114 protein-coding genes, 1 tRNA gene and 2 pseudogenes (1 of these 117 only partly in view) are annotated in these 112563 nt (G+C 62.0%); 62 read left to right on the top strand and 55 right to left on the bottom strand.

Annotated features, from left to right (window positions below; translation table 11 throughout):
- From CBW66_RS08220 to CBW66_RS08190, 7 genes are all read right to left on the bottom strand, one after another.
- A protein-coding gene (locus CBW66_RS08220; RefSeq protein ID WP_086137899.1) for an aldehyde dehydrogenase crosses the window boundary here: on the bottom strand, positions 1–304 show its 5' portion. It extends 1184 nt beyond the left edge of the window; the window shows 304 of its 1488 coding nt (coding positions 1–304); the start codon lies at positions 302–304; the stop codon falls past the left edge of the window.
- Positions 305–334: 30 nt separating this feature from the next.
- Entirely contained in the window at positions 335–1186 is an 852-nt protein-coding gene (locus CBW66_RS08215; RefSeq protein WP_086137898.1) for an ABC transporter permease, read from the bottom strand.
- Positions 1183–2112 (bottom strand): ABC transporter permease subunit, encoded by a 930-nt coding sequence (locus tag CBW66_RS08210; protein WP_086137897.1) that lies wholly within the window; start codon positions 2110–2112, stop codon positions 1183–1185. Before CBW66_RS08210 ends, CBW66_RS08215 begins: the two co-directional genes overlap by 4 nt.
- A gap of 7 nt (positions 2113–2119) precedes the next feature.
- Positions 2120–3268 carry an ABC transporter ATP-binding protein gene (locus CBW66_RS08205; RefSeq protein WP_086137896.1) on the bottom strand — a complete coding sequence of 383 codons (1149 nt, stop codon included), beginning with the start codon at positions 3266–3268 and terminating at the stop codon, positions 2120–2122.
- A gap of 137 nt (positions 3269–3405) precedes the next feature.
- Positions 3406–4866 (bottom strand): aspartate aminotransferase family protein, encoded by a 1461-nt coding sequence (locus tag CBW66_RS08200; RefSeq protein ID WP_086137895.1) that lies wholly within the window; start codon positions 4864–4866, stop codon positions 3406–3408.
- Positions 4867–4877: 11 nt separating this feature from the next.
- On the bottom strand, positions 4878–6248 hold the full coding sequence (locus CBW66_RS08195; RefSeq protein WP_086137893.1) for a glutamine synthetase family protein: 1371 nt from the start codon (positions 6246–6248) through the stop codon (positions 4878–4880).
- A gap of 54 nt (positions 6249–6302) precedes the next feature.
- On the bottom strand, positions 6303–7067 hold the full coding sequence (locus tag CBW66_RS08190) for a gamma-glutamyl-gamma-aminobutyrate hydrolase family protein (RefSeq protein WP_086137892.1): 765 nt from the start codon (positions 7065–7067) through the stop codon (positions 6303–6305).
- 282 nt (positions 7068–7349) lie between these two features.
- On the opposite strand from CBW66_RS08190, the gene CBW66_RS08185 reads away from it, so the two are divergent.
- The gene (locus CBW66_RS08185) at positions 7350–8495 is read left to right on the top strand and encodes an MFS transporter (RefSeq protein WP_086137890.1); all 1146 of its coding nucleotides are present in this window, start codon (positions 7350–7352) and stop codon (positions 8493–8495) included.
- Between the two features lie 6 nt (positions 8496–8501).
- On the opposite strand, the gene CBW66_RS08180 is transcribed toward CBW66_RS08185, so the two are convergent.
- Genes CBW66_RS08180 through CBW66_RS08170 form a run of 3 tightly spaced genes read right to left on the bottom strand, consistent with a single transcriptional unit; the run spans position 8502 to position 11822 of the window.
- Positions 8502–9314 (bottom strand): hypothetical protein, encoded by an 813-nt coding sequence (locus tag CBW66_RS08180; protein WP_086137889.1) that lies wholly within the window; start codon positions 9312–9314, stop codon positions 8502–8504.
- Positions 9311–9877, bottom strand: a complete 567-nt coding sequence (locus CBW66_RS08175) for a sigma-70 family RNA polymerase sigma factor (RefSeq protein ID WP_230492086.1) — start codon at positions 9875–9877, stop codon at positions 9311–9313. The genes CBW66_RS08180 and CBW66_RS08175 overlap by 4 nt, the downstream gene beginning before the upstream one ends.
- A gap of 49 nt (positions 9878–9926) precedes the next feature.
- Positions 9927–11822 carry a beta-propeller domain-containing protein gene (locus tag CBW66_RS08170; protein WP_086137888.1) on the bottom strand — a complete coding sequence of 632 codons (1896 nt, stop codon included), beginning with the start codon at positions 11820–11822 and terminating at the stop codon, positions 9927–9929.
- A gap of 172 nt (positions 11823–11994) precedes the next feature.
- Between CBW66_RS08170 and gabD the strand changes: the two genes are divergently transcribed.
- Positions 11995–13449, top strand: coding sequence for an NADP-dependent succinate-semialdehyde dehydrogenase (gabD, locus tag CBW66_RS08165; protein ID WP_086137886.1), 1455 nt, complete (start codon positions 11995–11997; stop codon positions 13447–13449).
- A 48-nt stretch (positions 13450–13497) separates the two neighbouring features.
- Here the strand turns inward: gabD and CBW66_RS08160 are convergent, their stop codons facing one another.
- Both CBW66_RS08160 and CBW66_RS08155 read right to left on the bottom strand, forming a co-directional pair.
- Positions 13498–14121, bottom strand: coding sequence for a trimeric intracellular cation channel family protein (locus CBW66_RS08160; RefSeq protein ID WP_035822575.1), 624 nt, complete (start codon positions 14119–14121; stop codon positions 13498–13500).
- 4 nt (positions 14122–14125) lie between these two features.
- Complete coding sequence (locus CBW66_RS08155) at positions 14126–16570, bottom strand: penicillin-binding protein 1A (protein ID WP_086137885.1); 2445 nt, start codon at positions 16568–16570, stop codon at positions 14126–14128.
- Positions 16571–16700: 130 nt separating this feature from the next.
- Between CBW66_RS08155 and CBW66_RS08150 the strand changes: the two genes are divergently transcribed.
- Complete coding sequence (locus CBW66_RS08150) at positions 16701–17594, top strand: HTH-type transcriptional regulator ArgP (RefSeq protein WP_205701219.1); 894 nt, start codon at positions 16701–16703, stop codon at positions 17592–17594.
- 143 nt (positions 17595–17737) lie between these two features.
- Positions 17738–18223 (top strand): tetratricopeptide repeat protein, encoded by a 486-nt coding sequence (locus CBW66_RS08145; RefSeq protein WP_086137883.1) that lies wholly within the window; start codon positions 17738–17740, stop codon positions 18221–18223.
- Positions 18224–18241: 18 nt separating this feature from the next.
- On the opposite strand, the gene can is transcribed toward CBW66_RS08145, so the two are convergent.
- From can to CBW66_RS08110, 7 genes are all read right to left on the bottom strand, one after another.
- Positions 18242–18913: a carbonate dehydratase gene (gene can / locus CBW66_RS08140; protein ID WP_034788731.1), complete on the bottom strand. Its 672-nt coding sequence runs from the start codon at positions 18911–18913 to the stop codon at positions 18242–18244.
- Between the two features lie 138 nt (positions 18914–19051).
- Positions 19052–20185: a molecular chaperone DnaJ gene (gene dnaJ / locus CBW66_RS08135; RefSeq protein WP_034745985.1), complete on the bottom strand. Its 1134-nt coding sequence runs from the start codon at positions 20183–20185 to the stop codon at positions 19052–19054.
- A gap of 160 nt (positions 20186–20345) precedes the next feature.
- Complete coding sequence (gene dnaK / locus CBW66_RS08130) at positions 20346–22289, bottom strand: molecular chaperone DnaK (RefSeq protein WP_086137880.1); 1944 nt, start codon at positions 22287–22289, stop codon at positions 20346–20348.
- Between the two features lie 91 nt (positions 22290–22380).
- Positions 22381–22917 (bottom strand): nucleotide exchange factor GrpE, encoded by a 537-nt coding sequence (gene grpE, locus CBW66_RS08125; protein ID WP_034788734.1) that lies wholly within the window; start codon positions 22915–22917, stop codon positions 22381–22383.
- 344 nt (positions 22918–23261) lie between these two features.
- Positions 23262–24371, bottom strand: a complete 1110-nt coding sequence (gene hemH, locus CBW66_RS08120) for a ferrochelatase (RefSeq protein WP_086137879.1) — start codon at positions 24369–24371, stop codon at positions 23262–23264.
- A 149-nt stretch (positions 24372–24520) separates the two neighbouring features.
- Positions 24521–26188, bottom strand: coding sequence for a DNA repair protein RecN (gene recN / locus CBW66_RS08115; RefSeq protein ID WP_086137877.1), 1668 nt, complete (start codon positions 26186–26188; stop codon positions 24521–24523).
- Positions 26189–26235: 47 nt separating this feature from the next.
- Entirely contained in the window at positions 26236–27207 is a 972-nt protein-coding gene (locus CBW66_RS08110; protein ID WP_230492085.1) for an NAD kinase, read from the bottom strand.
- A gap of 262 nt (positions 27208–27469) precedes the next feature.
- Here CBW66_RS08110 and CBW66_RS08105 point away from each other — a divergent pair, with 262 nt between their 5' ends.
- The 4 genes from CBW66_RS08105 to gloA all read left to right on the top strand — a co-directional run bounded on the left by CBW66_RS08105 (position 27470) and on the right by gloA (position 30142).
- Positions 27470–27736 (top strand): hypothetical protein, encoded by a 267-nt coding sequence (locus tag CBW66_RS08105; protein ID WP_086137876.1) that lies wholly within the window; start codon positions 27470–27472, stop codon positions 27734–27736.
- Positions 27737–27775: 39 nt separating this feature from the next.
- Positions 27776–29086: a sorbosone dehydrogenase family protein gene (locus CBW66_RS08100; RefSeq protein ID WP_086137874.1), complete on the top strand. Its 1311-nt coding sequence runs from the start codon at positions 27776–27778 to the stop codon at positions 29084–29086.
- A gap of 101 nt (positions 29087–29187) precedes the next feature.
- A complete protein-coding gene (locus CBW66_RS08095) occupies positions 29188–29610 on the top strand; it encodes an OsmC family protein (protein ID WP_086137873.1) in 423 nt (140 codons plus the stop codon).
- Between the two features lie 124 nt (positions 29611–29734).
- On the top strand, positions 29735–30142 hold the full coding sequence (gene gloA, locus CBW66_RS08090; RefSeq protein WP_086137871.1) for a lactoylglutathione lyase: 408 nt from the start codon (positions 29735–29737) through the stop codon (positions 30140–30142).
- A 4-nt stretch (positions 30143–30146) separates the two neighbouring features.
- Here the strand turns inward: gloA and CBW66_RS08085 are convergent, their stop codons facing one another.
- The gene (locus tag CBW66_RS08085) at positions 30147–31052 is read right to left on the bottom strand and encodes a LysR substrate-binding domain-containing protein (protein ID WP_086137870.1); all 906 of its coding nucleotides are present in this window, start codon (positions 31050–31052) and stop codon (positions 30147–30149) included.
- A gap of 93 nt (positions 31053–31145) precedes the next feature.
- Here CBW66_RS08085 and CBW66_RS08080 point away from each other — a divergent pair, with 93 nt between their 5' ends.
- Positions 31146–31613: a DMT family transporter gene (locus CBW66_RS08080; protein WP_086137868.1), complete on the top strand. Its 468-nt coding sequence runs from the start codon at positions 31146–31148 to the stop codon at positions 31611–31613.
- Positions 31614–31683: 70 nt separating this feature from the next.
- On the opposite strand, the gene CBW66_RS08075 is transcribed toward CBW66_RS08080, so the two are convergent.
- From CBW66_RS08075 to CBW66_RS08060, 4 genes are all read right to left on the bottom strand, one after another.
- On the bottom strand, positions 31684–33015 hold the full coding sequence (locus tag CBW66_RS08075; protein ID WP_086137867.1) for a TolC family outer membrane protein: 1332 nt from the start codon (positions 33013–33015) through the stop codon (positions 31684–31686).
- 143 nt (positions 33016–33158) lie between these two features.
- Positions 33159–33482: a rhodanese-like domain-containing protein gene (locus CBW66_RS08070; protein WP_034788759.1), complete on the bottom strand. Its 324-nt coding sequence runs from the start codon at positions 33480–33482 to the stop codon at positions 33159–33161.
- A gap of 13 nt (positions 33483–33495) precedes the next feature.
- Positions 33496–34146 carry a protein-L-isoaspartate O-methyltransferase gene (locus CBW66_RS08065; RefSeq protein ID WP_086137865.1) on the bottom strand — a complete coding sequence of 217 codons (651 nt, stop codon included), beginning with the start codon at positions 34144–34146 and terminating at the stop codon, positions 33496–33498.
- A gap of 169 nt (positions 34147–34315) precedes the next feature.
- The gene (locus CBW66_RS08060; RefSeq protein ID WP_086137863.1) at positions 34316–34966 is read right to left on the bottom strand and encodes a TetR/AcrR family transcriptional regulator; all 651 of its coding nucleotides are present in this window, start codon (positions 34964–34966) and stop codon (positions 34316–34318) included.
- A 327-nt stretch (positions 34967–35293) separates the two neighbouring features.
- Here CBW66_RS08060 and CBW66_RS08055 point away from each other — a divergent pair, with 327 nt between their 5' ends.
- Both CBW66_RS08055 and CBW66_RS08050 read left to right on the top strand, forming a co-directional pair.
- On the top strand, positions 35294–36163 hold the full coding sequence (locus CBW66_RS08055) for a head GIN domain-containing protein (RefSeq protein ID WP_086137862.1): 870 nt from the start codon (positions 35294–35296) through the stop codon (positions 36161–36163).
- Between the two features lie 137 nt (positions 36164–36300).
- Entirely contained in the window at positions 36301–36561 is a 261-nt protein-coding gene (locus CBW66_RS08050) for a YkgJ family cysteine cluster protein (RefSeq protein WP_070220477.1), read from the top strand.
- Positions 36562–36570: 9 nt separating this feature from the next.
- On the opposite strand, the gene CBW66_RS08045 is transcribed toward CBW66_RS08050, so the two are convergent.
- The 6 genes from CBW66_RS08045 to CBW66_RS08020 form a co-directional block, all read right to left on the bottom strand.
- Positions 36571–37599, bottom strand: coding sequence for an alcohol dehydrogenase (locus tag CBW66_RS08045; protein WP_086137860.1), 1029 nt, complete (start codon positions 37597–37599; stop codon positions 36571–36573).
- Between the two features lie 25 nt (positions 37600–37624).
- Complete coding sequence (locus CBW66_RS08040; RefSeq protein WP_172402193.1) at positions 37625–38737, bottom strand: FAD-dependent oxidoreductase; 1113 nt, start codon at positions 38735–38737, stop codon at positions 37625–37627.
- Positions 38738–38739: 2 nt separating this feature from the next.
- Positions 38740–39408: a cupin domain-containing protein gene (locus tag CBW66_RS08035; RefSeq protein WP_086137859.1), complete on the bottom strand. Its 669-nt coding sequence runs from the start codon at positions 39406–39408 to the stop codon at positions 38740–38742.
- Positions 39409–39487: 79 nt separating this feature from the next.
- Positions 39488–39832, bottom strand: coding sequence for a carboxymuconolactone decarboxylase family protein (locus CBW66_RS08030; protein ID WP_086137857.1), 345 nt, complete (start codon positions 39830–39832; stop codon positions 39488–39490).
- Positions 39833–39884: 52 nt separating this feature from the next.
- Positions 39885–40166 (bottom strand): hypothetical protein, encoded by a 282-nt coding sequence (locus tag CBW66_RS08025; protein WP_086137855.1) that lies wholly within the window; start codon positions 40164–40166, stop codon positions 39885–39887.
- A 61-nt stretch (positions 40167–40227) separates the two neighbouring features.
- Positions 40228–41001 (bottom strand): SDR family NAD(P)-dependent oxidoreductase, encoded by a 774-nt coding sequence (locus CBW66_RS08020; protein WP_086137854.1) that lies wholly within the window; start codon positions 40999–41001, stop codon positions 40228–40230.
- 224 nt (positions 41002–41225) lie between these two features.
- On the opposite strand from CBW66_RS08020, the gene gcvA reads away from it, so the two are divergent.
- The 8 genes from gcvA (at position 41226) to CBW66_RS07980 (ending at position 50404) form a co-directional block, all read left to right on the top strand.
- The gene (gene gcvA / locus CBW66_RS08015; RefSeq protein WP_086137853.1) at positions 41226–42155 is read left to right on the top strand and encodes a transcriptional regulator GcvA; all 930 of its coding nucleotides are present in this window, start codon (positions 41226–41228) and stop codon (positions 42153–42155) included.
- Between the two features lie 110 nt (positions 42156–42265).
- Complete coding sequence (locus tag CBW66_RS08010; RefSeq protein WP_086137852.1) at positions 42266–43036, top strand: DeoR/GlpR family DNA-binding transcription regulator; 771 nt, start codon at positions 42266–42268, stop codon at positions 43034–43036.
- Positions 43037–43069: 33 nt separating this feature from the next.
- Positions 43070–44218 (top strand): MFS transporter, encoded by a 1149-nt coding sequence (locus CBW66_RS08005; protein WP_086137851.1) that lies wholly within the window; start codon positions 43070–43072, stop codon positions 44216–44218.
- 441 nt (positions 44219–44659) lie between these two features.
- Positions 44660–45505, top strand: a complete 846-nt coding sequence (locus tag CBW66_RS08000) for an undecaprenyl-diphosphate phosphatase (protein WP_086137850.1) — start codon at positions 44660–44662, stop codon at positions 45503–45505.
- Between the two features lie 6 nt (positions 45506–45511).
- Positions 45512–47335, top strand: a complete 1824-nt coding sequence (gene recQ / locus CBW66_RS07995; protein WP_086137849.1) for a DNA helicase RecQ — start codon at positions 45512–45514, stop codon at positions 47333–47335.
- Positions 47335–47817: a hypothetical protein gene (locus tag CBW66_RS07990; RefSeq protein ID WP_086137848.1), complete on the top strand. Its 483-nt coding sequence runs from the start codon at positions 47335–47337 to the stop codon at positions 47815–47817. Before recQ ends, CBW66_RS07990 begins: the two co-directional genes overlap by 1 nt.
- 44 nt (positions 47818–47861) lie before the next feature.
- Positions 47862–48833 carry a LysR family transcriptional regulator gene (locus CBW66_RS07985; protein WP_086137847.1) on the top strand — a complete coding sequence of 324 codons (972 nt, stop codon included), beginning with the start codon at positions 47862–47864 and terminating at the stop codon, positions 48831–48833.
- A 284-nt stretch (positions 48834–49117) separates the two neighbouring features.
- Positions 49118–50404, top strand: a complete 1287-nt coding sequence (locus tag CBW66_RS07980; RefSeq protein WP_086137846.1) for a Glu/Leu/Phe/Val dehydrogenase — start codon at positions 49118–49120, stop codon at positions 50402–50404.
- A 177-nt stretch (positions 50405–50581) separates the two neighbouring features.
- Here the strand turns inward: CBW66_RS07980 and galE are convergent, their stop codons facing one another.
- Together galE and trmB are read right to left on the bottom strand one after the other, a co-directional pair.
- On the bottom strand, positions 50582–51601 hold the full coding sequence (gene galE / locus CBW66_RS07975) for a UDP-glucose 4-epimerase GalE (protein WP_086137845.1): 1020 nt from the start codon (positions 51599–51601) through the stop codon (positions 50582–50584).
- Positions 51602–51757: 156 nt separating this feature from the next.
- The gene (gene trmB, locus CBW66_RS07970) at positions 51758–52438 is read right to left on the bottom strand and encodes a tRNA (guanosine(46)-N7)-methyltransferase TrmB (protein WP_070220500.1); all 681 of its coding nucleotides are present in this window, start codon (positions 52436–52438) and stop codon (positions 51758–51760) included.
- Positions 52439–52998: 560 nt separating this feature from the next.
- Between trmB and CBW66_RS07965 the strand changes: the two genes are divergently transcribed.
- Together CBW66_RS07965 and CBW66_RS07960 are read left to right on the top strand one after the other, a co-directional pair.
- On the top strand, positions 52999–53985 hold the full coding sequence (locus CBW66_RS07965; protein ID WP_086137844.1) for a DNA-processing protein DprA: 987 nt from the start codon (positions 52999–53001) through the stop codon (positions 53983–53985).
- Positions 53982–55217: a phosphoribosyl transferase gene (locus CBW66_RS07960; RefSeq protein WP_086137843.1), complete on the top strand. Its 1236-nt coding sequence runs from the start codon at positions 53982–53984 to the stop codon at positions 55215–55217. The genes CBW66_RS07965 and CBW66_RS07960 overlap by 4 nt, the downstream gene beginning before the upstream one ends.
- A 322-nt stretch (positions 55218–55539) precedes the next feature.
- On the opposite strand, the gene CBW66_RS07955 is transcribed toward CBW66_RS07960, so the two are convergent.
- Genes CBW66_RS07955 through CBW66_RS07945 form a run of 3 tightly spaced genes read right to left on the bottom strand, consistent with a single transcriptional unit; the run spans position 55540 to position 58615 of the window.
- Complete coding sequence (locus CBW66_RS07955; RefSeq protein WP_086137842.1) at positions 55540–55755, bottom strand: hypothetical protein; 216 nt, start codon at positions 55753–55755, stop codon at positions 55540–55542.
- Positions 55752–56810, bottom strand: a complete 1059-nt coding sequence (locus CBW66_RS07950; protein WP_170932992.1) for a phage portal protein — start codon at positions 56808–56810, stop codon at positions 55752–55754. Before CBW66_RS07950 ends, CBW66_RS07955 begins: the two co-directional genes overlap by 4 nt.
- 5 nt (positions 56811–56815) lie before the next feature.
- The gene (locus CBW66_RS07945; RefSeq protein WP_086142864.1) at positions 56816–58615 is read right to left on the bottom strand and encodes a terminase ATPase subunit family protein; all 1800 of its coding nucleotides are present in this window, start codon (positions 58613–58615) and stop codon (positions 56816–56818) included.
- A gap of 135 nt (positions 58616–58750) precedes the next feature.
- Between CBW66_RS07945 and CBW66_RS07940 the strand changes: the two genes are divergently transcribed.
- From CBW66_RS07940 to CBW66_RS07820, 26 genes and pseudogenes are all read left to right on the top strand, one after another.
- On the top strand, positions 58751–59542 hold the full coding sequence (locus tag CBW66_RS07940; RefSeq protein ID WP_086137840.1) for a GPO family capsid scaffolding protein: 792 nt from the start codon (positions 58751–58753) through the stop codon (positions 59540–59542).
- A gap of 48 nt (positions 59543–59590) precedes the next feature.
- Positions 59591–60118, top strand: a pseudogene (locus CBW66_RS07935) (P2 family phage major capsid protein); the annotation flags it as partial.
- A gap of 52 nt (positions 60119–60170) precedes the next feature.
- Positions 60171–60800: pseudogene (locus CBW66_RS07930) on the top strand (phage major capsid protein, P2 family); the annotation flags it as partial.
- Positions 60801–60803: 3 nt separating this feature from the next.
- Complete coding sequence (gpM, locus tag CBW66_RS07925; protein ID WP_086137838.1) at positions 60804–61520, top strand: phage terminase small subunit; 717 nt, start codon at positions 60804–60806, stop codon at positions 61518–61520.
- A gap of 103 nt (positions 61521–61623) precedes the next feature.
- Positions 61624–62130, top strand: a complete 507-nt coding sequence (locus tag CBW66_RS07920; protein ID WP_086137837.1) for a head completion/stabilization protein — start codon at positions 61624–61626, stop codon at positions 62128–62130.
- Complete coding sequence (locus tag CBW66_RS07915) at positions 62130–62339, top strand: tail protein X (RefSeq protein ID WP_086137836.1); 210 nt, start codon at positions 62130–62132, stop codon at positions 62337–62339. The genes CBW66_RS07920 and CBW66_RS07915 overlap by 1 nt, the downstream gene beginning before the upstream one ends.
- 46 nt (positions 62340–62385) lie before the next feature.
- Positions 62386–62757: a hypothetical protein gene (locus tag CBW66_RS07910; RefSeq protein ID WP_086137835.1), complete on the top strand. Its 372-nt coding sequence runs from the start codon at positions 62386–62388 to the stop codon at positions 62755–62757.
- The gene (locus CBW66_RS07905) at positions 62757–63317 is read left to right on the top strand and encodes a glycoside hydrolase family 108 protein (RefSeq protein WP_086137834.1); all 561 of its coding nucleotides are present in this window, start codon (positions 62757–62759) and stop codon (positions 63315–63317) included. Before CBW66_RS07910 ends, CBW66_RS07905 begins: the two co-directional genes overlap by 1 nt.
- The gene (locus CBW66_RS07900) at positions 63314–63838 is read left to right on the top strand and encodes a lysis system i-spanin subunit Rz (RefSeq protein ID WP_230492083.1); all 525 of its coding nucleotides are present in this window, start codon (positions 63314–63316) and stop codon (positions 63836–63838) included. Before CBW66_RS07905 ends, CBW66_RS07900 begins: the two co-directional genes overlap by 4 nt.
- Complete coding sequence (locus CBW66_RS07895) at positions 63822–64310, top strand: phage tail protein (RefSeq protein WP_086137833.1); 489 nt, start codon at positions 63822–63824, stop codon at positions 64308–64310. Before CBW66_RS07900 ends, CBW66_RS07895 begins: the two co-directional genes overlap by 17 nt.
- Entirely contained in the window at positions 64307–64774 is a 468-nt protein-coding gene (locus CBW66_RS07890) for a phage virion morphogenesis protein (RefSeq protein WP_086137832.1), read from the top strand. Before CBW66_RS07895 ends, CBW66_RS07890 begins: the two co-directional genes overlap by 4 nt.
- A 226-nt stretch (positions 64775–65000) precedes the next feature.
- Entirely contained in the window at positions 65001–66551 is a 1551-nt protein-coding gene (locus CBW66_RS07885; protein ID WP_205701177.1) for an AAA family ATPase, read from the top strand.
- A 9-nt stretch (positions 66552–66560) separates the two neighbouring features.
- Entirely contained in the window at positions 66561–67445 is an 885-nt protein-coding gene (locus CBW66_RS28410) for an HNH endonuclease (RefSeq protein ID WP_139841627.1), read from the top strand.
- A gap of 292 nt (positions 67446–67737) precedes the next feature.
- Complete coding sequence (locus tag CBW66_RS07880; protein WP_230492082.1) at positions 67738–68409, top strand: phage baseplate assembly protein V; 672 nt, start codon at positions 67738–67740, stop codon at positions 68407–68409.
- On the top strand, positions 68406–68747 hold the full coding sequence (locus CBW66_RS07875) for a GPW/gp25 family protein (protein WP_086137830.1): 342 nt from the start codon (positions 68406–68408) through the stop codon (positions 68745–68747). Before CBW66_RS07880 ends, CBW66_RS07875 begins: the two co-directional genes overlap by 4 nt.
- Complete coding sequence (locus tag CBW66_RS07870; RefSeq protein WP_086137829.1) at positions 68744–69655, top strand: baseplate J/gp47 family protein; 912 nt, start codon at positions 68744–68746, stop codon at positions 69653–69655. Before CBW66_RS07875 ends, CBW66_RS07870 begins: the two co-directional genes overlap by 4 nt.
- Positions 69648–70268, top strand: coding sequence for a phage tail protein I (locus tag CBW66_RS07865; protein ID WP_086137828.1), 621 nt, complete (start codon positions 69648–69650; stop codon positions 70266–70268). Before CBW66_RS07870 ends, CBW66_RS07865 begins: the two co-directional genes overlap by 8 nt.
- Positions 70265–71794, top strand: coding sequence for a phage tail protein (locus CBW66_RS29375; protein WP_086137827.1), 1530 nt, complete (start codon positions 70265–70267; stop codon positions 71792–71794). Before CBW66_RS07865 ends, CBW66_RS29375 begins: the two co-directional genes overlap by 4 nt.
- Positions 71795–71991: 197 nt before the next feature.
- Positions 71992–72225 (top strand): hypothetical protein, encoded by a 234-nt coding sequence (locus CBW66_RS07855; RefSeq protein WP_086137826.1) that lies wholly within the window; start codon positions 71992–71994, stop codon positions 72223–72225.
- A 5-nt stretch (positions 72226–72230) separates the two neighbouring features.
- Positions 72231–73406, top strand: coding sequence for a phage tail sheath protein (locus tag CBW66_RS07850; protein ID WP_086137825.1), 1176 nt, complete (start codon positions 72231–72233; stop codon positions 73404–73406).
- A gap of 60 nt (positions 73407–73466) precedes the next feature.
- Entirely contained in the window at positions 73467–73976 is a 510-nt protein-coding gene (locus tag CBW66_RS07845; RefSeq protein WP_086137824.1) for a phage major tail tube protein, read from the top strand.
- A 39-nt stretch (positions 73977–74015) separates the two neighbouring features.
- A complete protein-coding gene (locus CBW66_RS07840; RefSeq protein ID WP_086137823.1) occupies positions 74016–74312 on the top strand; it encodes a phage tail assembly protein in 297 nt (98 codons plus the stop codon).
- Between the two features lie 121 nt (positions 74313–74433).
- Positions 74434–74547 (top strand): GpE family phage tail protein, encoded by a 114-nt coding sequence (locus CBW66_RS07835; RefSeq protein WP_071650277.1) that lies wholly within the window; start codon positions 74434–74436, stop codon positions 74545–74547.
- Positions 74548–77418 (top strand): phage tail protein, encoded by a 2871-nt coding sequence (locus tag CBW66_RS07830; RefSeq protein ID WP_086142862.1) that lies wholly within the window; start codon positions 74548–74550, stop codon positions 77416–77418.
- Positions 77419–77432: 14 nt separating this feature from the next.
- Entirely contained in the window at positions 77433–78041 is a 609-nt protein-coding gene (locus tag CBW66_RS07825; protein ID WP_086137821.1) for a phage tail protein, read from the top strand.
- Positions 78038–79270: a phage late control D family protein gene (locus CBW66_RS07820; RefSeq protein ID WP_086137820.1), complete on the top strand. Its 1233-nt coding sequence runs from the start codon at positions 78038–78040 to the stop codon at positions 79268–79270. Before CBW66_RS07825 ends, CBW66_RS07820 begins: the two co-directional genes overlap by 4 nt.
- A gap of 197 nt (positions 79271–79467) precedes the next feature.
- On the opposite strand, the gene CBW66_RS07815 is transcribed toward CBW66_RS07820, so the two are convergent.
- Together CBW66_RS07815 and CBW66_RS07810 are read right to left on the bottom strand one after the other, a co-directional pair.
- A complete protein-coding gene (locus CBW66_RS07815; protein ID WP_139841626.1) occupies positions 79468–80886 on the bottom strand; it encodes an HNH endonuclease signature motif containing protein in 1419 nt (472 codons plus the stop codon).
- A 346-nt stretch (positions 80887–81232) separates the two neighbouring features.
- Positions 81233–81676: a helix-turn-helix domain-containing protein gene (locus CBW66_RS07810; protein WP_086137818.1), complete on the bottom strand. Its 444-nt coding sequence runs from the start codon at positions 81674–81676 to the stop codon at positions 81233–81235.
- A gap of 80 nt (positions 81677–81756) precedes the next feature.
- On the opposite strand from CBW66_RS07810, the gene CBW66_RS28405 reads away from it, so the two are divergent.
- The 11 genes from CBW66_RS28405 to CBW66_RS07765 all read left to right on the top strand — a co-directional run bounded on the left by CBW66_RS28405 (position 81757) and on the right by CBW66_RS07765 (position 87157).
- A complete protein-coding gene (locus CBW66_RS28405; RefSeq protein WP_139841625.1) occupies positions 81757–81960 on the top strand; it encodes a hypothetical protein in 204 nt (67 codons plus the stop codon).
- 10 nt (positions 81961–81970) lie between these two features.
- Entirely contained in the window at positions 81971–82174 is a 204-nt protein-coding gene (locus tag CBW66_RS07805; protein ID WP_035820909.1) for a hypothetical protein, read from the top strand.
- Positions 82175–82211: 37 nt separating this feature from the next.
- Positions 82212–82400: a hypothetical protein gene (locus tag CBW66_RS07800; RefSeq protein ID WP_035825591.1), complete on the top strand. Its 189-nt coding sequence runs from the start codon at positions 82212–82214 to the stop codon at positions 82398–82400.
- Positions 82397–82660 carry an ogr/Delta-like zinc finger family protein gene (locus tag CBW66_RS07795; protein ID WP_086137817.1) on the top strand — a complete coding sequence of 88 codons (264 nt, stop codon included), beginning with the start codon at positions 82397–82399 and terminating at the stop codon, positions 82658–82660. Before CBW66_RS07800 ends, CBW66_RS07795 begins: the two co-directional genes overlap by 4 nt.
- Before the next feature lie 121 nt (positions 82661–82781).
- Positions 82782–83183, top strand: a complete 402-nt coding sequence (locus tag CBW66_RS07790; RefSeq protein ID WP_086137816.1) for a hypothetical protein — start codon at positions 82782–82784, stop codon at positions 83181–83183.
- A gap of 101 nt (positions 83184–83284) precedes the next feature.
- A complete protein-coding gene (locus CBW66_RS29370; protein ID WP_230492080.1) occupies positions 83285–83638 on the top strand; it encodes a hypothetical protein in 354 nt (117 codons plus the stop codon).
- Entirely contained in the window at positions 83628–85538 is a 1911-nt protein-coding gene (locus CBW66_RS07780; protein WP_086137815.1) for a replication endonuclease, read from the top strand. Before CBW66_RS29370 ends, CBW66_RS07780 begins: the two co-directional genes overlap by 11 nt.
- Positions 85535–85687 (top strand): hypothetical protein, encoded by a 153-nt coding sequence (locus CBW66_RS28945; RefSeq protein WP_170932991.1) that lies wholly within the window; start codon positions 85535–85537, stop codon positions 85685–85687. The genes CBW66_RS07780 and CBW66_RS28945 overlap by 4 nt, the downstream gene beginning before the upstream one ends.
- Positions 85681–85893, top strand: coding sequence for a hypothetical protein (locus tag CBW66_RS07775; RefSeq protein ID WP_086137814.1), 213 nt, complete (start codon positions 85681–85683; stop codon positions 85891–85893). The genes CBW66_RS28945 and CBW66_RS07775 overlap by 7 nt, the downstream gene beginning before the upstream one ends.
- A 9-nt stretch (positions 85894–85902) precedes the next feature.
- Complete coding sequence (locus CBW66_RS07770) at positions 85903–86148, top strand: DUF4224 domain-containing protein (RefSeq protein WP_170932990.1); 246 nt, start codon at positions 85903–85905, stop codon at positions 86146–86148.
- Positions 86149–86167: 19 nt separating this feature from the next.
- Positions 86168–87157: a tyrosine-type recombinase/integrase gene (locus CBW66_RS07765; RefSeq protein ID WP_230492079.1), complete on the top strand. Its 990-nt coding sequence runs from the start codon at positions 86168–86170 to the stop codon at positions 87155–87157.
- A gap of 120 nt (positions 87158–87277) precedes the next feature.
- On the opposite strand, the gene CBW66_RS07760 is transcribed toward CBW66_RS07765, so the two are convergent.
- From CBW66_RS07760 to leuS, 17 genes are all read right to left on the bottom strand, one after another.
- Positions 87278–87598 carry a hypothetical protein gene (locus CBW66_RS07760; protein WP_086137812.1) on the bottom strand — a complete coding sequence of 107 codons (321 nt, stop codon included), beginning with the start codon at positions 87596–87598 and terminating at the stop codon, positions 87278–87280.
- A gap of 128 nt (positions 87599–87726) precedes the next feature.
- Positions 87727–87800: transfer RNA gene (locus tag CBW66_RS07755), tRNA-Gly, on the bottom strand.
- Between the two features lie 244 nt (positions 87801–88044).
- On the bottom strand, positions 88045–88917 hold the full coding sequence (gene rfbD, locus CBW66_RS07750; RefSeq protein WP_086137811.1) for a dTDP-4-dehydrorhamnose reductase: 873 nt from the start codon (positions 88915–88917) through the stop codon (positions 88045–88047).
- 39 nt (positions 88918–88956) lie between these two features.
- Positions 88957–89502, bottom strand: coding sequence for a dTDP-4-dehydrorhamnose 3,5-epimerase (gene rfbC / locus CBW66_RS07745; RefSeq protein WP_086137810.1), 546 nt, complete (start codon positions 89500–89502; stop codon positions 88957–88959).
- 44 nt (positions 89503–89546) lie between these two features.
- Positions 89547–90440 carry a glucose-1-phosphate thymidylyltransferase RfbA gene (rfbA, locus tag CBW66_RS07740; protein WP_086137809.1) on the bottom strand — a complete coding sequence of 298 codons (894 nt, stop codon included), beginning with the start codon at positions 90438–90440 and terminating at the stop codon, positions 89547–89549.
- On the bottom strand, positions 90440–91519 hold the full coding sequence (gene rfbB, locus CBW66_RS07735) for a dTDP-glucose 4,6-dehydratase (RefSeq protein WP_086137808.1): 1080 nt from the start codon (positions 91517–91519) through the stop codon (positions 90440–90442). Before rfbB ends, rfbA begins: the two co-directional genes overlap by 1 nt.
- Positions 91520–91787: 268 nt before the next feature.
- On the bottom strand, positions 91788–93377 hold the full coding sequence (locus CBW66_RS07730; protein ID WP_086137951.1) for an SEL1-like repeat protein: 1590 nt from the start codon (positions 93375–93377) through the stop codon (positions 91788–91790).
- A 2-nt stretch (positions 93378–93379) separates the two neighbouring features.
- The gene (locus tag CBW66_RS07725) at positions 93380–95584 is read right to left on the bottom strand and encodes an EAL domain-containing protein (protein WP_086137807.1); all 2205 of its coding nucleotides are present in this window, start codon (positions 95582–95584) and stop codon (positions 93380–93382) included.
- Between the two features lie 5 nt (positions 95585–95589).
- A complete protein-coding gene (locus CBW66_RS07720; RefSeq protein WP_230492078.1) occupies positions 95590–97743 on the bottom strand; it encodes an HDOD domain-containing protein in 2154 nt (717 codons plus the stop codon).
- A gap of 203 nt (positions 97744–97946) precedes the next feature.
- On the bottom strand, positions 97947–99227 hold the full coding sequence (locus CBW66_RS07715; RefSeq protein ID WP_205701176.1) for a multidrug effflux MFS transporter: 1281 nt from the start codon (positions 99225–99227) through the stop codon (positions 97947–97949).
- 74 nt (positions 99228–99301) lie between these two features.
- Positions 99302–100474 (bottom strand): class I SAM-dependent RNA methyltransferase, encoded by a 1173-nt coding sequence (locus CBW66_RS07710; protein WP_086137804.1) that lies wholly within the window; start codon positions 100472–100474, stop codon positions 99302–99304.
- A gap of 233 nt (positions 100475–100707) precedes the next feature.
- Positions 100708–101322, bottom strand: coding sequence for a 2-hydroxychromene-2-carboxylate isomerase (locus CBW66_RS07705; protein WP_086137803.1), 615 nt, complete (start codon positions 101320–101322; stop codon positions 100708–100710).
- 10 nt (positions 101323–101332) lie between these two features.
- Complete coding sequence (locus CBW66_RS07700) at positions 101333–101767, bottom strand: CopD family protein (protein ID WP_086137802.1); 435 nt, start codon at positions 101765–101767, stop codon at positions 101333–101335.
- 69 nt (positions 101768–101836) lie between these two features.
- Positions 101837–103108 carry a glutamate-5-semialdehyde dehydrogenase gene (locus CBW66_RS07695; protein WP_086137801.1) on the bottom strand — a complete coding sequence of 424 codons (1272 nt, stop codon included), beginning with the start codon at positions 103106–103108 and terminating at the stop codon, positions 101837–101839.
- A 23-nt stretch (positions 103109–103131) separates the two neighbouring features.
- Entirely contained in the window at positions 103132–104148 is a 1017-nt protein-coding gene (holA, locus tag CBW66_RS07690; protein WP_058048018.1) for a DNA polymerase III subunit delta, read from the bottom strand.
- Positions 104149–104158: 10 nt separating this feature from the next.
- Positions 104159–104776, bottom strand: coding sequence for an LPS assembly lipoprotein LptE (gene lptE, locus CBW66_RS07685; protein ID WP_086137800.1), 618 nt, complete (start codon positions 104774–104776; stop codon positions 104159–104161).
- Positions 104777–104778: 2 nt separating this feature from the next.
- On the bottom strand, positions 104779–107418 hold the full coding sequence (gene leuS / locus CBW66_RS07680) for a leucine--tRNA ligase (RefSeq protein ID WP_086137799.1): 2640 nt from the start codon (positions 107416–107418) through the stop codon (positions 104779–104781).
- 132 nt (positions 107419–107550) lie between these two features.
- Between leuS and CBW66_RS07675 the strand changes: the two genes are divergently transcribed.
- Complete coding sequence (locus tag CBW66_RS07675; RefSeq protein ID WP_230492077.1) at positions 107551–108339, top strand: DUF6597 domain-containing transcriptional factor; 789 nt, start codon at positions 107551–107553, stop codon at positions 108337–108339.
- Between the two features lie 91 nt (positions 108340–108430).
- Entirely contained in the window at positions 108431–108796 is a 366-nt protein-coding gene (locus tag CBW66_RS07670; RefSeq protein ID WP_086137798.1) for a VOC family protein, read from the top strand.
- Here the strand turns inward: CBW66_RS07670 and CBW66_RS07665 are convergent.
- The gene (locus CBW66_RS07665) at positions 108793–109689 is read right to left on the bottom strand and encodes a LysR substrate-binding domain-containing protein (RefSeq protein ID WP_170932989.1); all 897 of its coding nucleotides are present in this window, start codon (positions 109687–109689) and stop codon (positions 108793–108795) included. The genes CBW66_RS07670 and CBW66_RS07665 overlap by 4 nt on opposite strands.
- A 159-nt stretch (positions 109690–109848) precedes the next feature.
- Here CBW66_RS07665 and CBW66_RS07660 point away from each other — a divergent pair, with 159 nt between their 5' ends.
- Together CBW66_RS07660 and CBW66_RS07655 are read left to right on the top strand one after the other, a co-directional pair.
- Positions 109849–111030: an acyl-CoA dehydrogenase gene (locus CBW66_RS07660; protein WP_086137796.1), complete on the top strand. Its 1182-nt coding sequence runs from the start codon at positions 109849–109851 to the stop codon at positions 111028–111030.
- The gene (locus CBW66_RS07655; protein WP_086137795.1) at positions 111030–112289 is read left to right on the top strand and encodes a CaiB/BaiF CoA-transferase family protein; all 1260 of its coding nucleotides are present in this window, start codon (positions 111030–111032) and stop codon (positions 112287–112289) included. Before CBW66_RS07660 ends, CBW66_RS07655 begins: the two co-directional genes overlap by 1 nt.
- Positions 112290–112563 lie beyond the last annotated feature (274 nt).

Raw genomic sequence — 112563 nt, 5'->3', positions numbered from 1 at the left:
GCAGGGCCAGCTCGGGACCGTACTTCTGCACCAGGTCGGCGAACTTGATCAATATCCGCTTGCGTTGCGCCGGCGATTTACCGGACCAGCGGCGGTCGTCGAAGGCGGCGCGCGCGGCCTGCACGGCCGCCTCGACGTCGGCGCCATCGCAGCGCGCCACCTGCCCCAGCGAGCGCCCGTCGATGGGCGACAGATTGTCGAAGGTCTGGCCGGACCTGGCCGCGACCCGCCCGCCGTTGATGAAAGCGCGCCCATCGATCTTGATCTCTGCGGCCCGTGCATGCCAGCTGGTGTTTTCCGTCATGGTCGTCTCCTGACAAGTAAAAGAGTCAGCCTACTCCTTTTCCAGCGAATAGGCCGCAGACATCTGCTTGCGGCGCTGGCGGTCGCTGCGCGCCAGCATCACGGCATACGCGATCACGGCGAGCGTCACCACCAGGATGGTCAGCGCGGCGATGGCATTCACGCGCGGATCGAGCCCCAGGCGCGCGCGCGAGAAGATCACCAGCGGCATCGTCGTCGAACCGGGGCCGGACAGGAAAGCCGACAGCACCACGTCGTCGAGCGACAGGGTGAACGTCAGCAGCCATGCCGAGGCCAGCGCCTGCGTGATGTTCGGCAGCGTCACGAGGAAGAACACCTGGTGCGCGCGGCAGCCCAGGTCCATCGCCGCCTCGGCCAGCGATTTGCTCATTTCCTGCAGGCGCGACTGCACCACCACGGCCGCATATGCCATGCCCAGCAGGGTGTGTCCGAGCCAGATGGTCAGCACGCCCCGCTCGGGAAAGCCGAAGACCTTTTGCATGGACACCAGCATCAGCAGCAGGGACAGGCCGATGATCACTTCCGGCATCACCAGCGGCGCGCTGACCATGGACGAAAACAAGGTGCGGCCACGGAAGCGCTGATAGCTGCTCAAGGCAAAAGCGGCAAACGTGCCGAGGATGACGGACGAGGTGGCCGACATGAAGGCGATCTTCAGGGATAAACCGAAGCCCGAGATGATCTCCGCATCGCTCATCAACTCGCTGTACCAGCGCAGCGAAAAGCCGCTCCACACCATGTCCTGGCGCGAACTGTTGAACGAAAAGACGATCAGCACGATGATGGGCAGGTACAGGAACAGATAGCCGAGCGAGAGCCAGCCGCGCCCGAACCAGCGCTGCAAAAAGGTCCGTCCGTTCATGTGCGCTCCTCCGCGTCCTGGTCGGTCTTGTATTTGTTAAAAATGGCCATTGGCACGAGGATCAGCAGGACCACCAGCACCGTCACGGACGACGCCATGGCCCAGTCGTTGTTCGTGAAGTATTCATCCCACAGCACCCTGCCGATCATCAGGGTTTCCGGGCCGCCCAGCAGCTCGGGAATCACGTACTCGCCGACGGACGGAATGAACACCAGCATGGCGCCGGCGATGATGCCCGACTTCGACAGGGGCACGGTGATGCGCCAGAACGCCTGCAAAGGCGTGGCGCCCAGGTCGGCCGCCGCTTCCAGGAAGCGCATGTCCATCTTGACCAGGTTGGCGTACAGGGGCAGGATCATGAAAGGCAGATAGGCGTACACCATGCCGACCACCAGCGAGAACGAGGTATTCATCATGTGCAGCGGTTCGCTCACCACGCCCAGCGCGATAAGCAGGTCGTTGAGCAGGCCGTGGTTGGCCAGGATGCCCTTCCACGCATACACGCGCAGCAGGAAGGAAGTCCAGAACGGCAGCATCACCAGCATCATCAGCACGGGACGAATGGCCGGCCTGGCGCGCGCCATGAAGTAGGCGAACGGATAGCCGATCAAGAGGCAGATGGCGGTGGTGATGGCCGCGTACTTGATGGAACTGAGGTAGGTGAGCAGATACAGTTCATCGGCGGCGATGAACAGGTAGTTGGCGATTTTGACCTTCAGCACGACGATGCCGTCGGCGTACGACAGCAAGCCGCCGAAGGGGCTGCCCGCCGTATCCATGTCGGACAGGCTGATGCGCAGCACGATCAGGAAGGGCACCAGAAAAGCGGCCGTCAGGAACAGCGAGGGCACGGCGATGACGGCGTTACGGCCCGTGAGCCAGCGCAAAGTGACGAAGTGGCGCAGCGATTGCAGGAAGGATGTCATGATGGCCTCAGCTGGTCAGCACGACGATGTCGGCGCCATCCCACCACACCCACACGCGCTGTTCGCGCTCGAGACGCGCGGCGTCGTGGCGGGCCGCGTTGGTGCGCGAGACTTTCACCACCGTCCCGCTGTCGAGGCGCACGTGGTAGCTCGTTTCATTGCCAAAATACGCCATGGCGACGATCACGCCCTGGGCGCAGTTGTAGCCGTGTTCCGCCGGCGAAGCCCGCTCTTCCAAAGCGGGCGGCGCGATCTGGATGCCAATCTTTTCGGGGCGCACGGCCACCGAGACATCCATGCCGAGGTTGCCCGTGATGCCATGCGCGACATAGTGGCGGCCGTCGGGCGTGTCGATCACCACGTGATCGGGTTCGTCCTGCGTGATGCGGCCATCGAACAGGTTGACGCTGCCGATGAAGTCGGCCACGAAGCGGCAGTTCGGCGTCTCGTAGATTTCGCCGGGCGCGCCCACCTGCAGGATGCGCCCTTCGCTCATGACGGCGATGCGCGTGGCCATGCTCATGGCCTCGTCCTGGTCGTGCGTGACCATCACGCAGGTCACGCCCACCTGCTCGATGATGTTGACCAGTTCCATCTGCGTGCGTTCGCGCAGCTTTTTATCCAGCGCGCCCAGCGGCTCGTCGAGCAGCAGCAATTGCGGCCGCTTGGCCAGGCTGCGCGCCAGCGCCACGCGCTGCTGCTGGCCGCCCGACAACTGATGCGGCTTGCGCTTCGCGTATTGGCCCAGCTGCACCAGCGCCAGCATCTGCTCGACCCGCGCCGCCACTTCCGCTTTCGGCAGGCCGTCGCGGCGCAGGCCGAAGGCGATGTTGTCCCACACGGACAGGTGGGGAAACAGCGCGTACGACTGGAACATCATGTTGATGGGCCGCTGGTGCGGCGGCACGTCGACGATGCTGTTGCCCGCCAGGGCGATGCGCCCCGAGGTCGGCGTCTCGAAACCGGCCAGCATGCGCAGCAGGGTCGACTTGCCGCAACCTGAACTGCCGAGCAGGGCGAAGATCTCGCCCTTGTTGATCGTCACGGAAATACCATCGACGGCGCGCACGCCATCGAATTCCTTGACCAGCTGATCAATCAGCAAGAAAGGCGCTTGGGCGTCGCTGGCCGACGCGGCAGGTGTTGCTATCGTCATGGGTGGGTAGCTTCTGGATAAAAGGGTGTCAAAATGAAAAACTGGCCGCTGAAGGAGCGGCCAAGATGGAAGTTTAGCGGAACTGCCGCCATTGCGGTCCAAAAAATACGCAGATGGCGGCAAAATGGGGCAAAAACCTACACCCAGCCCTTCGCCTTCACCTCGTCATACGTCTTGTCCAGGCACAGCCGTATCAGCGCCACCATCTCATCGATCTGTGTGCGCGTCATGATCAGGGGCGGCGCGACGATCATGCGCTCGCCCACGGCGCGCATGATGACGCCGTTGTCGAACATGTGGCCGCGGCAGATCATGCCCACGCCCTGGCCCTCGTCGAACAGCTCGTTCTCGTGCACCGTGGCGCCCTTCCGGCGCACCAGATTCAGGCCCGCGACCAGGCCGCAGCTGTCCGCATAGCCGACCAGCGGATGCTCGCCCAGGCTGGCGAAGCACTGCTTCAGGTACGGTCCCGTGTCGTCAGCCACCTTGCTGACTAACTGCTCTTCCTCGATGATGCGGATGTTTTCCAGCGCCGCCGCGCAGGCGACGGGGTGGCCCGAATAGGTGAAACCGTGCGTGAATTCGCCGCCCTGTTCGATCAGCACCTTGGCCACACTGTCGCCCACCAGCACGCCGCCCAGGGGCACATAACCCGAGGTGACGCCCTTGGCAAACGTGATCAGGTCGGGCTTGATGCCGAACAGCTCGGAGCCGAACCAGCGCCCCAGGCGGCCGAAGCCGCAGATGACTTCATCGGCGATCAGCAAGATGCCGTACTTGTCGCAGATGCGGCCGATCTCGGGCCAGTAGGTCGATGGCGGGATGATGACGCCGCCGGCGCCCTGCACCGGTTCGCCGATGAAGGCGGCCACCTTGTCGGCGCCGATTTCCAGGATCTTGTCTTCCAGCCAGCCGGCCGCCTTCAGGCCGAAGGCTTCCGGAGACAAGCCGTGGCCCGATTCCAGGTAGTTGGGCTGGCCGATATGCGCGATGCCCGGTATCGGCAAGCCGCCCTGCGCATGCATGCCGTCCATGCCGCCCAGCGACGCACCCGCCACCGTGCTGCCGTGATACGCGTTGTGGCGGCTGATGATGGTGTGACGCTCCTTGTGGCCGAGGATATCCCAGTAGCGGCGCACCATGCGCACATTCGTGTCATTGCCTTCCGAACCCGAGCTGGTGAAGAACACGTGCTGGAACTGCGGCGGCGATATCTGCGCCAGCTTGGCCGCCAGTTGCGCGGCCGGCAAGTTTGTCGTGCCAAAGAAGCTGTTATAGAAGGGCAGCGTCTCCATCTGCTTGTACACGGCTTGCGAAATCGACGTGCGGCCGTAGCCGACATTGACGCACCACAGGCCCGACATGCCGTCGACGATTTTCTTGCCCTGGCTATCCCACAGGTAGACGCCGTCGCCGCGCACCATTACGCGCGCGCCCTTGCTGGCCAGGTCCTGGAAATCGGTGAACGGATGCAGGTAGTGGGCCGTGTCCATCTGCTGGATGGCGGCCGTGTCGTACAGCTGCGGCGCCGCGTTCTTTTGCGCCACGGACGATACCAAAGCGGCGCCCGGCGCCAGCGGATTGTTTGTTGTGCTCATGCGTGCTCCTTTTAAACGTGCAATAACAGGTGTTCGCGCTCCCAGGGGCTGATCACCGTCATGAACTCCTGGTGTTCGAGATCCTTGATGGCCGCGTACACGTCGATGAAGCGCTCGCCCAGCACCGTGCGCAGCTTGTCTTCCGCGCGCAGCAGCTGCAGCGCTTCCGGCAAGCCTTGCGGCAGCTCGAACTTCATGTCGTAGGCGCTGCCCACCATCATCGGCGTCGCTTCCAGCTGCTCCGTCATGCCCAGGTAGCCGCAGGCCAGGGTGACGGCCAGGGCCAGGTAGGGATTCGCATCGGCGCCGATGATGCGGTTTTCCACGCGCCGGTCCTGCACGCCCGACTCGGGCACGCGGAAGCCCACGGTGCGGTTGTCCAGGCCCCACTGGATGTTGATCGGCGCGGCCGTGTGGCGCACGATGCGGCGGTAGGAATTCACGTAGGGCGCGACGATGGCCATGGCCGACGGCATGTAGCGCTGCAAGCCCGCGATGTAATGCTTGAAGATGGGCGCGGCCGAACCGTCCTCGTTGCTGAAGATATTCAGGCCCGTCTTCGCATCCGTCACGCTCTGGTGCACATGCATGGCGGACCCCGGCTCGCCCGCCATGGGCTTGGCCATGAAGGTGGCGTACATATCGTGTTTTAACGCCGCCTCGCGCAGGGTGCGCTTGAAGAAGAACACCTTGTCGGCCAGGCCCAGCGGATCGCCGTGCAGGAAGTTGATTTCCATCTGGCCCGCGCCGATCTCGTGGATCAGGGTATCGACGTCCAGGTTCATCAGTTCGCAGTAATCGTAGATATCCTCGAACAGCGGGTCGAACTCGTTGACGGCGTCGATGCTGTACACCTGGCGGCTGGTCTCGGCCCGGCCGCTGCGGCCGATGGGCGGTTTCAGCGGCAGGTCCGGGTCCATGTTCTTCGCCGTCAGATAGAATTCGAGCTCGGGCGCCACCACGGGTTTCCAGCCCTTGTCCGCATACAGTTTCAGCACGCGCCGCAGCACGGAGCGCGGCGCGAAATCGACCAGCATGCCGTCGGAAAAATAGCAGTCGTGGATGACTTGCGCGGTGGGGTCCGTGGCCCACGGCACCATGGTGATGGTGGTGGGATCGGCCTTCAGGATCATGTCGCGGTCGGTGCTGGAAATGGCGCGGTCATAGCCGCCATCGTCGACCGGATAATTGCCCGTCACCGTCATGCCCAGCACCGCTTCCGGGATGCGCATGCCGCGCTCCTGGGTGAATTTCCCGCGCGGCAGGATCTTCCCCCGCGCCACGCCCGTCAAGTCGGGGACCAGGCATTCGATTTCCGTGACGCGCTTTTCATTGAGCCACAAATCCATGTCCGTATAAGTGAAATTCTCGCGTATTGCCATGTTTCCCTCTCGCTGGTCTTGATCAAACACCGCGTGCTGCGGGCGGTGCGCCTGTCATTCTGTCTTTCTGTGCTGCTCCTGGTAATCGCGGCAAGCCTGGCCAAAGGCGCCGAACAGCCGCATGGACTGCGGATTGTCTTCCACCTGCCATTCCGGATGCCATTGCACGGCCAGCGCAAAGCCGGCGGCGCTGGCCACCGTGTACGCTTCCACCAGGCCGTCGTCGGCCAGCGCTTCCACCAGCAAGCCATCGGCCAGCCGGGCGATGCCCTGGCCATGCAGGGAATTGACCATCATTTCGCTCTCGCCGCCCAGCAGCCGTGACAGCAGGCCGTCGGGGGTCAAGCGAATGCGGTGCGCGGGCGCATACTGGCGCGCCAGCGGATCGAGCACGTTCTCGCGGTGGTCCATCATGCCCGGCACCGCCTGCACGGCTTGGTGCAGGCTGCCGCCCAGGGCCACGTTGACTTCCTGGAAGCCGCGGCAGATGGCCAGCAGCGGCAACTGCGACGCCAGTGCGGCGCGGATCAGGGGCAAGGTGGTGGCATCGCGCGCAGGGTCTTGCGGCAGGTCGGGATGCAGGATCTCTTCGCCATACAGGCGCGCATCGACGTTTGAGGCGGAACCGGTCAGCATGACGCCGTCGGCGATGCGCAGCGCCGCTTCCAGGTCGGCATCGGCGCCCAGGGCGGGCAGCAGCAGCGGCATGCAGCCGGCACCGCGCAGCACGGCGTGCAGGTATTTATCCTGCGCCATGTGCCAGGCATGGCTGCCCAACTGGCGCTGGCAGGCGGGAACGAGAACGATGGGACGGCGCATGGTGCTACCTCGCTGGCGTGACGATCCAATGACAGCGCCATGACAGCGCTGCCGCTCGCTTCACTGTACAGCAGAGCCGGCAGAGTCGGCCACACCGATGGACGTGGCCAGCGGCGGCGCATATCGCCTACACTACGGCTTTGCAATATTGCCTTTATCAAAATCATCATATGCCCGTCCGGCGCCAAACACCAGCGCCGCAGGCACAGTTGCCTACTTTCCCATGCATCCACACCGTTTTCCCGCCATCCTGAACACCTTTTCCACCCCGAGGGGGCGGCCATGAAGACCATGCCGTGGCGCGACTTCTTCGCCCTTGTGGTCAGCATCGGCGTGGTGGGCCTGGGCCTGGGCGCCACCATGCCGCTCACCGCCCTGACCCTGCACCAGCGCGGCGTGGGCACGGACATCATCGGCATGATCACGGCCGTCAGCGCCCTCGGCATCCTGGCCGCCTCGCCGTTCGTCTCGGGCTGGGTGAGGCGTTTCGGTGCGCGCGCCACCATGCTGGGCGCCGTCTGGGTGGCCTCGCTGGCGACGATCGCCATGCAGTGCACCGACGACCTGCTGGCGTGGAGCGTGCTGCGCTTCCTGTTCGGCGGCGCCATGGGCGTGCTGTTTACCATCGGCGAAGCGTGGGTCAACCGCCTGGCGCCCGATAATTCGCGCGGCCGTGTGGTGGCCATGTACACCACCAGTTTTACATTCTTCCAGCTGATCGGTCCCGCCCTCGTGGCCCTCTTCAACGACAAGATCAGCTGGAGCTTCGCCGCCTGCGGCCTGCTGTTTTTGCTGGCCGTGCCGGGCCTGATGCTGATCTCGAACAGCGGCCCGGAAAAGGAGCCGGAAGAACACGGCGTGAAGTGGACCCTGATCCTGCCGCGCATGCCGATGATCGTGCTCGGCGCCGCCTTCTTCGCCCTGTTCGACACCCTGGCATTGAGCTTGCTGCCGCTGTACGCGATGGAGCACGGCATCGGCACGGACCTGGCCCTGCTGTCGGCGACCGTGGTGCTGGTGGGCGACACGGGCCTGCAATTCGCGCTGGGATGGATGGCCGACCGCTTTGGCCGCGCCAGGGTGCACGCGGGCTGCGGCGTGGCCGTCTGCCTGCTGCTGCCGCTGCTGCCGTTGGCCGTCGGCACGCCATGGCTGTGGTGGACCCTGCTGCTGTTGCTGGGCGCGGCGGCGGGCGGCATCTACATGCTGGCGCTGGTGGCCTGCGGCGAGCGGTTTACGGGGCTGTCGCTGACCAGCGCCAGCGCCATCGTCAACGCCACCTGGGGCGTGACCAGCGGTGGCGGTCCCCTGCTGACGGGCGTCCTGATGCAATCGGCGGGCGTGAACGCCCTGCCGGCCGTGATGTGGGTGTGCGCCGCCATTTTCGTCGGCAGCGCCGTGTGGGAACGCAGGAAGGGGATCGTCTAGCGTTTTTTACTTCTTTTCCAGCCGCTGCCGCAACTCCTCGGCCACCGGATAGTCGGGATACGCCTGCCTGAATGCGGCCCACTCCTCGCGCGCCAGCGCGCCCTCGCCCGCCTTGAGCAGGGCGTCGATCTTCAGCAGCCACACGGAAGCGTCGAGTTTTGCCGGCGGCGGCAGCGGCGCGGAGCGGACCGCGACGGGAGCGGGCATGGCCAGCGCGCGCTGCACCGGCGCCTGGCGCTGCAGGCCGGCCTCGGCCTGCATGGCGGCTGGCTGCTCGATTGCCGCAGCAGGCGCCGGCGGGGGCGGCGGCGCAGGAGGAGCCACGGGTACGGTCGCCGCCAGCGGGGGTGCTGACGGCACGGCTGCTACCGGCTCGGCCTGCACCGGCGGCCTCGGTGCCGCCTTGGCCATGGCGCGCGGTGCCGGCGGTGGTGGCACGGACTCAGTCGCAGGGACGGGGGCCGGTGCGGCTTCCCGCATCACCTCCTGCGTGACCGGTTCCCCGACCACGGGAAATTGCGCCGGCTTCGAGCCGAACCAGTCCACGCCGATCAGGTTTACTGTCAGCAGCACGGCGGCGGCCAGCCCCAGCGGAACGCGCCAGCGCTGCAGATAGTCCGGCGATTTCTTGGCCGGCAGAGTGCGCAGCACGCCATCGGCGCTGTCGTTGGCCGCTGCCGGCGGGTGCAAGGCCTTTTCCGCGTCGGCCAGGATGGCCGCATCGAGCGCGCTGGAAGGCGCCGGCTGCGGCAGGCTGGCCAGCAGCGCGGTCAATTCCTCGTCATTCGGTTCGTCGTGATCTTGATCGTGCGTATTCATGCCTGTCCTCCCGCGCCAGCGGCGCTGTCCAAGCCCGCGCGCAATTTCTGCATGGCGTAGCGCAGCCGGCTCTTGACGGTTTCCGCTTCCGCCCCCGTCACCACGGCGATCTCGAGGATGCTCATGCCGCTGAACTGCTGCAGCACCAGCGCTTCCTTCTGCTCCACCGGCAGCGCGGCGATGGCCGCATGCAGTCGCGCATGCTGCTGTTTCTGCTCCAGCGACTGCGGCGGCGAGGCGCCCTCGTCCAGCAGTTCGCCCGCGTCGCCGTACTCCTGTCCCTCCCGCTGGCGCAGCAGATCGATCAGGCGGTTGCGCGCGATCTGGTACAGATAGGTGCGGAACGCCGATTGCGGCTGGTAGCCGGCGCGCGCCGCATGCAGGCTGGCCCACGTATCCTGCACGATCTCGTCCACCCACGCGCGGCGCGGCGAACGCCAGGCCACGAAGCGGTACAGGCCCTGGCTGTGGCGCCGGTACAGTTCGCGAAACGACGGCAGGTCGCCGGCGCTGTAGCGCAGCATCAGGTCTTCATCGGTCGCGGTAATCAGGGTGTCGGGCATGCGAACCAGTGTAGCCGAACTACGCGGCAGCGGCAATTTCCACACTCCTTCAGCGCAAAGAGGAGGCATTGGGCGCATAGCTGACGCGGCGCACTTCGCGGATCTGTCCATCCCTGAGCGCTCCTTCCACCAGTTCATAGCCGAGCAGGGCGAAGACGCGGCCCTGCAGGAACAGGGGCCGCGCATTGCCGTACCAGTCGATGCACGACGCGCGGCAGCCGTCGTCCGGTGCCTGGCCTGGCCGCGCCGCCAGCGCGCCCAGTTCACTCAATTGCAGGCCGCTGTTGCGCAGGTACAGGACGGAGGCGGCTGACTTGCTCAAGCCAGGCCGCTCGTCCGCGCCCAGGATGGGCAGGCCGATCAAGCCCTCGCCGGCCGCTTGCGGCTTGTAGAAAAAGCCGTGGCTGCGCGACTCGCCCTGCGCCGCGTCGGCACGGATATAGCGCGTGGCGACCGCCGCCTGCGCCCCCAGGCCGATGGTGCTGAAGTGCAGATCCCGGCCCTGCGCGCCGATCACCACGGCGTCATTGCCCAGCGCCTCGATGCGCTCCACGCCGTGCGGCAGGGACAGGGCTTGCACGCTGCCCGCATCGGCCCAGCGCACCGCATACAGGGGCTGGCGCGGCCAGGCCTGGTCGGCCTTGCGGCGTCCGGCATTGCCCGGATTGCCGTACAACAGATAGGGACCCACGTAGCGGTTCTGCAGGCCGTAGCCGCCACCGCCGGGCAGCGGCCGGTAGCTGCCTGCCGGCGCACTGTCGCGGCCATCGGAAAACGACGCCAATGGCACGCGCAGCAAGGCCATGTCGCCCCGGCCCCGCGCGCCATCCCACATGGCGTCGCCCTGGCCTTCGGCGCGCAGCAGGACGTTCAGGTGGCCATCCACGCTTTCCAGGAACGAGAACTGGTCGACGGGCGCGCCAGCCACCTTCAGGGCGCTGGGCGCCGAGCCGTCGAGGGGAATGCGGAACACGCCCGAATCGCTGCCGCGGCGCGTGGTCCACACGAAAACGGATTCGCCCGACACATAAAACACGCGCCCCTGCGGCCCCATGACGGCGCTCGCTTCGCAGCGCATGTCGCGCTGCGCCAGGTCGCACACGGTGACGGTGTGCAGGGTCAGGCCCGCGCCTGGCTCCAGTTCATCATCGGTGCGGTAGATGCGCGTAGCCGGCGCGATGCGCTTGAAGTCGGACGGCACGGCGTCGGGACGCCAGCGCCGCAGCGCGGGGAAGCCGCCGAACGGGTCGCCGCGGCGCAAGTTCAGCGACAGGGGCGAATAGAACACCAGCTTGCCGCCGACCAGGCGGCTCGCGTAATTGCGCGACGAATAATAATCGTTGGAGCGCAAATGATATGTGGCGCGGTAGGCCAGCTTGCCGTCTGCCCCAATGTCGAACAGGCCGATCTCGGTACCGCCACGGCTGTAGCTGTAGCCGATCACCACCACCGTGTCGCCATCGATCAGCATCTCGTCATACCAGCTGCCCGACGGGTCGCTGCCCGGCGCGAACGCGTCGAGCGAAGCGACGGGCTGCAGGGCATTGCCCCCCACCTGCACGGTAAACAGTTTGCCGCGCCGGAGCATCACCAGGTGCTTGCCGTGCAGCTTGACGATGCCGCCTTCGTCCACGCCCGCCGTCTGCACATTGGTGACGGATTCGGCCGCCTCCGCCGATGCCGTCGGCGCCGCTTTCGCCACCATGGGCGCTGGTGCAGGCGGCGGTGCGGGCGCCGTCGCTGCGTACTGCGCCGTGGCGCGCTGCAGTTTCTGCTGCTCCCTTTGCAGCGCCGCCTGGCGCGCCTGCAGCTGCTGCAGGTAGCTGCTCAAGGCCTGCTCGCTGGCGAACGGCACCAGGGTCTTGCGCGGCGCCGTGCCGGCTGCGCGGCTGCCTGCCGACAGCAGCAGGGACAGCAACAATATGATCTTGAGGGCGCTGGACATCGCTTCGGCTCCGGTTGATTGAGGTAATAACCATGAAACGGCATGCGCGGCGAAACGGGGTTAAAAATAGTCAACTATTTTTGAAGGCCAGACGCCGCACGTGGGACGCAATCGTGCGCCCGGCAAAAAGGACTACCATGGACGATCACGCAACCACTGCTGAAAGTCTGCCATGCTCACACTGAAAGACCCCGCGCTGCTACGCCAGCAATGCTACCTGAACGGACTATGGCTCGATGCCGACGGCGGCAAGCACGCCGAGGTCCGCAATCCCGCCACGGGTGAAGTGATCGGCCATGTGCCCGTGATGGGCACGCAGGAGACAAGGAACGCCATCAGCATGGCCAACGCCGCCTGGCCCGCCTGGCGCAAGAAGACGGCCAAGGAACGCGCGGCCGTGCTGCGCCGCTGGAATGACCTGATACTGGAAAACGCGGACGACCTGGCGCTGATCATGACGGCGGAACAGGGCAAGCCCTTGCTCGAAGCCAAAGGCGAGGTGCAATACGCCGCCTCCTTCATCGAATGGTTCGCCGAAGAAGGCAAGCGCGTCGCGGGCGACACCCTGCAGTCGCCGTGGCCGGACCGGCGCATCGTCGTGACGAAGGAGCCGATCGGCGTGTGCGCCGCCATCACACCCTGGAACTTCCCCGCCGCGATGATCACGCGCAAGGCAGGACCGGCACTGGCGGCCGGCTGCCCGATGCTCGTCAAGCCGGCCGGCATGACGCCGTTTTCCGCGCTGGCGCTGGCCGTGCTGGCCGAGCGCGCGGGTGTGCCTGCGGGCGTGTTCAATGTCATCACGGGCTCGTCGCAGGAGATCGGCAATGAGATGACATCCAATCCCCTCGTACGCAAGCTCAGTTTCACGGGATCGACGGAAGTGGGCCGCATGCTGATGCGCCAGTGCGCGCCGACGATCAAAAAGCTGTCGCTGGAACTGGGCGGCAATGCGCCGTTCATCGTCTTCGACGACGCCGACCTGGATGCGGCAGTCGAAGGCGCCATCGCCTCGAAGTACCGCAACGCGGGCCAGACCTGCGTGTGCGCCAACCGGCTGTACGTGCAGGATGGCGTGTACGAGGCCTTCGCGCAAAAGCTGGTGGCGGCCGTGCAAAAACTCAAGGTGGGCAACGGCGCCGACGAAGGCGTCACGCAGGGGCCGCTGATCGAGGAAAAGGCCGTAAAAAAAGTGGAGCAGCACGTGGCCGACGCACTGGCCAAGGGCGGGCGCCTGCTACTGGGAGGCAAGCGCCATGCGCTGGGCCACAACTTCTTCCAGCCCACCGTGATCGCCGACGTGACGAGCGACATGCTGGTGGCCAGCGAAGAGACGTTCGGGCCGCTGGCGCCCCTGTTCCGCTTCCGGGCGGACGAGGAAGTCATCGCCCTGGCCAACAACACGGAATTCGGTCTGGCGTCCTATTTCTATTCGCGCGACATCGGCCGCATCTGGAAAGTCGCCGAAGGCCTGGAATCCGGCATGGTGGGCGTGAACACAGGGCTGATCTCGACGGAAGTGGCGCCGTTCGGCGGCGTCAAGCAGTCGGGCCTGGGCCGGGAGGGATCCTCGTACGGGATCGACGATTACCTGGTCATCAAATACATCTGCATGGGCGGTATTTAACAATTTGCCCGACGGCGCGCCGGTGCGTCATCGGGCATGGCGACACCGCTATTCGAATCCCCGGATCCGGTCGCCATTGAAATTCGGCAGGCGCCACTCGAAGTGCAAGGCCAGGAAGCGGAACAAAAAGCCCGCACCGATGGACGCCAGCTGCGCCACCGAGCTGTCGACCTTGAAGTGCAGCAGGCCGACATACAGGGCGCCCGTGAACAGGGCCACGGTGGCATACACCTCGCGCTGCAGCACGAGGGGAATCTGGTTGCACAGGATATCGCGCAGCAGGCCGCCGAAGACGCCCGTGATCATCCCCGCCAGCACGACGATGGCCGGGTGCATCTTGGCCGACATGGCGATGTCGCAGCCGATCACGCAAAACGCCACCAGGCCCAGGCCATCGACCAGCAAAAAGATGGCGCGCAGATGGTGCAGATAGCGCGCGACAAAGGCCGTGACGATGGCCGCGCCGATGGTAAACAGCAGGTACTCGGGATGCGCGATCCAGCCCAGCGGATAGTGCCCCAGCAGCACGTCGCGCACGGTGCCGCCGCCCAGCGCCGTGACGGTGCCGATCATGCAGATGCCGAACAAGTCCATGCCGCGCCGCATGCCCATGATGGCGCCGGACATCGCTTCGGCGACAATCGCCACCAGGTAAATCGTATATAGCAGCATGCTCTTACTCTTCCGAAAATGATTTGAGAATTTGTTCGCGTTCGCGCGCTTCGCTCAGGGTGCGCGCTTCATTCGTGCCCGTGCCGGAGCCGCCATCGCCGCCTGCGCCAGCGCCAGCTTCGCCGTGCGCCAGGCGCGTATCGGCAGCGCCGCTGCCGCAGCCGACGCTGCTGTGGATAAAGGCGAAGTTATCCTTCAGGCAGTCGCCGGCCAGGTATTCGGCATACACGTAGTCGCCATCGAGCAGGGCCAGGCCCGGCGGTTCGGCCAATACCTGCTCACGCCGGCCCTGCACGGCCACCTGCATGTAGTCGCGCCAGACGGGCAGCGCCAGCGTCCCCCCGGTGGCATTGCCCAGGCTCTTGGGCTGGTCGTAGCCGAGCCAGACGACGGAGACGAGGCCCGAGGAATAGCCGGCGAACCAGGCGTCGTAGGCGTTGTTCGAGGTGCCCGTCTTGCCGGCCGCGTCGCCGCGTCCCAGCGCCAGCGCGCCGCGTCCCGTACCGCTCTTGACGACGTCGCGCAGCATGCTGTCCATGACGTAGGCGTTGCGCGTGGAGATCACCTGCGTGCCCGGTGCCGGCGCATCCTTGGCGCGCGGCGCCGCGTCGGAAAACAGCACCGCGCCGCTGCGGCTGCGCACTTCCTTGATCAGCTTTGGCGGCATCTGCACGCCGCCGTTGGCGAACACCGAATACGATTGCGCCAGCTGCAGCGGCGTGACGGCGCCCGCACCCAGCGCCAGCGGCAGGGACACGGGATTGCGCGCGCCCTCGAAGCCGAAGCGCGTGGCGTAGTGCTGCACGTAGCCGGGGCCGGCCGCTTGCATCAGACTGACGGCGACCAGGTTTTTCGAGCGTACAAGACCGCGCCGCACGCTGATGAAACCTTCATAGTTGTTACCGTAATTGCGCGGCCGCCACGGCTGCGCCCCCGTTTCCCGCGGCAGCAGCAAGCGCTGCGTATCGTCCACGGCCGTGCCGGGGAAATATCCCTTTTCCAGCGCCGCCGAATACACGAAGGGCTTGAAGCTCGATCCTGGCTGGCGGTAGGCCTGCATGGCGTGGTTGTAGTGGTTGCGGTAGAAATCGAAGCCGCCCGCCATGGCGACGATTTCGCCGCTGTGCGCCTCGACGGAAATGAGCGCGCCTTCCATCTCGGGCAGCTGGCTCACGAGCCAGCGCTTTTTCGCCGCGTCGTGCACCACGCGGATCACACTGTTTTCCACGATGGCGCGCTTGCCGTCGAGCGGCAGCTTGCCGCCCAGGCGGGCGTCCGATGCCGTCAGCACGATCTCGTCGCCATTGCGCAACTGCGCCGTCAGCTGGCGCTTGCCGGCCATATCGACCTTGCGCACCAGGGCGGCGCGCACTTCTCCGCTGTCCGGGTAGGCGGCCAGCTGGCGCGCCACGCTGTCTGCGGAGGCGGCCAGGCGCGCTTCCGGGCCGCGATAACCGCGCCGCGCCTGCGCGTTCAATAACCCATCGCGCAGCGACTGGTCGGCCGCGCGCTGCGGCGCCATGCGGATGGTGGTGGTCACGTCCAGGCCCATGCTGTAGGCGCCTTCGGGATAGCTTTTCACGATCAGCTGGCGCGCTTCCTCGACCGCATACGCGGCCGCGTGCACGGCGCTGTTGCGGTCCTTGTTCAGGGCCAGCTTTTCCGCCACGGCGGCCGTGTATTCGGCTGGCGTGATGTAGCCGAGTTCGCGCATGCGCTGCAATATGTAATGCTGGCGCACGGTGGCGCGCTGCGGATTGGCGACGGGGTTATAGGCCGACGGCGCTTTCGGCAAGCCGGCCAGCATGGCCGCTTCGGCGATGCTGACGTCCGCCAGCGGCTTGTCGAAATAGATGTTCGATGCGGCGGAAAAGCCGTAGGAGCGCTCGCCCAGGTAAATCTGGTTCATGTACAGCTCCAGCAGCTTGTCCTTGCCGTAGTGCTGTTCCAGCTTGTAGGCGAGCAGCATCTCCGTCAGCTTGCGCTGCACGGTCTTGTCGCGCGACAGAAAAAAATCTCGCGCCACCTGCATGGTGATGGTGCTGGCGCCCTGCGCATGGTGGCCCGTGACGACGTTGGCCAGGGTGGCACGCGTCAAGCCGTAAAAGTCGACGGCGCCGTGCTCGTAAAAGCGCGCATCCTCGATGGCCAGCAAGGCCTGGCGCATGCGCAGGGGGATGGCTTTCAAGGGCAGGAACTCGCGGCGCTCTTCGCCGTATTCGGCCAGCAGCTCGCCTTCGCTGGAGAAAATACGCAGCGGCAGCGCAGGCTTGTACTGGGCCAGGTGCTCGACGGCCGGCAAATCCTGCCACGCCTGGCGCAGCCACCAGCCGCCCGCCAGGGCTGCGGACAAGCCCAGGCCCAGGGTCAAGCCCAGGCCGAATTTCAGATTGCGCGCCAGTTTCGATGATGGCTTGCGGGGCTTTGTATCTTGCGCTTGTGCTTCCATGAGGTGATTCCTTTGCTGCCAGGAGGCCGCGCGCGGCACTCCATCAAAGAGGTATTGTGCACTGCAACACACCCATCCTTATTAAAAGTAAGTATTATTTAGTATTGATAAATTTTTCTTATGCAAGGCAATGGCCATGGATCTCAATCCCAAGCACACGGAAGCGTTCCGTGCTGTCGTCGAAACGGGCAGCTTCGAGCAGGCGGCGCTGCGGCTGCACCTGACCTCCCCGGCCATTTCGCAGAGGGTGCGGGCGCTGGAGAGCCAGCTGGGCAATGCCTTGATCGTGCGCAGCCGTCCCGCGCGGGCCACGCGCATGGGCCAGCGGCTGATGCAGTATCTGAAGCGGGCCAAGCTGCTGGAAGCGGACTTGCAGGCGGAACTGGCGGTGCAGCAGGATGCCCCGCTGACCCTGGTGCTGGCGCTGAACGCGGACTCGATGGGCACCTGGTTCTTCCCGGCCCTTTCCCAAGTGCTGATACGCGAGCGCGTGCTGCTGGACCTGACCGTGGAAGACCAGGACCACACCTATACTTTGCTGGAGACGGGCATGGCCATCGGCTGCATCAGCACGGAAGCCAAACCCATGCGCGGCTGCACGGCCGAACCGCTGGGCGTGATGCGCTACTGGCTGGTGGCCACACCAGCGTTTCGCCAGCAGTGGTTCGCGCACGGCCTGACGCGCAAGGCGGCGCGCACGGCGCCCGTCGTCGCCTACACGCGCAAGGACACCCTGCAGTCGTCGTTCCTGCTAGAGACGCTGGGACTGCCGGAAGGCGCCTACCCCTGCCATTACGTGCCGGGCGCCACTTCGCACTTCAACGCCATCCGCTACGGCCTCGGCTACGGCATGGTGCCCGAGCTGCTGCTGAAAGCGAACACGGATGGCGAACTGGTGGAAATGCTCACGCCCAAGACGCCGGCCGACGTGGCCCTGTACTGGCACACGTGGAAGGTGCAATCGCCGCGCATGGAGCAGTTGTCGCGGCAAATCATCGCGGCGGCGCGCAGCATGCTGAAATAGCGATCGCTGCATGCCCACCGCCCATGCGCCACGCTGCAACAATGGGTGTCACTCAATGGCACAGCGGCACCGGCTTTGCCCGGAAAGGGAGCTAGCACGCAACTTGCTTGTCTGACAATCTTCAACCATCGACCACGAAAACCATGCGCACCTACGCCCTGATGCTCGCCGTTCTGTTCGCTGTTCCCGTCCACGCCCAGGACAGCCAGGGTGAAAGTGATCTCAGCTACAAGGCCTATGTGCACAGCGACAAGCGCATCAAGTGTTTATACGGCTATGCGGCCGACAAGACGGGCGACCATGCGGCTGCCGTCGCCATCTTTGAAGACTGCATCCGGCGCTGGAACGATGTGTATTCGATGATTTGGCTGGCTCAGCTGTATGAAACGGGCATCGGCGTGCCTAAGGACCTGGCGCGGGCGACGGCGCTGATGCGGCGCGGCGCCCATACCAACGATGACGCCGCCTATGCGCGGCTGGCGCGCTACCACTATGGCGTGGCGCTGGCCGAAGGCCGGGGCACGCCGCAGGATATTGTCCAGGCCAAAGCCTGGCTGCGCCGGGCGGCGCAGGAAGGCGTACGGGAGGCGGCCGATTACCTGGTCCGCCTGGACAGCGCCGCGCCATAGACGCGGCGCCAGCGCCGCTTACGCGATGGCTTCGTAGCGGGCCAGGCGGGTCGCCATGCGCGGCGCCAGCTCGTGGCCGGCCGTGACCGTCACTTCGAGGTCGTTCAGCAAGCCATCCTTCAAGCCATAGACCCAGCCATGGACGCTGAGTTCCTGGCCCCGTTCCCACGCATCTTGCACGACGGTGGTCTGGCACACGTTCAAGACCTGTTCCACCACGTTGAGTTCGCACAGGCGGTCGCCGCGCTGGCGGCTCGTCAGCACGTCGCCCAGGTAGCGCTCGTGCTTCTGGCCCACGTCCTGCACGTGGCGCAGCCAGTTGTCGACCAGGCCGATGCGCGTGCCCGTCATGGCCGCATGCACGCCCTTGCAGCCGTAATGGCCGACGATGATGATATGTTTGACTTTCAGCACGTCCACGGCAAATTGCAGGACGGACAGGCAATTAAGGTCGGAATGCACGACCACATTGGCAATATTACGGTGCACAAACACGTCGCCAGGCGCCATGCCCAGCAGTTCGTTGGCGGGCACGCGGCTGTCGGAACAGCCGATCCACAGGTATTCGGGCGAGGTTTGCGCTTCCAGGTTCTTGAAGAAGTTCGGGTCCTTAGCCACCATCGAGTCGGCCCAGCGGCGGTTACGCTGCAGCAGTTCCGCCAGGGCCGGGCCATTTTTCTGTTCGGTCATATCGCTCCCATGAGGTAAGTTCGGTTGAACAGCGCGCCGATCGCGTGCCTTGGCGTGCGATGCGCGCAGATATCGAGTCAACCTGGGTAAAAAAACGCCGGGATGTTGAAGCATCCCGGCGCATGGTGTTACGTGTGCTTATTCAAAAAAATCCTTGACCTTGTCTTTCCAGGTCTTGCTTTGCGGACTGTGCTTGGCACCGCCCTCGGTCGTCGACTTTTCAAAGTCGCGCAGCAGGTCTTTCTGTTTTTCCGTCAGTTTCACCGGCGTTTCGATGGCCACGTGGCAGAACAAGTCGCCCGCGTAACCGGAGCGCACGCCCTTGATGCCCTTGCCTTTCAGGCGGAAGGTTTTACCGGACTGCGTGCCTTCCGGGATCGTGAACGACACTTTGCCGTTCAGGGTGGGCACTTCGATTTCGCCGCCCAAAGCTGCCTTGGTGAACGAGATCGGCATTTCGCAATGCAGGTCGTCGCCTTCGCGCTGGAATACGGCGTGCGGCTTGATGTGGATTTCCACATACAGGTCGCCCGACGGACCGCCATTCGTGCCCGGTTCGCCGTTGCCGGACGAACGGATACGCATGCCGTTGTCGATGCCGACTGGAATCTTGACTTCCAGGGTCTTGTTGCGCTTGATGCGACCGGCGCCGCCGCATGGCGTGCACGGGTCGGTGATGACCTTGCCGCTGCCATGGCATTTCGGGCAGGTTTGCTGGATGCTGAAGAAACCTTGCTGCATGCGCACCTGGCCGTGGCCACCGCAGGTACCGCAGGTGGTTGGCGACGTGCCCGGCTTGGCGCCGCTGCCGTGGCAAGTGTCGCACTTGTCCCAGCTCGGCACGCGGATGGTCGTGTCGAAGCCGTGCGCAGCTTGTTCCAGTGTAATTTCCAGGTTGTAACGCAAGTCGGCGCCACGGTACACCTGTGGTCCCGCATTGCGGCTGCGTCCACCACCACCGCCAAAGATGTCGCCGAAGATATCGCCGAAGCTGTCGGCAAAGCCGCCAGCACCGCCGCCGAAGCCGCCACCGCCGCCCATGTTCGGGTCCACGCCAGCGTGACCATAGCGGTCATACGCATCGCGCTTTTCCGGATTGGTCAGCATCTCGTAGGCTTCTTTGACTTCCTTAAACTTTTCTTCCGATTCTTTGCTATCCGGATTGCGGTCCGGATGGTATTTCATCGCCAGTTTACGGTAAGACTTTTTGATCTCTTCTTCCGAAGCATTTTTTGCGACACCGAGTGTCTCGTAAAAATCACGCTTTGCCATGTTGTCGGCACCTTGCAGTCTATCTACTGATGTAAAAATTACACGAAAAAGCCGAGTCGAGTGCTGCACTGGGCAGCGACTCGGCTCGGCCGGTCTTCGCGGCTAATCCCGCGATGTAGCGTTCAGCCCGGCTGCCCCCGGTTCATGGGAGCGCAAGACATTACTTGCTGTCTTTGACTTCCTTGAAGTCAGCGTCGACAACATCGTCTTGCTTGGCGCCTGCGTCCGATGCGCCAGCAGCTTGCTGTGCACCTTCCGCGCCGCCGGCAGCTTGCTGCGCTTGCATGTCGGCATACATTTTTTCGCCCAGTTTCTGCGATGCGCTCGACAGTGCTTCCACCTTGGCGTCGATCTCAGCCTTGTCGCCCGCCTTGATGCTTGCTTCCAGGTCGGTGATCGCCGCTTCGATCTTCTCTTTCTCGCCCGCTTCCAGCTTGTCGCCGTATTCGGTCAAGGATTTCCGGGTCGAGTGTACCAGAGCATCGGCCTGGTTGCGCGACTCGGCCAATTCTTTGACCTTCTTGTCTTCTTCCGCGTTCAGCTCGGCGTCTTTCACCATCTTCTGGATTTCAGCCTCGGTCAAGCCGGAATTGGCCTTGATCGTGATCTTGTTTTCCTTGCCGGTGGCCTTGTCTTTCGCGCCGACATGCAAGATGCCGTTGGCGTCGATGTCGAAGGTCACTTCGATCTGTGGCGTGCCGCGCGATGCTGGCGGGATGCCTTCCAGATTGAATTCGCCCAGACCCTTGTTGCCGGCGGCGATTTCGCGCTCACCCTGGAAGACCTTGATGGTCACCGCAGGCTGGTTGTCGTCGGCCGTCGAGAACACTTGGCTGAACTTGGTCGGAATCGTCGTGTTTTTGTGGATCATCTTGGTCATCACGCCGCCCAGGGTTTCGATACCCAGGGACAGAGGAGTGACGTCCAGCAACAGCAAGTCCTTGCGTTCGCCCGACAGGACCGAACCCTGGATCGCTGCGCCCACGGCGACGGCTTCGTCCGGGTTCACGTCCTTGCGTGGATCCTTGCCGAAGAATTCCTTCACTTTTTCCTGTACCTTCGGCATACGGGTCATGCCGCCGACCAGGATGATGTCATCGATGTCCGACACTTTCACGCCGGCATCTTTGATAGCGGTGCGGCATGGTTCCATCGTGGCCGTGATCAGCTCTTCCACCAAGGACTCCAGCTTGGCGCGGGTCATCTTCAGGTTCAAGTGGACCGGTGCGCCGTTCGCCATGGCGATGTACGGCTCGTTGATCTCGGTTTGCTGCGACGACGACAATTCGATCTTCGCGCGCTCGGCCGAAGCCTTGATGCGCTGCAGGGCGATCGGGTCTTTTTTCAGGTCGATGCCGTTGATCTTCTTGAACTCGTCGATGATGTAATCGATGACGCGCTGGTCGAAGTCTTCGCCGCCCAGGAAGGTGTCGCCGTTGGTCGACAGCACTTCAAATTGTTTCTCGCCATCAACATCAGCGATTTCGATGATCGACACGTCGAACGTACCGCCACCCAAGTCGTACACGGCGATTTTACGGTCGCCTTTTTCGGTCTTGTCCAGGCCGAACGCCAGCGCTGCCGCGGTTGGCTCGTTGATGATGCGCTTGACGTCCAGGCCAGCGATACGGCCGGCATCCTTGGTGGCTTGACGCTGCGAGTCGTTGAAGTACGCAGGCACGGTAATGACGGCTTCGGTGACTTCTTCACCGAGGTAGTCTTCTGCCGTTTTTTTCATCTTGCGCAGGACTTCAGCCGAAATTTGCGGCGGCGCCAGTTTTTTGTCGCGTACGCCGATCCATGCATCGCCGTTGTCGGCTTTCATGATTTGATACGGCATCAGCGCGATGTCTTTTTGGACTTCTTTTTCGTCGAACTTGCGACCGATCAGACGCTTGACTGCGTACAGCGTGTTTTTCGGATTGGTCACGGCCTGGCGTTTCGCTGGCGCGCCGACGAGAATTTCGCCATCTTCTTGATAAGCAATAATCGACGGCGTCGTGCGTGCGCCTTCAGCGTTTTCGATTACCTTTGGTTGACCGTTTTCCATGATGGAAACGCAGGAATTCGTGGTTCCCAGATCGATACCGATAATTCTACCCATGATTTTTTTCCTTTTATTTGCTAGATTTCAGATGGTTCTTATATGTGGCAAAGCGGCATGGTTTCAAGGCTTGCTTGATGCCGCACTCTGATTATTTTGCTTGCGCGGTCGTGACAATGGCTGGACGCAGCAGACGGTCCGCAATCATATAGCCCTTTTGCAAGACTGACACGATGGTATTGGCTTCCTGCTCCGCTGGCACCACGGCAACAGCCTGGTGTTTCATCGGGTCGAGTTTTTCGCCCTGCACTGGCAAGACTTCCACCAGGCGGTTGCGCTCGAACGCGGCGTTCAGTTGCTTCAGGGTCATCTCGACGCCTTCTTTCAGCGATTCGATGGTCGGTGCTTCCACCGTCAGCGCCGTTTCCAGGCTGTCTTTCACCGGCACCATGGCTTCGGCAAAGCTTTCCACTGCGAATTTATGCGCTTTAGCAACATCTTCCTGCGCACGGCGACGAATATTTTCGCCATCGGCCTTGGCGCGCATGAAGGCATCGTGCATCTCTGCAAGACGCGCTTCGGTACTCGCCAGCTGCTCTTCCAAAGTAGGCTCTGCGGGAGTCGATGGGGCAGTCGCCGCGGCGTCCGCTTGCGGATTAGGTACAGCTTGGTTTTCCTGATCTTGCATCTAGAAAGCTCCTACAATCAATGACTTAAATGAGTTAGTCTAACTATCTTTACAACACTAACGGGCAGATGGGGCTATATCCTATTGTTTCAAGGGGTATGCATGGCAAAACCAGAATTACAGCGATTCATGTTACAGCTTATTACAAAAAGCTACCCATTTCGGCCAGTGAGCCGTGCGCGCCCCCTTGATTTTCCAGGCTTCCCCGGGCAAAGCGGGCWTTCTACCAGCCCCGCCACGGCCATCGCCACTGGCGGCGTTGCTATCTAGATAGTACTTTTGCCCCGCCACACATGACAAAGCCGCGCAAGCGCGGCTTTTGATTGCTCAAAAATTAATTATCCTTAATTCGCCGCGCCCAGGGCCAGCGCCGCCGCGCGCGCTTGCTCGCCCGCCTTCTTGTCCGCGTCGCGCTGCGCCGCCGTCTTCATCGTCGGCCAGCCGATCATATGCTGCTCCGCAATTTCCGCCATGCCCGCGATCCAGGCCGGCGTTTCGTTCAGGCAAGCGATGTAGTGAAACTGCTGGCCGCCGGCCGTTTCAAAATCATGCTTGGCCTCCATGGCGATCTCTTCCAGCGTTTCCAGGCAATCGCTAGTAAAGCCAGGGCACAGCAGGTCGACGCGCTTGACGCCCTGCTGCGCCAGCGCCACCAGGGTGGGCGCCGTGTACGGCTGCAGCCATTCGGCCTTGCCGAAGCGCGACTGGAAAGTCACCACGTATTGCTCTTTAGTTAATTTCAACTGTTCCGCCAGCAATCGCGCCGTTTTCAGGCATTGGCAGTGGTAAGGGTCGCCCAGCAGCAAGGTGCGCTTGGGCACGCCATGAAAGCTCATCACCAGTTTTTCCGGACGGCCATGCGCTTCCCAATGGTTCAGCACGGAATCGCGCAAGGCGTCGATATACGTGTCGTGCTCGTGATATTGCTTGATAAAACGCAATTCCGGCACATTGCGCACCGTGGCGTAATGGGCGAATACGGCGTCGTAGATGGAACCCGTCGTCGTGCCCGAATATTGCGGATAGGCCGGCAGGATGGCGATGCGCTCGCAGCCTTCGCTTTTCAGCCGGGCCAGCACCTCGGGCAAGGAAGGCGAACCGTAGCGCATGGCCATGGCCACGGTCACACCATCGTGACCCCGCTCGGCCAGGGCGCCGGCCAGCAGTTTCGCCTGCTTTTGCGTGTGCACTTTCAGGGGCGAGCCCTCGCGCGTCCAGATCGACGCGTATTTCTTGGCCGACTGGCCAGAACGGAATGGCAAAATAATCAGGTTCAAAATGAACCACCAGACGATGCGGGGTATCTCCACCACGCGCGGGTCCGACAAAAATTGTTTCAGGTAGCGCCGCACGGCTGACGAGGTCGGTGCATCGGGCGTGCCCAGGTTGACCAGCACCACGGCGCTGCGGTCGATGCTGCCATGCGTGTACGGCGGTTCAGTTTGAAATGACATGAAGGCTCTTCGAAGGCGTTGGATGGATTAGCCAGTTATTATAGTTGCATTGAGTTAATAGCGAAGCACTGGGGTCAGACCCTCAATGCCGCTAACGTCAAGCTCAGCGCTAACGCATCCGGGGGTCTGACCCCGGATTTAAGCCGCGTTCAAATCGCCAGCAATTCGCGCGCATGCTTGCGCGTGGTGGCCGTGATTTCCAGGCCGCCCAGCATGCGCGCCACTTCTTCCACCCTGGCCTTGGCGTCGAGCATGTCGATGCGCGAGGCCGTCTTGCCATTGTCCAGGGTACTTTTTGCCACCTGGAAATGTTGATTCGCTTGGCTGGCCACTTGCGGCAAGTGGGTCACGCACAGCACTTGCCGTCCCTGCCCCAGGCGTTTTAATAAGCGTCCGACCACTTCCGCGACGGCGCCGCCGATGCCGCTGTCGACCTCGTCGAAGATCAGGGTCGGCGTGGTGGTGGCGTGCGAGGTGATGACGGAAATGGCCAGCGCGATGCGCGCCAGTTCGCCACCGGAGGCCACCTTGGCCAGTGAACGGGGCGCCGTGCCCGCATGGCCGGCGACAAGGAATTCCACTTGTTCGAGGCCGTGGGCTGCCGGTTCGCACGGGTGCAGGGCGATCTCGAAGCTGCCGCCCGTCATGCTCAGTTCCTGCATGGCACGCGTGACGGCCTGCCCCAGCTCCAGGGCGGCGGCGCGGCGCGTGGCGGACAATCGCTCGGCCACAAGGCGGTATTCGGCCTCGACCTTCGCTTCCTGGCGCAGCAAGCCTTCGATATCGGAAGCGTCGGCCAGGTGCTGCAGCTTTTCCGACAGCTTGGCGTGTTCCTCCGGTAATTCTTCGGGCGTGACGCGGAATTTGCGGGCCGTGCTGTGCATGGCTTCCATGCGCGCGTCGAGCTGGTGCAAACGCTCCGGATCCAGCTCCACCCGGTCCAGGTAATTGTTCAGCGCGTACACGGACTCCTGCAGCTGGATGCGCGACGATTCGATCAGGTCGACGATCGGTTGCAATTCCGCATCGACGGAGACCAGTTTGCCCAGCTTCTGGTTCAGGGCCGACAGTTGCGACACGATCGGATGATCTTCCTGCTCAGAAATGATGGACAAGGCTTCCTGCGCCCCTTCCAGCAGGCTGGCCGCGTGCGACAGACGGCTGTGCTCGTTCGTAATCTCCGTCCATTCGCCAGGTTTGGCGGCCAGTTTTTCCAGTTCGCCCACTTGCCATTCCAGCCGTTCGCGTTCGTACAGCACGTTGGCGGCGTTCGTTTCGAATTCTTCGCGCTGGCGCACGAGGGCGCGCCAGCGCTTGTGCAGCGCCGCCACCTGCCGCGCATCCTGCTCGGCGCCCGCTGCCCTTGCCGTCGCCTGGCCGTCGAGCAGGGCGCGCTGCGCCTCGCTTTTCAGCAAGGACTGGTGCGCGTGCTGGCCGTGGATGTCGACCAGCAGGTCACCGAGCTCGCGCAGCTGCGCCGCCGTGGCGGGAATACCGTTGATAAACGCCTTCGAGCGGCCCGCATTGTCGATCACGCGGCGCAGCAGGGCGCCGCCCTCGTCGTTGGCGAATTCATTGGCCACCAGCCACGCCTGCGCCACCTCGCTGACGGAAAAATCGGCCGTGATGTCGGCCTTGGCCGCGCCTTCGCGCACCACGCTGGCGTCGCCGCGCCCGCCCAGCGCCAGGGTCAGCGCATCGATGAGAATGGACTTGCCGGCGCCCGTCTCGCCCGTCAGCACGCTGAAGCCGGCGGAAAATTCCAGTTCAATGGTATCGACAATGACAAAATCGCGAATGGACAGTGTATGGAGCATGGCTTCTGTGGTTAGGCGGCGCACCGCGGGTTGACGTGGAGAAAAAGTTAGCTGAGCTTGCCCTCGCCCGACGGGTACTCATTCCAGTGCAATTTTTCACGCAGGGTGTTGTAGTAGCTCCACCCTTCCGGATGCAGGAAGGTAATCGTGTGCGGCGAACGGCGGATGAGGATGCGGTCTTGCTGGAGCAGGCTGGCAAACGTCTGCATGTCGAAATTGACGCTGATATCGCGCCCGCGCACGATCTCCACCACGATCTGGCTGGAATCGGGCAAGACGATGGGACGGTTCGACAGCGCATGCGGGGCGATCGGCACGAGCACGATGCCGCCCAGGGTCGGGTGCAGCAGGGGGCCGCCGGCCGACAGCGCATATGCGGTCGAGCCCGTGGGCGTGGCGATGATCAAGCCATCCGAACGCTGGTTGTACATGAAGTGTCCATCAACCTCGACGCGCAATTCGGCCATGCCGGCGCCGCCGCCGCGCGAGACGACGACATCGTTGACGGCCATGCCCACGTGAATCGACTCGCCATCGCGCAGCACGCTGCCTTCGAGCAAAGTGCGGCGCTCGGCCTTGAAACGGCCGCCGAGAATTTGCGCCAATACAGGCAGCATGCGCTCAAGTGGAATATCCGTCATGAAGCCCAAACGCCCCTGATTGATACCGATCAAGGGGACGTCGAATGGCGCCAGCTGGCGCGCAATGCCCAGCATGGTGCCGTCGCCGCCCATGACGATGGCGCAATCGGCGGCGGCGCCGATTTCGGCGGCCGACATGGCGTGCACGCCGGGAAACGCCAGGTTCAGATGCGCGGCCGTCTCCGCCTCGAAGACCACCGTGTGGCCCAGCACCTGCAGGAAATCGACGATGCTTTTAACGGGCTCGGCAATGCCATCCGTATTCTGCCGCACGACCAGGGCGATGGTCTTGGCGCCCAGGTTGAAGGGCTCGCCCGGGGCTGGCAAGGTCGCGGCTGGCTGTTCGGCGCACTGTTCGGCGGGTGTTTCGACGGGCATAAGAGTCTCGGTAGTCAATTCGGTGGCAAACCGCCCCAGGCTGTCGCGTCGCACGCCGGCATCGCATGATACTGTATATATGCACAGTATAGTGCGGCTGCCGTGTGCCCGCAAGGGGCGTTCTTGGTGTTGCACGCAGTGTAGCGCAGAAAAAGAATCGTCCATGCGTGCGCCAGCGCTCGCAGCATGGACAAATCCGCTTGCAGGCAGCCTGGCGCGGCAGGACACTGATTTCACGTCAATACTTCTGTCAGGAGGCCATATGGTTACCCAGCATAGCGAACGCAAGATCAATACCGATGAAAAGGTCAAAAATGACGGCGTCGACCGTCTGCCGCACGAACGCGACGAATCGCCCGATGCGCAAAAGGTGCGCCCGCGCAAGATCATGCAGCAGGCCGCCAGCGACCTGGAGCAAGGCCTGGTCGATACGGACCGGCACGCCCAACCGGGCGTGGAAAAGGTCAAGCCCGCCGCACCGCAGCAAGCCCGTCCCGACGCGCAACTGGAACCAAAGAAGGCGCGCTGAATCGAACTGTCAGGCACCGCTATTTTTCCGGAGTACGCCATGCACCGTTACGTCTGTTCCTTGCTGCTCGCTGCGGCCTGCGGCGCCCATCTCGCCCATGCCCAGGCGCCCGCCATGCCCGTGGGCTTCGGCCCGCATCCCGTACTGCCCGCACCGGACAAGCAGCTGATTCCCACCGTGAATGTGGCACCCGTGCAGCGCTGGACGGCCGCGCAGCGTCCCGTTGTCGCGGCGGGCCTGGCCATCCATGCGTATGCGCGCGATCTCGACCATCCGCGCTGGCTGTATGCCTTGCCGAATGGCGACGTGCTCGTGGCGGAAACGAACGCCCCGCCGAAACCGGACGACAGCAAGGGCATCAAGGGCGCCATCATGCAGATGCAGATGAAAAAGGCGGGCGCGGCCACGCCCAGCGCCAACCGCATCACCCTGCTGCGCGGCATCGATGCGAATGGCACGGCGCAGACGCGCAGCGTGTTCCTGCAGGGACTGAATTCGCCATTCGGCATGGCCCTGGTGGGCAACGAGCTATACATCGCGAATGCCGACGCGCTGATGCGCTTTCCCTACGTCACAGGGCAAACGGCCATCACGGCGCCCGGCGTCAAGGTGATGGATTTACCGGGCGGGCCCATCAATCACCACTGGACCAAGAACGTCATCGCCAGCCCCGACGGTAAATTTCTCTATGTTGCCGTCGGTTCGAACAGCAACGTGGGCGAAAACGGCATGGCGGCCGAAGATGGCCGCGCCGCCATCTGGCAATTCACGCGCGCGACGGGCAAGGCCCGCGTGTATGCCACGGGCTTGCGCAATCCCGTGGGCCTGGCGTGGCAGCCCAGGACGGGCGCCCTCTGGACGGCCGTCAATGAACGCGACGAGCTGGGCAACGACCTGGTGCCCGACTACATGACGTCCGTCAAGGATGGCGCCTTCTATGGCTGGCCCTACAGTTATTGCGGCCAGCACGTCGATGCACGGGTCAAGCCGCCCCGTCCCGAACTGGTGGCCACGGCCGTCGCACCCGACTACGCGCTGGGGGCGCACACCGCCTCGCTGGGCTTGGCGTTTTATGACGCCACCCTGCTGCCGCAACGCTACCGGGGCGGCGCCTTCATCGGCCAGCACGGTTCATGGAACCGCAAGCCCTTCAGCGGCTATAAAGTCATCTTCGTGCCCTTCGCCGACGGCGTGCCCAGCGGCCAGCCACAGGATGTCGTCAGCGGCTTCCTGGACGAGAACGGCAAGGCGCAGGGACGCCCCGTCGGCGTGGCCGTCGACAAGGCGGGCGCGCTGCTGGTGGCGGACGACGTGGGCAATGTCATCTGGCGCGTAACGCCGGCGCCGTGAAGGCATCGGCGCCGCGCATGCGCCCCCTGTGTGGCGCAACGAACGGAAGGGCAAGGATGGCACGCGCATGATGGACCCTCGAACCACGCAAGGAGTACATCATGAAAAAAACAGGATCAGCCGTCTGGAGTGGCGGCCTTAAAGACGGCAAAGGGTTTATTTCCACCCAAAGCGGCGCGCTCGACAATGTGGCCTATGGTTTCAACACGCGCTTCGAAGACGGTCCCGGCAGCAATCCGGAAGAACTGATCGGCGCTGCCCACGCGGCCTGCTTCACCATGGCCCTGTCCGGTCAGCTGGGCGAGGCGGGCTTGCGCGCCACGGCCCTGAAAACCACAGCCGACGTCAGCCTGGAAAAGATCGATGGCAGCTATGCCATCACGGCCGTGCACCTGACCCTGGTGGCCACCATTCCCGGCGCCACCGACGCAGCGTTCCAGGATGCGGCCCTGCGCGCCAAGCTCGGCTGCCCCGTATCCAAGTTGCTGGCCACGGAAATCACCCTGGACGCCCATCTGGAATAAGCACGCCACCAAACACGCCACCGTCCGCCGCCCCTGTGCCAGTGGGTGGCCAGGACGGTCTCGGCAAGAAAGCCGTAAAACGCATAAAATCCTGCCATTCCCCTCTCACCCTCAAGGATTTACGATGCGTATTTTGCACACCATGTTACGGGTCGGCGACCTGCAGCGCTCCATCGATTTTTACACGAACGTCCTGGGCATGAAGCTGCTGCGCACCAGCGACAATCCGGAATACCAGTACACGCTGGCCTTCGTCGGCTATGGCTCGAACCCCGACCACGCGGAACTGGAACTGACGTATAACTATGGCACCACCAGCTACGAGCTGGGCACGGCGTACGGCCACATCGCCATCTCGGCCGACGATATCGTTGCCGCGTGCGACGCGGCACGCGCGAATGGCGGCAACGTCACGCGCGAACCGGGCCCGGTGAAAGGCGGCAACACGGTCATCGCCTTCATCACGGACCCGGACGGGTACAAGATCGAATTGATCGAGCGCAAGTTCGACGGCCAGGGCGCCGGCCTGTAAAACATCAGCCTGGCTCGGCGGCGTGTGCAATGGCCGCGCGCAGCCAGGCGATGCCTGCATCGCCGTCCGTGCGGCGGTGGCGTATCGCTTCAAACGCAAACGGCGCGATGGCAAACGGCGCGGAGCACAGCGTCAGCCCTTGCGCCACACTGCCCTGCAAAGCGCGCCGCGCCACCGTCAGTATCAAATCCGTCCCCATCACCACCTCCGGTGCGACCGTCCAGTACGGTACACGCACGGCAATGCGGCGCGCCTGGCCCAGTTGTGCCAGCGCCGCGTCGACTTCAGCCGCCACGCCCCCTTCGCTGGACGCCACCAGCACGTGCGGGCGCGCCAGGTAGGTCTCCAGGCTCAGCGTTTCACCCGGCGCCAGGCTGGCCGGATCCAGCGCGCAGACGAACGTTTCCTCAAATAAAGTTTCCCTGAGCAACTGTTCGGGCAGCTGTGGAAACACGCCCAGCGCCAGGTCGATCTCGCCATCCTGCACGCCGGCCACGACTGCAGAACGGCTGGCGTAGCTGATGGCCACGTCGATGCCGGGCGCGTCCATGCGCAAGCGGCGCAGCAAGCGGGGCAAGATCAATGCCGCGCCGTAATCCGACATGGCCAGGCGAAACACGCGCTGCGCCGTGGCCGCCTCGAAGACGGCGCCGCCGAGCACGGAGCGCACGCTCTGCAAGGCTTCGGCCAAAGGCCGCGCCAATGCCAGTGCGCGCGCCGTCGGCTGGAAGCCGCCCTTGCCGCGCAGCAGCAGCGGATCGTCGAGCAAGTGGCGCAAGCGTGCCAGCGCATGGCTGACGGCTGGCTGGCTCATGTGCAAGCGCTCGGCCGCGCGCGACAAATGGCGTTCGCTCAGCAACGCTTCCAGGATCACCAGCAAGTTCAAATCGACGGCGCGCAGATTATTCATTTGATGCATAGTTAGCTGACAAACTACGAATTGGATTTAATGACGACAGCATAATACGATGCTTCCATCAACTCAACACGCAGGGAGTCGCACATGAACGGATGGATCACCTTGTTTGCCCCGCTGGCCATGCTGGCCGGCGCCGTCGTCCCTTTCCAGGCGGGCGCGAACGCCGCGCTGGGCCGTAACCTGGGCCACCCGCTGTGGGCCACGCTCGCCTCGCTGGCCGTCAGCGCCGTGCTTGCGTCGCTTGTGATGCTGGTCTGGCGGGTGCCCGCGCCCGATTTGCACCTCGCCGCGCGCGGGCCGGGCTGGTCCTGGCTCGGTGGCGCGGCCGGCGTGTTTTATATTACGGCCGCGCTGATGCTGGCGCCGCGCATGGGGTCCGGCCCTTTCATGGCGGCCGTCATCGGTGGGCAAATGCTGGCGGCGCTGGCCATCGACCGCTACGGCTTGCTGGGCTTTGCCGTCAAGCAGATTTCTCCGCTGCACTGGTTGGGTGCGGGCCTGGTGGTGGCTGGTGTGATCGTGACGCAAGTGGCCAACAGCCGCGCCGCGTGACCACACCTCAATGCGAAAAAAAAACCAGCGCCGTTGCCGGTGCTGGTTTTAGTTCAAAGCAAGACCGCGCTTACTTGTCCAGCAAGGCGTTGACCGGCAGCAAATCCGTTTCCTTCAAGGTGCCAGCCGCCGCCTTCAGGCGCAAGCCGTTCATGATGGTGTCGTAACGGGCTTTCGACAGGTCTTTTTGCGTCGAGAACAGTTGTTTCTGTGCATTCAAGACGTCGATATTGATGCGCACGCCCACTTGATAGCCGAGCTGGTTCGACTCGAGCGCCGATTTGCTCGACACTTCCGCCGCTTCCAGCGCCTTGACTTGCGCCAGGCCGCTGTTAACGCCCAGGAAAGCCTGGCGCGCGCCTTGCGATGCCGCGCGGCGTGCCGTTTCCAGGTCGTTGCGGGCCTTGTTTTCCAGCGCGATCGATTCGCGTACCTTGCTGGTGACGGCAAAGCCGCTGAAGATCGGGATACTCCACTGCACGCCGATGGCATTATTGTTGGCGCCGCCGCCGCCGCCCGTCGTGTAGGTGTGGCCCGTGTTGGCGATCAGGTCCAGGGTCGGATAGTGGCCGGCGCGGTTGCGGCCGATGTCGCGCTTGGCCGATTCCACGTTGAACTGGGCCGTGACGACGCCGTAGTTCTGCTCTTCCGCCGAGCTCACCCACGGTTCGATGGCGGCCGGCTCCGGCGCGCTGATGACCACGCCCGTGCGCATCGGCGCCAGCGAGGTCGGCGCTTCGCCGATGATGGTTTGCAGGGCGCTGCGTTTGTTGGCCAGGTCATTGATGGCGGCAAATTCCTGCGCCACCACCAGATCGTACGCCGCTTGCGCTTCGTGCGTGTCGGTAATCGTTTGCGTGCCCACTTCGAAGTTGCGCTTGGCCGATGCCAGCTGCTCAGTCGTGGCGACTTTTTGCGCCTGCGTGGCGCCCAGGTTGTCCTGCGCGCTCAGCACGTCGAAATATGCCTGCGCCACGCGCGTGATCAGGTCTTGCTGCACCTGTGCAAACTGCGCCTCGGCAATCGCCTGCGCCAGCTTGCTTTGCTGATAGGTTTCCCAGCGATCCCAACGGAACAGCGGCTGCGCCAGGGTCAGGTTGTAGGCATTCGTGTGCACATTGACGGTCGGCATGGTGATCTTGTTACCTTGGCTCAACATGATCGGCTCCTGATTGCCACGCGTATTCGTCCCGGAAGCGGAAATTTGCGGCAGCAAGCCGGCCAGCCCCTGCGGAACCCGCTCCATCCCGGCCGACAGGGCCGCGCGCGCGCTGGCATACTGCGCGTCATTGGCCAGCGCCTGCTGGTACACCTGGATGAGATCGGCCGCCTGTGCTTGCAGCGAGCATGTCATCGAGACAAAGGCGCTGGTCATCAGCACGGCGATAAGGGGTTTCCGCATTGCATTTCTCCGTTGGAGTCGTCAAAAGTTGATGGAATCAAAAATCTGCTACCGCTTGCCTTGCGCCCGCCGGATGGACGGGGTACAGGCCTCCGCAGGCATGCGTGAAAACATGCCTGGGTGCATCTCTACTGCAACATCACTTAGTATTTAGGCATTGCGCTGTCGACTTGCAGCGCCCAGGCATGCACGCCGCCCGTCAAATTACTGATCTTGCCAAAACCATTACGTTCCAGGAAGGCCGCCACTTGCATGCTGCGCATGCCGTGATGGCAGATGCAGACGATCTCGGCATCTTCATCGAGGTCATCGATGCGGGCAGGAATCGAGTTCATCTGCATCAAGGTGGCGCCGTCGAGGTGGCACAGGTCAAACTCCCACTGTTCCCGCACGTCCAGCAGGAACGGACGCGGGCGGGAAGGGTCAGCCAGCCAGGCGGCCAGCTGCGGTGCACTCAAATGCTCCATCGAATCGGTCGCCTCAGAACTGGAAATGCGACGGTGCCACGGCTTGCAGCGGCGTGACATTGGTTTCAAACAGCTTGCGCGTGTCGTACGCCTTGTCCGAGCTGCGCGTGATCAGGTGCGCCGACATGATCGGCGCTTCGCCGATGATGGCCAGGATGCGGCCGCCGACTTTTACTTGTTGCAACAGCGCTTCCGGCAGCACGGCCAAGGCGCCGGACACGACGATCACATCGTACGGCGCGCCCTTGCTCCAGCCCTGGGCGCCGTCGCCCAGTTCCACGCTGACGTTCGTCACGCCATTGGCGGCCAGGGTCTGCTCGGCCAGGGTTTTCAATTCGGGAACGATTTCCACGCTCGTCACATGGCGTGCCTTGTGCGCCAGCAAAGCGGCCATGTAGCCGCTGCCGGTGCCGATTTCCAGCACATTTTCATGCTTCTTGACGGCTACGTCTTGCAAAATGCGCGCTTCCAGCTTTGGCGTGAACATGCATTCGCCGCCGCCCAATGGAATTTCGGTATCGACGAAGGCCAGGTTTTTATAGGCGGCTGGCACGAAATCTTCGCGTTTAACCACGTTCAACAGCTCCAGCACGTCGATATCCAGTACGTCCCATGGACGGATCTGCTGTTCGATCATATTGAAGCGGGCTTGTTCGATATTCATCTTTGGACTCGGTAAGTGAAGTAATAATCCGCCATTTTATCGTTGAACTGGCTGAAAGCACATGTTAACCATAAAGGCGGGGAATGGAGGAAATTTGCGACGATCTGCAGATTTGGGGGGGCGAACCTTGGAAAAGGGGCAACTGAACGGTAGCAAGGGGCCCGGTGCATCAGCTTTTCCCGGGCGCCTCCGCCTGCAGGCTGCGCAAGGTCATGTCGATAAACGCATCCATGTAGGCGAGCGGGTCGATATCCTTGACCTCGCATGGCAGGAAGGAATGCGTCCACATCATGAGCATGGTGACGGGTGCGCTGAGGATGGTGCTGACCAGCACCGGATCGACCTGGCGGAACTCGCCGCGCTGCATGCCCCGTTCCAGCAGGCTGACGATCAGCGCATGGCCGCGCGTGACGACTTCTTCGTTGTAAAACTGCGCCAGTTCCGGGAAATTGTTCGCTTCGGCCAGCATCAGCTTGGCCAGACCGGCCAGCTTGGTGGCGCCGAGCTCTTCCCACCATTGCATCATCACCTTGCGCAACAAGTCGGCGCTGTTATCCTCCGACGCGGCCATGCTGTTTTCCGCCTCGCCGATCGAATGCACGATATTGTCGCGCACCACGGCCTTGAACAACTCCTGCTTATTCTCGAAGTACAAGTACAAGGTGCCCTTCGACACGCCGGCCCGCTTGGCGACATCCTCCAGCCGCGTCGATGCGAAGCCCCGTTCGACAAACAGGTCGAGGGCGGCGGCGAGCAATTCCTGCGGGCGGGCATCCTTGCGCCGCTCCCAGCGGGGCTTGGTATCAATCGGGGCTTGCATGTATCTTTCCAAGTAACTTACTTTTGAGTCATTAATAGTAGCCCTGTCTACGGGCAAGGTCAAGCGCGAGCGACACGGGGCACCGCCCCGTATGCAGAACACGGGTATTGTACGCTCCGTGCCGGCATTGGCGACACCTGCTCTGGCGCCTGACCTGTGGCGCCGGGTGAAGCAGAATGCGTTTCAGACCCCGTTTTGCGCAGTTCATCGCATTGGTGTTCAGCAAAGACAGGCGCTTTGCTATCTTGACATCGACGGCACGGCAGCCGCGGCGCGGCAGCCGGCTTATTTCTTGTCCTGAACTAAAACAATCATAAAGGAAACATCATGCGTACCTTGCTGGCCCTGTGCTGCGCCCTTGCCCTTGGCGGTTGCGCCATCGTCATCAACCCCAACGATGGCGAAGTGCGCCATGCGGACTCGGGTGGCAATGCCCTCCAGGGCAACGAGCAAGTGAGCCGCGACGTGCGCCAGGTCAGCAACATCAACACGCTCGACATCGACAGCATGAAGCGCATCGATATCAAGATCGACGTGCGCGTGGGACCGGCGACATCGCTGGTGATCGAAGCGGACAGCAATCTGCAGTCGCGTATCCATAGCGAAGTGAGCGGCAATACCCTGCGCATCTGGAGCGATACGAACATTCGCAGCAGCAACGGCATCCACGTCATCTACACGACACCACAATTGAAGAAGATCAATGTGTCCGGCGCTGGCCGCCTGGTGGCCAGCGGTTTCAATGGCGACGATTTAAGCCTGGAGCAGCGCGGTTCGATGAAGAGTGAATTGTCGGGCACGGTGGGGCGCCTCGACGTGGCCAACCATGGCTCGGGCAGCATCAACGCGGCGGCCCTCGCCAGCGGCAACACGGACGCGGTGCAGAACGGTTCGGGCAATATCCAGCTGGGCAGCGTACGGGGCGAACGCATCAACGTGGCCGTCAACGGCTCGGGCAGCATCAGCGCCAGCGGTGCCGTTCAGCGCCTCGATGCCAACGTGAATGGCTCGGGCGACATCAACCTGGCCGCCCTGCGCAGCGACGTCGCGTATCTGGCGAGCAACGGTTCGGGCGACATCGACGTCACCGTCCAGAATGAAGTCAACGCCCGCGCCAGCGGTTCCGGCCGCATCACCGTGCATGGCGATCCAGCCCGCCGCACGTTGTCGGGCAAGCGCGTCAGCATCGTGCGCTAGGCAAGCGGCGGGAAGCGGCAGGCCGCGCCGACTTGCTATACTGTCGGCCCCTGATCCCTTTCCAGCCATCGCCGTGCCGTCCTGCGCCTGCTCCCTGGCAGCCGGATGGCAAGCTGGTCGTCCACTAAAGAATAACCATGAACTGCCGCGACCACTGCGGAGCATGCTGCATCGCTCCCTCCATCACCAGCCCGATACCGGGCATGCCGAACGGGAAACCCGCTGGCGTCCGCTGCGTGCAGCTGGGAGACGATAGCCGCTGCCGCATTTTCGGACAGCCGGAACGGCCGGCGTTCTGCGCAGGATTGCAGCCGTCGGCAGAGATGTGCGGCGCCAGCCGCGAACAGGCGATACGCTGGCTCGACGACCTGGAGCAGGCGACGGCGCCGCAAACTTGAAGAGAGCGCCTAGGCCTGCGGCAACATGGTCAGCACCATGCGGAACTTGACGTCCCCGGACTGCATGCGCTGGTAGGCTTCGGCCGCGCGTTCCAACGGCATGGTTACGATGCGCGGACGCACGCCGGCCAGCACGCTGAAACTGAGCGTCTTTTCATTGTCATACGGCGTGCCGGTGATCGAGCCGAGCACGCCGCGTTCGCCCACCACCAATTTACCGGAAGACACCAGCAGCGGGTCCTTGCCCGCGCCCAGCACGACCAGCCGTCCGGCTGGCGCCAGGCCGTCCATCAGCGCCGTCACGGCAGCCGCGCTGGAGACGGTGGTGATGACCGCCTGCGCCCCGCCATGCGCTTGCAGCACGGCGGCCGCATCCTCGGCCAGGCTGTCGACGTACACGTGCGCGCCCAGCGCCAGCGCGTCCTGCGCAATATCGCCGCCGCGCCCGATCGCCACCACCTTGAAGCCCATGCGGCGCGCATACTGCAAGGCCATATGCCCGAGGCCGCCGATACCCAGGATGGCGACCGTATCGCCCGCCTGCGCCCCGCTCTTCTTGAGCGCATTGAAGGTGGCAAGGCCGGCGCACAGGATGGGCGCCGCCTCTTCCGCATCGAGCTGCCCGGGAATGGACACCAGGCCGGTGGCGCGCGCCAGCATCATCTCGGCATAGCCGCCGTCGCGGCTGGCGCCCACGAACGGCTGGTCCTGGCATAACTGGAAACGGCCTTGCCGGCAGGCCGGACAGGCGTTGCAGTGGCCGCCCAAACGGCCGACACCGACGCGCTGGCCGATTTTCCAGATGCCCGGCGTGTGTTCGCCCAGCGCGACGATGCGCCCGACCACCTCGTGACCGGGCACGCGCGGCGGCTGCAGCGCCGGGTCGGCGCCGTCGATGTCGGCGCTGTCGGCGCCACAGATGCCGCAGGCTTCGACGGCGATCAAGACTTCGCCCACGCCAGGCAGTGGCGTGGCGCGCTCGACCAGTTCCAGCACGCCGGGGCGGCTCACTTGCATGGCGCGGTAAGTGGTTTTCATCTTCATTCTCCTTCGTTGAGTTAAGTCACAGAATTGCCGGGCGCTGCTGCCCCTCTTGCCAGGCCTGCACGCCGAGAGCGGCCGCCTCGACCGCGCCGGCCAGATAGCCTGGAAAACGCGGCGACCATTCGCTGGCGATGGCCGTCAGGCGGCCCTGCCAGGGGCCGGTCGCGGGCGCCGCTGCCGGGGCGTGTCCATGCTCGCCGCCGGCGTCGAGGTCGGCGGCGGTGGCGGTCAGCACGTCCTGCGACCAGTCCTTGATGGCATCGGCGCGCGGCCCGGCCGCTTGCGGGCCGAACAGCCGTACCAGCTGGGCCCGGCAATGCGCCAGCAAGGTCTCGTCGTCGAGGCGCTGGCGCGTGCGCGCCGGCACAGCCAGGAAACCGAACAGGGCCGCGCTGCCGCCCGGCATCGAAGCGTCATGGATCTCGCCCAGCGGCCCGCTCTGGCTGCGCGCCGAACCGGACAAACCCTGTTCGCGCCAGAACGGCCGCTCGTAGACGGCAACGTACTTCGCATGGGGCGCCATCCAGGTGGCGGTGGCGGCCCACTCGCGCGCCAGCGCCGCGGGCAGGGCCGGCTCGTACGCGATGCCGGCGGCAGCCAGGCGCGGCGGCAATGCCAGCAGCACGTGGCCGGCGTGCCACGTGGTGACGGCGCCCGCCGCATCCACGCTATCGACTTCGACGTGCTCGGCCGCATGGCGCAAGCGCCGCACCTCTTGTCCGGTGACGATGCGCGTGCTGCGCAAGGTGCCGTGCAAGGCATCGGTCAGCGCATTCATGCCGCCGATCAGGCGCATCGATGGCGGCGCGCTCGCGTAGGTGCGCATGCGCACCGGCGCCTCCCCTGCCGCGCGCTGGTACAGCATGTCGCCCTGGTCGTACTGGGCGAAGCGCTGCAGCCCCAGCTCGTCGACCAGCTGGTGCAGCGCGCTCTGCTGCTCGGGCCAGAACCAGGCCGGGCCCAGGTCGAAGCGGTCGCTGCCGCCATCTGCCGGCATGCCGGCGATACGCCCGCCGATAAAATCGCGCGCTTCGAGCACGAGGACATTGGCCACGCCCAGCCGCTCCAGCAAGTGAGCCGCGTACAGGCCGCTCAGGCCGGCGCCGATAATGATGATGCGTGCGTGTTGCATATTCAGCCTTTCCAAATCGTGTCCGCCACATGCCGGACTTTCAGGTAGACGGTGGCCCCATGCGCGCCGGCAATGATGGCGGGCAAGGCGCCGGCAGGCAGGCGCACCCAGCTGCGCGGCGCGCAGGCATGCTGGCGTGCGCGCACCTCGCCCTCGAGCACCAGCAGTTCCAGGCCGCCGCCTGCCTCGGCCAGCAAGGCTTCATGCGGCGCCAGCCGCTGCAGGCTGACCCGCTCGGCAGCATCGTCGAACAGCGGGCAGACGGCCCGCCCCCGCTCCTCGCGCCAGTTGGCGGGGTCGCGGGTGTCGATGCGGACGTGACGCTGTTCGCGCGGCTGCATCTGCTGCAACTTGACGAAGATCACGGCGCCCGCGCCGCTCGACGGCCGGTGGCTGGAGCCGGGCGGATTGCGCAAATACCAGCCGGCGGGATAATCCACGCCGTCTTCGGAAAACGTGCCGTCGAGGACCAGGATTTCCTCGCCGCCCGGATGCCGATGCGGCGGGAAGATGGAATCGGGCGCATAGCGCACGATGCTGGTCGCGCGCGCTTGCTCGGCACCGATGCGATCGAGCATGATGCGCTCGACGCCGCCCTGCGGCGACGCGACCCAGCGGTACTGGTGCGGCGCCAGGATGACGGGGCGCGAAAAATCGGCATTGATCAGCATGACAAACTTCCAGAGTTGAAAAAACGGCCGCCGCCAGCCACGGCATGGCGCCCTGACCGGCGGTGGCGGCGGCCAGCGCTTACTTGTTTGGCAGTTGCTGGTAGGCTTCCATCACGCGCGCCGAATACGTCAGCGCGGCGCCCGTATTGAGCGCGATCGCCACGCCGAGCGCTTCGGAAATTTCTTCCAAGGTCGCGCCGGCTTCCACCGCTTTCTTGGTGTGCACCGAGATGCAGCCATCGCAACGCGTGGTGATGGCCACCGCCAGCGCGATCAGTTCGTGGATCTTCGGCGCCAGGTGGCCAGTCTTGGCGGCGGCGCCGTCGATGGCCATCACGCCGCGCATCACGTCGGGGCTCTGCGCGGCGTAATCGCCGACTTTGTCCAGCAGGGAGTCGCGGTAGGTATTCCAGTCTTGCATCATGATTGTTGCTCCAAAAAAAGGGAATCAGAGGTAACAGCGGGCGGGTGCCCGCTTAGGCCACGGTATAAATGCGCACGTCGGGCGCCGCGTCCAGCAGCGGCGTGAGCGCCACCACCACGTCGCTGTTGAACAGCGCGCTTTGCAGATAGGCATTGGCGTTGGCCACGCTGTCGAAGCCATGCAGAACTTGCACGTCTTCCTCGCGGATCAGCAATTGCTTCGACTGCGCGCCCGCGATGCCGGCCAGAAATGGCGCCTTGTACTGCTGATAGACGCCCGCCGCCGCGGCGCGGTTGGCGTTGGCGATCTTGAGGGTGATTTGCAGATAAGCCATGCGATGCTCCTTGATGATCAGGTGAAGAAAAAGCGGGGCAAGGCAAGCTTGCCCCGGAGATTTAGTTGCGGCCGGCCATCACGCCGCCATCGACGTCCCACACGGCGCCGGTCACCCAGGCGGCCTTGTCGGACAGCAGAAACGCCACCACTTCCGCCACGTCCTGCGGCGTGCCCACGCGGCCGATCGGGTGGAAACCGTTGAAGCCCTGCAGCGCCTCGTGGACGTCGGCCTTCGGAATAAAACCTTCGTAGATCGGCGTCTGCACCACGGCTGGCGAGACGGCATTGACGCGGATCTGCTTCGATGCCAGTTCCATCGCCAGATGCTGGGTCAGCGAGTGCAGGCCGGCCTTGGCCATCGAGTACGCCGACGATGGCGTGGCGGCGATCGCCTGCTTGCCCCACATCGAGCCGATGTTGACGATCGCTCCCGGGCGTCCGCCGGCGACCAGGTGCGCGGCCACTTTTTGCGTGATGAAGAACAAGGCCTTGTTGAGATTCATGTACTGGTCGTAGTCGGCGGCGCCGTGCTCGAGGAACGGTTTCGGGAAGAACACGCCGGCCGCGTTGACCAGCAGATCGATGTCCGCATGCTGTTCGTCCAGCGTTTTCAGCAGCGCGGCCAGGCCCGCGTCGCTCGACAGGTCGGCGGTCACGGCCCACACCGTGCCGAGGGCCGACAATGCCTTGCGCGCCTCTTCGGTTTTTTCTGCGCGGTGGCCGACGATCACGGCGCTGCTGCCTTGCTCCAACACGGCGCGTGCCGTCGCCAGACCCATACCGCTGGTGCCACCCACGACCAGCAGTTTCTTGCCTTCGAATTGCTTGCTCATTTCTATTCCTTTCCTATGCCCGCCGTCCAGGCAGGCGCTGTTGAAGAAAAACTTCCGTGCAGTTGTGTCCTGCCGCGATGCAATGCATTCTGCGCTTGGCGGCGAACGGGAACAAACCAGATTAAATGTCAGTCATTGAAAGAAAATCTTTAGCGGTATGGTTGCGGAGTGACTAGAATAAGCAGGCAGCGACGCGCAATCACGCGAGACCATGGAAGAAAATCATGAAGACACCGATCCATCTGAACGCCTTGCGGGCATTCGAAGCGAGCGCCCGCCACCAAAGCTTTTCGGCCGCCGCCGCTGAACTCAACGTCAGCCCGGCTGCCGTGGGCCAGCTGGTGCGCACCCTGGAAGACTGGCTGGGCGCGCCGCTATTCCATCGGCACGCGGCGGGCAAGACGCGCCTGGTGGCGACGGAAGCCGCGGAGCGCGCGCTGCCGGATTTGCGCGCCGGCTTCGACCGCTTGCTGCTGGGCCTGGAAAGACTCAAGGAAGGTTCGCTCAACGGCGTGCTGACGGTGACCGTCAGTCCCGCCTTCGCCGCCAAGTGGCTGTTGCCACGGATTGAACGCTTTCAATCGGTCTGCCCGGAAACCGACGTGCGGCTCGATACCAGTCTGAAGCCCGTCGATTTCGTCTCGCAACGCATCGATATCGGCGTGCGCTACGGCACCGGCAACTGGCCGGGACTAAGCGCCGACAAATTGATGGATGAAGAAGTCTATCCCGTGTGTTCACCCGCGTTTCTGCAACAGCATGCGCCATTGCGGCAGCCGGCCGACCTGGCGCGGCAAACGCTGATTCACGACCTGTCGATGGATGGCCATGGCGATTTTCCAACGTGGGAAGCGTGGCTGCACAAGGCAGGCGTGCGCGATAGCGCCAGCGCGCGCGGCATGAAGATCAACAACTCGGCGGCGGTGCTGCAGGCGGCGGCCGAAGGCCACGGCGTGGCGCTGGCGCGCAGCGTGATGGCGCATGACGATATCGCCTCCGGGCGGCTGGTGCGCCTGTGCGGCGCGATCTCTTTTCTTTCGCCGCTGGCCTACTACGTGGTCTACCGGCCTGAGTCAGCAAGCCTGCCGCGCCTGGCGACCTTTCGCGGCTGGCTGCTCGAAGAGGCAGGCAAGCAGGCCGCCGCTGCACGGTAGGCCAGCCGTTGGCCGCCGGAATGTGCAGGCCGGAATGCGCAGATAAGCATTGACCGCGATTGCACGTTTGAGTATATTTATACGCATTCCTGCACGTTTATAAAATCCACATGTCCGCCACCCTGCTTCTCAAACAACGCCACGCACTGATCCAGCAACAATTGCAAGCCGACGGCAGGGTCCTGGCGCTGGATCTGGCGCGCCAGCTCGATGTGTCCGAAGACACGATACGGCGCGATTTGCGCGAAATGGCGGCGGCCGGCCTGTGCCAGCGCGTGTATGGCGGCGCCCTGCCGCTGGCGCCAGACGGCGGTACCCTGACACAGCGCAAGCAGGAAGCGCCGGAACGCAAGGCGCGCCTGGCGCAGGCGGCCGTGTCGCTCGTGCGCGCGGGCCAGGTGCTGTTTCTCGATGCGGGCTCGACCAACCTGGCCATCGCCAGCGCCTTGCCCGAGTTAGCGCTCACTGTCATCACGAATGCACCCGCGATCGCCATGGCGCTGATGGAACGCCCGGAAATCGAGCTGATCATGGCTGGCGGCCGGGTCGACCGCCGCGCCGGCGCCAGCCTGGGGCCGCAGGCGCTGCGCACGGTCGAGCGCATGCATCCCGACCTGTGCTTCCTCGGCGCCTGCGGCACCGATGCGGACGCGGGCGTAACGGCGTTCAACTACGACGAGGCGGAATTCAAGCGCAGCATCGCCGGCGCCAGCAAGGCCGTGGTGGTGGCCGTCACCAGCGACAAGCTGGGCACGGCCGCGCCATTCGGCGTGCTGGCCACGGGTTTGCTGCAGCACCTGGTCCTCGAAGCTGACGCCGATGCGGTCCACGTGGCCGCCTTTGAACGGCTGGGCGTGCAAGTGCTGCGCGCGCGCGCCTGATTTTCTCCACTCTGACTCTTGAAAAGCTCCTCCATGCACCTTACCGGCACCCCGCAACAACGCGCCACGCGCCTGGTCTTCTTTGCCGCCGGCCTCGGCATGGCCGCCTGGGCCCCATTGGTCCCCTACGCCAAATCGCGCCTGGGCCTCGATGAAGCGACGCTCGGTATTTTGCTGCTGTGCCTGGGCGCCGGCTCGCTGTGCGCGATGCCGTTTACGGGCATGCTCACGGCCCGCTTCGGCTGCCGCAAGGTCATCGTCGGCGCCGGCCTGCTGCTGACCGCCATCCTGCCCGGCCTGGCGCTGGCCGCCACGCCGCTGCAACTGGGCCTGGTGCTGCTGGTGTTCGGCGCGGCCATGGGCACCTTCGACGTAGCCATCAACATCCAGGCCGTGATCATCGAAAAAGCCAACGGCGGCGCCATGATGTCGGGCTTTCATGCGCTGTTCAGCGTGGGCGGCTTTGCCGGCGCGGCCTGCATGGCCCTGCTGCTGTGGCTGGGGCTGACGCCGGCCTGGTCCTGCGTGGTGGTGATGATGCTGCTGTGCGCCGTGCTGGGCGCGGCGCAAGGCCATCTGCTGCCGACCGCGTCCGCCTCCGGTGAAAAGACGCCGCTGTTCGTCATGCCGCATGGCGCCGTCATTTTCATCGGTCTGCTGTGCTTTATCGTCTTCCTGGCCGAAGGCGCGATTCTCGACTGGAGCGCCTTGTTCCTCACCACCACGCGCGGCGTGGAAGAAGCCAAGGGCGGTCTCGGTTACGCCGCCTTCGCCATCGCCATGACCGTGGGCCGCTTCACGGGTGACAAGGTGGTCAGCCGCTTTGGCGGAAAGCGGGTGCTTACTTTTGGCGGGCTGTGCGCGGCGGCTGGCTTCTTCCTGGCCGTGCTGGCGCCGCACGCCAGCCTAGCCATGGCCGGCTTCGTGCTGATCGGCCTGGGCGCGGCGAACATCGTACCCATCCTGTTTACGGCAGCGGGCAACCAGCATGCCATGCCGGCCAGCCTGGCGGTGGCGGCCATCACCACCATCGGCTATGCGGGCATCCTGGCCGGTCCGGCCGTGATCGGCTTTGTGGCGCACGCCACCAGCCTGAATATCGCCTTCGCCATGCTGGGCGCCGCCCTGCTGCTGGTGGCAGCCAGCGCGCGCCTGGTGGCACCGGACAAACGGGCTTCCTGAACCCTTAATGCCGTTCAGATAGCGCCCCTGCGCGACCAGTAGACCTGCAAAACGGATTAAAGCCCCAGTCGCCCGCACAGGTGTACCGGGCCAAGCGAGCCTGAAAAATGGCGAGGGCAAGGCGAAGCGACGAAGACAGTACGCATGTACGGCTAGGAGCTGCAACGCCGCCATCGGCATTTTCTCGGGCTCGCGTCTCCGGCCCGCCATTTTTACGTTTTTACGCCTGACACCTTTGCCTTTCAATGCGTCGGACAGCTTAACTGAACGGCATTAGGCCTGAACCCGCCCTTTGCCTGGCGGGCAGCGGCAAAAAACCGCTGTCCTCCAACGCCCAAATAAGGTCGGCAAGCCTCTGTCATGGTAAGCTTCGACCCCGCGCACAGTGCTGCGCGCAACGCGGTCACCCCATCCTGCCACTTATTACCCGTTTAAATATCTATGGATCTCATTCTTGCGCTAAAAGCCATCATCATGGGGCTGGTCGAAGGTTTTACCGAATTCTTGCCGATTTCGTCCACGGGTCACCTGATCCTGGCCGGCAGCCTGCTCGACTTTACCAAGGATGTCTCGAAAGAAGTCATGGATGTCTTCGAAATCGCCATCCAGGCCGGCGCCATCCTGGCCGTGTGCTGGGAATACCGCCAGCGCATCGGCAGCGTGCTGACCACCTTCGGCAGCGAAGCGAAGTCGCGCAAGTTCGTGCTCAACGTGGCCATCGCCTTCCTGCCCCTGGCCATCATCGGCCTGGCCATCGGCAAGATGATCAAGCATGCGCTGTTCAAGCCAGTACCAGTGGCCATGGCCTTCATCATCGGCGGCATCGTGATTTTGCTGGTGGAGCGCCGCGCGCGCACCAATCCCGTCACCGTGCGCGTCAACTCGGTCGATGAAATGACGCCGTTCGACGCCCTGAAAGTGGGTTGCGCGCAGGCCTTCGCGCTGATTCCCGGCACCAGCCGTTCCGGCTCGACCATCATCGGCGGCATGCTGCTGGGCCTGTCGCGCAAGACGGCCACCGAATTCTCGTTCTTCCTGGCCATCCCGACATTGCTGGCGGCCACCTTCTACTCGCTGTACAAAGCGCGCGACATCCTGTCGGCCACCGACGTGCCCCTGTTCGGCCTGGGCACCGTGGCCGCCTTCATCTCCGCCTTCCTGTGCGTACGCTGGCTGCTGCGTTACATCAGCTCGCACGACTTCACGTTTTTTGCCTGGTACCGCATCGTGTTCGGCTTGCTGGTGTTGGCCAGCGCCCACTACGGCTGGGTTGTTTGGGCAGAATAAGGCACTATGAATCAAGATCTTAACCAGCGCGCGCTGCACCTGCTGCAAACCGTTTTCGGCTACCCGGCCTTCCGCGGCCAGCAAGCCGACATCGTCGACCACGTCAGCCATGGCGGCGACGCGCTGGTGCTGATGCCCACGGGCGGCGGCAAGTCGCTGTGCTACCAGATTCCCGCGCTGCTGCGCGACGGCGTCGGCGTCGTCATCTCGCCATTGATCGCGCTGATGCAGGACCAGGTCGACGCTTTGGCCGAAGTGGGCGTGCGCGCCGCCTTCCTCAATTCCACGCAAACGTATGAGGAAGCGAGCCGCATCGAACGCCTGGTGCGCACGGGCGGCATCGACGTCGTCTACGTGGCGCCCGAGCGCCTGATGACGCAGCGCTGCCTGGACCTGTTCCAGGCCTCGAAGATCGCCCTGTTCGCCATCGACGAAGCGCACTGCGTGGCCCAGTGGGGCCACGACTTCCGTCCCGAATACATCAAGCTGTCGGTGCTGCACGAGCAGTTCCCGGACGTGCCGCGCATCGCGCTCACGGCCACGGCCGACCCGCAGACGCGCGCCGAAATCGCCCTGCGCCTGCAGCTGGAAGACGCGCGCCAGTTCGTCTCGTCCTTCGACCGCCCGAACATCCGCTACCAGATCGTGGAAAAGGCAAATGGCCGCAAGCAGCTGCTCGACTTCATTAACACGGAACACGCGGGCGACTGCGGCATCGTGTACTGCCTGTCGCGCAAAAAAGTCGAAGAGACGGCGGAATTTCTGAACCAGAGCGGCATCCGCGCCCTGCCGTATCACGCCGGCATGGAGTACGCCAAGCGCAGCGCCAACCAGGCGCGCTTCCTGCGCGAGGAAAACATCGTCATGGTCGCCACCATCGCCTTTGGCATGGGCATCGACAAGCCCGACGTGCGCTTCGTCGCGCATCTGGATCTGCCGAAAAGCATCGAGGGCTATTACCAGGAAACGGGGCGCGCGGGCCGCGACGGCATGGCCGCCAACGCCTGGATGGCGTACGGCTTGCAGGACGTGGTGCTGCAGCGGCGCATGATCGACGAATCGGAAGCGGACGACACCTTCAAGCGCGTGCTGGGCGTGAAACTCGACGCCATGCTGGGCCTGTGCGAAACACTGAGCTGCCGCCGCATGCGCCTGCTCGAATACTTCGGCGAACCGGCTTCACCGTGCGGCAATTGCGACACCTGCCTGGTGCCGCCCGTGTCGTTCGACGGCACCGTGCCCGTGCAAAAACTGCTGTCGGCCATCTACCGCGTCGACCAGCGCTTCGCCGGCGGCCACGTGATCGACGTGCTGCGCGGCGTGGAATCGGAACGCATCAAGACCTGGCACCACGATTCCCTGTCCGTGTTCGGCATCGGCTCGGACCTGGGCGAGGCGGAATGGAAATCGATTTTGCGCCAGGCCATCGCGCTCGGTCTGGTCTCGGTCGACCATGAGCAATACAGCTCGCTGAAGCTGACGGACGCCTCGCGTCCCGTGCTCAAGGGCGGCCAGAAAGTGCAGCTGCGCCAGTACCAGAAACCGGTGAAAACCAGCAAGCGCAGCACCAGCGTGGCGAAAGGCTATGTCGAAACGGACTTGTCCGCCAGCGAGCAGGCGATCTTCGACAAGCTGCGCTGGTGGCGCGTGGAGACGGCGCGCACGCACAATGTGCCTGCCTACGTGATTTTCGTCGACGCCACCCTGCGCGAAATCGCCAAGGCCAAACCGACTTCGCTCGAGCAGATGCGCGGCGTGAGCGGCGTGGGCGAGAAAAAACTGGCCTCGTATGGCGACGAAATCGTCGCCATGATCCTGGAGATGATGTAATGGAAGCACTCTCGTCCGACCTGATTTACCAGGCCGTGAAAATCCTTGGCGCCCAACCCGGCGTCAGCGATGAAACGGAAGACCAGCTGCGCGCCCTGGTGCGCGACGACATCACGGTGCGCCGCCTGGCCGACGTGATTCCGGAAGCGTTTGGCCTGGTGCTGGCCTCGCACCTTCCCGGCGCCGACAAGATGGTCTTGCCCGACACCTTCTGCGCGCAGGACGAGGATGGTGAATGGGAGCCGTTTGCCATGCGCTGCGAACCGATCTTTGTCGTCGCCGCCAATATCGCCCAGCACACCTTCCACAACGGCCCACGCGCGCTGCTGAAAAACCTCTCCGAACAGAGCTCCCTGCTGTCGGCGATCAGCCAGGCCCTGTACAAGACCGACACCCTCGACGGCACAACCGTGGGTCCGCCATCGTTCTTCGGCCTGCCCGCCACGCTGTACCGGCCGGCGGCATCGCCCGCTACGCCCTGACCACCCTACTTTGCCTCTGCCCTTGATAACGGAACGCTGCCGCGATGGAAACCAAATGGCTGGAAGACTTCATCTCGCTCGCTGAAACGCATAATTTCAGCCGTTCCGCGGCCTTGCGCCACGTGACCCAGCCAGCCTTCTCGCGACGCATCCAGTCGCTGGAAAACTGGCTCGGCATCGACCTGGTCGACCGCACCTCGTATCCCACGCGATTGACGCCGGCCGGCGCCGTATTCTACGAGCAGGCGCTGGAAATGCTGGGGCAAATCAACGGCGTGCGCGCCCTGTTGCGCGGCAAGCGCGCGGCCACGCAGACGAGCGTCGATTTCGCCGTGCCGCATACCCTGTCGCTGACTTTCATGCCGAAGTGGCTGACGGCGCTCGAAGTTGGTTTTGCGCCGATCAACAGCCGTTTGATGGCGCTGAACGTGCATGACGCCGTGCTGCAGCTGGTCGATGGCGGCTGCGACCTGCTGCTGTGCTACCACCATCCACGCCAGCCGGTGCAACTTGACCCGGGCCGCTACGACATGCTCGTGATGGGCCACGAAACCCTGCGCGCGTATGCGCGCTGCGGCCAGGACCGGGTGCCGGACTTCGTCCTGCCAGGCAGTGCCAAGGAGCCGCTGCCCTTCCTCTCCTACACCAACAACGCCTACCTGGGCCGCATGGTGGAACTGCTGCTGGCAGACGCCAAGGCGCCGCTGTTCCTCGACACCTGCTACGAAACGGACATGGCCGAAGGCTTGAAAGTGATGGCGCTGGAGGGACGCGGCATCGCCTTTCTGCCCGAATCAGCCGTCATGCGCGACGTCAAGTACAAGCACCTGGCGCGCGCCGACGGCGGCGCGCCAGGCTGGGAAATCGAACTGGAAATCCGCTTGTACCGCGAACGCCCGTCCAGCCTGCGCCCCGGCAAGCAGATCGTCGAAAGCCTGTGGCAATACCTGGTGCAGGCGCAGGACGGCAAGGCGCGCGCCGGCAAGCGCCGCAAGCCGCGCACCGGCACAGCTTAAAATCCTGACAATCAAACTATGCATTAAATGCATAACCGGATGCGCACAAAGCATTGGCCGGGGCATGCGGCTATCGCCTACGATGCGGTTCCGCTGCGCGCAACTCAATTGGGTGCGCCTACCACAGCATTTTTGAATGCCAGGAAAAATCGTAGCGAGCGGCAGTGATTTGTGGCCGAGAAGCGCAGCTGTACGAAGGTACAGCGAGCATCGCCGGCCGCAAAGCACGACACGCAGTAGATTTTTCGGCATTACACCACCGTTTTGTCAGGAGCTTATCAAGCATGACCAGCAAGCACGCACTTCCTTCCTACCTCAATCCTGAAGACCTGGGCCCATGGGGCGTCTACCTCGAGCAGATCGACCGCGTTACGCCATACCTGGGCAACCTGTCGCGCTGGGTGGAAACGCTGAAGCGTCCAAAGCGCATCCTGACGGTCGACGTGCCTATCGAGCGCGATGACGGCACCATTGCCCACTACGAAGGCTACCGCGTGCAGCACAATCTGTCGCGCGGCCCGGGCAAGGGCGGCGTGCGCTTCCACCAGGACGTGACCTTGTCGGAAGTGATGGCCCTGTCGGCCTGGATGACGGTCAAGAATGCGGCGGTCAACGTGCCATACGGCGGCGCCAAGGGCGGTATCCGCGTCGATCCGAAGACCCTGTCGCGCAACGAACTGCAACGCCTGACCCGCCGCTACACGAGCGAGATCAGCATGATCATCGGACCGAACAAGGATATCCCGGCGCCGGACGTCAACACGAATGAACAAGTCATGGCGTGGATGATGGACAGCTACGCCATGATCGGCGGCAATATGTCGACCGGCGTCGTGACGGGCAAACCGATCTCGCTGGGCGGCAGCCTGGGCCGCCGCGACGCGACGGGCCGCGGCGTATTCGTCGTCGGTTGCGATGCGGCCGCCAAGGTCGGCATGTCGCTCGAAGGCGCGAAAGTCATCGTGCAAGGTTTCGGCAACGTGGGCGGCGTCGCCGCACGTATGTTCGCTGAAGCCGGCGCGAAAGTGGTCGCGGTACAAGACCACAAGACGACCGTCGTGCATTCCGGCGGCTTGAACATCCCGCAATTGCTGGCACACGTGGCCGAAGTGGGCAGCGTCGAAGGCTTCCCGGGCGCCGAGGCATTCGTGCCGCGCGAAGATTTCTGGGGCATCGATTGCGACATCCTGATCCCGGCCGCGCTGGAACAGCAGATCACGGCCGAACGCGCACAAGTCATTCGCGCCAAGATCATCCTGGAAGGCGCCAACGGCCCGACCCTGCCGGCAGCGGACGACATCCTGACCGACCGCGGCGTGCTGATCGTGCCGGACGTGCTAGCCAACGCCGGCGGCGTGACCGTCAGCTACTTCGAGTGGGCGCAAAACTTCTCGAGCTTCTTCTGGACGGAAGAAGAAATCAACAGCCGCCTGACCCGCATCATGCGCGAAGCGTTCGACGCCGTATGGCAAGTGTCGCAAGAGAAGAAAGTGTCGATGCGTACCGCCACCTTCATCCTGGCGTGCACGCGCGTGCTGCAAGCGCGCGAAGTACGCGGCCTGTACCCATAATGGCTGCCTGAGAAAATGCCTGGGGCGTTGTTGCTTCGCCTCGCCGTACTTGCGTACTGTCTTCGGCTTTGCGCCTAGCCCCAGACATTTTTCAGGCGCCATTGGGTTGATGGCGCTCTAAAAAAAATCCCGCCACACTTGCGTGTGAGCGGGATTTTTTGTATCTGTCGGGCTTGTTTACGCCGCGTAGCCTTGCGGGTTCTGGTGCTGCCAGCGCCAATGGTCTGTGCACATGTCGTCGATGTTTTTCTGCGCTTGCCAGCCCAGCAGCTCCTTCGCCTTGTCGGCCGAGGCGTAGCAGCTGGCGATATCGCCGGGGCGGCGCGGCACGATGTCGTACGGCACCTTGCGGCCGCTGGCGGCCTCGAAGGCGCGCACGGTATCGAGCACGCTGTAGCCGTGGCCCGTGCCCAGGTTGACGGTAAAACCGCCCTCGGTGGAGAACAGGCGGTTCAGCGCGGCCACATGGCCCAGCGCCAGGTCGACCACGTGGATATAGTCGCGCACGCCCGTGCCGTCCGGCGTAGCGTAGTCGTTGCCGAAGACGGCCAGGCGTTCGCGGCGGCCCACGGCCACCTGGGCGATGAAGGGCATCAGGTTGTTCGGGATGCCGGCCGGATCTTCGCCGATTAAACCGCTGACATGCGCGCCGACGGGATTAAAGTAGCGCAATACACCGACTTGCCACTGCGCATCTGCATGCACGAGATCGGCCAGGATCTCCTCGACCATCAGCTTCGAGCGGCCATACGGATTGGTCACGGACAGACGCGACGATTCCACGATCGGCAAAGCTTCCGGATCGCCATACACGGTGGCCGACGAGCTGAACACAAAACGCTTCACGTTCGCCGCCGCCAGCACTTCCAGCAGCGCCACGGTGCCCGACACATTGTTATCCATATACATCAGTGGCTGCGCCACGGATTCGCCCACTGCCTTCAAGCCGGCGAAATGGATCACCGCATCGATGGCGTGCTCGCGCAAGACGGTTGCCATGGCCGCGCGGTCGCGCACGTCCGCTTCGTAGAAGGGGACGCTTTGGCCGGCAATGCGCTCCACGCGCGCCATCGCTTCGCGCGCGCTATTGCACAGATTATCCACCGCGACCACATCAAAGCCGGCAGCCAGCAATTCGACACAGGTATGCGAACCGATGAAACCGGATGCGCCGGTCACGAGTATTTTCTTGGACATAATATCAATCAATGCAAAAAATATAAGACTAGCGGAATTTCCCCGCTTTGCCAAGCCCGCACAAGGCTGCGCAAGTAATAAAAAAGCCTGCGGCATTGCTGCGGCAGGCTTCATTTTTATGCAAATGGCAGGGGTAGGCAAGCCGCCTTAATGCGTTTATTTCTTGATGAACACCAGATCCCACACCCCATGGCCCAGCTTCAAACCACGATTTTCAAACTTGGTCAGCGGACGATATGCCGGTTGCGGCGCATAAGCATCGGCGCTATTGCGCAGTTGCGGCTCGGCGCCCAGCACATCCAGCATTTGCACCGCGTAATCTTCCCAATCGGTGGCGCAATGCAGATAGCCGCCCGGCGCCAGGCGGTCGGTCAATTGCTTGACGAATGGCGACTGGATCAAACGGCGCTTGTTGTGGCGCGCCTTGTGCCATGGATCGGGGAAAAACACATGGATGCCGGCCAGCGAATTGGCTGGAATCATGTGCGTGAGCACTTCCACCGCATCGTGCTGCAGCAGGCGCAAATTCGTCAGCGACTCTTCGCCGATCAGCTTCAACAGGCTGCCGACGCCAGGCGTGTGCACTTCAACGCCGATGAAATCCTTCTCCGGCATGGCTTTGGCGATATGCGCCGTCGTCGCGCCCATGCCAAAACCGATTTCCAGGATGACGGGCGCCTTGCGGCCGAACACCTGCTCGAAGTCCATGGACTCCTTGGCGAATGGCAACAGGAACTGCGGCCCCAAGGTCTCAAGCGCGCGCGCCTGCGCGACAGACAGCCGTCCCGCGCGGGTGACGAAACTGCGGATGCGGTGTTCGGTCGGATCGTACATCATCGGCCGTACCGGGCCGTTTGCTGGGGTATCAGAAGACATGGGAATGGAGAAATAAGTAGCCGCGCCGCATCAAGCCAGGCGCCAGCGAAAAATGGAGCGGGTGAAGGGAATCGAACCCTCGTCGTAAGCTTGGGAAGCTCGACAAGGAAGTCAACAACCATGCGGGCTTGCGGCCCGTTTCTGCTCCGCAAAAGTGACATTATAGCAGCCACACAAGCGGCCATCCATGCAGTGCATTTTGCGTTTGTGGAGTGTGCTATTCAGGCAAACGGTACCGATCCACGGACTGAGTCGCGGATTTAACCGATCACCGGCACTTCAGACATGCGCCCACGGCGCGCGGAGATGTGGCGCAGTGAACGCAGCGGTGTAATGCACATAGCTAGTTTTCATGAGCGTTTTATTGGAGTCCACTGTCACACAACACCCACCACTTAACAAGGAATCAACAAACCTTCCCTTGCGTCTTCTACTACGGTATCCTTCTACGTCCAACACGCAAGCTATAGCGGCCTTGCTGCGCGACGCGGGGCGACTCACCTAGGACAAAGCAGAAGCGTATGGCTACAGATAATGAACAACTCCTACATTGGCGAAATGAAGCTATCGCCTTCTTGGCCTTCGCCTCTATTAAAGGCGTGGGATACTGGACCATGCGCTCCATTTACCAGCAACGCGGTGGTTTCTGGGAACTTATCAAGACGGGTACATTCGAAGATTTCGAACACTTCACTTCAGTAAAGTTCGTCATCGATAAGGATTACGCATGGGATCAATATAAAGCGGACCTCTGGGCCGTTGGTGTTGAATCGTGGAAAAAGCTCCGCAGCGAAGGAATCGGATTGATTTTCCAGACCCAGCCAGAATTCCCACACACGTTAGCAACAATTCCCGACCCACCCCACTGGCTCTTTTTCCAAGGCGAACTACTGAACCTGCATACCAAAGCGGTAGCAATCGTCGGTACTCGCAAGCCGACGAATGACGGCATTTTCCTTACCAAGTATGTTGTTGCTGCCCTTGCCAACCGAGCCTATCCAACGGTTAGCGGCCTTGCTTTAGGCATTGACCAAGCAGTACACGAAGAGTCGATACGATTCGGCATACCCACCATTGCGGTTTTGGGTACTGGTATCAACCAACATTACCCTCGGGGTTCTGCGATTCTTCGTGCGGAAATCGTACGCAAAGGCGGGACAATCATCACGGAATATTTACCAGACCAATCCTACAGCAGCGATAACTTCGTACGTCGTAATCGCTTGCAGGCGGGACTGTGCGATACCCTCGTCCCAGTCGAATGGAAGATCAAAAGCGGCACTGCTCATACCGTCGAGTTCGCCTTCAAGTACGGAAAGAAAATCGCAAACGTGTTCTTACCGCACACATATGATCGCAGACCAGAGCTCAAGTTTGCAGCGGATACTTACGGAGCGGTGGCATCTGAAGCGCCACAAATGACCTCTCTACTGCTGCAATTCATCGAAGAAGACCAAGTACAACCGACCGCAGCACAAGTGCAACTGGACCTTTTAGGAACGTCATGACTTCGAAAATTAAGGGTGTAATTCTTAGCGTTGAAGACACTCTCGTGCGTCAAGCAGGTAGCGAGAGGGGGCATTACGCGTTTCCGGAGGTTACAAAGCTTATTCGCTTTCTACAACTTACTGGTATTGAATTCGTTGTTACGACAAACCGCCCATGGACTATCGGGCCTGACAAGTGGCCACTAAAAGAGCGTCTTCAGGAACTTTGGGGGCCATTTCCCTATTTGAGCCTAGAAGACGATCCGAACATGCCACCCCGGCCAAGGGCAGCGTTCACGGAATACATCCTGAAAAAGATGGGCTGGACTGATACGGAAACAGTGTACATCGGCTCCACGGAAAACGACATGCGAACGGCTGTGAACGGCGGGCTGCTTTTCCTCCGAGCTACATGGTATGCCGACCATATTGACTACGGTTTCGACTTCGCTACATCAAAAGACATCGCCCGTTTTTTAGACGTATTTTGCCGCCGCGAACACTTGTGGGGCTACCAGATCGTTGACGACGACTACGAATATTACGCCATCGCGCCTTTCAGTACGATGAAGGAGGCGTTTGCCGTCTACTCGGCCGACGCGAGGTCAGCAGCAAAACATGGACTCGGACACTTCGATTTCTGGGTAGGTGCTTTAGTATCAAGCCTGTACTTCTCTGGTGTTCACAAGCGAGTGGACTACATCGCCGGGTACCCTGGTCACCAGCAAGGGTCTGGCAATGCGATGGATAGCGCCCTTGCGATCTTTGGAAAGTGCTTTCGCAGCCGCTTTCTTCCAGACCTTATACAGCGTCATACCACAGCCACCAAGATGCAGACGGCAAGGAACGCAGGGGTAAGTGTCGGGCATAATATTCAGCTAGACACGATCAAGCTTAATCGCACGCCCCATAAGTCCGCCACCGATGTCTACAGGGCTTCGCCGTTGGACAAGAAACGGAAGACTGTGCTCCTTATTGATGACATCTGCACACGTGGGTATTCGATGGAAGCGGCACGTGCTTATCTCCAGCAGACAGGCACGAAAGTAATTATGGCGTCGTGGTTGAAGACGATCAACACCGACATCGAACGTCTTGGTCAATACAAGTTCGATCCTTATATAAAAAACAACTTCCCTGCTGCGAACATCGCAAAGGTTTATCCATATAGGAACTATCTCACCAGTGTTGATGCACCAACAGAACTAAACCGGATGTTGGAGAGCTACGTCACATGGGATTGGCCTACATAGACAGGTAGCGAAGAAGAAAATGGCTCAAGAGTGCGTCAAAATGCGTCAAATCGCATGCCCCCTCTTCGCTCCGCCACGCCAGTCCTCATGCGCCTTCGGCCATGGCGCACATTTGAGTCAAAAGAGCCCTAACTAGCGGGCAGGTGTGGAGGGGGGACAACTGCGCGCGCCGGGCCGAAATGGGGCTTTTTCTTGCTCTCATGGCAATAACATTCGGCGGGACGTGAAAAAGCCGCCTCATGGGCGGCCTGTTCGGTGGCTGGGGCGCTGCGGCGCGGCTGGGCTATGCGGCCCTGCCCTGCCGGCTATCGCCGCTTGGCGGTCATCCTGGACGGCTGGCGCGCGCCTTGGCCGCTTGCTCCTTCTCGTAGTCGTCGCGGCAATCGACGTTACAGAACGGCAGGCCGGGCGCCAGTGGCTCGTCGCAGTAGTGGCAGGCGCCGTGCGCCACCAGGGCGGGCCGTCCGCGGACAGCGGCCAGGCCGCGCGCCACTTCGGCGAAGATGATCTTGTCGGTATTGTCGATATGGTCGCTCATGCCGCGCCCTCCGCGCCTGTGGCCAAGTCATACGGGGCGAACTTCACCACTTCCACGCCGGCCCATTCGTTGATGGCCATGAACTGCGACTGCAGCGGCACCAGCTCATTGCGGGCGAACACACGCGCGGCCGGTTCCACGGCGCCAAAGCCGCCGGCATTGTTCGGCAAGATGCCCATCAGCTGGGGCGGCACGCGGTGGGCGGCCAACTGGTCGTCGCGCGTCACGCTCTTGATGTTGAAAAACTCGTCCTTGGCGGCCACGTCGGAGACGGGCAGAATCTGGATACCGTCCTTCTTGCCGTTCGGCGCGTACATGAACAGGTTCCTGAAATTGCCCGGCCCCTTGCTGTCGCGCATGGCCTGGCGCAGGTTGTCCACGTCCTGGGTGTTGGCCGCCGCGTCCGTCATGTAGAAGACGAAACCGGCGTGCGAACCGTTCTTGTAATACTTACGGCGGAACAGGGTGGCCGCCTCGTTGAGCCAGGCCGATTGCAGCGCGCTCAGGTATTGCGGCACGCCATACAGTTCCTGATTCACGTCCGGCTCCATCAGGTGGAACACGCGGCCCGTTTCGAACTGATGCGCCGTGCCGTAATTGGTAACGAAAAAATACGTGTCCCAGTCGACGCCGCGCCGCATGTACTTTGCCAGCGCATGCGCGTAGCTCAACGGGCGCCCGCTGCGGCTGGGCCGGTCTTCCAGGTAGCAATTGCCGAACGTGAGGAAGTCGAGCGCCAGGCGTTTGAAGGCGTCGCGCGACAAATACTTGCTGGGCATCAGGGTGGACGCCAGCACGTTGGCCTTGAAGTGGATGGCACTGGAGTGGTGCACGCCGGCATTGAAGGACTTGGCCAGGCCGGCCAGGTTGATGGGCGGCTCGTACCACTCCCCGTTCTTCCAGCATTCGAAGCAGTCGAGAATGTCGCCGTGCTCGAGCACGGGCGTGGGGTCGCCGAAGGAAAACGCCTGGATGCCGGCGGCGTCCGGCGGCGCCGTCGTGATTGCAGCAGGTGCGGAGCGCGCGCGGGCGCGCTGATGTCGTGCCTTGTTCAAGATCTTCAAGAGTAAATCTCCATGATGGATTGGTTGTTGTCGGTACTGCCTTCGAAGGGTTCGTGGTCGAGCGCGTGCATGCAGGCCCAGGCCAGATCGGCGTGGCCCGTTTCGTCGCTGCGCCCGGCCACATAGGTGACGTGCCGCCCGCTGGGCGTGAGGGTCTTGCGGATCGCCATGAACGATTGCGCGATGTCGATCCAGCCGGCGTCAAATTCCAGCCGGCCCTTGCTGATGATGTTTTTGGCCTTCAAGACCATGCGGGTTTTGACTTCCGGCGAATAGTTCAGGGCCGTCACGCCAGGGAAGAAGCCGCGCACGATCGGCAGTACGCCGATGCCCATGCCGGTCGTGTCGATGCCGATGTATTCGACGTTGTAGCGCTGCGTCATCTGGCGGATGGCTTCGGCGTGATCCTCAAAGCTCTGCCCGCGCCACTGGTGGCGCTCGAGCACACGGAACTTGCCGCCGGCCGTCATGGGCGGCGCCAGCACCACGCAGCCGGCGCTGTCGCCGTTCAAGGCCGGGTCATAGCCGATCCACACGGCGCGGTTGCCGAAGGGGCGCAGACCCAGCAGCGGCTTGTAGTCGTCCCATTCCACCCAGGAATCGACCATGCAGCGCTGCAGCTCGTTCAAAGGGAAGACGCTGGCCGAATCGTCAATAAAATTGCACATCAACAGGTTTTCGAACTGGTCGGGGCTGTATTCGAAGTTGCGCAGTTCGTCGATGTCGAACAGGTTGCAGCCGCCGCGCTCGGCGTCCAGGATCGTGACAATCTGGCGCCAGATTTTGTCCTCGCCCGTGTAGCCGGACGCCAGGCGATGGTGACTCACGTCGATGTTGAATTGCTCAGCCTTGGCGCGGCGCTTGTTGAACAGCTCGCCCGTCCAGAACGGGTACGCCTGGTGCGTGGTCGAGGATGGCGTTGAAAAATACGTCTTGCGCCATTTCTTGTGGATGGCCATGCCCGAGGCCACCTTGTTCAACTCCTGGAAATTCTGCGTCCAGAAAAATTCGTCAAAGTAAAAATTGCCATGGTAGCCCTGTGCCGTGCGCGCATTGGTGCCCAGGAAGTACAGGTGCGCGCCGTTCGGCAGCACGATGGGATCGCCCGTCAGGTCGATGCCGGCCGCCTCGCGCGCGAATTGCACGATGTATTGCTTGAAGACGTGGGCCTGGCTTTTTGAGGCGGACAGGAAGATTTGATTGCGGCCCGTGGCCATGGCGTCGGCCAGCGCTTCGCGCGCGAAGTACCAGGTGGCGCCGATCTGGCGGCTCTTGAGGATGGCGCGCGTGCGCTGGTCGCCGTTGCGATACCAGACCTTTTGATAATCGAACAGCGAATCCTGAAAGGCGTCGAGCAATTGAATGCGCTGTTCGTCGCTGAAGTCGTTGCGCGTCGGCTTCTTCTTCGGGCCGGCATTGCGGTTCGCCAGCTTAGGGTTGAGATCGACCTCGTTGCCGCCCGGTTGCTCGTAGCGGCGCACGCGCGCCATCTGCACGATGGTGCGGGCGAGTAAATCAATTTCCTTGTAGTCGCTGCCGCTCTTGACCTCTTTTTCGATCAGCTTCACCAGGCGCAGCTCGGCCGACGCTTCCACGTGCTCGATGGCCTGCGCCTTGTCCCACTCGTCGCGTGCCTTCCAGCTGTTGATCGTGCTGCGCTTGATTCCCAGGTGGCGGGCGATGGACGAAATACGCCAGCCCTTCCAGTACAGGGCGCGCGCGGCCCGGCGCGGCTCGGATTCGGGCACGGCCAGTTCGGCGATTTTTTCTTCGGGGGTTTGGTCAATTCCTAACATGCCGCCAGCGTAGGCCGCGCGCGCGCGGAACGGGGAAAGCCAAAAGTCGCTATGGCCCATAGCAACCCGCCCCGCATTGAATCGCCGGGCCAAGACGTTGACCATGGCGTTATCCGATCAACCGAGACAGACACCATGGCAACCAAATCCCAATTTTTCCGCGTCGCCACCGAAGGCGCCACCACGGACGGCCGCAACATCGACCGCGCCACCATCGAGCAGATCGCCGCCAGCTACAATCCGAAGACCTACGGCGCCCGCATCTGGCTGGAGCACATTCGCGGCATCCTGCCCGACAGCCAGTTCAAGGCCTACGGCGACGTCATCGCCGTAAAAGCCGAGGAAGTGGACACGGACAATGGCAAGAAACTGGCCCTGTTCGCGCAGATCGAACCCACGCCGGAACTGGTCGCCATCAACAAGGCGAAGCAAAAGCTGTACACCAGCCTGGAAATCGCCCCCGACTTTGCCGATACGGGCATGCCCTACCTGGTCGGTCTGGGCGTCACCGACAGCCCCGCCAGCCTGGGCACCGATGCCCTGAAATTCTCGGCCAACCGCAAGCAGCACAGCACCAACCTGTTTAGCACCGCCGTCGAAGTCGAGCTGGCATTCGATGAGCCGCAAGGCATCAAGCTGGCCGATGCCGTCAAAAACCTGCTGGCGCGCTTTTCCAATAAATCCGGCACCGACGCGGCCCAATTCGCCGACATCAGCGAAGCCGTGGAAACGCTGGCCGGCCACGTCGTCACGGTCAACGACAACTACGCCAGCACTCTGGCCCGCCTGGAAAAAGCGGAAACGGCCTTGACGGCCACGCAGGCCGAGCTGGCCGCCTTCAAGACGCAAATGGACGAAGCACCCGGCAACGCACCGCGCCGCCCGTCCGCCACCGGCAACGACGGCGCCGTGCAGACCGAGTTTTAAGCACCCGCGCCCTCCTCCAACAACCCATCAATCACGGAGCACCAATCAATGAAAAAGCACACCCGCCAGGTCTACAGCCAGTACGAAACCCGCCTGGGCCAGTTGAACGACACGGATAGCGTGGCCAAGACCTTCAGCGTAGCGCCCAGCGTGCAGCAGAAGCTGGAAACGAAAATGCAGGAATCGAGCGAGTTCCTGTCGAAAATCAACGTCATCGGCGTGGGCGAACAGGAAGGCGAAAAGCTGGGCCTGGGCGTCTCCGGCCCGATTGCCGGCCGCACCGACACCAAGGCCAAGGAACGCGAAACGCGCGACCTGTCCACCATGGACAGCACCAAATACCGCTGCGAGCAGACCAACTTCGACACGCACCTGACGTATGCCAAGCTGGACGCCTGGGCCAAGTTCGCCGACTTCCAGGCGCGCGTGGCCAATGCCATCGTGACCCGCCAGGCGCTCGACCGCATCGTCATCGGTTTCAATGGCGTCAAGGTCATGGCCACCACCGACCTGGCCGCCAATCCGCTGCTGCAGGACGTCAACAAGGGCTGGCTGCAGCACTTGCGCGAACAGGCGCCCGAGCGCGTGCTGGGCCTGGCCGGCGCCGGCCTGCCGGGCACGGTCATCATCGGCACTGGCGCGNCAGGCGCTCGACCGCATCGTCATCGGTTTCAATGGCGTCAAGGTCATGGCCACCACCGACCTGGCCGCCAATCCGCTGCTGCAGGACGTCAACAAGGGCTGGCTGCAGCACTTGCGCGAACAGGCGCCCGAGCGCGTGCTGGGCCTGGTCGGCGCCGGCCTGCCGGGTAAAGTCATCATCGGCGAGGGTGCGGACGCGGACTATGCCAACCTGGACGCGGCCGTGGTCGATGCCGTCAACCTGCTGGACCCGTGGTATCAGGAAGACACGGGCCTGGTCGCCATCGTCGGGCGCAAGCTGTTGAGCGATAAATACTTCCCGCTGGTGAACACCAAGCAGGCGCCCACGGAAACCCTGGCGGCCGACATCATCATCAGCCAGAAACGCATCGGCGGCCTGCCAGCGGTGCGCGTGCCCTACTTCCCGGACAACGCCATCCTGATTACCCGCTTCGACAATCTGTCGATCTACTTCCAGGAGGGCGCGCGCCGCCGCCGCGTCGAGGACAAGCCATCGCGCGACCGCATCGAGAACTACGAGTCGTCCAACGATGCGTATGTCATCGAAGACTTGGGCCTGGCCGCCCTGGTCGAGCACATCGAGCTGAAAGCCTAAGCCATGGGCAATATGTCTCCTGCCCTGCGCCACCGCGCGCGCATGCTGGCCGAGCGCACGGCCGGCGCCGCCGAGCCGCAGGGCGTGACCACCGGCAGCGCCTACGAGCTGATGCTTTATAAACTGTCCGACGACCGGCGCCGCCTGAAGTCCATCCAGTCCGTCGAGCGCAAGATCGAGGTCAAGGCCACGATGCTGGCGACCTATGCGCAATGGATCGACGGCGTGCTGGCCGGCGGCAAGGGCGCGCAAGACGATGTCGTGGCCACCCTGCTGGTGTGGCACATCGACACGGGCGAGTATGACCGCGCCCTGGTGATTGCCGCCTACTGCATGGAACATCGCTTCACCCTGCCGGAAACCTACAGCCGCGACATTCCCACCATGATGCTGGACGAGTTTGCCGCCGCCTACCTGCAGGGCAAGCTGGGCGACGATCCGCAGCATGCCGTGGCCGTGCTGGGTGCCGTCGAAGCCATGACGGCCGCCAGCGACGCGCCCGACCAGGCGCGCGCCAAGCTGCACAAGGCCATCGGCCTGGCCATGGTGGCCGTGCTGGACCAGCAGGACGCGACGGACATCGTCCCGGCCCTGCTGGAACAAGCTGGCGTGGCCATGGCCCAGCTGCAGCGCGCGCGGGCCTTGTCCGAGTCCGTCGGCGTCAAGAAAGACATGGAACGGCTGGAGCGGCGCATCAAGCGCGCGGCCGATTCCAGCTAAAGAGCAGCCCCCGGCGCACAGGCGGCACGGGGGGATTCTGGCCAACACAGCGGCCTGATGAACCCCGTCCACCGCCTACCCTTTCACTCCCACCACAGACACCATGTCCTTTATCGCCCTTCCTCCCCGCGCTCCCGCTGCCGCCAGCATGCCGCCGGCGCCCAGCTCCACGCCCGGCATCGTGGAAAACGATGGCTGGTTCCCCGACATCCTACTCACCGAAATGCGCGACGCCATGCGTCTGGACGGCACCGTCACCGACGCGCGCCTGGTGCAAGCCGTGGTCGATGCGATTTTGCAGGTCAACCGCGAGCTGGCCGACTGGCAAAGCACGCATGCGGCGGCCGGCATCGCCGCGCTGGCGGACGTGCCAGCCAGCCGCATCAACCGCGAAAGCCGCTTGCTGGCACAGTACCGGCGCGCCGTCTACAGCACGGCCAAGGCGGACTTGATCGAGCGTTACCGCGACTACGACACCACGGCGTCATCGGCCAGCGACAAGAAAAGCATGGAATGGCTGGACGAAGCGCCCGGCGCGCAGCGGCGCAACGCGCAATGGGCCATCGCCGATATGGTCGGGCGCACGCACCTGACGGTGGAATTGATCTGATGCAGGTACGCACGCAACAGCACGACACAGTAGACGCGCTGGTGTGGCGCTACCTGGGCGACGGCGCCGGCTACGTCGAGCAGACCCTGGAAATGAATCCGGCCCTGGCGCGCCACGGCGCCGTGCTGCCGGCCGGCCTGGTCGTCACCCTGCCGGAACCTGCCGCCAGCGTGGCCGCCATGGCCGACGTTGTGCAGCTATGGGACTGACTTCTTTAACAACTTTTAACTTATCCTCATCATGGAGAAACAAGCTATGTCCGCAGAATCGTTTGGTGGCTTCGCCGCCCTGGTCAAACTGTACGGCTTCAAGGCCGCGCTGGGCATGATCGGCGCCGCCATGCTGTACATCGTGCTGCCGCCCTTGAACAGCGACGGCACCTTCAACAAGGGCGAGTTCGTCGCCCGCCTGGCCTGCGCCGGCGTCTTCTCGTGCCTGCTGGGCGGCACCGCGTATCAGCTGCTGTGCGCGCAACTGCCGGCCGTCGGCGCCATGGTCAACGCTTCCGCCGTCGATCTGATCGTCGGCGCGCCCGGCTGGTGGGTATCGCGCGCCGTGGCTCTGTGGTTCCAGCGACGCAGCGACAAAGACATCGCCGAGCTGGTCAACGACGCGAAGGAGCATTGATGGCTCCCACCAACGATGCACTGGTCGCGCGCGCCATCGATGACGTGCTGCGCACCGAGGGCGGCTATGTGAACGACCCGCAAGACAAGGGCGGCGAAACCAACTTCGGCATCACCGTGGCCGTGGCCCGCGCCAACGGCTACCAGGGCGCCATGCGCGACTTGCCCGTAGCGCTGGCACGCGCCATCTACCTCGCGCGCTACGTCACGGGGCCGAAGTTCGATCAGGTGATGGCCATCCATGCCGGTATCGGCGCGGAACTGATCGACACGGGCGTCAACATGGGGCCGCGCGTGGCCGCCGAATTCCTGCAGCGCTGGCTGAACGGTTTCAACGACACGGGCGCGCGCTATCCCGTGCTCACCATCGATGGAAACTTGGGCAACCAGTCGCTGGGCGCGCTGGCCGCCTTCCTCGCCTGGCGCGGCCAGGAAGGCGCCGCCGTCATGCTGCGCGCCCTGAACGGCTTGCAGGCGGCGCGCTACCTGGACATCACCGAAGCGAACAAGACGCAACGCCGCTTTCTGTTCGGCTGGCTGCGCACGCGGGTGGCGCTGTGATCGCGGCGCCGCACTGGCGCGCGCTGGCCGTGAGCTTGCTGGCCGGCACCGTGCTGGGCTGGACGGTGCAGGGCTGGCGCAAGGACACGATCCTGGCCGACTTGCGCCGTACCGCGGCCACCGCTCAGGCAGCGGCCGCCAGCGCGCTGGTAAAGACCACCGGCCGCGTGCTGCAGCTGGAACGCACGGCCGCCGGCCAGCTCGCCGCGCGCACCGATCAACTCATCAAGGACAACCACCATGCACAAACTGACCGCGACCGCTTTATGGCTGACGTGCGCAGCGGCGCTATCCGCCTGTCAATCCCCATCGCAGGCAACCGCCCCAGCCCTGGCGCCGGCCCCGCAGATCCCGCCGCTGCCGGCGTCGATCGCCAGCAAGCGCGTGCCGAACTTGACGGCGCGGCTGCGGCAGCTCTTGACGCCATCGCCAGCGACGGCGACGCCGCCACCCGGCAACTGAACGCCTGCATCGATGCCTACAACCTAGTACGGGACACCTACCATGTACAAACCGAATAGCCTGCGCCAGCACTTGGCCGCCGCCATCCCCGAGCTGCAGCGCGACCCGGATCGCCTCGTCGTCTTCGTCGACGAAGGCAACGTCGTGGCCACCGCCACCGCCTCCCTCTCCTTCGAATACCGTTTTACATTGAACCTGATCGTCACCGACTACGCGGGCGACGCGGACGCCATCATGGTAGCCCTGATCGCCTGGCTGAAGGTCCACCAGGCCGAACTCATGGCCAACGAGGAACAGCGCAAGCGCGGCATCAGTTTCGAAGTCGATTTCAATAACCACGAAACCGTCGATATCTCGATCAAGCTGGACCTGACCGAGCGCGTCATCGTCAAACGCGGCGAAGGTGGCCGCCACGACATCAAGCACGCGGCCGAGCCACAGGGCACGCCCGCCTTTGCGGACGAATTCTGGACGCTATACGACGGCGACACCCTGCTGGCCGAATGGCAAGTGCCACAGGCAACACCATGAGTGACGACCTGCACGCACTGGAAGCCTGGGCCGGCGCCCTGCTGGCCAAGCTGGCGCCGGCCCAGCGCCGCGCCATCAACCACAAGGTGGCCATCGACCTGCGCCGCAGCCAGGCGCAGCGCATCAAGGCGCAGCAGGGGCCGGACGGCGCAGCCTATCCGGCGCGCAAGCGGCGCAAGGAATTCAAGGGCAAGAATGGACGGATCAAGCGCCAGAAGGCGGCCATGTTCGCCAAGATGCGCACCGCCAAACACCTGAAAGTAAAGGCGACAGGCAACCAGATCGAAGTCGGCTTCTTTGCCTGGGTGGCGCGCGTGGCGCATGTGCATCAGTTTGGCCAGCAAGACCGCGTTAGCAAAAAAGGGCCGGTCTACAAGTACCAGGAGCGGCCGCTACTAGGTTTGAGTGAGGCGGATCGGACGTTGATCCACGAATCCTTGCTACATCACCTTGAGCAGCTCTAATATTAATATATCCACAAATTTGACTGACAAAAATTATCAATTGAGTTAGAGTTGAGTGCAAATTCATCTTCTCGATAAAACATCAATGATAATAATATATATTGGCTCAAAATATTTCACACCCACAAACAAATTCACAGCATATATAAATATATCTGACAATCTACCAGATTGCCGCAAATTATTAACATAATAAAAAATAAAAACAATCAATTGAAAACATAAAATGATATTAACATTTAAAACATCAACAAACAAAAAATCATCAATGTTTGAGGAGCATAAATTTGTCCTAAATCCTAGTGCATGGGATGATTACTCCTTTAAGACATCATTCCATGTAATATACTCCGGCCCAAAAAATATAAAAATAGATTTAGGAAATGTGAAAATTGGATTCAAAAATCAAAAACACGGATGGACAAAAGATTCTTTGGATGACGTATTTGATAAACTTGATTCCGACTGGTTTTCACTTGGTCAGGACGTGGAATATTATCGATCACTTTATGAAAACTTCTCCGATGACGTAAGAAATGAGTACTTAAAAAGAATGAATGACGTTACGGCCAATCACGATATATATTCCTCTGCTTCTGAAGAAGACGTTTTTGAAAATTCACTCATGCGCAGTGTCAGCACATCAGTAATTCAAGGACAATACAGAAGAGTCCTTAATGGCCAACCTGCCTTAAGTGAATTTAAATTCACTTATCGGGAAACTGGAGGAACACAGCGTGCTGCTATCGATTTATCGTTTCAAGTTGATCCAGATTCAAAACCTCCAACAAACGTTCATGTAATCATTGGTAGAAATGGAATAGGAAAAACAACCTTATTAAACAACATGGTCAACTCCGCACTATCAATTGAGCATGACATTGGCATTAATGGAAAATTCCATTCAAAAGATAAATACAGCTATACGGAAATTAATTTACCAGAAGAATATTTCAGCTGTGTTGTCTCCGTATCATTTAGTGCCTTTGATCCTTTCGTTCCGCCACCTGATCAACCAGACCGTTCTCGCGGATTAGCATATTTTTATATTGGAATGAAGAAAGCTGGGGATTTCTCTGACGGCCATCGTCGAGTGACAAAATCCAAGGACGATTTCACTCTTGACATCTTGAATAGTATGGAGGCTTGCTTTAGTCAAAAAATTAAAAAAGAAAGATGGTTTTCTGCCATACAAAGACTTGAGTCCGATTCGAATTTTCAAGAAATAGGGCTTGGCAATTTAAAAAATTTAGATGATAGCGATGCTTTAAAACAAGCATCACTACTCGTTAAAAATATGAGTTCCGGCCATTCGATAGTATTGTTAACTCTCACAAAATTAGTCGAAACTGTTGAAGAAAAAACGCTTGTCCTGATGGATGAACCAGAAAGTCACTTACACCCCCCACTCCTATCAGCATTTACTCGCGCTCTATCTGACCTTCTGCATGATAGGAATGCAGTCGCCATCGTAGCGACGCACTCTCCTGTCGTCGTTCAAGAAGTTCCGAGTAGTTGTGTTTGGAAAATCACGAGATCTGGTAACTGCGCACGCAGGGATCGCCCAGAAATCGAGACTTTCGGAGAAAACGTAGGTGTTTTAACGCGCGAAATATTTGGTCTAGAAGTTTCAAAATCAGGATTTCATGCAATGTTACAGTCAGCCGTTGATGATGGTGGAGTATTCGAAGGCATTATGAATATTTATCAAGATCAATTAGGGTACGAAGCTCAGGCAATTTTACGAGCCATGATTCGTGGCCGCGACAATAATTAAACGATCACAATGAAACTAATTGATAAACCACTGCTTGACGAAAAAATCGTGTATGACACATGCATTAATGGAGTTAATGAACCAGAACGCCAATTAAGATTTTCAACAGCCCGAAAAGATGTTTTAAACCAATTTCAAGAATATCAAAAAAAGGCAGAAAAATTTCAACTTTTTTCGTTACCATCTTGCCTTTGGGGAAAAGATGAACAAATAATATTAAATCCCATCACAAAAAAAGACTTTACTGATCTCTACTCAACTTTCTTTGCAAGTGAAAAATCCCCAGGAAGAGATTATTACAACCAAATAAAGATACTTGCTCCGCTCGGGAAATGTCCATACTGTGGCTTTGGCCATGTCTCCACCTTGGATCATTTTTTACCAAAAGCACGTTACCCAGCATTGTCGATATTGCCAGCCAATTTAGTACCATCATGTAGCGACTGCAATAAGGGAAAGGGAAGTCCAGTAATAAATAGAAAAACACAAGGACTTCACCCTTATTTCGAGCCTGAAAATATCGAAACTGATATATGGTTACATGCGAACTTAATCCAGACCACTCCACTAACAATTGAATATGAAATTAAAATTCCGAATGATTGGGATAAGGATCTAAAAAAACGTTTAAAAAATCATTTTAAAGATTTCGAATTATCCAAAAGATTCTCAGTTGAGGCCGCAACAGAACTAGCTAGTCTAATAGACATGTTAGATGATTTAGATATTTTAGATGACCGAATTAATCACTTAACTAGAATTGCCAGAATTGAGCGGCGCGTACGCCCTAACACATGGAGAGCAGCCTTATATGACATGCTAAAAGACAACAATTGGTACATTAACGGCGGATACAAAAATGCGAAGAAATATAAAATTATCAAAAGAAATTGAATATCATCATTACTACTTAGCAATGCGTGAAAAACCCAAAACACACCAACACGCGAAAACATAAAATTTAGCAATTAACTTAACAACTCTCAAAAATATAAATTTTTTACCACTTAAAAATATCAGTAAAAATATAAATCTGCGCGCCCAGTAACAATGTTAACTCACAGTGATTAAATTAAAACCGTAAGCAACGTAACATATATATCTAATTTAGCAATTACCAATATCATAGTCATTAACCTACATATCAACCCGCCCCCGCGTGCATCCGCACGCGGACTTCGGCAACATGCACTGCATGAACGCCGACCTGTCCGACCTCCTCCGCTTGCTGCAAAACTTGATCCGCCTGGGCACCATTGCCGAGGTCAAAGGGACTAAGGGGCGCGTCCAGCTCGGCCCGACGCTCACCACCGAATGGCTGAAATGGGCCACACGGCGCGCAGGCAGCACGCGCACCTGGTCCGCGCCGACCATAGGCGAACAGGTGATCGTCTTTTCCCCGGGCGGCGACCTGACGCGCGGCGTCATCGTGCCCGCCCTGTACTCGCAGGAATTTGACGCACCCGAAACCAGCGACAGCATCCACACCACGCATTACCCGGACGGCGCCGTAGTGCAGTATGACCACGACGCGCACGCGCTCACCGCCACCCTGCCCGGCGGCACCGCCACCATCACCGCCGACAAGGTGACGTCGAACGCCCCCAGCACCATTTGCACGGGCGATGTCACCATCATGGGTAACTTGGTCGTCAAGCAAAGCACTACCGTGCAGGGCGCCACCGCGCTGAACGGCGGCGTGAACGCCAAGGCCGGTGCCGCTGGCGGCGTGGCCATGGCCGTGCAAGGAACCATCAAGGCCAGCGAGGACGTGCTGGCCGGCGCCATCAGCCTGGCCAAGCACCCGCACGGCGGCGTCAAGGCCGGCGGCGACCAGTCGGGCGGGCCGTTGCCATGATGGGTATGCACGCCGCCACCGGGCGCAGCCTGACGGGCTTGGGGCACCTGCGCCAGTCCGTCACCGACATTCTTACGACTCCCATCGGCTCGCGCATCCGGCGCCGCCGCTATGGCTCCGAAGTGCCCGAGCTGATCGACCAGCCCCTGAACAGCGCCACGCAACTGCGCATCTATGCCGCCACGGCCTTTGCCCTGCGCCGCTGGGAACCGCGTTTGCAACTGTCCAGCGTGCAGCTCACGCGCGACACGGACGGCGCCATCACCGTGCTGCTCGATGGCACAGCGAATGGCCAGGGCATCACCCTGGCCGTGCCCGTCAAAGGAGGCGCAGCATGAGCACGCCCATCGACCTGACCCAGTTGCCCGCGCCCAGCGTGGTCGAAGTGCTGGACTTCGAAGCCATCCTGGCTAGCCGCAAGCAACACCTGGTCAGCCTGCTGCCGGAAGCCGAGCGCGCGGCCGTCACGGCCCTGCTGGCCCTGGAATCGGAACCGGCCACCAAGCTGCTGGAAGAAAACAGCTATCAGGAAACCATCCTGCGCAACCGCGTCAACGAAGCGGGCAAGGCCGTCATGCTGGCCTTTGCCATTGGCGGCGACCTGGACCAGCTGGGCGCCAACGTCAACGTGGCGCGCCTGGTCATCACGCCGGCCAATCCGACCGCCCTGCCGCCCGTGGCCGCCGTCATGGAAGACGACGACGCCTACCGCCTGCGCATCCAGGAAGCGCCGGACGGCCTGTCCGTGGCCGGGCCGAAGGCGTCGTATGAATTTCACGCCCGCAGCAGCGACGGCCAGGTCAAGGACGCCAGTGCCATCAGCCCAGCGCCGGCCAGCGTCATCGTCACGGTGCTGGCTAACAACGACACCGGCATCGCCAGCGCCGAACTCTTGGGCACCGTGGCGCGCGCGCTCAACGCGGAAGAGGTACGCCCCCTGGGCGACCGCCTGACGGTGCAGGCCGCCCAGGTCATCGATTACCAGATCGAGGCCACCTTGTATATCGGCGTCGGCCCGGAAGTGCCGATCCTGCTGGACGCCGCGCGCGCCAACGCCGTGCGCGTATCGCAGCCGCGCCGCCCGCTGGGCCACAGCATCTATCGTTCCGCCTGCAGCGCCGCCGTGCACGTCGAAGGCGTGCGCAAGGTCGTCTTGACCGGCCCGGCACTTGATATCGAACTGGACGCCACCCAGGCCGCGCGCTGCACGGCCATCAACCTGCACGTGGTGGTGCTCGATGAATAAGACCGTGCCGACCCTGCCGCCCAACACCACGGCGCTGGAACGCGCCATTGCCGTGGCCTGCGCCGAGCTGGTCAACGTGCCCGTGCCGCTGCGCGAGCTGTGGAGCGCCGACCGCTGCCCCGTCAATCTGCTGCCGTTCCTGGCCTGGGCCTGTTCCGTCGACCGCTGGGACGACACCTGGCCCGAGTCGATCAAGCGCGGCACGATCAAGGCGTCCTACTTCATCCACAAGCACAAGGGCACCATTGCCGCCGTGCGCCGCGTGGTCGAGTCCCTGGGCTATTTGATCCGCATCACCGAATGGTGGCAGACCACGCCACCCGGCGTGCCGGGCACCTTCCGCCTCGATGTCGGCGTGCTCGATTCGGGCATCACCGACGCCATGTTCCAGGAAATGGAACGCCTGATCGCCGACGCCAAGCCCGTCAGCCGGCATTTGACGGGACTGGCGCTGTATCTGGAAACCCGTGGCCAGGTGCGGATCGGCTTGAGCACCTATCACGGCGATGCGATGACGGTTTATCCGTGGATCGCCGACGAAATCGAAGTGCGCGGCACGCTGGTACAAGGCGGCGCACCCCATACCATTGACACCATGACCATCTATCCATGAGCACATACTTTGCCATTCTGACGCAGGTGGGCGAGGCCAAGCTGGCCAACGCCATCGCCCTGGGCCAAACCCTGAAACTGAAAAAAATGGGCGTGGGCGACGGCAACGGCGTCCTGCCGATCCCCGACCGCGCACAAAAAACGCTGGTGCATGAAGTGCGCCGCGCCGACCTGAACCAGCTTGCTATCGACCCGGCCAACGCCAGCCAGATCATCGTCGAGCAAGTCTTGCCCGAGGACGTGGGCGGCTGGTGGCTGCGCGAAATCGGCATCTACGACGAGGCGGGCGACCTGTGCGCCGTCGCCAACTGCCCGCCCAGCTACAAGCCCCTCATGGCCGAGGGCAGCGGCCGCACGCAAGTGGTGCGCGTGGTGCTGATCGTCGCCAGTACGGCCGCTATCGAGCTGAAAATTGATCCGTCCGTGGTGCTGGCCACGCGCAAGTATGCCGACGACAAAGCCGCCGAGGCTGTCATGGCGCATGAGGCGAAGGCCAACCCGCACCCGCAGTACCTGAGCAAGATCGACGGCGACGCCAAGATCGCGGCGGCGATCGCCGCCCTGGTCGATAGTTCGCCTGAAACCTTGAATACCCTGGCCGAACTGGCCGAGGCGCTGGGGCGCGATCCGCATTTCGCCACCACGATTGCCAATGCGCTGGCATTGAAAGCCCCGCTCGACTCACCCGACCTCACCGGCACGCCGCGCGCGCCGACGATCCCCCACGGCGACAATTCCGCGCGCCTCGTCAATGCCCGCGCCTTGGTCGAGGCGACGCAGGGCCGTGCCGGCGTGCAAGGACTGGTGGGCGCGAACAGCGTCGCTTCGCCGGCGAACAAATTTACCGTGTCCGCGCTCGCCGTCACGATGCGCAACCCGGCCACCGGCCAGACCATCACGAAATATGCCACCGGCGCCTTGACGGCGGACGTGTCCGTGGTGGGCGCGAACGGCCGGGATCAGGCGGCCGTCATTGCCGGCACCTTGACGGTACACCTGCACTTCATCTTCAATCCCGCAACGGGCGTGACCGCCTTGCTGTGGAGCGCGTCGGCGGATGCCCCCACGCTGCCGGCCGGGTTCTCCTTCTTCGCCTATGCCACCACCATCCGCTACCAGGGGGCCAACGTCATCACGCCCATGCTCGTTCGTGGCGCCAAGGTCTTTTATGCCAACGACTCCAGCGCAACCCGTGTGCTGAGCGGCGGCGCCGTGACCTCGCCGCCCGCGCCGGTTGACTGCTCCCAGTACGTCCCGGCGAACGCGACAAGGGCAATCCTGCACTGCGAGCTGCAGCTATCTAGCTCATCAACAGCGATGTTTTTGCTATCCATCCTCGTCTTGGGCATGCAGTTCGCGCCGGTGCAATTTTCCATCGCCACTCCCGACACCTACATGCAAGGCGCAGGGACTGCCGAGATTCCCCTCGACAGCGCCAGGCGCTTCAACTACGCCATCACGGCCGGAGCTAAGGGTGGCGCCTATATCGCCGTCATGGGCTATATCGTTCCCAATGGAGATTGCTAAGTGAAAAATTCTTTTCGTGACCCCGTCACGCACGTCCTCAAGGCCTGGGGCTTTGTCGATGCCAACGAAGTGGGCGACCTATCGCGGGCCGAACCCCTGAGCTTCNCAGGCGCTTCAACTACGCCATCACGGCCGGAGCTAAGGGTGGCGCCTATATCGCCGTCATGGGCTATATCGTTCCCAATGGAGATTGCTAAGTGAAAAATTCTTTTCGTGACCCCGTCACGCACGTCCTCAAGGCCTGGGGCTTTGTCGATGCCAACGAAGTGGGCGACCTATCGCGGGCCGAACCCCTGAGCTTCAACCTGGTGCCCGGCGACTGGCGCCTGGTCGATGACGCATGGATCGCCGTTCCAGCAGGTTTGCCCCCGGTACTTTCCGCGCCTGACCCGCGCACCCCATCCACCGATTACCCAATTGAACAGGAGTAGCAAGAATGGCCACCGACTACCACCATGGCGTGCGCGTCATTGAAATCAACGAGGGTTCGCGCCCCATCCGCACCGTCTCCACGGCCGTGCTGGGCCTGATCGCCACAGCCGACGACGCCGACCCTATCGCTTTTCCACTGGATACGCCCGTGCTCGTCACCAACGTGCTGGCCGCCATTGGCAAGGCCGGCAAGACGGGCACCCTGTATCGCGCGCTGGAAGCCATTGCCGCGCAAACCAAACCCCTGACCATCGTCGTGCGCGTGGCCGAAGGCGAGACGGAAGCGGACACCACCAGCAACGTGGTGGGCGGCGTGTCGCCGGACGGCAAATACCTGGGCGCCAAGGCACTGTTGGCCGCGCAAAGCAAGCTGGGCGTGAAACCGCGCATCCTGGGCGCGCCGGGCCTGGACACCAAGGCCGTCACCAACGCCCTGGCCAGCGTGGCGCAGCAACTGCGCGCCTTCGTGTATGCCTCCGCTTACGGCTGCAGCAACGTGGTGGCCGCCACCACCTATCGCGGCCAGTTCGGCCAGCGCGAGGTGATGATTATCTGGCCCGATTTTGTCAACTGGGATACCGCCATTGACGAGGGAGCGAGTATTTCCGCCGTCGCCTACGCCATGGGCCTGCGCGCCAAGATCGACGAGGAAACGGGCTGGCACAAGACGCTGTCGAACGTGGTCGTCAATGGCCCGACCGGCTTGACCCAGGACGTGTTTTTCGACCTGCAAGACCCGGCCACCGATGCCGGCGTGCTCAACGCCAAGGAAGTGACCACCCTGATTAACATGGGCGGTTACCGCTTCTGGGGTTCGCGCACCTGCGAGGCGCCGGGCGGCTTCTTCTATTTCGAGAACTACACGCGCACGGCCCAGGTGCTGGCCGACACCATCGCCGAAGCGCATTTCGCCTTTGTCGACCTGCCCTTGCACCCGTCCCTGGTGCGCGACATGCTGGAAAGCATCAACGCCAAGTTCCGCGACCTGAAACGCCAGGGCTACATCATCGACGGCCATGCCTGGTATGACGAACAGTACAACGACAAGGACACCTTGAAGGCGGGCAAGCTGGCCATCGATTACGACTACACGCCCGTGCCGCCGCTGGAAAACCTGCGCTTCCAGCAGCGCATCACCGACCGCTACCTGGCCGACTTCGCCTCGCGCATCGCCGCTTAACCATCATCAGCACCACCCTGCCCGCGCCCGCGCGGGCGCAATTGAACAACGGAGAACGCTATGGGCCTGCCCCGCAAACTGAAAAATTTCAACCTGTTCCAGAACGGCGTGTCCTTCCTGGGCATGGTGCCGGAAGTCACCCTGCCAAAGCTCAGCCGCAAGATGGAAGAGTACCGTGCCGGCGGCATGAGCGGCCCCGTGTCCGTGGACTTCGGCAACGAGGCGCTGTCGCTGGAATGGAGCGCCGGCGGCCTGATTGCCGAAGCCCTGAAACAGTACGGCGCGCATGCGCACGGCGCCGTGCAACTGCGCTTTGCCGGCGCCTACCAAGAGGACGACGAGGGCAGCGTGGCCGCCGTCGAAGTCGTCGTGCGCGGCCGTTACAAGGAAATTGACATGGGCGGCGCCAAGATGGGCGACGACACCACACACAAATACACCATGCCCTGTAGCTATTACAAGCTGCTGATCGACGGCGCCACCGTCATCGAACTGGACTTCATGAGCGGCACCGAGAACTTCGGCGGCGGCGACGGCAATGCCGCCATCCGCAAGGCCATCGGCCTGTAATCCCCTTTTTACTGACCACCACACCACAAGGAGCACAGCATGAACAACGACAACAACAATCAAGCCGTCATCGAACTGGACGAGCCGATCAAGCGCGGCGACAGCTTCATCACCGCGCTGACCGTGCGCAAACCCAAGGCGGGCGCCCTGCGCGGCATTTCCCTGATCGAGCTGGCCAACCTGAACGTGTCGGCCCTGCAGATCGTGCTGCCGCGCATCACTGAACCGACCCTGACCGCGCACGACGTGGCCAACATGGACCCGGCGGACTTGCTGGCCGTGGGCGCCGAGGTTGCCGGTTTTTTGGNCTGCCGCGCATCACTGAACCGACCCTGACCGCGCACGACGTGGCCAACATGGACCCGGCGGACTTGCTGGCCGTGGGCGCCGAGGTTGCCGGTTTTTTGGCGAGCAAAGCCGATCGCCTTTCGGTATCCCCGGCGAAGTAGAAGACGCAATGGCCGACATTGCCGGCGTCTTTCACTGGACGCCGGCAGCGATGGACGACTTTACGATAGATGAACTGATGGCCTGGCGCGAACGCGCCCGGCAACGAAGCGGAGCGGAATAGATGGCTGGTCGGGATCTGAAATTACAGGTGGTATTTGCGGCACTGGACAAGATTACCGGCCCGCTGAAAAAAATCATGGGTGGCTCCAGCGACACCGCCAAGGCCTTGAAGGCCACCAACGACCGCTTGCGCGAGCTGAACGCCCAGCAAAAGAACATCGGCAAATTCCGCGAACTGCACGGTGGCTTGGATGCCACCCGCACCAAGCTGGAAGCGACGCAGCAGAAGGTGGCCAGCCTGGCCGCCAAGATGAAGCAGGCGGAAGCGCCCACGCGCGCCATGACGCGCGAGTTGAACGCCGCCGTCAAAGCGGCGGCCGCCTTGAAGACGGCCGGCCAGCAGCAAGCCCAGCAACTGCAGGTCATGCGCGAGCGCTTGGGCGCCGCCAGCATCGGCACCAAAGACCTGGCCAACCACGAGCGCACCTTGCGCCGCGAGATCGAGGCCACCAACAAAACCATGACCTTGCAGCAGCAGAAGCTGGCCAACGCGGCCGCGAGGCAGCAGCGCGTCACCAACGCCACCCAACATGCCGACAAGCTGCGCAACAAGGCGGGGAACCTGGCCATGGCCGGCGCTGGCGCAACCGCCACGGGCGCCGTGCTGGGCGCACCCGTCGTCAAGGGCTTGAACGAGGCTAAGCACTATCAAACGGAAGTGGGCAGGGTCAACGCGCTGGGCCTGGGCGACAAGGTATCGGCGGAAGCGGTCGCCTTCGCGCGCAACATGAAGACTTACGGCACCAGCCAGCTCGACAACCTGCAACTGATGCGCGACGGCATGAGCGCCTTTGCCGACGTGCACCACGCGGAAATGGTCGCCCCTACCCTGGCCAAGATGAAGTTTGCCAATCACGCCTTCTTCGGCGAGGCCGAGGGCGCCGACAACGAACGCAAGGTCATGGACATGCTCAAGGTCATCGAGCTGCGCGGCGGCCTGGAGAGCAAGGAAAAGTTTGAAGCCCAGGCCAACATCGTGCAGCAGGTGATTACCGCCACGGGCGGGCGCGTCGGTCCGAATGAATGGCTGAACATGATCAAGACGGGCGGCATCGCGGCCAAGGGCTTGAAGGATGACGCCTTTTACTACCAGATGGAACCGCTGGTGCAGGAAATGAGCGGCAACCGCGTCGGCACGTCCCTGATGAGCGCCTACCAAAACTTGTACCAGGGCCGCACCACCAAGCGCTCGGCAAAAAAACTGGAGGAATTTGGCCTGATCGGCGACAAGAGCAAGGTCACGCATGATAAAGCGGGACAACTTTCCTTCCTCAATCCTGGCGCGCTGCTGGGTTCCGAACTGTTCCGCGAAAACCAGTTCGAATGGATGGAAAAGGTGCTGTTGCCGCAACTGGCCAAGAAAGGCATCAAAGACAAGAACCAGGTGCTCGACGCCATCGGCAGCATCTTTTCGAACCGCACCGCGTCGAACCTGTATTCGCAGATGTATTTGCAGCGCGGGCAAATCCACAAGAACGAAAAGCTCAACCGTGGCGCCGCCGATATCGGCCGGCTGGAAAAGCTGGGCCGCGAATCGGCCGCCGGCAAGGAACTGGAGGCGCAGTCGAAGCTGGCCAACCTGAAACTGACCATGGGCGAAAAAATCCTGCCGCTGTATGCGCAGGGACTGGAAATGGCCATCAGTGCCGTCACGCGCCTGAACGGCTTCATGGAGCGCAACCCGACCGTGGCCAAGGTCATGATTACGGCCTTTGCCGTGCTGGCCGCTCTGCTGCTGGTGCTCGGCCCGCTGATGCTGGGCATTGCCGCCATGATCGGCCCGTACGCCATGCTGCACGTCATGTTCGCCAAAATGGGCGTGACGGGCGGCGTGCTCACGCCGATCCTGCGCGGCCTGGGCGGTGCCTTCATGTGGGCGGGCCGCGCCGTGCTGTGGCTGGGCCGCGCCCTGACGCTCACCCCGATAGGCATCGCCATCACGGTCATCGCCGGCGCCGCCTACCTGATCTACAAATACTGGGAGCCGATCAAGGGTTTCTTTTCCGGTATGTGGTCGCACGTCAAGACCGCCTTTTCCGGTGGCATTGGTGGCGTCAGCAGCCTGATCGTCAACTGGTCACCGCTGGGCCTGTTCTATCGCGCCTTCGCGGGCGTGCTGGGCTGGTTCGGTATCGCACTGCCGGCCAAATTCAGCGAGTTTGGCGCCAGCATCCTGCAGCGCATTACCGCATCCTGGCAACCTATCGCCGCCTTCTTCGCCGATATCTGGGCGCGTCTGCGCACGGTCTGCGCCGGCGGCATGGGCAACATCACGGCCCTGATTATCAACTGGTCGCCCGTCGGCGTGTTCTATCAGGCATTCGCGGGCGTCATGAGCTGGTTCGGCATCAAGCTGCCGGCGCAATTTACCGAGTTCGGCGCCAACCTCCTGCGCGGCCTGGTCAACGGCATCACCGGTTCCATGGGCGCCGTCAAGGACGCCATCAGCAATGCCGGTTCCAGCACCATTGCCTGGTTCAAGGAAAAGCTGGGCATCCACAGCCCGAGCCGGGTCTTCGCCGAGCTGGGCGACTACACCATGCAGGGCCTGGCCCTGGGCCTGGACCGCAGCGAAGGCGCGCCGATTGCCAAGGTATCGGGCCTGGCACAGCGCCTGACGCAACTGGGCGCCGGCATCGCCATCGGCACGGCCACGGCGTTACCCGCCAGCGCCTTCGACACGCGCGCGCCGCTGTCCCAGGGCGGATTCGGCGCCGGCATGACGATCCAGGGCGACAAGATCGAAATCACGATCCAGGCGCAGGCCGGTTCCGATCCGCAGGCCATTGCGCGCGCCGTGTATGCGGCCATGGAACAGCGCGACCGCGAAAAGGCGGCACGCATCCGCTCTTCTCTGCGCGACCACGATTAAGAAAGAACAGCACCATGATGATGATTTTAGGCATGTTCGTTTTCAGCCTGCCCACGCTGGCCTATCACGAGCTGCAGCGGCAAACGGAATGGAAGCACGTCGGCACAGCCCGCGTTGGCCTGCGCGACGCGCACCAGTACGTGGGGCCCGGCGACGACACGATTACCCTGTCCGGCTGGGTGGCGCCGGAACTGACCGGCTCCCTGTATTCGCTCGATGCGCTGCGCATGATGGCCGACACCGGTAAATCGTGGATACTGATCCAGGGCACGGGCCGTATCCTTGGCTCCTACCGCATCACCAGCATGACCGAGGGCCGCACCATCCTCGACGGCAGCGGCGGCGCCAGGCGCGTGGAATTTTCGATTGCCCTGAAACGCGACGACGACGGCGTGCTGGCCATGGTGGGCCTGGGCGACATCGGCGACCTGAAAAACATGCTCAGCATCGACGGCATCACCAGCAGCGTGGCCGGCGCGGCGAAGAATGCCGTGGGCAGCGTGGTCGGCAATGTGGTCGGCGGCATCACGTCGAAATACGGCGGCGTCGTCAGCGACATGAAAGACAAGATCGGCGCCGGCATCAGCGGCGCTATCGGCAGCGCGGCGGACAAGTTTAAATGAGCGAGCATATCCCCGCCTTCCGCGTCACCATCGAGGACAAGGACATCACCGCCATCGTCTCGCCGCGCCTCATCAACCTGACCTTGACGCTTTGCCGCGGTGACGAGAGCGACCAGCTCGACATTGCGCTGGACGACAGCGACGGCAAGCTGGCCATGCCGCCGCGCGGCGCGCAGATCGAACTGGCGCTGGGCTGGCAGGCGTCCGGCCTGGTCGACATGGGCAAGTTCACCGTGGACGAGGTGGAGCACAGCGGCGCGCCCGACACCATCACCCTGCGCGCCCGGTCCGCCAACCTGATCGACACGTTTAAGCAGCAGCAGGAACACAGCTTCCACAAGACCACCCTGGGCGCCATCATCGAAGCCATCGCCTTTCGCAACGAGCTGGCATCGGGCGTGTCGGCGCGCCTGCGCGACACTGCCATCGAGCACATCGACCAGACCCACGAAAGCGACGCCGCCTTCCTGCGCCGGCTGGGCAGGAAATACGACGCGGTGGCCACCGTCAAGAATGACAAGTTGCTGTTCATCCCCATCAACGACAGCCGCACGGCCAGCGGCAAGGCGCTGCCCGTCATCCCCATCACGCGCGCCCTGGGCGACGGCCACCGTTACCACAGCGCCGAGAGTGACGCCTACACGGGCGTGCGCGCCTTCTGGCACGACGAGCGCTACGCGCGCCGCCGCAGCGTCGTGGCCGGCGTGCCCGGCAACAGCAAACGCCTGCGCACCACCTTCGCCAGCGAAGCCGATGCACGCGCGGCCGCCGTCGCCGAATGGCAGCGCATCTTGCGCGGCCTGGCCACCTTTGAAATGAGCCTGGCCCTGGGCAACCCGGCCGTGTTCCCGCAATCGCCCGTGACCGTGACAGGATTCAAGCCCGAGATCGACGCCACCGACTGGCTATCGGTCAAGGTCACCCACAGCTTGGGCGGCAACGGCTTTACCACGCGGGTGGAGTTTGAAACGAAAACAGAAGCGGTGGAGGCCAAGCGCGAGGATGAGAAAGACCCGGACGAAGGCATCACGGGCGTGCTGGCCAAGTGGAACGACGTGGCAAGGAAGAAGAAAAAAACGGGGCAGGAGCAGGCTGGCGCCAAGGGCATGCTCAAGACGCTGGAGCACACTTACAAAAGCAAGCAGGCCGCCAAGCGGGCGGCGCTGCATGCGTGGAAGCGTATCGAAGAAGTGCGCGACATCATCAGGGAGAACACCGAGGAACCTTGAAAAGGTGGCGAACTTTCCCAATGGTGGTGCCGATGCAAGACCGTGCTTGGGGCCGAATTCTAAATTTTCAGCTCATGAACAAACAGCTTCCAGAAAAGTTTCGATAGATCCACTTTCCCAGTGCTCAGCATCTGGACGCGTGGAACAGGATCGGTAGACTCTCCGGAGTCCTCTAACTCGAGATACTCAGAAATGCACTACAGATTATCCCTGATGTATCTTGGAAGTTGTCCATGTCCGCGGCACTGACGGCAATCCCCATACTCTCCCTGTCCACTTCCCTTGCATTCAAGGCACTCAACAAACTCATATTCACGCCTATCTCGCAATTCATGCAATCTCTGCTCTAGTTCGCCTTTACCGTCGCACTTGCGACAAGTATCGTAATGTTTCGTGCTACCTCTACCATTGCACACGTCACAACGTACTTGCCCGAATTCCTTTGGATCAAATGTATCGTCTTTGCCTCGAGCGACTTCCCCCCTGCCTGAACAAAATGGACAATTGTCGTAGTTTCCGTAGGTACCTCCTCCTTTGCATAAGCGACACCTAACCTTACGAAAAGCGGCAAAGTCGGTGCGTTCGGCTATTCTGCGCTCTAGCCGAGTGTCCCCGTGACATATAGGGCAAGAATCGTACTCATCGAAATGCCCACTCCCCTCACAAAGCTCGCATTTAACCTCATCAAATTCGCTAGGATCAAAATAGTCGGCTACGCGAGACTCAACAGCGCCGTCGCCACCACACACGGGACAATCATCGTGATAACTGTAGTGACCAGCACCTTTACATAACGGACACTTCACCATCCCTGCGGCGAGGCGAATTTCCTCACGAACCTCAGTCAGCGCATGCAAACGCTTTCTTATATTACTTTCAGCAGAGAAAGCTGGACTTGCAGTGATTGCATCTAACTTTGCCAGGGCATCAAATGCCTCAGTATTATCTTCGCTCTTCTTTACCTTTGAGAGCTTAAGCACCTCTCCAATGATTTCTTCAGCAAATTTATTGACTGCCTGAACCTGTTCGGGCGTAGTCGGGTTAAGCAGCTCTGCACGGGCACCGGCTTCTAAGAGATAGAAAGCTTTTCGAACTACTTCTGCTTGCACACTGAAAAAAATCTTGCGGTAGGACAACAGTGAAATTTTTAACGACTTGACAAAATCCCCTTCTTGATCACGAGGTCCGACCTTGCCCTTATCGTAGACAGTATGATGGTTGGCACAAAGCCATATCAAATTATGCGGGTGATTATTTTTACTTTGTGCGACTGGATCAATATGTGCTGCTTCGCAAGAGTCAGGGTTCGTATGACATATTGCACATGCTCCGCCCGCTTCGGTAACTATTTCTGTTTTGATACCGGACGGAATGTGTGGACGCTTCCCCGGTTCCGCATACCATGGTTTCGCTAACCATTTGTTAAAATCTATAAGTTCAGCCTGCCTGAACATCATGACCGCGCCAACCTTTCGTGATATCTCAAGTTTCCGTATATCTCGACTCTTTGGCGCGTGAGATGTAAGCCAACTCAACAACTCAGGTGATAATCCTAGCAATAAGGCAGCATCCGTTATGGTTAATTCCGCATCAGTTTCCGCTTCAGCACTTTTCATGTCAACGATATCCTTGATTTTTTCTTTTGAATCGCGGCTCGGGTAGTAATGTAGCCCCGCATTTAGCGTCGCCTTCGATCCAGGCTTGTGCTTTCTAAGCGTTATATCCTCCACTACACTGAGGCCTTCCAGCCAAGAAACTAGTCAAGCCCAGCTCCCACATGTGCTGCTGATTCCAAGAGTTCTAGGCGAGATAAAACGCAGACTACAGCGGCGTAATGGTACCAATTAAGTTTCGGATTATCGTGATTTTATCGTCACCTTCATGCATCAGATCATTATGCGTAGTATGCAAACAAAACAAGCAGCAATTACAATAAGCATAAGAAGGTAAATAATTTGTAGATTATTTTTCCTTTTTTCGTCCGCTACCAGTCACATTAAAAGTCTGCGGCCCGATGATATTCCCGACGAAGTTTTGTCCGATCTTGCCGTGGGTTTCCACGTGGGCGGTGTTCCCCGCTTCGGATGCGGGGGTTGTTGGTGAGCGCATGCCATCAATCATCCCTAACACGCCTGCTTTTCCGCGAACGTCCATACTTCGATAGCCAGTCAACAGCTCATGCTCATCCGCAGGCAACGCAGACAGCGCATGTTCTCCTGTCAGCAAATACAACACATCCACCCCAGCCGCAGCAATGGCCGCTAAGTAGTCCGAATCCGGCGTACGGGAGCCATTTTCATAGTTGAACTGAGCTCCCTTTTTTACTCCACCAAGGGCCGCAAACTCGTCCTGATTAAGGCCGAGGCGCTTTCGTTCTTCCTTGAGACGATCAAAAAAATACTTCATTTGAGTACAAATACCTTTCCAAATCACTCAAATGAGTGATATATTTACGCCATTCCGTAGCGATTACAGATCATAACATTATGAATAATTTGTCAAAAGTCGGACGTACCGCCAAGGGCGTCACCTCCCAGCCTCTTGGCGTTCGAATGGCTCCTGGCGAAGTGAAGGAAATCGAAGCCCTCGCCGCCGAGCAAGAACGCTCCCGCGCCTGGTTCCTGCGTTTCCTGATCCTGCGCGGCCTCGCCGATTACAAGCGCGAACTCGCATCCAAACTCACCCACTAAGGACCACGTCATGTACCCCGATGCAAAACGTATCCGCAGCCACCGCGTCATGCTGCGTTTGGACGATTACGAGCACCAGCTCGTTTCCTCTATCGCTAATTACCAGGGCGAAGAGCTTGCGGTACTGGTGCGCCAGATCGTGATGCGTGAAGCCTTGGCCGTGATCGCCTTGGATGACGCCACTATCGACAGCGTACAGCGTCGCAGCGTTTAAACCGAGTCACTTTTGAGCAACTCTAAAGTTACAGAAAATGCCAGACCATCAAATTCACCTCAATGACGAAGAGCGCGCGGTGCTGGAACTCGTGCGCCAGCGCCAGGGGCTGGCAAGTATCGATCAGGCGGCTGAATGGCTCGTCAAGTCGCGCTTACGCATACAGTCGAAAAACATGACGGGTCGCGGTCGCGCCCTGTACCAAGTGGAAAGAAAGCTGAAATGAGAGTCATCGGCCTGCCCTGCCCGCATTGCGAATACACCGTCCGCGCCGTCAAAAGCCGCACAATGTCCGCCATGTTCAAGGAAATCACCTACATGTGCCAGAACCCCGAATGCGGGCACTCTTTCGTGGCAGGCCTGGAAGTGCTGCGCACCCTCTCGCTGTCCGCCATGCCCAAACCCGATATTCGCATCCCGATGTCGCAGCATGCGCGCAAGGCAGCCACCAGCCAGCTGGCCCTGGACCTGACGGCAGGATGCTGATGGCTATGCCTATCCTCGCGCCGCCGTAGCCCGGCCACCGTAACTCTCCCTCTTTTGCTGTGCCCTGCAGCGCTCCTTTTTGAGCGTGCGGGACTCGTTCAACCTGAAATAAGGAAAACCGATGGAAACCACGCTGCACGCTGCCAGTTACGCCGACATATCCCCGGCATCAAGCACCATCCACCCGACACTGCAACATTGCATTGTCCCCGTCGCGCCGACGTGTTTTCTGCTGCAAGCCGGCGCGGGCACCAGCATCGCGGCGCTGACGGCCCACATCCATGAGATTGCCAAGACCTACCACGCCTATGGCGCTGCCAATCTGACCTTCATCGTCAGCGATGCGCAGGCACTGGAACGTGCGGGCTTTTTCGCACCGGCCAAGCAGGGCGCCCTGGTCGGCAAGCTGCGCATCGAGGTCAACTACATTTTTGCCAACGAAGCGGGTTCCCGCCACTGCTGCGGCGCATCGCACACGCTCCCGTACTGGGCAGAACATTATTCCAAGGCAGGGGCACGCTGATGCTGCGTCTGGCCAAAGCCTGCGGTCCTTGGTTGCTGTCGCTCCTGATCGTCATTGCCCCCGACGTGCTGCGGGCCATTGGCTTCATCAAGGACTGAGCCATGCCGGCGTCCCTTATCGACAATCACCTGTCCTTCCAGCCTGCCGCCAAAATTCTGGCGGCGCGCGACAAGGATATGCCGACGCCACCGGGCGCCGGGCATGCGCTGGCCGCTATCGCCGATGCCAAGGCCCAGCTGCGCAGCATCAAGCCGCGCAACCTGGCGCCCTTCATGGCTCAGGCCTGGGGATTGTCGCCACGCGGTGCACGCCGCTCCGTGCTGATCGCCGCCGGCCTGGACGCTGACCGCTGGGAATCGCCCATCCATTCATTTACCGAGGAAGAGCGCATCGAGCTGCGCGCTGCTACCTCTGCCGCTATCCGTGTATACGAAAGACTGTTGAATGCAATCTAAGCAAATCCTGCTGCCTGACGCCCAGCGTCACGAAGCCTTCCTGCGTTCCGCCCAGTTCGCGCCTGAGCTGGCCCGCATTCCGTTCAAGTGGCGCAACCGCGTCATCACCGCGGCCCTGGCCAAGATGGCCTGGTCGTCCTGGTACAAGGTCTATGAATCCATCGCCACCAGCTTTGTGCGCGAATTCGCCGAACAGTACGTGCCGGCCGGCGTTGACCTGTCGCAAAGCGACGCCGACATCGTGGCCACCGCCGAGCGTGCGGCGGCCGGCATCGTCAAGATGCTGTGGGGTGCCATTTCCGACACGCACGCCTTGCAGATCATGGAAGACGAATGCGCCTCGTATGGCATCGAGCTGCCGGAATTTGACGAAGCGGCCGACACCATCGCCCGCCTGGTGGATGCCCGCTGGTGGCGCCGGCAACTGCGCAAGCGCGTAGGCCGCGCCTTTGAGGCAGGCAATATCCGGCTGGGCTACGTCAACTATCACGGCGAACCCTACGCCAGCACGGAGGCCGTGCTGGCCCGCCTGGCGCAGAACCGCCGCAATGCGGCTGCGCTCGCCGCCACGCTGGTGCAGAACGAGAATGGCCAGCAATTCAGCATCGCCGAACTGGCCGAGAAAACCACCGCCAACAAGGCCATCCGGCGCGGCGAACTAATGTTGCGCATCAACGGCTTCGAACAGATCGCCCGCGAGTGCGGCGACCAGGGCATCTTCATCACCTGGACGTGCCCATCGCGTTTCCACGCCATGCAGCACAGCGGCAAGCCTAACAACAAGTTCGACGGCTCCACGCCGCGCGAGGCCAACGCCTATCTGGGCAAGATGACGGCCCTGTGCCGTTCCGCGCTGGCGCGCCGTGGCATCGGCCTGTACGGCTTTCGCATCGCCGAGCCGCACCATGACGGCTGCCCGCACTGGCACTTGCTGCTGTTCGTGCGCCCCACCGCGCGCTACAAGACGCCCCACCTGCAGGACGTGGCCAGCCGCGCCATCCGCATCATGAAGCGCTACGCCTGGCGCGTGGATCGTGGCGAACCGGGCGCCTTCGCGCGCCGCCTGGACGTCAAGCGCATCGACTGGGCCAAGGGCAGCGCCGCCGGCTACATCGCCAAGTACGTGGCCAAGAACATCGACGGCGTGGCCGACCACAAAACCAAGGAAGGCTATGTCGTCACGGCCGACACCGAAGGCGATGTCGAGCTGACGCCATCGGCCCGCGTCGAGGCCTGGGCTTCACGCTGGGGCATCCGTCAATTCCAGCAATGGGGCGGCGCACCCGTGACCGTGTGGCGTGAACTGCGCCGCATCGAGGAGAACATGCTCAACGAGGCGCCGGCCGCCATGCGCCGCGCCTGGGATGCCGTGCAAAAGATCGACGGCGAAAAGCGCGCCTGCTGGGCCGAGTACCTGCGCGCCCAGGGCGGCGCCCTGGTGCCTCGCAAGGAACTGGCCGTCACCTTGGCCAAGGACGAAAAGAGCGTCATCGGCCGCTACGGCGAAACCCTGCGCATCACGCCCTACGGCGTGCGCTGCAGCGACCTGATCGGTGTGGTCTTCAAGTCCGTGCGCCATGCGTGGACACCGGTACAGGCCACAGGCGGGCGCGGGGTGGCTGTTGGGATTGCCGTTCCTCGGACTCGTGTAAATAACTGTACGCACCCCGACCGCCCTGCCCCTCTGAATCGCAGCCCCGACATCGCCAGAACTATCTGTGATGAAGAGCGAACAGCAATTTGGGCTTGTGCCGCACACAACAATCTGTGCCCATTCCCCCGGATTCCCGGCGACCAAGAAAAGATCGACTTGCTTTATGAAGTGGCGAAGCTGAACGCCTGCCCATACCCACGCGTAGTTGTCACCGATACGCCTTCCATGAGGGGAAATGCCACATGAGCACCTTTGCCGTGATCGTTCGCACGCAAACCGAACGCTTTGAATACGCCGCGATTGCCGCTTCCAGCGGCGACGTGATCCAGGCCGCCATCGACCGCTTCGGCGTGTGCGGCGTTACCGCCAAACTGAAAGGAACACCGCAATGCTGAACACCCCGACCAATTCGCCGCGGCAAATCGCCCTGGGCGACCGCGTGACATTCGATACCGACGAGGGCTACCAGGCCGGCACCGTCAACGACTTGCGCCGCGACGTGGGCAATGGGGAGCTGCATGCCTGGGTGGAGCTGGACCACCAGTGGCCCGGCATGTTCCGCGCGGTGCCGCTGGTGGCGATCATGCTCGCACTGAATTAGGGACGCGGCATGGCAGACCACATCGCGACGAATTCCACTTTCCTGTCGATGGACGATATTTGCGCCCTGACCGGCCGCAAGATGAAAACGAAGCAAATTGAGGCACTGCGGAAGATGGGCCTCCCCTTTTGGGTCAATGCCATCGGGCGGCCAGTTGTCGCGGTCGCTGCAGTAGAGGGGCGCAAGGAAGCGCCACGGGAAAAAACATGGGTAATGCCGAGGATCAATAAAAATGGGCCGACGAAACACACGTAATTTGAACATGCCGCCGTGCATGCACCCGCGCACCCAGCGCAGCGGCAAGGTGTACTACTACATGTACACCAAGGACAAGCCGCGCAAGGAAATTCCACTTGGGCCAGACTTCATCCTGGCCCTAAAAAAATATGCCGAGCTGAACATCGTGGTAGAGCATATTGCCAATGCAACGTTCTCCGATGTGGAATCACGATACCTGGTTGAAGCGGTCCCCAAACTCGCCGCCAGTTCGGCGCGCATGTACCGGTCAGACATCAAGCACCTGCTGGCAGCCTTTTCCGAGGCCCCGCTTGAGCAGATCAAGCCGATGCACATTCGGCAGTTCTTAGATGACCACGCCGACAAGCCGACCACAGCTAACCGTTGCAAGCGGGTTTTCTCGACAATGTGGAACCATGCGCGCGGCTGGGGCTACACCGACCTGCCGAACCCTTGCGAGGGCATCCAGGGGCACTCACTGGCAAAGCGTACCGTCTACATTACGGATGCAGTGTTCTCCGCTGTGCGCATGCACGGCAGCGCGCCGCTGCGGGATGCGATGGACCTGGCCTACCTGACAGGCCAGCGTCCGGCTGATGCGCTGCGCATGACTGAACAAGACATCATTGATGGGCACCTGATCATTACGCAGGAAAAAACCAAGCAGCCGCTGCGCATCACCATTACTGGGGAGCTGGCCAAGCTGATGGACCGTATCCGAGCGCGTAAGGCAACGCACAAGATTGTGACAGGTGCGCTACTGACCAATATCCATGGCAAGCGCCTGACCGCGCCAGCGCTTCGCACGCACTTTGACGCGGCAAAAAAGAAGGCGGCAAAGCATGTGCCAGAACTGGCGCAGGACATCATGGCATTTTGGTTTTTCGACCTGCGCGCAAAGGCGGCCGACGATACTTCGGATGATCGTGGCGACCAGGCGGCCAGCGATCTTTTGGGACATGACAGCGTGAAGACAACCCAGCGGCACTATCTGCGACGAGGCAAGATTGTAGCCCCGACGAAATAATCTAAACATACAGAAGGAGAATCCGCTCAAGTGAGTTCATGATGCCTAAATATTCCCAAACATCTTAATATTAATGCAGGAATTTCAATTCACTTTGAGCGATTCGACAAGGAATATGCCCTATCCACCACTCGCACGCAGATAGGCTGCAGCCGCCTCCTCACGAGTCTGTGAGGGTTCTTCGTATCTGATGGGCGGCTGCATCCTGAAGGGGACACCAACAATGCCTGCCGCTTGCCGCACCGACATCAATACCTGTTCTGCATAGGCTATCGAAATCTGCTTTCGCGCTACACGATTATGGATTTCATTGTTGCGTTCAACGCCTATAGAGTCCAGCAGCGCTAACTGGTACTGTATCTCTCTGTCTAAATCAATTCCGCGCAAAGCAGCGAGCTGAAACAGTGCATGAAACTTTGCAATTTCTTGCATTTTATCCATTTATCCACACTTTCGAACTAGTCACATGTGGCCCCAGCTGGGACTTGAATTGCTAACAAAAAGGTAAGGTTTGTGGAGCGGAAAACGGTTTGTGGAGCGCCAGATGTGGAATTCTTGTGATTCTTCATTGGAGCGGGTGAAGGGAATCGAACCCTCGTCGTAAGCTTGGGAAGCTTCTGCTCTACCATTGAGCTACACCCGCGAAGCCTGCATTTTACGCGGGATGGCGAGTACTTGGCAAATTTGTGGAATGCCGCAGATGGCTGCGACATTCTCTTCAGGACCTGGACCATATGGCAAACATCAATGTCGTTTTCAACGATCAGCTCTCCGGGCTTCCGGTCGTTTGCCAGCATTCTGTCGGCTCCGCCTGAGCAACTCCGGGCCTGGCTTGCCCCGCTAGTTCAGCCCTACAACGGCAATTTTCTCTTGCTTTTTTTACATCTTCAGTCTTGGCATAGCGTCAACGCATCCTGCCACTGCGGCAATTCGCAGAAGGTCTTCTTCAAACGCTCCGAGGACAGCACCGAATTGGCAGGCCGTCGTGCGGGAACCGGATAGGCTTGCGCGAGTATCGGTTTGAGACGCGGCTTCTTGGCAATCGAGGCATGTGCAATGATCGCTTCAGCGAAGCCGAACCAGCTGGTTTGTCCTTGTGCCGTCAGGTGATATAAACCGGAGCGTTTGTCCCACCACGCTTGGCGGTTCGCGGCAACGACGCTTTGCGCCACGATATGCGCGGTGGTGTCGGCGATGGTGCGACTCCAGGTCGGTGCACCGACCTGGTCGGCAACAATACTGAGTTCTTCGCGCTCCTGCGCCAAGCGGAGCATGGTCAGCAGAAAGTTCTTTCCATGCATACTGTAGACCCAGCTGGTGCGCAGGATCAGGTGCGGGATGCCGGCTGCCTGGATCGCCTGTTCGCCGGCCAGCTTGCTACTGCCGTACACATTGACAGGGCACGTCGAATCGGTCTCGACGTAGGCACCGTTTTTCGATCCATCAAAGACATAATCGGTGCTGTAATGAATCATTGCAGCGCCTAATTTCTTGGCTTCTTCGGCCATGACAGCCGGCGCCTCGCCATTGATGCGCATGGCCAACTCTGGCTCGCTTTCCGCCTTGTCGACGGCGGTGTAGGCGGCCGGGTTGACGATCAGCGTCGGCTTGACGCGGCGGATCATGTCGCGTACCTGGATCAAATCGGCCAGATCCATCTGCCTGCGGTCGAGTGCGATAATTTCTCCCAGACCTTGCAGGCTGCGTTCCAGTTCGTAGCCAACCTGGCCGGTTTTTCCTGTAATTAAGATACGGCTCATAATTGTTCCAGTGAATGCGGCACGGCTGTCTTGCCGTGCTCAGGCGAAGACGTCGGCATGGGCCAGCAACGTCGCGGCTTTGTCCTTGCCCGACAACAGCGGTTCGCCGTCCAGCGGCCAGTTGATGCCGATCGCCGGATCATTCCACAAGATACTACGCTCAAATTCCGGCGCCCAGTAATCGGTGGTTTTGTACAGGAATTCAGCGTTGTCGCTGGTTACCAGGAAGCCGTGGGCGAAGCCTTCGGGAATCCATAGCTGACGTTTGTTGGCAGCCGACAGCACCACGCCGACCCAGCGACCGAAGCTCGGCGAGTTTTTGCGCAGGTCGACGGTGACGTCGAATACTGCGCCGGCGGTGACGCGCACCAGTTTGCCTTGTGGCTGCTGGATCTGGTAATGCAGGCCGCGCAACACCCCCTTGGCCGACTTGGAATGATTGTCTTGCACGAAAGAGCGCGTAACGCCGGTCAGTTCGGCAAAGCGCTTCTGATTAAAGCTTTCATAGAAAAAGCCGCGGTCGTCACCGAATACCGTTGGTTCAAGTATCAATATGTCAGGTATGGCTGTGGTCTGGATTTGCATGGTATATCGGTATCGTATGAACTAGGTGGAAAACGCGGCGCACCTCAGAATATCTTGTCGTCGAGCAAACGCAACAGATACTGACCGTAGGCATTCTTCTTCAACGGCCGGGCTAGCTGCTCCAGTTTGGCGGCATCGATATATCCTTTGCGGTAAGCGATTTCCTCGGGGCAAGCAACTTTCAAACCCTGACGGTTTTCAATGGTAGCGATGAATTGGCCCGCTTCCAACAAGGATTCATGGGTGCCCGTATCAAGCCAGGCCATGCCGCGGCCCATCAGTTCGACGTTCAATTGGCCGCGTTCCAGATAGGCACGGTTGACATCCGTGATTTCCAGCTCGCCACGCGCAGAAGGCACGATACTGGCGGCGATGTCGCAGACCTGGCTGTCGTAGAAATACAGGCCGGTGACGGCGTAGTTCGATTTCGGCTTGAGCGGCTTTTCCTCGATGCTGACGGCGTGACGTTGCGCGTCGAAATCGATCACGCCATAGCGTTGCGGATCGGTAACATGGTAAGCGAACACGGTCGAGCCGCTGGTGCGTGCCGAGGCTACGCGCAACTGCGTTTCAAAGTCATGGCCATAATAGATGTTATCGCCCAGAATCAGGGCCGATGGCGCATCGCCGACAAATTCTTTGCCAATGATGAACGCCTGTGCCAGGCCATCCGGCGTGGGTTGCACGGCATAGCTGAGTTTGATACCCCACTGGCTGCCGTCACCCAGCAATTCCTGGAAACGCGGCGTATCTTGTGGTGTGGAAATGATCAGGATGTCGCGTATGCCAGCCAGCATCAGCGTGGTCAGCGGATAGTAGATCATCGGCTTGTCATACACGGGCAGCAGCTGCTTCGACACGGCCATGGTGACAGGGTACAGGCGCGTGCCGGAACCGCCTGCGAGGATGATGCCCTTGCGTTCGATGGCGCTTCGCATTATTGCTGCTCCTCGGCCGTGTCGCGTGCCGCGTAATTTTTCTCTACCCACTTCAGGTAGTCGCCCGACTGCACATCACGTACCCATACCTGGTTGTCCATATACCACTGGACGGTCTTGCGGATGCCAGTGGCGAAGGTTTCAGCCGGCTTCCAGCCCAGTTCGCGCTCGATCTTGCGCGCGTCGATGGCATAGCGACGGTCATGGCCTGGGCGATCCATTACATAGGTGATTTGTTCGCGATAGCTGCCAGACGCCTTGGGATCGAGCGTATCGAGGATGTCGCACAAGATATGCACGACTTCCAGATTGGCCATTTCATTCCAGCCGCCCACGTTGTAGACCTCGCCCAGGCGTCCCGCTTCCAGGACGCGACGGATCGCCGCGCAATGGTCGCCCACATACAGCCAGTCGCGCACTTGCATGCCATCACCATAGATAGGCAAGGCCTTGCCGGCACGGGCATTGCTGATGATGAGCGGAATCAGTTTTTCCGGGAAATGGAAGGCACCATAGTTGTTCGAGCAATTGGTGGTGAGCACCGGCATACCATAGGTATGGAAATACGCGCGCACCAGATGATCGGACGCCGCTTTCGATGCCGAATAGGGACTGTTGGGCGCATACGGCGTCGTTTCCGTAAATGGCGGGTCGTTCGGTCCCAGGGTGCCGTACACCTCGTCGGTCGATACGTGCAGGAAACGGAAGCCGTCCCTGGCGTCGCCTGTCAGGCCAAACCAGTAAGCACGTGCGGCCTCGAGCAGACTGAAGGTGCCGTTGACGTTGGTGGTAATGAATTCGCCGGGGCTATGGATCGAGCGATCGACATGGCTCTCTGCGGCAAAATGCACGATGGCACGGGGCTGGTGTTCGGCCAGCAGGCGGGAGACGTGGGCAGTATCGCAAATATCGCCGCGTACGAAGATATGCCGCGGGTCTTGCTCCAGACTGGCCAGATTGCTGAGATTACCAGCGTAGGTCAGTTTGTCAAAATTGATTACAGGCTCATCGTTGAGCGCGAGCCAGTCTCTTACAAAGTTGGAACCGATGAAGCCGGCGCCACCAGTCACTAAAATCATATTACTTTCCTTTGCTCACTTGAACGAATTCACAGGCGTTCCCGAGTGTGCAATCGTCGATGGACGACCTGACCGAACGTACTACTGCGACAGAATATTATGTGTTTAATATTTTTTGGAATATTATGATACTCTCATTCGGGATTAATATACGCAATCTTTCTTGACGATGGCGTCATCCGTTTTCAGTAAAATAAAAAACCATTCTTGACATACCTGGCATCTTCAATGCCAGCGTGGCGCGCGACGATTTTAATGAGAGCGTGAATTAATCGGCCAGCGCCTCCAGGCGCTGGCGCACCTGCTTCAGATCCGTCTCGCGCATGCGCGCCGCCGTCTGGCGCAGGGATTTTTCCGCACCGGCCACGCCGGCCGCCGCCGCCATCGACAGCCAGATATACGCCTGCTGCAAATCAAGCGGGCCGCCCTGGCCGCTGGCGGCCATCAAGCCCAGATTCATCTGCGCCCGCGCATGGCCTTGGCGCGCGGCCAGCGCATACCAGTCCCAAGCGGCGGCATAGTCCTGCGGCACGTCCTGGCCATTGTCATGGCGCAGGCCCAGCGCGAACTGGGCCAGGCTGTGGCCCTGGGCGGCGGCGCGGCAGTAACAGGCGCAGGCTTGCTGGCTGTCGGGTGCCGGACCATCGTCGCGGTCGTGCAAGACGCCCTGCATGTATTGCGCCGGCGCGTAATCCTGCTCGGCGGCGCGGCGGTACCATTCCAGCGCCAGCGACAGATCCTGCGGCACACCTTGGCCATGCTCATAGCGCAGGCCCAGGTCGAACTGCGCGCGCACATGTCCCTGGTCGGCCGCCTTGCGGTACCAGAAGATGGCTTCCTGCGCATCGGCAGGCACGCCCTGTCCATGCTCATGCAGCAGTCCCAGCTGATACTGCGCGGCGGGGAAGCCCTGCTCGGCGGCCTGGCGGTAAAACGCTTGCGCCTGCGCGTAGTCGTGGGCGCCATGTTCATGATGCAGGCCCAGATTGTGCTGGGCCGCCGCATGACCCAGTCCCGCCGCCTTGGCATACCATTCCAGCGCCGCCTGTTTATCGCAAGGCACGCCCTGGCCATTGTCGTAGATCAGGCCCAGGTTGAACTGCGAACTGGCGTGGCCCTGCCCGGCCGCGCGCCGGTACCAGGCGATCGCCTGCCTGCTGTCCTGCGGCAGCACATCGCCATTTTCATAGCGCAGCGCCAGATTGAACTGGGCCGGCGCATAGCCCTGCTCGGCGGCCTTGCGCATCCAGGCCGTCGCCTGCTGGCGATCCTGGCGCACGCCCTGGCCATTGTCGTAGCGCAGACCCAGGTTGAACTGCGCGCGCGCATAGCCCTGTTCGGCGGCCTTGCGGTACCAGGCGATGGCTTGCACGAAGTCCTGCGGCACGCCCTTGCCATTGTCATACATCATGCCCAGATTATTCTGCGCGCCCGCGTCGCCCTGTTCCGCCGCGCGGCTGAACCACAGCATGGCTTGCCCGCTATCTTGCGCGATGCCCTGGCCCTTGGCATACAGCCAGCCCAGGTTGTACTGCGCCGCCGCGTAGCCCTGCTCGGCCGCCTGTTGGTACCAGTGCGCCGCCTGCGTAAAATCCTGCGGCACACCCTGCCCCTTCTGGCACATCACGCCCAGGTTGTATTGCGCATGCTCGAGTCCCTGCGCGGCGGCCAGGCCATACCAGTGCAGCGCCAGCGCATAGCTTTGTTCGATGCCCTGGCCATTGAAATACATGAAGCCCAGGCTGTGCTGGGCGTTCGCATTGCCTTTCTCGGCCAGTCCTTTCAGGCGCAGGTAATCTGCGGTGTAATGCGCAGCCGTGGACTGGGCGGCCGTGGAGCGGGGATCGGCAAGCGACACGGTCAAGCCTCGATGGTCAGCGTCGGGGACGGCGCGGGGGCGGCATCGGCGATCAGGCGGTTCTGCTCCTGCAGCACGCCGATAAAACTGCCCAGCGAAATGGGCCGGTGGTACAGATAGCCCTGCATCGTGGTGCAGCCCTTGTCCTGCAGGTAGCGCGCCTGCCCTTCCGTCTCCACGCCCTCGGCGATCAGGTGCAGGCCCAGGCCGCGCGCGATCGAGATGATGGCCAGGATGACGGGATAGTGTCCGTGCTCGTCATGGATTTCCTTCACAAACGACTGGTCGATCTTGATGGTGTGGATGGGAAAGCGGTGCAGGTACGACAGCGAGGAATAGCCGGTGCCGAAATCGTCGATGGCCACCGACACGCCCAGCTGGCACAGCTTGTTCAACTGCTCGATCGCATACTGCGGATTGCGGATACAGATGTTTTCCGTGATCTCGACTTCGATCTTTTCCGGCGCGATACCGTAGCGCGTCAGCGCGCCGCGCATCTTCTCGAAAAAGTCGCCCCGGTCCAGGTATTGCGGCGACAGGTTCAGCGACAGGCGCACGGCTTCGCCGCCGGCCGCGTTCCACTGCACCAGGTCGCGGCACAGGGCGCCCAGCATCCAGTCCGAGATCGGCAGCATCAAGCCGTTTTCCTCGGCGAACGGCAAAAATTCGCCGGCCGTCAGCAAGCCCCGCTGCGGGTGGTTCCAGCGCATCAGGCCTTCGGCGCCGACGATACGGCCCGTCATCACGTCCACCTGCGGCTGGTAATACATCTCCAGCTGGTTCAGCTCCAGCGCCTTGCGCAGGCTCTGTTCGAGCGCGATCTTCTGGTGCGACACGTCGAGCATGGACTCGTGATAGAAACTGTGGCCATTCTTGCCCAGCGCCTTGACCTGATACATGGCGATGTCGGCGTGGCGCAGCAGCTCGTCGATGGTCTCGCCGTCACCCGGATAGATCGCGATGCCGATGGACGCCGAAATATGCACCTGGTTGCCATCGAGGTCGAACGGCTGGTGCAGGCATGCGAGGAATTTGTCGGCGATCAGGCGCGCATCCTGGCGGTCGCGCAGTTCCGGCAGCACGATGGTGAATTCATCGCCGCCCTGGCGCGCCAGGGTATCGCCGCGGCGCAAACAATCCTTCAGGCGCAGCGCCACCTGCTGCAGCAGCTCGTCGCCCTTCACGTGGCCCAGGGTGTCGTTGACCAGCTTGAAACGATCGAGGTCGATGAACATCACGGCCAGTTCCGTCAGCTTGCGCCGCGCCTGGATCACGGCCAGCCCCAGGCGATCCTTGAACAGCATGCGGTTCGGCAGGTCCGTCAGGATGTCGTGATAGGCCTGGTAAGAGATGACTTCCTCGGCGCGCTTGCGGTCGGTGATGTCGCGCGCCACGCCGTAGGTGCCGAAGTACTCCTGCTTTTTCGCTTCCTGATCGTGGCCGTGCATGCCGATCGAGTTGAGCGGAATCGTCATCAGGGTGTTGTTGAAGGTCCGGTCGCTGCCGCTGCCGCTATGGCACTTCAGGCGCAGTTCCACATTGCGCGAGGCGCGCTCGTCGAGGCGGCGCTCGTTGAAGGCATAGCGCGCCCGCTCCTGGTCTTCATCGTGCACGAGAATCGAGTAATGGCTGCCGATCAGCTCCTCGCGGCTAAAGCCCAGCAACTGGTGCACCCGGTCGTTGATGAAGGTGATGCGGCCTTCGTGGTTCAGGGTATAGATGATGTCGGGCGAGCTGTCGACCAGGTAGCGGTACATCTTTTCCGAGTTTTCCAGCTGCAGCGCGATGCGCTCGTTCTCCAGCGCCAGCTGGCTCTTTTGCAGCGCGTTCTCCACCGTCTTGAGCAGCTCCTCGCGGCTGTACGGCTTGCGCAGATAATCGTAGGCCCCGCGTTTGAGGGCGCCGATGGCCGCCTCGATGCCGACGTCGCCGCTCATGACGATCACGTCGCCCTCGATGCCGCGCCGGTTGATGTGGTCCATGATTTCATGGCCGCTCATGTCGGGCAGGCGCAAGTCGAGCAGGATCAGGTCGAAGCGCAGTTTCGACAACTGCGCCAGCGCCTCGCTGCCGCAGGTGGCCGTGTGCAGCTGGTAGCCGCGGTCCTTCAGCAATTCGTGGAGAGAGGCGAGCAGGCGTGGCTCGTCGTCGACCAGCAAAATGCGCGGGCTGTTTTCCGGGTCAAACGGAATGGCGGAGGAGTTCATGGACGTTACGAAGACATGGCGGTATTGCCGGGCGAGGGCAGCGCGGCTGCAGCGCTTGCCGGCAAGGGAATGGGCAGTAAAATTTCAAACGAGGTGCCGGACTTGCTGCTGCGGCAGCCAATCACGCCATGCAGGCGCGTGACCAGGTCATGCACGATGGACAAGCCCAGGCCGTGATGCGCGCCTGCCTTGCTGCTGCGCACGGGGGAAAACAGATTGGCCAGCACGTCCGGCGCCAGGCCGGCGCCATTGTCGCTGACGCACAGCTCCAGGTACAGGCGGCGGTCGCGGTTCACGTGGCCGCGGTTCGCCACTTCGATGCGCCCGCCATCGGGCAGGGCTTCGACGGCGTTTTTCAGCAAGTTGAGCAGGATTTGCTTGAGCATGTCGGCATCGGCCTCCACCTCGCATGGCGCGTCCTGCATGCGCGTGACCACCTCGATCTTCGGCGGCAGGAAGTCGGTGGCGCGGAACAGGCGCAGCACATCGTCGACCACGCGCGCGCAATCGGTCACGCCGCTGGCCGCCGCCGGCTGCAGATCGGCCAGGCCGCCGATCAACTGGCCGACCCGGTCGATTTCCTCGTTCAGGATCGCCATTTCGCCCGACACCGGTTCCTGCTTCTCCAACTTGTGATCGAGCACGCTCAGATAGTTCTTGATGATGGACAGCGGGTTATTCACTTCGTGTACCACGCGGCGCGACGCGGCGCGGTATTCCTCGGTCACGTGATCGAGCTGGCGCCGCGCCAGCCCGCGCGCGCTGATGGCCGATTCCAGCGCCGTGGCGGCCTGGTTGGCATACGCGCGCAGGAAACCCTCGCGCTTCTGGCAAGCGGGAATCTGCCACGCCGCCACGCCGCCAATGAGCACGCCCAGGCTGCGCTGGCCCGACACCAAGGGCACGCAGACCAGGCTGTCGGTACCGAGAATGCGGAACAGCTGCTCCTCGACGATGCCCAGCGCCGGCATGTCGCGTTTCAGGAACGCCAGCTGGCACTCCAGCGCCGAGGCGGCCAGGAGGCCGCCCTTGGCCAGCGGGATCGAGAAGCCGGCCAGGCGCTGCTGATGCTCTCCCGCCGCCACGCCGACAAGCGCATGGCCGGTGGGGTTTTGCAGCAGGATGACGGCGGTGTCGAAATCGAACAGGATGCGCGCCGAGCGCGTGATGGCTTCGAGCAGGCTGCTCTCGTCCTGCTGCCGGGCGAAGGTCTGGCCCACTTCGGACACCAGCACCATATTGCGCACTTCGTCGGACAGGCGCCGCTGCACCGGATCGACCGCTGGCGGCGCATAGGCGGGCGGCGTGGCGATATCGTCCGCGCCGGCCAGGTCGATGCCCAGGTGCTGCGCGGCCTGCTCCACCTGGCGCGCGACGCTGCCGGCCAGCTCGTCCAGTGTCTCGACGTCCAGCGCGCACAGGCTTGCCGCCTGCCTGATCGACTCCGCATCGTCGGCATGGCAGCACAGCAGGTGCGCCAGGCGCACGATGCGGATCAGGGGATGGCTCGCTTCCAGGCGCGCCAGCGGTTCATGGTGATACAGCACGCTGTCGGCCAGGAAGGAATCGAGATGCCAGCGCTCGATCAACCAGGCGCCCGCTTCGGCATGCGTGATCTGCAAGGTACGCTGCTCCACCGCGCACAGGGCGGCATCGTCGCGCGCCGTGAAATTGAACGCGTATTCCTTCGGCGCCGTGGCCAGCAGGGCCAGGCGGCCCACGTTGTGCAGCAAGCCAGCCAGATATGCTTCCTCGACGTGCGGATAGGCCATGGCCTTGGCCAGCGCGCGCGCCATGACGGCAGCCGACAGCGAACTTTTCCAGAAGGCGCGCAAATCCGTGCTGCCGGAATGGGGAAAGCTGTTGAAGGTCTGGAAGACGGATTCGCTGATGACCAGGGTCTTGATCATGTCCGTGCCCAGCGACACGAGCGACTGTTCCAGGCTGACGACTTTGCTCTGCCGATGGTAAGCCGAGCTGCTGGCCACGCCGAGGATCTTGCTGGTCATGCCCGCATCCTTGGCGATCAGCGCGGCCAGCTCCGGCATGCCGGCATCGTCGGCCTGCAGGTGGGCGATCAGCTTGAGGAGGATCTGCGGCATGGCCGGCAGGCGGGCAATCAGCAGGCGATTGCGAATATCTTGATCAGATTGATGCATCGTATCAGGCATTGCCGGTTTGAAAAGGAAGAGCGCTCAGCAGCGAAGCGCGGCCACGTTCAGAGGAATCCTCCACTCCTGTAACCCAAAAAATGTCGCCTGAGAGGATGCCGGGAAAAGCAGTCATCTTATCATAAGCGCCGGATATTACTTGCAATATAGAAAATTAAGTTGAAATAAATCCAGCGTTCTGGCATGGAAACTTATGCCTTGAAGGAACCCAGCAACCGGTGGCGGAAGCGCCGCGATATCAGCCACAGCGCCAGCGCCAGGCCGGTAAACGCCAGCTGGCCCGACGCCAGCCACAGCACGGAACCGGACAACAGCGGCGAGATCAGGCCGGCCACGACGGCGCCCAGCAAGGTGCTGGCAAACGACTGGCACGAGGCCACCGTGCCGCGGATGTGCGGGAACAGATCGAGCGCCAGCAGGGTCGCGCCCGGCCCCACCAGCGACATGCCGAAGGTGTAGAAGAACAGCGGCAGCACCGACCAGGGCAAGGAGGGCGGCAGGAACAGGTGATACACCACATTGACGCTGGCGGCGCACAGCAGGAAGGCAAAGCCGATGCCGATCTGGCGCGCGAACGTGACCTTGCCGGCGATGCGGTTGGCCGCCGCGGCGCCCATGAAGATGCCGCTCACGCAGGGAATGAACAGCCAGGCGAATTGCGATGGCCCCAGGCCCAGCTGCTTGGGCAGCATTTCCGGCGCGGCCGTGATGAACAGGAACAGGCCCGCGAAATTGAGGGCGACGATGCCGGCCTTGATGTGGAACAGCGGCGAGCGCAGGATCTGGCCATAGCTCGACGCCAGGAAGCGGGGATTGAAGGGCTGGCGCTTTTCCATCGGCAGGGTTTCGGGCAGGCGCCAGTAGCAGAACGCCAGCAGCACCAGCGTGTAAAAGGCGAGGAACAGGAAGATTGAGCGCCAGTCGAACCAGATGACGATCCAGCCGCCCAGAATCGGCGCCACGGCCGGCGCGATGGAAAAGATCATCGTCACCAGCGACAGCAGCCGCGCCGCCGCCGCATCGGCATACAGGTCGCGGATGATGGCGCGGCTGATCACCACGCCGGCGCCGGCCGAGACGCCCTGCATGATGCGGAAGAACCACAGGTAATGCACCGTGTGCGCCGAGGCGCAACCGAGCGAGCCGATGGCAAACATCAGCAGCGACACGAGGATGACGTTGCGCCTGCCGTAGGTATCCGAGATGGCGCCATGCCACAGCACCATGCCGGCGAAGGCCAGCATGTAGAACGTCAGCGACTGCTGCACTTCCAGCGGCGACGCCTGCAACGAACCCTGGATCGCGCCAAACGCGGGCAGGTAGGTGTCGATCGACAAAGGGCCCAGCATCGACAGCCCGGCCAGCATCATCGCCAGCGCACCGCGGCTCAGCGGCGCCATGTGGCTCGGCGTGGGAGGTGGAACGGGCGTGACCGGGTCGGGCGGCACATCGGCCGGAGGGGTGGGAAGCATGGCGGGTCCAAAGTGGCGCGCGGACCGGTTTCGGTCCGCGCGCAGGGTTACTGCGGTTGTCTTGCGGTAAACGCTTACTGCGGTGGTTTCGGTTTCGCTTCTTCGCGGCGGTTGTATCCTGCCACCATATCGAAGCGGAACAAACGGCATTCCAGCGCGCCGTTGAAGAATGGCGTCTTGCGCGCTTCCTTCAGACGCAGCAGCTTGGGCAGGCCCAGGTCGGCCGTGAACAGGAACACGGTCCAGCCGGCGAAACGCTGCTTCAGGGTCGTGCCCATGGCCGAATAGAACGACGTCGACAGTTCATCTTCCGGGATGGTGCTGTCGCCGCGCACGCCGATACGCTCGCCGTACGGCGGGTTGGTCAGCATGATGCCCGGCACGTCGCTCGGCGGCTTGACTTCCTGCGCCTCGATCTGTTTCAGGGGTACGTCGAAGCGCACGCCGGCGCAACGCAGATTATGGCGCGTCATGGCGACCATGTCGCCCGAAATGTCGCTGCCGAAAATGGTCGGTTCGGCCGGCAGCGGATTGACCTTGATGGCGTTTTTCATGGCATTCCACGGTGCCGGATCGAAGTCGTGGAAGTTTTCAAACGCGAACTGGCGCGATGCGCCCGGCGGAATCCCTTGCAGCATCTGCGCCGCTTCGGCCAGAATGGTGCCGGAGCCGCACATCGGGTCGAACAGCACCATGCCAGGCTTCCAGCCCGACACGCGCAGCAGGCCTGCGGCCAGGTTTTCGCGCAGCGGCGCGTCGCCCGTCTCTTCGCGCCAGCCGCGCTTGAACAGGGCTTCGCCCGAGGTGTCGAGGTAGACGGTGAAGGTATGCGCGTCGAGGAAGCCGACGATGCGCATGTCCGGCGTCTTGGTGTTGACCGATGGACGCTCGTTGAACTGGTCGCGGAAGCGGTCGCAGATCGCATCCTTGATTTTCAATGTCGTGAATTCCAGGCTGCGCAGCGGCGATTTCACGGCCGTGACGTCAACGCGGATCGTGTGGTGCACGCCGAACCAGTCTTCCCACGCTTGCGCCAGGGTCAGGTCGTAAATATCGTTTTCCGTCTTGTAGCCGGAATGGGCCATGCGCATCAGCACGCGCGAAGCGATGCGCGAATGCAGGTTGATGCGGTAGGAATCGAGCAGGTCGCCCGAGCAATGGACGCCGCCCGGAACCTGGTTGTGGACCTTCATGGTCGCGCTATCCTGGGCGATCTCGCCCAGTTCCTCGGCCAGCGCCGCTTCCATGCCGCGCGGGCATGGGCAAAAATATGAAGCCATGGTGTACCTTTTATCCGTTGAAAAACAATTAACTAAAAATTTCAAAACTTGTCGGCTGACGCCCGCAACGCTAAGCCGACCTACATCAATATCTTGCGCAGGTCGGCGCAGGTCGGCGTAAGCCGACATGCCGCACACTGCGCTTGTCGGATTACGCGCGGCTTTGCCACGCTAATCCGACCTGCCGCTCACTCTCACTATTACTTCTCCAGCGCGCGCTCGACAAAATCGAGGCGGTCCTGTCCCCAGAACCCTTCGCCATCGACGATGTACCACGGCGAACCGAACACTGAAGCAGCGGTGGCCGCTTCCGTATTGGCATCGTATTCCGCCTGCACGCTGGCCGTCTCCGACGTTTTCAGCAACTGGCGGCCATCGAAACCGGCATCGAGCGCGATCTGCACCAGGGTTTCCTCGTCGCCGATGTTGCGCTCTTCAGCCCACAGGCCGCGCATGATGGCGTGCGCCAGCTTCAGCGACGCTTCCACGCCGTGCGCCAGGCGCGTGGCGATGATCAGCTTGGCCGACGCTTCCGGCGATACGGGGAAAAACTTCGGCTGCAGATTCAAAGGCACCTGCAAAAAGGCCGACCAGCGCGCCAGTTCGGCCAGGCGGTACGCCTGGCGCTGCGGTGCCCGCTTGGCCAGCGGCAGGCCGCCCGAAACGCTGAAGACCTTGCCCAGGTCAAAGGGACGCACGTCGATCTGTGCGCCTGTCTTCGCGGCGATGGCCATCAGGCGCGCGTGCCCCAGGTAGGTCCATGGCGAGTGGGGCGCAAAAAAATACTGCACGACTTTGCTCTGGCTTGCACTCATTTCGACTCCCTTAGAAAGGCTTGACCACGACCAGCACGACGACGGCCAGCAGCATCAGCACCGGCACTTCATTGAAGTAGCGGTACCATTTGTGGCTGCGCTTGTTGAGGCCTTTTTCAAACTTGCGCAGGATGGCACCGCAGGCGTGGTGATAGCCGAGCAACAGCACCACGAACGTCAGCTTGGCGTGCATCCAGCCCGGCATCTTCATGCGGCCTTCGCCGCCATACAGCATCCACATCAACGCCAGTCCCAGCACCATGGCCGGCAGCGCCAGCAGCGACATGAAGCGGTACAGCTTGCGCGCCATCAGCAGCAGGCGTTCCGTCGCCACGGTTTCCGTCTCCATCGCCAGGTTCACGAAGATGCGCGGCAAATAAAACAGGCCGGCGAACCAGGACATGACGAAGATGATGTGGAAGGCTTTAGTCCAGAGAAAGAGCATGGGGTTCCCAGTGTCAGAGGTATCGAAGAAGGAGAAAACGGGCCGCCTCGTGAGCCGCCCGCGCAGGGCTTACTTGCGGACTTCGCCGTGGCCGAAAACCACGTACTTGAGCGAGGTCAGGCCTTCCAGCCCCACCGGACCGCGCGCATGCAGCTTGTCGTTCGAGATGCCGATCTCGGCGCCCAGGCCATATTCGAAACCGTCGGCGAAGCGCGTCGAGGCGTTCACCATCACCGAGGCGGAATCGACTTCGCGCAGGAAGCGCAGCGCATCGCTGTAGTCTTCCGTGATGATGGACTCCGTGTGCTTCGAGGAATACCGGTTGATGTGGTCCATCGCTTCGTCGATGCCGTCGACCACCTTCACCGACAGGATGGCGGCCAGGTATTCGGTGGACCAGTCTTCCTCGGTGGCCGCTATCAGGTGCGGATAAGCGGCGGCGGCCAGGATCGCATGGCTTTCGGGATCGGCGCGCAGTTCCACCTGTTTGGTCAGATACAGTTCGGCCAGCTGCGGCAGCACGGTGGCCGCGATGGCGCGCGACACGAGCAGGGTTTCCATGGTGTTGCAGGTGCCGTAGCGGTGGCACTTCGCGTTGAAGCCGATATCGACCGCTTTTTTCAGATCGGCCTTGGCGTCGATGTAGACGTGGCAGATACCGTCGAGGTGCTTGATCATCGGCACGGTGGCCTCGGCCATCAGGCGCGCGATCAGGCCCTTGCCGCCGCGCGGCACGATGACGTCCACGTACTGCGGCATGGTGATCAGGGCGCCGACGGCGGCGCGGTCGGTGGTGTCGATCACTTGCACGGCATCGGCCGGCAGGCCGGCTCCCTGCAAGCCCTCGGCCACCAGCTTGGCCAGCGCGCGGTTGCAATGTATCGCTTCCGAACCGCCGCGCAGAATCGTCGCGTTGCCGCTCTTGATGCACAGGCCGGCCGCGTCCACCGTCACGTTCGGACGCGCTTCATAGATGATGCCGATGACGCCCAGCGGCACGCGCATCTGGCCCACCTGGATGCCCGTCGGACGGAATTTCATGTTCGAGATTTCGCCGATCGGGTCGGCCAGCGACACGATTTGCGTCAAGCCTTCGACCATGGTGGCGATGGCGGCGTCGGACAGGGTCAGGCGGTCGAGCATGGCCGGCGCCAGGCCGGCGGCGGCGGCCGCATCGAGGTCGCGCTGGTTGGCCGCGCGCAGCAGGTCGGCATCGCGCACGATGGCGGCGGCGATCAGGGTCAAGGCGCGGTTGCGCGTGGCGCTGTCGGCACGCGCCATGGCGCGCGAAGCGGCGCGCGCGCGCGTGCCCACGTCCTGCATATATTCTGTGATGTCCATGCTCGTATCCATATAGTAAAAAACTAGCCTCGGGCGATCTTCAGTCCCAGCTGCAGCATGGCGTCCCAGGCATCGCCCGCGTAGCCCTTGGCGCGCAAACCCTTGATCATCTTGTCCACCTGCGCCGCCTGCTGCAGCGCCGCTTCCAGCACGGGCAGCGAAATGCGCCGCAGGGCCGGTTCCATCATCCGCTCGCGCGGACCCCAGATGCGGTATTCCTTCAGCAGCGCGCCCAGCGGACGCCCTTGCGCCATGCCGGCCTTCAATTTTAACAGCGTACGGATTTCCTCGGAGACGGCCCACAAGACCAGCGGCAGCGCCTCGCCCTCGCCTTTCAAGCCTTCGAGCATGCGCACCAGGCGCGCCGGGTCGCCGGCCAGCATGGCTTCGGACAGCTTGAAGACATCGTAGCGGGCCACGTTCAGCACCGCGTCCTGCACTTGTTCGTACGTCAGCTTGCCCGCCGCGTGCAGCAAGCCCAGCTTCTGGATTTCCTGGTGCGCCGCGAGCAGATTGCCTTCCACCCGTTCGGCGATGAAGTCGATGCTGGCACGCTCGGCGCTTTGCCCCTGCGCGGCCAGGCGCTGCGATATCCAGGCTGGCAACTGCGCCCGTTCCACATTCGGAATGTCGATATACACGGCCGCCTGCTGCAGGCTGGCGACCCAGGCCGCCTTTTGCGTGGCCCAATCCAGCTTGGGCAAGGTGATCAGGGTCAGGTTGTCGGGACTGAGGTTTTTCGCGTAGCTTTGCAGCGCCGCGCCGCCATCCTTGCCCGGCTTGCCCGTGGGGATGCGCAGTTCGATCAGTTTTTTATCGCCGAACAGCGACAGCTCCTGGTTCGCCGCCAGCAGTTCACCCCACTTGAAGCTGCGCTCCACCGTCAGCACGTCGCGCTCGGAGTATCCCTGCGCGCGCGCCGCGCGGCGGATCTTGTCGGCCGCTTCCAGCGCCAGCAAGTGTTCGTCGCTGGTGATCACATACAGCTGCGCCAGCGGCTTGGCCACATGCCCATCGAGCGCATCTATCCGCAATTGCATGGCGATCCCGTTACTGCTGCGGGGCTGCTGCGGCCGGCGTCACCGGGCTGACCGGTGACAATGGCGCCACCGACATGGCTGGCAATACCGGCTTGATGGCGGCCAGGCGGCGCATGATCTGCTGCACCAGGTCGTTGCGCATGTCGCGGTACAGCGCTGCTTCTTCCGTTTCCTTGGCCAGTACCTGCTTGTCGTCAAAGGTGATCGGACGCACCAGGCTGATGGTCGTCGGTGCCAGCAACTGGTTGCCGGCCTTGTCCACGACGCGGAAATTGATCGAATAGCCGAGTTGATACTCTTGTACGCGGCCGCTGGTGTTCAGGGACAAAATGGTCTTGGTACGATTCATCTCCGGATCGGAGAGCACTTCAAGGACGGCGTCGGCGCCATCCCTGGTATTGACCACTTCCGTGCTGCCAATGGCGCGGATATAGCGCTTCAGGCCGATCGCCAGCGGCGACGAGTCGGGCAAGCCGATGTATATCGTCGCGAACGGCAGCATGAAACTGCCGTTCGAACCGCGCAAGTGAAAGCCGCAGGCCGACAGCAGGACGGTCAGGCCCAACGCCAGCACGGCGCGGCGGCCCAACAGCGATACTGGAGAGGAAGTCGGAGAGGAAGTCGTCATGATTACACCACGATGCTGATTAACTTGCCTGGCACGACGATGATCTTCTTCGGCGTGGTCTCGACGTACTTCCGCACACTTTCGCACGCCAGCGCGGCCGCTTCGATGCTGGCCTTGTCCGCATCCTTGGCCACCGTGATCGAGCCGCGCAGCTTGCCGTTCACCTGGATCATCATCTCGATCTCGGACTGGACCAAAGCTTGCGGGTCGACCTGCGGCCATGCCGCGTTCAGCAGATCGCCGTGCACGCCAGCGTAGCCAAGCTCTTGCCACAGCACGTGGGTGATGTGCGGCGCGACGGGATTGAGCAGGCGCAGGAAGATCGAGAAGCCTTCGGCGATCAGCGCCTTCGACTGCGCGCTATCGTCCAGCTTGGCCGATTCCAGCGTGTTGAGCATCTTCATGCAGGCCGACACCACGGTGTTGTACTGGATGCGCTTCAAGTCGTAATCGGCTTGCTGCAGCAGCTTGTGCAATTCGCGGCGCAGGTTTTTCTGTGCGTCGCCCGTGGCCGGTGCGGCGCCGCCAGCCAGTGCGGCCTGGATCGTCGCCGACTGGGCGTAGCCGAAGTTCCACACGCGGCGCAGGAAGCGGTTCGCGCCTTCGACACCGCTGCCCGACCATTCCAGCGTCTGTTCCGGCGGCGAAGCGAACATGGTGAACAGGCGGGCCGTGTCGGCGCCATACTGCTCGATCTGTGCTTGCGGGTCGATGCCGTTGTTCTTCGACTTCGACATTTTTTCCGTGCCGCCGATTTCCACCGGCTGGCCGTCGGCCACCAGGACGGCGGACTGCGGACGGCCCTTGTCATCGAGCGACAGGCGCACGTCGTCCGGGTTGAACCAGGTGGTCTTGCCGGCGGCGTCCTTGCGGAAGTACGTTTCGTTGAGCACCATGCCCTGCGTCAGCAGGTTGACGAACGGCTCGTCGAACTTGACCAGGCCGAAGTCGCGCATGATCTTGGTCCAGAAGCGCGCGTACAGCAAATGCATGACGGCGTGTTCGATGCCGCCGATGTACTGGTCCATCGGCATCCAGTAATCGTTGCGCGCGTCGACCATGGCGTCGTTCGAGCCTGGCGAGGTATAGCGCATGTAGTACCACGACGAATCGACGAAGGTGTCCATGGTGTCCGTCTCGCGGCGCGCCGGCTTGCCGCACTGCGGGCAGTCGCACTGCAAAAAGGCTTCGTATTTGTTCAGCGGGTTGCCCGTGCCGTCCGGCACGCAGTCTTCCGGCAGCACCACCGGCAAGTCTTTTTCCGGCACCGGCACCACGCCGCAATCGGCGCAATGGATCATCGGGATCGGCGTGCCCCAGTAGCGCTGGCGCGAAATGCCCCAGTCGCGCAGGCGGAACGTGGTTTTCTTCTCGCCCAGACCCAGCTCCGCCAGGTCGGCGGCCACCGCATCGACGGCGGACGCGAAATGCAGACCATCGTATTTGCCGGAGGCGACGCAGACGCCGTCCTTGCTGCCATACGATTCCTGCCAGGCGTCCGTCGAAAATTCCTGGCCCTTGACTTCGATCACTTGCTTGATCGGCAGATTGTATTTCTTGGCAAAGCCGAAATCGCGTTCGTCGTGCGCAGGCACGCCCATCACGGCGCCGTCGCCGTAGGTGATCAGCACGTAGTTGCCGACCCAGACTTCCACTTGCGCGCCCGTCAGCGGATGGGTGACGAACAGGCCGGTCGGCATGCCCTTCTTCTCCATCGTCGCCATGTCCGCCTCGATCACGGAACCGAGCTTGCATTCGGCGTTGAAGGCGGCCAGCGCAGGATTGCTTTGCGCGGCGTGGATGGCCAGCGGGTGTTCGGCGGCCACGGCGCAGAAGGTCACGCCCATGACGGTGTCCGGACGCGTGGTAAACACATACAGCTTGCCGTCGCCGATCAGGGCGCCGTCGGCATCCTTGATCTCATGCGGGAAAGCGAAGCGCACGCCCGTCGACTTGCCGATCCAGTTGGTCTGCATGATGCGCACGCGCTCGGGCCAGCCCGGCAGCTTGTCATCGACATAGGCCAACAGCTCTTCCGCGTAATCGGTGATGCGCGCGTAGTACATGGGGATTTCGCGCTTTTCGATCAGCGCGCCGGAACGCCAGCCCTTGCCGTCGACCACTTGTTCGTTGGCCAGCACGGTCTGGTCGATCGGATCCCAGTTCACGGTCCCGGTCTTCTTGTAGATGATGCCTTTTTCCAGCATCTTGAGGAACATCCACTGGTTCCACTTGTAGTATTCGGGCTTGCAGGCGGTCATTTCGCGCGACCAGTCGATGGCCAGGCCCATCGATTCCATCTGCTGCTTCATGTGGGCGATGTTCGAATATGTCCATTGCGCGGGCGGCACGTTGTTGGCCATGGCCGCGTTTTCCGCCGGCATGCCGAACGCATCCCAGCCCATCGGCATGAGCACGTTGTAGCCATTCATGCGCAGGTAGCGGTACATCACGTCATTGATCGTATAGTTGCGCACGTGACCCATGTGCAGCTTGCCCGAAGGGTAAGGCAGCATCGAGCAGGCAAAATACTTGCCTTTTGGGAAACGCGGGTCGTGTTCGACGGCTTTATAGGCGTCGATCGCCTTCCAGTGCGATTGGGCGGCTTGTTCGACGTCGGCGGGACTATATTTATCTTGCATGATGTGCGGCCAATAGTGGATATGAACCGAGCATTATACTGGTTGTCGCCGCCCGATAGCGCGGCGCGCTGGCGGCCCGGGCCGGCATATTTTTGCGAGCGCACAATTATGCTGTGTAATATATGGGCAATCTTGTTCTTTGCATCAAAGCCGGCCATGATCGTCTACCAGGAATATCCGCCCCGCCCCGCCCTGCGCCCCTGGCTGGACTGCGTCTGGACCTGCCGCGTGCAGACGGGCGCCACACCCTTGACGCACCAGGTCTTGCCCGACAATTGCATCGATATTTTGTGCCAGGACCAGCAAGACGCCAGCTTTGCCGTGGGCATGATGACGGCGCCGATTGCCGTCGTCAGCCAGGGCCTCGTGCAGACGGTGGCGGCCCGCTTCAAGCCGGGTGCGGCGGCGCGCTTCTTCCAGCTGCCCCTGTGCGAACTCAATGATGGACGTGCCGATCTGCGGCAGCTGTGGGGCCGCGAGCTGGCGGCGCGCCTGGGCGACGTGCTGTGGAGCGAACCCCTGTCCAACGCGCAAAGAGTTGCCATTTTGCAAGACTATCTGCTGCTGCGCCTGCGCGCCGCGCCGCCACGGCGCCAGGCCGGCGCGGCCGACCATGCCATCGCGGCCATCGAGGCAGCATCGGGCCAGGTGCGCGTGGATGGCCTGGCGCAGCGGCTGGGCGTGTCGCGCCAGCACCTGGCGCTGCAATTTCGCCAGCAAGTGGGCATCAGCCCGAAGCTGTTTGCCCGCATCTGCCGTTTTCGCGCCGCCAGCCAGGCCATGCAAAGCATGGCGGGACAGCATGACTGGGCGCAAGTAGCCTTGCAATATGGTTATTTCGACCAGTCGCACCTGATCCACGACTTCCAGGAATTCGCCCGCAGCTCGCCCGAGGCGTGGCTGACGGGCCGGCGCGCGTGAGCACCTTCCATTTTTCCAATCACGCGCAAGGTGCCGGTGGCATCATGAGGTCAGGTATTTCACCGACAATTTCAACCAACAGGAGCAGAACATGATCAAGGGCTTGCGCACCGTCACCTATCCCGTCCCCGACCTGGACAAGGCCAAGGCCTGGTACAGCCAGGTATTCGGCACCACGCCGTATTTCGACCAGCCGTTCTATGTCGGCTTTGCCATCGGCGGCTTCGAGCTGGGATTGCTGCCGGACGGCCAGCCCGGCACGCAGGGCAGCGTGACGTACTGGGGCGTGGACGGCATCGAGCAGGAAGTCGAGCGCATCGTTGCACTGGGCGGCAGCCTGCACCACCCGATCACGGACGTGGGCGACGGCATCCGCACGGTGGAATTGCTCGACCCTTTCGGCAACCAGATCGGCCTGATCGACAATCCCCACTTCGATAAGGCCAAGGTCGTCTAGGCCGCCTCGCCTTGCAGCCATACGCGGAACTGCTGCAAGGCCAATTTTTCATGCGCCGCCTCGGGCGTGATCAGGTAATACGCGCGCTGGCCGCGCAGTGGGCGCTCGCATGCAATGCGCAGCTCGCCGCGCGCCAGTTCCGCCTCGACCAGCATACGGGGCAGCAAGACCACGCCCTGTCCCTGCACGGCCGCCATGGCCAGCATGGAAAACAACTCATAGCGGGCGCCGTAGCGCGCCAGTTCCCCATCGACCTGCATCGCGTCAAACCACTGGCGCCAGGCGCCCGGGCGCGTACTTTGCTGCAGCAAGGTCAGTTCCAATAAATCCTGCGGCTGCCAGGCGCTGCGCGCCGCCAGCAGGCGCGGGCTGGCGACCGGCACGATTTCTTCATGCATGAGCAAGGTGGCGCGCGTGCCGGGCCAGCGCGCCAGTTGCTCGGGCGTGCCCGCGTACAGGGCGCCGTCGTATTCCGTATCGGCAAACATGAACGGTTTCGTGTAGGCATCGATATGCACGACGATGTCCGGATGCATGCCCGCCAGCGACGACAGCCGCGGCATCAGCCAGCGCGTGGCGAACGTGGGCACGGACGCGAGCTGCAAGGCGCCGCCACCGCCCTGGCGCGCCATGGTATCGAGCGTGTCGCGCTCCAGGCCATCGAGGCGGGCCGCGATCTGCCGCGCATACGCGGCGCCGGCGCTGGTCAGCAGCACGCCATGGCGCGTGCGCTGGAATAGTTGCACGCCAAGAAAGCTTTCCAGCGATGAAATCTGCCGCGACACGGCGCTTTGCGTCAGCGACAGTTCGCGCGCCGCATGCGTGTAGCTCTGGTGGCGCGCGGCCGCTTCGAAACAATTTAGCGCTTGCAGCATCGGGATTTTGCGTGACATGGGGGTATCGGGCCAATGAAAGGTCCTAGTATGCCGCAAGATATGCGCAGTACGCATGTCTGGGTGCGAAAAAATCGTTTGCGCAAGGCTAGGCAAAAACCTACCATGAGCCATATTCAATCTTGCGCCGATCACCGGCGCTCACCTGCGAGGCCTGTGATGAGCAAAACCGTATTCGACTGGAATTCCCCCCTGCTGCTGGAAGAACAACTGACGGGCGACGAACGCGCCGTGCTGGAAGCGGCCCGCGATTACTGCCAGGGCAGCCTGGTGCCGCGCGTGCTCGAATCGTTCCGCCATGGCCGCACGGATGCCGCCATCTTCCGCGAAATGGGCGAGTTGGGCTTGCTGGGCACGACGATTCCGGAACAATACGGCGGCGCCGGCCTGAACTACGTTTGCTACGGCCTGGCCGCGCGCGAAGTCGAGCGCGTCGATTCGGGCTACCGCTCGATGATGAGCGTGCAATCGTCGCTGGTGATGGTGCCGATCAATGCCTTCGGCAACGAAGAAACCAAACAGAAATACCTGCCGAAATTGGCAACGGGCGAATTCATCGGCTGCTTCGGCCTGACGGAACCGAACCACGGCTCCGATCCTGGCAGCATGGTCACGCGCGCGCGCAAGGTGCCGGGTGGCTACAGTATCTCCGGCGCCAAGATGTGGATCACCAACAGCCCGATTGCCGACGTGTTCGTCGTCTGGGCCAAGGACGATGAAGGCGCGATCCGCGGCTTCGTGCTGGAAAAAGGCTGGAAGGGTTTATCGGCGCCCGAGATCCACGGCAAGGTCGGCTTGCGCACCAGCATCACCGGCGAAATCGTCATGGATGAAGTATTTTGCCCGGAAGAAAACGCCTTCCCCGACGTGCGCGGCCTGAAGGGTCCATTTACTTGCCTGAACAGCGCCCGCTACGGCATCGCCTGGGGTGCGCTGGGCGCGGCCGAAGACTGCTACCTGAAGGCGCGCCAGTACACGATGGACCGCCAGCAATTCGGCCGCCCATTGGCCGCGAACCAGCTGGTGCAAAAGAAACTGGCTGACATGCTGACGGAAATCACCATGGGTTTGCAAGGCTGCTTGCGCCTGGGCCGCATGAAGGATGAAGGCTCTCCCGCCGTGGAAATCACCTCCATCATGAAACGCAACAGCTGCGGCAAGGCACTGGACATCGCCCGCATGGCGCGCGACATGATGGGCGGCAACGGCATCTCCGACGAGTTCGGCGTCATCCGCCACCTGGTCAACCTGGAAGTGGTCAACACCTATGAAGGCACGCACGATGTGCACGCGCTGATCATCGGCCGCGCCATCACCGGCATCGCCGCCTTCAGCAACTGATGGACGCCTTGGCTTCCACCCTCGCCTCCACCCTGCGGCCCGCGCCGTTGACGGGCTTGCGCGTACTGGACCTGTCGCGCGTGCTGGCCGGCCCGTGGGCCGGACAAATGCTGGCCGACCTCGGCGCCGACGTGGTGAAAGTCGAGCAGCCGGGCCGCGGCGACGACACGCGCTCCTGGGGTCCGCCGTATCTGAAAGACGCGGACGGCCGCGATACGGCAGAGGCCGCCTACTTCCAGTGCGCCAACCGTAACAAGCGCTCCTTGTGCATTGACCTGGCCGCGCCTGAAGGGCAAGCCCTGGTGCGCAAGCTGGCGGCCGAAGCGGACGTGCTGCTGGAAAATTTCAAGCTGGATGGCTTGAAGCAATACGGCCTGGACTCAGCCAGCTTGCTGGCGCTCAACCCGCGCCTCGTGTACTGCTCCATCACGGGTTTCGGCCAGGATGGGCCGTATGCGGCGCGTGCCGGCTATGACTTTTTGATCCAGGGCATGGGCGGCTTGATGAGCATCACGGGCGTGCCCGATGGCCAGCCGGGTGCGGGGCCGCAAAAAGTGGGCGTGGCGCAGACGGACATCCTGACGGGCCTGTACGCCACCATCGCCGTGCAGGCGGCGCTGGCCGAACGCGAGCGCTCGGGCCTGGGCCAGCATATCGACCTGGCCCTGCTCGACGTGCAAGTGGCGGCGCTGGGCAACCAGGCGGCGAACTACTTATGCGGCGGCAAGGTGCCGCAGCGCATGGGCAATGCGCATCCGAACATTGTTCCGTACCAGGACTTTCCCACGGCCGATGGCGACATGATTCTGGCGATCGGCAACGATGGACAGTTTTCGCGTTTTTGCGCCGTCGCCGGCCACCCGGAATGGGCGCAGGATGAACGCTTCGCCACCAATCCGCAGCGCGTGGCGCACCGGGCGATCCTGATTCCCTTGATGCGCCAGACCACGGTCATGCGCACGACGGCAGAGTGGATCAGCGCCTTCGAGGCGCAAGCCGTACCGTGCGGCCCCGTCAACCGCATCGACCAGGTCTTTGCCGACCCGCAAGTAGTGGCGCGCGGCTTGAAAGTGGAGATGCCGCATCCGACGGCGGGCACAGTGGCGCTGGTGGCCAATCCCGTGCGCCTGTCCGGCTCGCCGGTGCAATACCGCTTGCCGCCGCCCTTGCTGGGGCAGCATACGAACGAGGTGTTGCAGCAGTGGCTGGGCCTCGATGACGGCCAGATCGACGGTTTGCGCGAACGCAAGGTGGTGTGAATGTTGGTCGTCTGGACCTAGGCCGGATTAGCGCTTGCGCGTAATCCGACTTGCACAGCCAACAATGTTGTCGGATTACGGCCCGCAGGGCCTAATCCGACCTTGTATTATTCCCCTCATGCCGTTCGTGGTATTGCGAACGGTATCGACCGCTGTCACAATCTTGATAGGCATATCAAGACCGGGTAACTGGATGCCGTATCCGCCCTTAGGCCCCGAGCCAGCTCCGTAGATCTCGCACCAGTTACCCATCCTCCATGTCAAGATCGGACAG

Source organism: Janthinobacterium sp. GW456P (assembly GCF_002127655.1).
In the GTDB taxonomy this organism is placed as follows: domain Bacteria; phylum Pseudomonadota; class Gammaproteobacteria; order Burkholderiales; family Burkholderiaceae_D; genus Janthinobacterium.
This window is presented reverse-complemented; position numbering and strand designations above follow the sequence as displayed.

Excerpts from the sequence above, each read along its gene's own strand:
- CBW66_RS08215 (WP_086137898.1), bottom strand. The coding sequence starts at position 1,186 with ATGAACGGACGGACCTTTTTGCAGCGCTGGTTCGGGCGCGGCTGGCTC.
- CBW66_RS08210 (WP_086137897.1), bottom strand. The coding sequence starts at position 2,112 with ATGACATCCTTCCTGCAATCGCTGCGCCACTTCGTCACTTTGCGCTGG.
- CBW66_RS08205 (WP_086137896.1), bottom strand. The coding sequence starts at position 3,268 with ATGACGATAGCAACACCTGCCGCGTCGGCCAGCGACGCCCAAGCGCCT.
- CBW66_RS08200 (WP_086137895.1), bottom strand. The coding sequence starts at position 4,866 with ATGAGCACAACAAACAATCCGCTGGCGCCGGGCGCCGCTTTGGTATCG.
- CBW66_RS08195 (WP_086137893.1), bottom strand. The coding sequence starts at position 6,248 with ATGGCAATACGCGAGAATTTCACTTATACGGACATGGATTTGTGGCTC.
- CBW66_RS08190 (WP_086137892.1), bottom strand. The coding sequence starts at position 7,067 with ATGCGCCGTCCCATCGTTCTCGTTCCCGCCTGCCAGCGCCAGTTGGGC.
- CBW66_RS08185 (WP_086137890.1), top strand. The coding sequence starts at position 7,350 with ATGAAGACCATGCCGTGGCGCGACTTCTTCGCCCTTGTGGTCAGCATC.
- CBW66_RS08180 (WP_086137889.1), bottom strand. The coding sequence starts at position 9,314 with ATGAATACGCACGATCAAGATCACGACGAACCGAATGACGAGGAATTG.
- CBW66_RS08175 (WP_230492086.1), bottom strand. The coding sequence starts at position 9,877 with ATGCCCGACACCCTGATTACCGCGACCGATGAAGACCTGATGCTGCGC.
- CBW66_RS08170 (WP_086137888.1), bottom strand. The coding sequence starts at position 11,822 with ATGTCCAGCGCCCTCAAGATCATATTGTTGCTGTCCCTGCTGCTGTCG.
- gabD (WP_086137886.1), top strand. The coding sequence starts at position 11,995 with ATGCTCACACTGAAAGACCCCGCGCTGCTACGCCAGCAATGCTACCTG.
- CBW66_RS08160 (WP_035822575.1), bottom strand. The coding sequence starts at position 14,121 with ATGCTGCTATATACGATTTACCTGGTGGCGATTGTCGCCGAAGCGATG.
- CBW66_RS08155 (WP_086137885.1), bottom strand. The coding sequence starts at position 16,570 with ATGGAAGCACAAGCGCAAGATACAAAGCCCCGCAAGCCATCATCGAAA.
- CBW66_RS08150 (WP_205701219.1), top strand. The coding sequence starts at position 16,701 with ATGGCCATGGATCTCAATCCCAAGCACACGGAAGCGTTCCGTGCTGTC.
- CBW66_RS08145 (WP_086137883.1), top strand. The coding sequence starts at position 17,738 with ATGCGCACCTACGCCCTGATGCTCGCCGTTCTGTTCGCTGTTCCCGTC.
- can (WP_034788731.1), bottom strand. The coding sequence starts at position 18,913 with ATGACCGAACAGAAAAATGGCCCGGCCCTGGCGGAACTGCTGCAGCGT.
- dnaJ (WP_034745985.1), bottom strand. The coding sequence starts at position 20,185 with ATGGCAAAGCGTGATTTTTACGAGACACTCGGTGTCGCAAAAAATGCT.
- dnaK (WP_086137880.1), bottom strand. The coding sequence starts at position 22,289 with ATGGGTAGAATTATCGGTATCGATCTGGGAACCACGAATTCCTGCGTT.
- grpE (WP_034788734.1), bottom strand. The coding sequence starts at position 22,917 with ATGCAAGATCAGGAAAACCAAGCTGTACCTAATCCGCAAGCGGACGCC.
- hemH (WP_086137879.1), bottom strand. The coding sequence starts at position 24,371 with ATGTCATTTCAAACTGAACCGCCGTACACGCATGGCAGCATCGACCGC.
- recN (WP_086137877.1), bottom strand. The coding sequence starts at position 26,188 with ATGCTCCATACACTGTCCATTCGCGATTTTGTCATTGTCGATACCATT.
- CBW66_RS08110 (WP_230492085.1), bottom strand. The coding sequence starts at position 27,207 with ATGCCCGTCGAAACACCCGCCGAACAGTGCGCCGAACAGCCAGCCGCG.
- CBW66_RS08105 (WP_086137876.1), top strand. The coding sequence starts at position 27,470 with ATGGTTACCCAGCATAGCGAACGCAAGATCAATACCGATGAAAAGGTC.
- CBW66_RS08100 (WP_086137874.1), top strand. The coding sequence starts at position 27,776 with ATGCACCGTTACGTCTGTTCCTTGCTGCTCGCTGCGGCCTGCGGCGCC.
- CBW66_RS08095 (WP_086137873.1), top strand. The coding sequence starts at position 29,188 with ATGAAAAAAACAGGATCAGCCGTCTGGAGTGGCGGCCTTAAAGACGGC.
- gloA (WP_086137871.1), top strand. The coding sequence starts at position 29,735 with ATGCGTATTTTGCACACCATGTTACGGGTCGGCGACCTGCAGCGCTCC.
- CBW66_RS08085 (WP_086137870.1), bottom strand. The coding sequence starts at position 31,052 with ATGAATAATCTGCGCGCCGTCGATTTGAACTTGCTGGTGATCCTGGAA.
- CBW66_RS08080 (WP_086137868.1), top strand. The coding sequence starts at position 31,146 with ATGAACGGATGGATCACCTTGTTTGCCCCGCTGGCCATGCTGGCCGGC.
- CBW66_RS08075 (WP_086137867.1), bottom strand. The coding sequence starts at position 33,015 with ATGCGGAAACCCCTTATCGCCGTGCTGATGACCAGCGCCTTTGTCTCG.
- CBW66_RS08070 (WP_034788759.1), bottom strand. The coding sequence starts at position 33,482 with ATGGAGCATTTGAGTGCACCGCAGCTGGCCGCCTGGCTGGCTGACCCT.
- CBW66_RS08065 (WP_086137865.1), bottom strand. The coding sequence starts at position 34,146 with ATGAATATCGAACAAGCCCGCTTCAATATGATCGAACAGCAGATCCGT.
- CBW66_RS08060 (WP_086137863.1), bottom strand. The coding sequence starts at position 34,966 with ATGCAAGCCCCGATTGATACCAAGCCCCGCTGGGAGCGGCGCAAGGAT.
- CBW66_RS08055 (WP_086137862.1), top strand. The coding sequence starts at position 35,294 with ATGCGTACCTTGCTGGCCCTGTGCTGCGCCCTTGCCCTTGGCGGTTGC.
- CBW66_RS08050 (WP_070220477.1), top strand. The coding sequence starts at position 36,301 with ATGAACTGCCGCGACCACTGCGGAGCATGCTGCATCGCTCCCTCCATC.
- CBW66_RS08045 (WP_086137860.1), bottom strand. The coding sequence starts at position 37,599 with ATGAAAACCACTTACCGCGCCATGCAAGTGAGCCGCCCCGGCGTGCTG.
- CBW66_RS08040 (WP_172402193.1), bottom strand. The coding sequence starts at position 38,737 with ATGCAACACGCACGCATCATCATTATCGGCGCCGGCCTGAGCGGCCTG.
- CBW66_RS08035 (WP_086137859.1), bottom strand. The coding sequence starts at position 39,408 with ATGCTGATCAATGCCGATTTTTCGCGCCCCGTCATCCTGGCGCCGCAC.
- CBW66_RS08030 (WP_086137857.1), bottom strand. The coding sequence starts at position 39,832 with ATGATGCAAGACTGGAATACCTACCGCGACTCCCTGCTGGACAAAGTC.
- CBW66_RS08025 (WP_086137855.1), bottom strand. The coding sequence starts at position 40,166 with ATGGCTTATCTGCAAATCACCCTCAAGATCGCCAACGCCAACCGCGCC.
- CBW66_RS08020 (WP_086137854.1), bottom strand. The coding sequence starts at position 41,001 with ATGAGCAAGCAATTCGAAGGCAAGAAACTGCTGGTCGTGGGTGGCACC.
- gcvA (WP_086137853.1), top strand. The coding sequence starts at position 41,226 with ATGAAGACACCGATCCATCTGAACGCCTTGCGGGCATTCGAAGCGAGC.
- CBW66_RS08010 (WP_086137852.1), top strand. The coding sequence starts at position 42,266 with ATGTCCGCCACCCTGCTTCTCAAACAACGCCACGCACTGATCCAGCAA.
- CBW66_RS08005 (WP_086137851.1), top strand. The coding sequence starts at position 43,070 with ATGCACCTTACCGGCACCCCGCAACAACGCGCCACGCGCCTGGTCTTC.
- CBW66_RS08000 (WP_086137850.1), top strand. The coding sequence starts at position 44,660 with ATGGATCTCATTCTTGCGCTAAAAGCCATCATCATGGGGCTGGTCGAA.
- recQ (WP_086137849.1), top strand. The coding sequence starts at position 45,512 with ATGAATCAAGATCTTAACCAGCGCGCGCTGCACCTGCTGCAAACCGTT.
- CBW66_RS07990 (WP_086137848.1), top strand. The coding sequence starts at position 47,335 with ATGGAAGCACTCTCGTCCGACCTGATTTACCAGGCCGTGAAAATCCTT.
- CBW66_RS07985 (WP_086137847.1), top strand. The coding sequence starts at position 47,862 with ATGGAAACCAAATGGCTGGAAGACTTCATCTCGCTCGCTGAAACGCAT.
- CBW66_RS07980 (WP_086137846.1), top strand. The coding sequence starts at position 49,118 with ATGACCAGCAAGCACGCACTTCCTTCCTACCTCAATCCTGAAGACCTG.
- galE (WP_086137845.1), bottom strand. The coding sequence starts at position 51,601 with ATGTCCAAGAAAATACTCGTGACCGGCGCATCCGGTTTCATCGGTTCG.
- trmB (WP_070220500.1), bottom strand. The coding sequence starts at position 52,438 with ATGATGTACGATCCGACCGAACACCGCATCCGCAGTTTCGTCACCCGC.
- CBW66_RS07965 (WP_086137844.1), top strand. The coding sequence starts at position 52,999 with ATGGCTACAGATAATGAACAACTCCTACATTGGCGAAATGAAGCTATC.
- CBW66_RS07960 (WP_086137843.1), top strand. The coding sequence starts at position 53,982 with ATGACTTCGAAAATTAAGGGTGTAATTCTTAGCGTTGAAGACACTCTC.
- CBW66_RS07955 (WP_086137842.1), bottom strand. The coding sequence starts at position 55,755 with ATGAGCGACCATATCGACAATACCGACAAGATCATCTTCGCCGAAGTG.
- CBW66_RS07945 (WP_086142864.1), bottom strand. The coding sequence starts at position 58,615 with ATGTTAGGAATTGACCAAACCCCCGAAGAAAAAATCGCCGAACTGGCC.
- CBW66_RS07940 (WP_086137840.1), top strand. The coding sequence starts at position 58,751 with ATGGCAACCAAATCCCAATTTTTCCGCGTCGCCACCGAAGGCGCCACC.
- gpM (WP_086137838.1), top strand. The coding sequence starts at position 60,804 with ATGGGCAATATGTCTCCTGCCCTGCGCCACCGCGCGCGCATGCTGGCC.
- CBW66_RS07920 (WP_086137837.1), top strand. The coding sequence starts at position 61,624 with ATGTCCTTTATCGCCCTTCCTCCCCGCGCTCCCGCTGCCGCCAGCATG.
- CBW66_RS07915 (WP_086137836.1), top strand. The coding sequence starts at position 62,130 with ATGCAGGTACGCACGCAACAGCACGACACAGTAGACGCGCTGGTGTGG.
- CBW66_RS07910 (WP_086137835.1), top strand. The coding sequence starts at position 62,386 with ATGTCCGCAGAATCGTTTGGTGGCTTCGCCGCCCTGGTCAAACTGTAC.
- CBW66_RS07905 (WP_086137834.1), top strand. The coding sequence starts at position 62,757 with ATGGCTCCCACCAACGATGCACTGGTCGCGCGCGCCATCGATGACGTG.
- CBW66_RS07895 (WP_086137833.1), top strand. The coding sequence starts at position 63,822 with ATGTACAAACCGAATAGCCTGCGCCAGCACTTGGCCGCCGCCATCCCC.
- CBW66_RS07890 (WP_086137832.1), top strand. The coding sequence starts at position 64,307 with ATGAGTGACGACCTGCACGCACTGGAAGCCTGGGCCGGCGCCCTGCTG.
- CBW66_RS07885 (WP_205701177.1), top strand. The coding sequence starts at position 65,001 with ATGATATTAACATTTAAAACATCAACAAACAAAAAATCATCAATGTTT.
- CBW66_RS28410 (WP_139841627.1), top strand. The coding sequence starts at position 66,561 with ATGAAACTAATTGATAAACCACTGCTTGACGAAAAAATCGTGTATGAC.
- CBW66_RS07880 (WP_230492082.1), top strand. The coding sequence starts at position 67,738 with ATGCACTGCATGAACGCCGACCTGTCCGACCTCCTCCGCTTGCTGCAA.
- CBW66_RS07875 (WP_086137830.1), top strand. The coding sequence starts at position 68,406 with ATGATGGGTATGCACGCCGCCACCGGGCGCAGCCTGACGGGCTTGGGG.
- CBW66_RS07870 (WP_086137829.1), top strand. The coding sequence starts at position 68,744 with ATGAGCACGCCCATCGACCTGACCCAGTTGCCCGCGCCCAGCGTGGTC.
- CBW66_RS07865 (WP_086137828.1), top strand. The coding sequence starts at position 69,648 with ATGAATAAGACCGTGCCGACCCTGCCGCCCAACACCACGGCGCTGGAA.
- CBW66_RS29375 (WP_086137827.1), top strand. The coding sequence starts at position 70,265 with ATGAGCACATACTTTGCCATTCTGACGCAGGTGGGCGAGGCCAAGCTG.
- CBW66_RS07850 (WP_086137825.1), top strand. The coding sequence starts at position 72,231 with ATGGCCACCGACTACCACCATGGCGTGCGCGTCATTGAAATCAACGAG.
- CBW66_RS07845 (WP_086137824.1), top strand. The coding sequence starts at position 73,467 with ATGGGCCTGCCCCGCAAACTGAAAAATTTCAACCTGTTCCAGAACGGC.
- CBW66_RS07835 (WP_071650277.1), top strand. The coding sequence starts at position 74,434 with ATGGCCGACATTGCCGGCGTCTTTCACTGGACGCCGGCAGCGATGGAC.
- CBW66_RS07830 (WP_086142862.1), top strand. The coding sequence starts at position 74,548 with ATGGCTGGTCGGGATCTGAAATTACAGGTGGTATTTGCGGCACTGGAC.
- CBW66_RS07825 (WP_086137821.1), top strand. The coding sequence starts at position 77,433 with ATGATGATGATTTTAGGCATGTTCGTTTTCAGCCTGCCCACGCTGGCC.
- CBW66_RS07820 (WP_086137820.1), top strand. The coding sequence starts at position 78,038 with ATGAGCGAGCATATCCCCGCCTTCCGCGTCACCATCGAGGACAAGGAC.
- CBW66_RS07815 (WP_139841626.1), bottom strand. The coding sequence starts at position 80,886 with ATGAAAAGTGCTGAAGCGGAAACTGATGCGGAATTAACCATAACGGAT.
- CBW66_RS07810 (WP_086137818.1), bottom strand. The coding sequence starts at position 81,676 with ATGAAGTATTTTTTTGATCGTCTCAAGGAAGAACGAAAGCGCCTCGGC.
- CBW66_RS28405 (WP_139841625.1), top strand. The coding sequence starts at position 81,757 with ATGAATAATTTGTCAAAAGTCGGACGTACCGCCAAGGGCGTCACCTCC.
- CBW66_RS07805 (WP_035820909.1), top strand. The coding sequence starts at position 81,971 with ATGTACCCCGATGCAAAACGTATCCGCAGCCACCGCGTCATGCTGCGT.
- CBW66_RS07800 (WP_035825591.1), top strand. The coding sequence starts at position 82,212 with ATGCCAGACCATCAAATTCACCTCAATGACGAAGAGCGCGCGGTGCTG.
- CBW66_RS07795 (WP_086137817.1), top strand. The coding sequence starts at position 82,397 with ATGAGAGTCATCGGCCTGCCCTGCCCGCATTGCGAATACACCGTCCGC.
- CBW66_RS07790 (WP_086137816.1), top strand. The coding sequence starts at position 82,782 with ATGGAAACCACGCTGCACGCTGCCAGTTACGCCGACATATCCCCGGCA.
- CBW66_RS29370 (WP_230492080.1), top strand. The coding sequence starts at position 83,285 with ATGCCGGCGTCCCTTATCGACAATCACCTGTCCTTCCAGCCTGCCGCC.
- CBW66_RS07780 (WP_086137815.1), top strand. The coding sequence starts at position 83,628 with ATGCAATCTAAGCAAATCCTGCTGCCTGACGCCCAGCGTCACGAAGCC.
- CBW66_RS28945 (WP_170932991.1), top strand. The coding sequence starts at position 85,535 with ATGAGCACCTTTGCCGTGATCGTTCGCACGCAAACCGAACGCTTTGAA.
- CBW66_RS07775 (WP_086137814.1), top strand. The coding sequence starts at position 85,681 with ATGCTGAACACCCCGACCAATTCGCCGCGGCAAATCGCCCTGGGCGAC.
- CBW66_RS07770 (WP_170932990.1), top strand. The coding sequence starts at position 85,903 with ATGGCAGACCACATCGCGACGAATTCCACTTTCCTGTCGATGGACGAT.
- CBW66_RS07765 (WP_230492079.1), top strand. The coding sequence starts at position 86,168 with ATGCACCCGCGCACCCAGCGCAGCGGCAAGGTGTACTACTACATGTAC.
- CBW66_RS07760 (WP_086137812.1), bottom strand. The coding sequence starts at position 87,598 with ATGGATAAAATGCAAGAAATTGCAAAGTTTCATGCACTGTTTCAGCTC.
- rfbD (WP_086137811.1), bottom strand. The coding sequence starts at position 88,917 with ATGAGCCGTATCTTAATTACAGGAAAAACCGGCCAGGTTGGCTACGAA.
- rfbC (WP_086137810.1), bottom strand. The coding sequence starts at position 89,502 with ATGCAAATCCAGACCACAGCCATACCTGACATATTGATACTTGAACCA.
- rfbA (WP_086137809.1), bottom strand. The coding sequence starts at position 90,440 with ATGCGAAGCGCCATCGAACGCAAGGGCATCATCCTCGCAGGCGGTTCC.
- rfbB (WP_086137808.1), bottom strand. The coding sequence starts at position 91,519 with ATGATTTTAGTGACTGGTGGCGCCGGCTTCATCGGTTCCAACTTTGTA.
- CBW66_RS07725 (WP_086137807.1), bottom strand. The coding sequence starts at position 95,584 with ATGAACTCCTCCGCCATTCCGTTTGACCCGGAAAACAGCCCGCGCATT.
- CBW66_RS07720 (WP_230492078.1), bottom strand. The coding sequence starts at position 97,743 with ATGCATCAATCTGATCAAGATATTCGCAATCGCCTGCTGATTGCCCGC.
- CBW66_RS07715 (WP_205701176.1), bottom strand. The coding sequence starts at position 99,227 with ATGCTTCCCACCCCTCCGGCCGATGTGCCGCCCGACCCGGTCACGCCC.
- CBW66_RS07710 (WP_086137804.1), bottom strand. The coding sequence starts at position 100,474 with ATGGAAGCGGCGCTGGCCGAGGAACTGGGCGAGATCGCCCAGGATAGC.
- CBW66_RS07705 (WP_086137803.1), bottom strand. The coding sequence starts at position 101,322 with ATGAGTGCAAGCCAGAGCAAAGTCGTGCAGTATTTTTTTGCGCCCCAC.
- CBW66_RS07700 (WP_086137802.1), bottom strand. The coding sequence starts at position 101,767 with ATGCTCTTTCTCTGGACTAAAGCCTTCCACATCATCTTCGTCATGTCC.
- CBW66_RS07695 (WP_086137801.1), bottom strand. The coding sequence starts at position 103,108 with ATGGACATCACAGAATATATGCAGGACGTGGGCACGCGCGCGCGCGCC.
- holA (WP_058048018.1), bottom strand. The coding sequence starts at position 104,148 with ATGCAATTGCGGATAGATGCGCTCGATGGGCATGTGGCCAAGCCGCTG.
- lptE (WP_086137800.1), bottom strand. The coding sequence starts at position 104,776 with ATGACGACTTCCTCTCCGACTTCCTCTCCAGTATCGCTGTTGGGCCGC.
- leuS (WP_086137799.1), bottom strand. The coding sequence starts at position 107,418 with ATGCAAGATAAATATAGTCCCGCCGACGTCGAACAAGCCGCCCAATCG.
- CBW66_RS07670 (WP_086137798.1), top strand. The coding sequence starts at position 108,431 with ATGATCAAGGGCTTGCGCACCGTCACCTATCCCGTCCCCGACCTGGAC.
- CBW66_RS07665 (WP_170932989.1), bottom strand. The coding sequence starts at position 109,689 with ATGTCACGCAAAATCCCGATGCTGCAAGCGCTAAATTGTTTCGAAGCG.
- CBW66_RS07660 (WP_086137796.1), top strand. The coding sequence starts at position 109,849 with ATGAGCAAAACCGTATTCGACTGGAATTCCCCCCTGCTGCTGGAAGAA.
- CBW66_RS07655 (WP_086137795.1), top strand. The coding sequence starts at position 111,030 with ATGGACGCCTTGGCTTCCACCCTCGCCTCCACCCTGCGGCCCGCGCCG.